Genomic DNA, 113,219 nt, shown 5'->3' on the forward strand with positions numbered 1-113,219 from the left:
TGGTTTCATTCTGCCAAGGCGGAGCCATGAATCCGGAAAGCCGGGTTCTGGAGAAGATCATGCACCAAAGGGAAAAAAGTCCTGATGCGCATACCTTTCTTTCAGCCGCGCCGCAGGGATTATGCGCTGGAGCCGCTGACGGTTGACGACAGCGCCGCCGTTGCGGTGCTGCATCGCGAGGATTTCGTTCGCCCTTGGACCGATGGCGAGTTCGCGGCATTGCTCGAACAGGAAACCGTGTTCGGTTTCGCCGCGCGCGAGACCGGGCAGGGTGCGAAGCCGCCGGTCGGTTTCGTGCTGGCGCGGCTCGCGGCAGGCGAGGGCGAGATCCTTACGGTCGCGGTGGCTCGCGCCCATCGGCGCCAGGGGCTTGGCTGGCAATTGATCGATGCGGTGCTGCGCGAATTGCATGCGCAGCGCGCCGAGGCGCTGTTCCTCGAGGTCGACGAGACCAATACGCCGGCCATCGCGCTCTATCGCCGGCTGGGCTTCCGTCAGGTCGGCCAGCGTCCGAACTACTACCGGTCGACCGAGCACGGCCCGACCGGCGCGCTTGTCATGCGCCGCGATCTTCGCTAGCCAGACCGTGGGATAGGGCCGGAGCGAATGATCAAGAAATTGCGGATTTTCCTGGCGTTCGGCCTCGTCGCCGCCGGCACGCTGGTGCTGGCGCCGCTGCAGCTCCTGTCGATGAAGACGAGGCTTTGGCCGGAGACGGTCGTCCTCAAAATCTGGCACAGCATGATCCTCAAGGCGCTCGGCATGCGCGTGCACGTCAAAGGCGCGCTCTCGAAGGAGCGCCCCTTGCTCATCGCGGCCAACCACATCTCCTGGACCGACATCATGGTGCTCGGTTCCTTTGTCGATGTGAAGTTCATCGCCAGGGCCGACATGGAAGGCTGGCCGATGATCGGCATGCTGTCCAAGCTGCAGCGCACCGTTTTCATCGAGCGCGAGCGCAAACGCACCTCCGGCGACCAGGCGAGCGAGATCGCCAAACGCATGGCCAAGGGCGATGCGATGGTGCTGTTCGCCGAGGGTTCGACCGGCGACGGCAATCTGGTGCTGCCGTTCAAGAGCACCTTGTTCGGTGCCGCCTCGATGGCGATTTCGGAAGGGGCGGCGGACCAAGTGTTTATCCAGCCGGTGGCGATCGCCTATACGCGCCTGCATGGCGTGCCGATGGGCCGCCGTCACCGGCCGATCGCCGCCTGGATCGGCGACCAGGACCTGATGCCGCATTTGAAGGGTTTGCTTGCCGAAGGCTCGCTCGATGCCGAAGTGCATTTCGGTGATCCGGTGCCCTTCTCCAAGGGTTCAAACCGCAAGGAAACGGCAAGATTGATGGAAGCCAGGGTGCGCGAGATGATGCAGGCTGCGCTCGCCGAGCCGCGTCCCAGTCGTCAGCGCATAGCTTGAAAAACCGACGCGGCGCCGTAGCCTGCCGGAATCGGCTGTTTTTTGTCGCGGAAAGGCGTTAGAAGCCGCCCGATGGAATTGAACACGATTGAAAGCCACGACATCGGCACCGCGCCTGAGCGCGAGCCGGTGCATGCCGGGGCGGCGAAAAAAGTCTTCGTCAAGACTTATGGCTGCCAGATGAATGTCTACGATTCCCAGCGTATGACCGATGCGCTGGCGGCCGACGGCTATGTCGCCACCGACGCCGTCGAAGACGCCGATCTGGTGCTGCTCAACACCTGCCACATCCGCGAGAAGGCAGCCGAAAAAGTCTATTCGGAGCTTGGCCGCATCCGCGACATGAAGGCCGAGCGCGCCGAGGCCGGCCGTGAGCTGCTGATCGGCGTCGCCGGCTGCGTGGCACAGGCCGAAGGGGCGGAAATCATACGCCGTGCGCCGGCCGTCGATCTCGTCATCGGCCCGCAGACCTATCACCGGCTGCCCGACGTGCTGGCGAGGGTACGCGGCGGCGAGAAGATCGTCGAGACCGACTACGCCATTGAGAACAAATTCGAGCATCTGCCGCAGCCGAAGCGCGCCGAGCTGGCAAAGCGCGGCGTCACCGCTTTCCTTACCGTTCAGGAGGGCTGCGACAAGTTCTGCACCTTCTGCGTCGTGCCCTATACGCGCGGCTCCGAAGTCTCACGGCCGGTGGCCCAGATCGTCGCCGAGGCCGAGCGCCTCGCCGAGGCTGGCGTGCGCGAGGTGACGCTGCTCGGTCAGAACGTCAACGCCTGGCACGGCGAGGGCGAAAACGGCGAGGAATGGGGCCTCGGCCGCCTGCTCTTCCGCCTGGCGAAAATTCCCGGCCTGGCGCGGCTGCGCTACACCACCAGCCATCCGCGCGACATGGATGATGAATTGATCGCCGCGCACCGTGACCTGCCGGCCTTGATGCCCTATCTGCATTTACCAGTGCAGTCTGGCTCCGACCGGATACTGAAGGCGATGAACCGCAGGCATACGGCACGCGATTATCTGGCCCTCATCGATCGCATCCGCGCCGCCCGCGGCGATATCGCCATGTCCGGCGACTTCATCGTCGGCTTCCCCGGCGAGACGGAAGCGGATTTCGAGGCAACGCTCGAACTGGTGCGCGAGGTGAATTACGCTTCGGCCTTCACGTTCAAATATTCGCCGCGTCCCGGCACGCCGGGCGCCGAGATGGACGGCCATGTGTCGGAAGCCGTGAAGGACGAGCGGCTGCAGCGCCTGCAGGCGCTGGTCAACGAGCAGCAGAAGGCATTCATCGCCAGCCTGGTCGGCCGCACCGTCAGCACGCTGATCGAGAAGCCCGGCCGCCATGCCGGTCAGATCGTCGGCCGCTCGCCCTGGCTGCAGCCTGTTATTGTTGACGACAAGGCCGGCGGAATCGGTGACATTATCGACGTACGAATCACGAAGACAGGTCCCAACAGCCTGTTCGCCGAGTTGGCCTGATGCATGTCGCCCAAAAAGTGCTCGCGGTTTCGGGACAACGACATGCATAGCCACAAGCCTCGGCAGATGAGGAGAGACGGTTGAGCGCTGCTGAACTGAAGAATCCGCCCCAGAACCAGGCATCCGGGGCCTCCGACATGGCGCACATCGTACTGACCTTCGACAACAACAAGCTTGCCAGCGCCCTATACGGCCAGTTCGACGAGAATCTGGCCCGTCTCGAGCAGAAGCTCGGCGTCGACATCCGTTCGCGCGGTAACCAGCTTGCGATCAAGGGCACGGCTTCGGCCGCCGAGCAGGCGCGCCGCGCGCTCGACACGCTCTACGGCATTCTGCAGAAGGGCGTCGATATCGGCCAGTCCGACGTCGACGGCGCCGTGCGCATGGCGATCGCCGCCGACGACCAGCTGACGCTGCCCACCATGGAGCGCAAGGGCAAGGTTTCGGCCGCCCAGATCGCCACGCGCAAGCGCACGATCTATGCCCGCTCGCTCAACCAGGACGCCTATATGCGCGCGCTGGAGCGCTCCGAAATGGTCTTCGGCATCGGCCCGGCCGGCACCGGCAAGACCTATCTGGCGGTGGCCCATGCGGCGATGCTGCTCGAGCGCGGCATGGTCGAGCGCATCGTGCTGTCGCGCCCGGCGGTCGAAGCCGGCGAGCGGCTCGGCTTCCTGCCCGGCGACATGAAGGAGAAGGTCGACCCCTATCTGCGGCCCCTCTACGACGCGCTATACGACATGATGCCGGCCGACAAGGTCGAGCGGGCGATTGCCGCCGAGGTCATCGAGATCGCGCCTTTAGCCTTCATGCGCGGCCGCACGCTGGCGCATGCCGCGGTGATCCTCGACGAGGCGCAGAACACCACGCCGATGCAGATGAAGATGTTCCTCACCCGTCTCGGCGAGAACTCGCGCATGATCGTCACCGGCGATCCGACCCAGATCGACCTGCCGCCCAACACCAAGTCGGGCCTGGTCGAGGCGCTGCGCATCCTCGACGGCGTGCCGGGCATAGTCACGGTCCGCTTCAACGAGGGCGATGTCGTGCGCCATCCACTGGTTGCCGAGATCGTCAAGGCCTATGACCGGGACGGCAAGTTCGCCAGGGGCCTCGGCGCCGAGGGCTGATCCAAGCCCCATGGCTGAAAATCCGGGATCCAGCGGCAAGACGCCGGTCGACATCGATATTTTCGTCGAGGCCGGCGACTGGCCCCCTGAGGCCGAGCTGGCGCACCTGGTCGATCAGGCCGTCGCTGCCGCCTTTGCCGAAACCGGCGCGAGCGGCGCTTCGGAGCTCAGCGTCGTTTTTTCCGACGACGCCCATATCCGCACTCTCAACGCCGAATGGCGCGGCAAGGACAAGCCGACCAACGTGCTGTCTTTCCCAGCTTTTTCCGTTCCGAAAGGCGCCGAGCTGCCGCCGATGTTGGGCGACATCGTGCTTGCTTCCGAGACCGTTGCGCGTGAGGCGGCACTGGAAGACAAGCCGCTGGCGAACCATATCACCCATCTCGTCATCCATGGCCTGCTGCATCTTCTGGGCCATGATCACGAGACCGACGCCGAGGCCGAGGAGATGGAAGCGATCGAGCGCGCGGCGCTTGCGAGGCTTGCCATTCCCGATCCCTACGCGTAACAAAAAAGACCAATTGACCTGATGGCGATGAACGATAAACCAGAAACTGCCGCCCGTCCGGACGCCGGCAGTGCGGCCAAGCCTTCCGAAAAATCGGAAGAGGGCTCCAGTCCGAGTATTCCGACCGGCAGCGTGGCCGCCGAGCCTCCGCATGCCGGTCCTTCTCTCTTCGATCGCGTGCTAGGCCTGTTCAGGCACCGCAACGGCACCAACCTGCGCGAGGAGATCGCCGACGCGCTGGCCGAGACGGCCACCGATGCCGAATCCTTCTCGCCCGGCGAACGTGCGATGCTCAACAACATCCTGCGGCTGCGCGAAGTGCGCGTCGAGGACGTCATGGTGCCGCGTGCCGATATCGAGGCGGTCGAGATCACCACCTCGCTTGGCGATCTGCTTGGCCTCTTCGAACAGTCCGGTCATTCCCGCATGCCGGTCTATTCCGAAACGCTCGACGATCCGCGCGGCATGGTCCACATACGCGACGTTCTTGCCCACATTACCAAGGTCGCCCGCGTCAAGAAGGGCCGGGCGAACAGGAAGACCCAGGCGCCGACCATCCTCGATCTGGCCCAGGTCGATCTCGCCCGCACCATCGGCGATCTCGACCTGATCCGTCCGGTGCTGTTCGTGCCGCCATCGATGCTTGCTTCCGACCTGATGGGGCGCATGCAGACGACGCGGACCCAGATGGCGCTGGTCATCGACGAATATGGCGGCACCGACGGCCTCGCCTCGCTGGAAGACATCGTCGAGATGGTGGTCGGCGACATCGAGGACGAGCACGACGACGACGAGCCGATGATCACCCGGATCGGAGAGGGCGTGTTCGTGGTCGACGGCAAGGCCGAGATCGACGAGGTCGCCAAGATGATCGGCGAGGATTTCGCCGCCGGCGAGCACGGCGAATATGTCGACACCATCGGCGGCATGATCTTCAACACGCTCGGCCGGGTTCCGGCCCGTGGCGAAGTGGTGCAGGCCATACCGGGCTTCGAATTCCACGTGCTCGACGCCGATCCGCGCCGCGTCAAGCGGGTGCGCATCGTGCAGAGCCCGAAGGGCGAACGGCAGCGCCGCCGCGCGGCGCGCACCGAGCAGGCCTGATATTCGCTCATGCCGATCGACGACCCGTTCAAGCACGCTGTCCTCGGCTCCGGCGTCTTCTATCAAGATCCCCGCGCGGCTTTGGCCTGGCTTCAGGCGGCGTTCGGCTTCGAGCCGAGCATGCTGGCGAGCGACAGCGACGGGCGACTTGTTCATGCCGAAATGCGGTTCGGCGACGGCTATATCATCGTCGATGGCGAATGGGCCGCGCATATTGCCAGCCCCGCCTCTGTCGGCGGCAAGAACACGCAGTCGGTTTATATCCGATTGAGGGAAGACCTCGGCGCCCATTGCGAGAAAGCGCGCGCCGCGGGGGCAGAAATCGTTGAGGAGCCCATCGATCGCTTCTACGGCGAACGGCAATATCGAGCCCGCGATCCAGAAGGCCATGTCTGGACCTTCACACAGGCCGTGCGCATTGTGCCCAAAGAGGAGGCCGAGCGACTGAGCGGCCTCAGCATTGAAGGGTGGCACCGTTAGCGCGACCGTGAATTTGGTTGCGCTTACTCGTGTTTGGAGCATCCGGCTCGGCCTGTTAAATCTCTGGCTGCCTGATTCGCGCGACTTGGAAAGTTGAATGCAGCGCTTTGCCGGCCGGATAATTCTGCTGTGGGGGTGGCGGCGGTCGCTGGTAGCGTTTGTCGCGGGAGCGCTCGCGGTTCTCGCCCAGGCGCCTTACGATTTCTTCGCCGTCTGTTTCGTCTCGTTTCCGGTGCTTGTCTGGCTGCTCGACGGCGCCACCGGTGAAGCCTCCGACGGCTGGCTGCGTCGCCTTCGCCCGGCTTTCGCCATCGGATGGTGGTTCGGCTTCGGCTATTTCCTCGCCGGCCTCTGGTGGATCGGCCAGGCCCTTCTTGTCGAGGCCGACAGCTTCGCCTGGGCGCTGCCCTTCGCCGTCGTCGGCATCCCCTTTGGGCTCGCCTTCTTCTATGGTTTTGCGACGCTCGTGGCGCGGCTTTGCTGGAGCAGTGATATCGGCCGCATCGCCGCACTTGCCTTCGGCTTCGGCCTTGCGGAATGGCTGCGCGATTTCCTGTTCACCGGCTTTCCCTGGAATGCCGTCGGCTATGCCGCAATGCCGGTGCCCCTCCTGATGCAAAGCGTGTCGGTGACGGGCATGATCGGCATGAACGCGCTCGCCGTTTTTGTCTTTTCCCTGCCGGCGCTTGTCGCGGCGCGCCGGCATCTCAGGCTGGGCTTGGCCTTGTTCGTCGCTCTCGTTGCCGCTCACGTCGGCTTCGGCTATTTCAGGCTTGCCGTCCCAGCCCCGCCGGCCACCCGCTCGATCGACGTGCGCATCGTTCAGCCCGCCGTCGACCTCACCGAGAAATGGGATGCCTCGGTGCGCGACCGCATCTTCGCCACGCTGATGGGGATTTCGGCGAAGGCACCGGAGCAAGGCCATGCCAAGCCGCAACTGATCCTGTGGCCGGAAACGTCCGTGCCGTTCCTGTTCACGGAGCGTCCGGACGCGCTGACGGCCTTGGGGGATATGCTGGGCGACGGCCAGATGCTGATTGCCGGCGTGGTGCGCGAGGAGGGTGGCGCAGGCAATGCCGGCAGCCGTTATTACAACTCCGTGGTGGCGATCAACGACAAGGGCGAGATCGTCGATGCTGTCGACAAGGTGCATCTGGTGCCGTTCGGCGAATATCTGCCTTTTGCCGGCCTGTTCGAGCGTTTCGGCATAGGTCAGCTCGTTGCCGGACCGATGAATTTCGCCGCCGGCAACGAACGCCATCCGATCGCGGTGCCGAACGGCCTGCGCGCGGTTCCGTTCATCTGTTACGAGGCCATCTTTCCTGACCTCGTTGCAATCGATGCAGCGTCATCCGAGCTTATTGTGAACGTCACCAACGACGCCTGGTTTGGCCACACGCCAGGCCCTTACCAGCACTTCAGGCAGGCGCAGATTCGTGCGGTGGAGAATGGAGTGCCTTTGTTGCGTGCGGCCAACAACGGCATCTCCGCCGTTGTCGATTCGCGTGGGCGCATCGTCGATGCCCTGGCAGTCGATGCGCGCGGCGCCATCGACGCCCATGTGCCGGTTTCCGGGCGCGCCCTGGTAACCGCCGATCAGCGGCGAATTAACGGATTGCTGATCATGTTGCTGTTTGCCCTCGCGGCCCTCACATTGAATGTAAGGCAGCGGCTACGGGTGAATTGACAGTCGGCACATTAGAAACTCATACTGTAACGCCTAAAATTTTCTCGAAGTCGGTTGGAGGGGTCTGTTGGGGCAGGTGGCTCCGGTTTCGTTTGGGCGGCAAAAATAGAAAAAGCCGGAAAAATTCGGCGAGGAAAAAATGACAGAAGAGAACAAGAAGAAGCCGAATCCGATCGACATTCATGTCGGCAGTCGTATTCGGCTGCGTCGCAATATGCTTGGAATGAGCCAGGAAAAGCTGGGTGAAAATCTCGGCATCACGTTTCAGCAGATACAGAAGTACGAAAAGGGGACCAACAGGGTCGGCGCCAGCCGCCTGCAGGCAATCGCCTCCATCCTGAGCGTCCCTGTCGCCTTCTTCTTCGAGGACGCCCCCGGTCAGGAGGCGGTCACCGGCAACCGGGGATTTGCCGAGGATGCCTCGATGACTTTCGCGATCGAATTCTGCGGCAGCCCGGAAGGGCTTCAGCTCAATCGTGCCTTCGTCAAGATTCCCGACGTCAAGGTGCGGCGCCGGATTATCGATCTTGTGAAGTCCCTTTCGCCGGACGACGCCGAGTGAATCCAGGCTCATGTCGCCGGCGGTACCCTGCCGCCGGTGGCACAAGTTGATTGTGCCGATAGTCATGCCAGATCTGTCGCGCCGCTTGACGAGCGGCGCCCGGCACCGCTAACACGTGGCGCGCCAAAATCGGCAGCCTTGCCGATCCTTTTCAAGAGGGGACACCCGTGACGCGGCAGAACTATCTCTTCACCTCGGAATCCGTCTCCGAAGGCCATCCCGACAAAGTCTGTGACCGTATCTCCGACGAGATCGTCGATCTCGTCTATCGCGAGGCCAGGAAGACGGGCATGGACCCGTGGAAGGTGCGCGTTGCCTGCGAGACGCTGGCCACCACCAACCGCGTCGTCATCGCCGGCGAGGTCAGGGTTCCCGAGACGCTGCTGAAGAAGGACAAGGCAGGCAACATCCTCAAGGATGCGGCGGGCCACCCGGTCGTCAATCCGACCAAGTTCAAATCGGTCGCCCGCAAGGCCATCCGTGAGATCGGCTACGAGCAAGCCGGCTTCCATTGGAGGACGGCCAAGATCGAGGTGCTGCTGCACGGCCAGTCGCCGGACATTGGCCAGGGCGTCGACAATGCCGCCGACCGCCAGGGCGAGGAAGGCGCGGGCGACCAGGGCATCATGTTCGGCTATGCTTGCCGCGAGACGCCGGACCTGATGCCGGCGCCGATCTACTACAGTCACAAGATCCTCGAATTGCTTGCCGCCGCGCGCCACGAAGGCAACGGCGAGGCCGCCAAGCTCGGCCCGGACGCCAAGAGCCAGGTCACCGTGCGCTATGCCAACGGCAAGGCGGCGGAAGTGACGCAGATCGTGCTTTCCACCCAGCACCTCGACTCGAGCTGGGATTCGAAGAAGGTCCGCAATGTCGTCGAGCCTTACGTCCGCGAGGCGCTTGGCGAACTCAAGGTCGCCGACGACTGCAACTGGTACATCAACCCGACCGGCAAGTTCGTGATCGGCGGGCCCGACGGCGATGCCGGCCTCACCGGCCGCAAGATCATCGTCGATACCTATGGCGGTGCTGCGCCCCATGGCGGCGGCGCCTTCTCCGGCAAGGATACCACCAAGGTCGACCGTTCGGCTGCTTATGCGGCGCGCTATCTCGCCAAGAACGTGGTAGCGGCCAAGCTCGCCGACCGCTGCACCATCCAGCTTTCCTACGCCATCGGCGTCGCCCAGCCCCTGTCGGTCTATGTTGACCTGCACGGCACCGGCAGGGTCGACGAGGCCAGGCTCGAGGAGGCGCTGCGCAAGGTGATGGACCTCTCGCCTTCCGGCATCCGCCGTCATCTCGACCTCAACAAGCCGATCTACGCGAAAACCTCGTCCTATGGCCATTTCGGCCGCAAGGCCGGCCGGGACGGTTCCTTCTCCTGGGAGAAGACGGACCTTGCCAAGGCGCTCAAGGACGCGGTTGCCGATGCGATTGCCGCCTGACGGCGTCGCCAGACCTGTTCATGGAGCCAACCGACAGGCCAAGCCGCGCGACCGAAGGATTTTTCGGCCGCCGGCACGGCAAGACCATTCGTCCGCAGCAGGCCGAGGCGCTTGAACGTGGCTTGCGCGCCTATCGCCTCGACCTGACGGCGGAGGCACCCGCGGACCTTGGAACGCTGTTCAAGGCGGACGTTTCAGCCTGTCGGCTCGAGATCGGCTTCGGCGGCGGCGAACATCTTCTGCATCGCGCGACGGAGGCTCCGGCGACCGGTTTCATCGGCGTCGAGCCCTTCGTCAACGGCATGGCCAAGATGATGACGGCGCTCGACAAGCGCCCGCTCGCCAATCTGAGAGTCTATGACGACGACGCCACGCGTCTGCTCGATTGGCTGCCGCCAGCCTCGCTCGACGGCATCGACCTGCTTTATCCCGATCCCTGGCCGAAGAAGAAGCACTGGAAGCGGCGCTTTGTCAGCCCCGCCAATCTCGACCGGTTGGCCCGGGTGCTGAAGCCGGGCGGGAGATTCCGCTTCGCCTCCGATATCGACAGCTATGTGAACTGGACGCTGCTCGCCTGCAGCGCCAATAGCAGTTTCGCCTGGCAGGCAAACGAGGCTGCCGACTGGCACACGCCCTATGAGGGCTGGCCCGGCACCCGCTACGAGGCAAAGGCCCTTCGCGCGGGAAGGCGGCCCGCCTATCTGACCTTTATCCGGAAGTAGGCCGGACGCTATCGAGCACTAACTTCCCAGGGACCGGTAACCAGCCGCTCAGCAGCGGGGGGACCTGCCAAAGCGGTCGTCCGGTCGGAGAAAACTCGGCTTGCGGCCGGCTTGGACGATTGATGTATTGCAGTTCGCGCTACATGCTGCCATATTAACGGCAGGGAGATTAACTATGGCCGCCACGGTGGAACGTAAGGAATATCCGATCTCGATGCGCCTGCCGGAGGCCGACGTGGCGATCATTGATCGTGCCGCCGCTCTCCGCGGCCGGTCCCGCACGGATTTCGTGCGCGATGCTGCCGTGCGCGCGGCCGAAGATGTGTTGATGGACAGCCGCCTTATCCGCATGAGCCCGGAAGGCTTCGCGGAGTTTATCGAGGTTCTGTCAGCCCCGGTCGCTCCGGTTCCCGACATAGTGGAATTGGCAAAGCGGCCCGCGCCCTGGGAAGCCGGTTACGCAGCAAAGCGCTAGGCCGTGGCCTTATCGGCTCCCGAACCGCTTGGCGCAGCTCACGACGTTTCCGGGTTTTCCTGCGGGAAACCTACACTTGATCACTGGCTGAAAACGCGCGCGCTCTCCAATCAGGAGAAAGGCTTCACGGCCGTTCTCGTTGTCCACGAGGCCGGCCGAGTGGTCGGATATTATGCCTTGGCGCCGACGGCTGTGGTGCCGTCGATCTTGCCCCGGTCGATTCGCACAGGGCAACCGCCCGATCCGGTGCCCTGTCTTCTCCTTGGCCAGCTTGCGACCGATACAGAATGGGCTGGGCGCGGTGTCGGCACTGGCTTGCTGAAGCACGCGCTCCAGCGCTGCGTTCAGGCTGCAGATCTGATTGGAGGACGTGCGCTCATGGTCAATGCAATCGACGGGGAGGCGGCGCAATTCTGGCAAAGACGGGGATTTCTGCCGACGAAGGACGATCCGCTTGTCTTGTTCCGTTCGATTGCTGCAATCGCTGCGTCGCTCGTAGAAGCCCAGAAGTAGGGGCGAGGGCTGCCTCTCGAAGAAGCCGCGACCGCCAACGAATTCTGCGCCTCGAGGCTTAAGCTCGAACTCAGCTATTGTCCGTTTCTTCCGTGGGCGGCCTAAAAGCGGCCGAGCTTGTCGAAAGCGGCCAGGTCGATGCCGAGTTTCTTCAGGTCGCTGCGGCGCGGCTTGCGGTTCGCCTCGACGGCCCGCGATGCGGCAGCCGCGCTGCCGAACGTGCCAAGAAAATCGCCAATCACAAAAAACAATCCACGGTCCATGACAAATACTTTCGCGCGCCAGTGCGCCCGACCTTTCTTTCTGCACCGCAACATAGATGGTTGTCGGCAGGCGAAGGTTACAGAGGCGCCGGCGCATGGCTGCCATGCTCGGCACGCAACGCTGCTACCGTCGGGCTTCCGATGCATCGTCAGGCTTGAAACGCCGGACGGGATCGTTTATATCAGCCTCAAATTCTTGGTCGGTATGACGAAGAGTGGGTCCACCCGGTCCCGCTCTTTTTTGTTACCTGCCGGCCGGAGCGACAAGGCGACAGGAAACTTATGACCGCAGCGGCAAGCGAGGCCGACGACCGTATCATCCGCGAAAGCGGTATCGATGCGCGCATTGCGCTGATCATACAGCCGGTGCTGAAGGCCATCGGCTTCCGCCTCGTGCGGGTGCAACTGACCGGCCAGAACGGGCTGACGCTGCAAATCATGGCCGAGCGCGACGACGGCACCATGACCGTCGAGGATTGCGAAGAGGTCAGCCGCGCGGTTTCGCCCGCGCTCGATGTCGAAGATCCGATCGAAAAGGCGTATCATCTCGAAGTCTCGTCGCCGGGCATCGACCGGCCGCTGGTGCGCAAATCGGATTTCACCACCTGGACCGGCCATCTGGTCAAGATGGAGACGTCAGTCCTCATCGGCGACCGCAAGCGCTTCAAAGGCAAGATCGCCGAGGCGGACTCCGACGGCATCTTGCTGGAGCGCGACAAGGCGGCCTATGGCGAAGAGCCGACGGTGCGCGTGCCCTATGACGCGATTGCCGAGGCGCGTCTGGTGCTGACCGACGATCTTATTCGCGAGGCCCTGTCGAAGGACAACAGGGCCCGCAAGGAAGCAAAAAAACGCCGAGGCGAAGCGGAAGAAGATGCAGTCGCCGGCGAAGAAAGCGAAACCGAACAGGAAAGTTGATCGAGCTTCAGGGCCGATGCCCGGAGCGAAGTCGGGAGAAAGACAATGGTTGTAAGCGCCAACAGGCTCGAACTGCTGCAGATCGCCGATGCGGTCGCGCGTGAAAAGTCGATCGATAAGCAGATCGTCATCGCGGCGATGGCCGATGCGATCCAGAAAGCGGCGCGTTCGCGTTATGGGCAGGAAACCAATATCCGTGCCGACATCAATCCCAATACGGGCGAGATGAAGCTGCAGCGGCTGATGGAAGTGGTCGAGAAGGTCGAGGATTACGCGACGCAGATCGCCCTTTCCACGGCGCGCGAGCGCAATCCCGACGCCCAACTCGGCGACTTCATCGCCGAACAGCTGCCGCCGATGGATTTCGGCCGCATCGCCGCGCAGTCGGCCAAGCAGGTCATCGTCCAGAAGGTGCGCGAGGCCGAGCGCGATCGTCAGTATGACGAGTACAAGGACCGCATCGGCGAGATCGTCAACGGCACCGTCAAACGCGTCGAATATGGCAACGTCATCGTCGACCTCGGCCGCGGCGAGGCGATCATCCGCCGCGACGAGCTGATCCCGCGCGAGAACTACAAATATGGCGACCGCGTCCGCGCCTATGTCTACGACGTGCGCCGCGAGCAGCGCGGCCCGCAGATCTTCCTGTCGCGCACGCATCCGCAGTTCATGGCCAAGCTCTTCACCATGGAAGTGCCGGAAATCTACGACGGCATCATCGAGATCAAGTCAGTCGCCCGCGATCCGGGCTCGCGCGCCAAGATCGCCGTCATCTCGCGGGATTCCTCCATCGATCCGGTCGGCGCCTGCGTCGGCATGCGCGGCAGCCGCGTCCAGGCGGTGGTCGGCGAATTGCAGGGCGAGAAGATCGATATCATTCCGTGGTCGCCTTCGGCCGCTTCCTTCATCGTCAATGCGCTGCAGCCGGCGGAAGTCGCCAAGGTGGTGCTCGACGAGGATGCCGAGCGCATCGAGGTGGTCGTGCCGGACGACCAGCTGTCGCTGGCCATCGGCCGCCGCGGCCAGAACGTGCGTCTTGCCTCGCAGCTCACCGGCTGGGACATCGACATCCTGACCGAGCAGGAAGAGAGCGAGCGCCGCCAGAAGGAATTCGTCGAGCGTTCGGCCCTCTTCATGGAAGCCCTCGATGTCGACGAGATGGTCGGTCAGGTGCTTGCCTCGGAAGGCTTCACCAGCGTCGAGGAAGTCGCCTATGTCGATTCTGGCGAAATCTCCTCGATCGACGGCTTCGACGAGGACACCGCTTCGGAAATCCAGTCGCGCGCCCGCGAATATCTGGAGAAGATCGAGGCCGAGCACGACGAGAAGCGCAAGGCGCTCGGCGTCGAGGACGAGCTGCGCGAAATCCCCGGCATCACCACGGCCATGATGGTGACCCTCGGCGAGGACGGCGTGAAGACGATCGAGGACTTCGCCGGCTATGCCGCCGATGACCTGATCGGCTGGAAGGAACGCAAGGACGGCGAGACCAAGGTCTATCCCGGTGTGCTCGCCGATCACGGCGTCTCGCGCGCCGATGCCGAGCAGATGGTGCTGACCGCTCGCAAGAAGGCCGGCTGGATTTCCGAGGAAGAACTGGCCGCTGAGGAAGCGGCCGGTGAAACCGTCGGTGCGTGAGGTGACCACCAATCGCAAAACCCGTGGACGACATGAACGATCGCACTTGCATCGTCACGCGCAGGCAGGCCGAAGCAGATGAACTGATCCGCTTCGTCGTCGGCCCGGATTCGGCCGTCGTTCCGGACATCAAGCGAAATCTGCCCGGCCGCGGTTGCTGGGTCACCGCCGATCGCCTACATATCGACAAGGCAGCGGCGAAGAACCTGTTTGCCCGCGCCTTCAAGGCGCAGGTCACCGTTCCAGCCGAACTCGGCGACATGGTCGACGGGCTGCTTTCCAGATCCGCCCTGGGCATGTTGGGTCTTGCTCGCAAGGCCGGAGCGGTCGTACTGGGCGCCGCCAAGGTAGAGGCTGCCGTGCGCGACGGGCAGGCGCTCTTCGTGCTGCACGCGAGGGAAGCCTCGGACGACGGCGTGCGCAAGATCAGTCAGGCGCGGCGGGCAACCGTTCATCTCGGCGGCCCCGCTACACCGGCCTACAAACTTTTCCCAGAAGCCGAGTTGAGCTTGGCATTGGGGGGTACAAATGTGATACATGCTGCCGTCCTCGCGCAGGATGCGGGTAAGGCGGTTGAGAAGCGCATGGTTGCGCTCGACCGTTATCGGGGCGGAACCCCGGACGATTTGGCAATGCTTGCGGCCGTTGCTGACGATGATGATGCCGCAGAGGATATGGAATGAGCGATACGAAATCGGGCGACGACAAGACGTTGAGCGTTACGCCGAAGAAGACCTTGACGCTGAAGCGCCCTGGCCTCGAGCAGGGCACCGTGCGCCAGAATTTCTCGCACGGACGCACCAAGTCGGTCGTGGTCGAGACCAAGAAGCGCAAGTTCTCGCTGCCCGGCGACAAGCCGGAGCCGGTGGCGCCGTCCGTCTTCACCCCGAAGCCCGCAGCCGCGGCACCCGCGCCTGCCGTGCCGGAAGCGCCGAAGGCGCCGCCGCAGCCGGAACGCTCCGGAATGGTGCTGAACGAGTTGTCGCGCGGCGAGATGGAAGCGCGCCGCAGGGCGCTCGAAGGCTCCAAGGCGCGTGAGATCGAAGATCGTCAGCGCGCCCAGGAAGAGGCCAAGCGCCGCGCCGAGGAGGAAGAGCGCCGCAAGCGCGAGCGTGAGGAGTCCGCCCGCCGTCAGGCCGAGGAGGAGGCACGTCTGCAAACCGAGGCCGAATCCCGCCGCCGCGCCGAGGAAGAAGCGCGCCGCCGCGCCCCGCAAGCCGCCGAGCTGGCCACGGCCGACGAGGAAGAGGAGGTCAAGCCGCGGCGCCCTGGTGGTGCCGGCGCCGGAGCGCCTGTGCGCCGTCTGGCCACGCCGGAAGTCGCGCGGCCGGCCAAGCCGACCAAGGGCGAGGAAGACCGTCGCCGCGGCAAGCTGACGCTGAACACCGCGCTGTCGGATGAAGATGCGCGCGGCCGCTCGCTGTCGTCGATGCGCCGCCGCCAGGAAAAATTCAAGCGCGCGATGCACAACGAGCCGCGCGAGAAAGTCATGCGCGAAGTGATCCTGCCCGAAACCATCACCATCCAGGAACTGGCGCAGCGCATGTCCGAGCGCGCCGTGGACGTGGTCAAGTTCTTCATGAAGCAGGGCCAGATCTTGAAGCCGGGCGACGTCATCGACGCCGATACGGCCGAGCTGGTCGCTTCCGAATTCGGCCATACGGTCCGCCGCGTCGCCGAGTCCGACATCGAGGAAGGCCTGTTCAACATCGCCGACCGTCCGGAAGACCTGGTGTCGCGTCCGCCCGTGGTGACCATCATGGGCCATGTCGACCACGGCAAGACCTCGCTGCTCGACGCCATCCGCAACGCCAATGTCGTCTCAGGCGAGGCCGGCGGCATCACCCAGCATATCGGCGCCTACCAGATCGAGAAGAACGGTCAGAAGATCACCTTCATCGACACGCCCGGCCACGCCGCCTTCACGGCGATGCGCGCTCGCGGCGCCCAGGTGACCGACATCGCCGTGCTGGTGGTGGCGGCCGACGACAGCGTCATGCCCCAGACGATCGAATCGATCAATCACGCCAAGGCGGCCGGCGTGCCGATCATCGTGGCGATCAACAAGATCGACAAGCGCGACGCCGACCCGCAGAAGGTGCGCACTGAACTGCTGCGCCACGAAGTGTTCGTGGAATCGATGGGCGGTGAGGTGCTGGACGTCGAGGTTTCGGCGACCAAGGGCACCAATCTCGACAAGCTGCTGGAAGCGATTCTGCTGCAAGCCGAAGTCCTCGACCTCAAGGCCAATCCCGACCGCACCGCCGAAGGCGCGGTCATCGAGGCGCAGCTGGACAAGGGCCGCGGTCCGGTCGCCACCGTGCTGGTGCAGACCGGCACGCTGATGCCCGGCGACATCATCGTCGCCGGCAACGAATGGGGCCGTGTCCGCGCGCTGGTCAACGATCGCGGCGAGCATGTGCCGGAAGCGCCGCCGGCAATGCCGGTCGAGGTGCTCGGCCTCCAGGGCACGCCGCAGGCAGGCGACCGCTTCGCGGTCGTCAACAACGAGGCGCGTGCGCGTGAGATCACCGAGTATCGCCAGCGCCTGGCGCGCGAGAAGGCGGTGGCCAAGCATGCCGGCCAGCGCGGCTCGCTCGAGCAGATGATGTCGCAGTTGCAAGCGAGCGGGCTGAAGGAGTTTCCGCTGGTCATCAAGGGCGACGTGCAGGGCTCGATCGAGGCGATCAACGCTGCGCTCGAAAAGCTCGGCAACGACGAGGTCAGGGTACGGATCGTCCATTCGGGTGCCGGCGGCATCACAGAAACCGACGTCTCGCTTGCCGAGACCTCGGGCGCTGCGATCATCGGCTTCAACGTCCGCGCCAATGCGCAGGCGCGCACGGCTGCTGCCGCTGCCGGCATCGAGATCCGCTACTATTCGATCATCTACAACCTCGTCGATGACGTTAAGGCAGCTCTTTCCGGCATGCTCTCGCCCGAGCGGCGCGAGACCTTCATCGGCAATGCCGAGATCCTCGAGATCTTCGACATCTCGAAGGTCGGCAAGATCGCCGGCTGCCGCGTCACCGAAGGCAAGGTCGAGCGTGGCGCGGGCGTGCGCCTGATCCGCGACAACGTCGTCGTCCACGAAGGCACGCTGAAGACGCTGAAGCGCTTCAAGGACGAGGTTTCGGAAGTGCCGGGCGGTCAGGAATGCGGCATGGCCTTCCAGAACTACGAGGACATGCGCGTCGGCGACGTCATCGAGTGCTTCCGCGTCGAGATGGTGAGCCGGACGCTCTAATTTCGGATATACTTGCCGGAATTCACCGGGCGGCGGCCGCAAGGCTGCCGCCCGAGATCCTTGTTTCGTAGTTGAGACATGTGGCGCGGTCCCATCCCGCGCTTCACGATTTCAGGACTGAAGAAAAATGTCCCGTTCGACAACATCAGGCCCCTCCCAGCGCATGCTGCGCGTCGGTGAGCAGGTGCGTCACGCCCTATCCGAGACCCTGCAGCGCGGCGAAATCATCGACCCGGTGATCGAGAACAGTGTCGTCTCGGTCTCGGAAGTACGCATGTCGCCCGACCTCAAGATCGCCACCGCTTTCGTTTCTCCGCTTGGTGTCGGCGACGCCGATGCCGTGGTCGGGGCGCTCAACAGGCATGCGAAATTCATTCGCGGCCGCGTCTCGGGCGCGCTCAGGCAGATGAAGTACATGCCCGAGTTTCGCTTCCGGCTCGATACGTCTTTCGACAATTTCGCCAGGATCAACGAATTGCTGAAATCGCCCGAGGTCGCGCGCGATCTCGACCACCAGAATAAAAACAACGACAAGGACGAGGAATAGGTGGCGCGCCGCGGCAAGAAGAAGGGCCGGCCGGTCTCCGGCTGGGTGGTGCTGGACAAGCCGGTCGGCATGGGCTCGACCGAAGCCGTCTCCAAGATCAAATGGCTGTTCCAAGCGGAGAAGGCCGGCCATGCCGGCACGCTCGACCCGTTGGCTTCCGGCATGCTGCCGATCGCGCTCGGCGAGGCGACCAAGACCGTGCCTTACGTGCAGGATGGCGCCAAGGTCTACCGCTTCACCGTCGCCTGGGGCGAGGAGCGGTCGACCGACGACCTCGAAGGGCCGGTGACGAACAGCTCGGACCGCCGCCCGGCCGAGGCCGAGGTGCGGGCGCTGCTGCCGAAATACACCGGCGTCATCATGCAGACGCCGCCGCAATTCTCTGCCGTCAAGATTGCCGGCGAGCGCGCCTACGATCTTGCCCGCGACGGCGAGACGGTCGACATTCCCGCCCGCGAGATCGAAATCGGCCGTTTGGACATCGTCGAGCATGGTGTCGATAGAACCGTCTTCGAGGTCGAGTGCGGCAAGGGCACCTATGTGCGCTCGCTGGCGCGCGACATGGGTCGCGATCTGGGCTGCCTCGGCCACATCTCCGAGTTGCGCCGCGTCGAGGTCGAGCCGTTCACGGCGGACGATTTCGTCACCGTCGCCGAGCTCGAAGCGGCGCGCTTCGGCGGCAAGACGGATGAGAATGCGGACGAAGAAGCCGAGGTGTCGGTCGATTTCGGCGCCATCGATGCGCTGCTGGTCGAGACCGCCGCAGCACTTGACTGCTTGCCGCAGGTCGCCGTCAGCGACGACGCCGCGACCAAGATCCGCCTCGGCAATCCCGTCATCATTCGAGGGCGCGACGCGCCGGTCGAGGCCGAGGAGGCCTGTGCCACGGCGCGCGGCAAGCTCGTCGCCATCGGCGCCATAGAACAGGGCATGTTCAAGCCCAAGCGGGTCTTTGCCGGTTGACGGCACTCGGCTAGTTTCGGCTCGCAGTTCCAGGAAAACGTGTAACGGTTCCCGTCGGAATTGCATGAAAACCGACGGTTAGAGCAGTTCAGCGATCCCCGAACTGCTATGACGTCGCGCCCCAGGGGAGCTCATGGCCCAGAGGAATCATGGCCCAGAGGATTATGGCAATGGCTGAGGCCGTCGGAAAACGGGCGCCGCTGAAAATCCGCCGGCCGCCGGTCGGCGCTTCGCCCGGCACCTTGATCGCCGATCCGGCGGCGCGGCGCAGCGAGCTTCGGCTGACGTTGATCTCCCCGGAGAAATACAAAACCATCGACAATGCCAGCATCGACGAGCTCAACACCCATTGCGACCGCTGGCCGGTCGTCTGGCTTGATTGCACGGGGCTCGCGAACATCCCGCTGATCGAAGAGATCGGCCGGATTTTCGACCTTCATCCGCTGGCGCTCGAGGATGTCGTCAACACCGGCCAGCGGCCGAAGGTGGATTTCTTCGAGGACCACGCCTTCGTCGTCATGCGCATGATCGACGATGTCGCCGCGCATCGCTACGAGCAGATCGCGGTGTTCTTCGGCGAGAATTTCGTCGTCACCTTTCAGGAGCGCGAGGGCGACCCGTTCGATCCAGTGCGCAAGCGCATCGCGGCTCCCATGCCCAACCGGCTGCGCTCGCGCGGCGCCGACTATCTCGCCTATGCGCTGATCGACGCCATCGTCGACAGCTATTTCCCGCCGATCGAGACGGTGAGCGAATTGGTCGACGGCATCGAAGACCAGATGCTCAGCACGCCCCACAAGCACCAGATGCGGCAGTTGCACGAATTGCGGCGCGACGCCAATGTGCTGAAGGGCGTGCTGTGGCCGATGCGCGACGCGCTGGCGACGCTGATCCGCAACGACGTGCCCTTCGTGCAGGCCGAGACCAAGATATTCTTCAACGACACGCTCGACCATGCGCTGCGGCTGATCGAACTGGTCGAGACCCAGCGCGACATGCTGACCGGCTTGATCGAAATGCATCTGTCGCTGACCCAGGCACGCACCAACGACGTCATCTCCTATCTGACCATCGTCTCGGTGATCTTCATGCCGCTCACCTTCCTCGTCGGTGTCTGGGGCATGAACTTCGACCCGGATAGCTCGCCCTGGAACATGCCGGAGCTCAAGGCCTACTACGGCTACCCGGCGGCACTTTTGTTCATGCTGGTCGTTGCTGTCGGGCTCGTCGCCTTCTTCAAATGGAAGAAGTGGCTGTAGCAGCAGAACCCTCTGTTTTTGCGGCAGGACATGCGACAAGCCGGCTTGACAATTAGGCTGGTGTTTTGCGGGAAATTGCACTATATGCGCGGCAGCTTCGCGCCCTGACGCGCTGCTTGCACCGGCCCCTGCTGGACGACATCCCGGCTGAGGGCGTCCCGTTTCCTCGAACAGATAAGGAAAAACACGATGTCGATTACTGCCGATCGCAAAAAAGAACTGATGGCCGAATTCGCGACCGCGAAGGGCGATACCGGGTCCCCGGAAGTCCAGGTTGCCATCCTTTCCGAGCGCATCAAGAACCTGACGGAGCACTTCAAGGACCACAAGAAGGATAACCATTCCCGCCGTGGTTTGCTTGCTCTCGTTTCCCAGCGCCGCAGCCTGCTTGATTACCTCAAGCGCAAGGATGACACGCGCTATCAGACGCTGATCGACAAGCTCGGTCTCCGTCGCTGACGAATTGACCGGCGGGCTCTCTGCGGAGAGCCCGCCGGTCGCGCATTGGCGGACCGGTCGCTCCGGTGCCCGATGCTGGAGTGGAGCGCGCCGCGCTCTCGAAATTCGCATTCGCGCATGGCGCGTCTCGGAAACAGGGGTTTCCGGCGTCGTGCGCAAAAGGCCGGCCGACCGGTCGGCCAGACCCGGTTCCGGGAGCGCAAAGGGCCGTTCGGAACCGCCCATGGACGGTCATGGGGCAGGATTGCAGGATGCTCGCTCGGCAATCGCCACCTGTCGAGCTTCCCGTTGTCTTGCCCGTGGCTGCCCGAAGGAAGCCAGGGAAGGGATGCTCCGCGACCGTTGAGACGGCGCGGCCCTTTCCGCACATGAAGGACAAGATATGTTCAATCAACACAAAGTGGAAATCGAATGGGGCGGCCGTCCGCTCATCCTGGAAACCGGCAAGATCGCTCGCCAGGCTGACGGCGCGGTGCTCGCCACCTACGGCGAGACCGTGGTTCTCGCCACCGTCGTTTCGATGAAGGAGCCGAAGCCCGGCCTCGATTTCTTCCCGCTCACCGTCAATTACCAGGAAAAGACCTATGCCGCCGGCAAAATTCCGGGCGGCTACTTCAAGCGCGAGGGCCGTCCGAGCGAGAAGGAAACGCTGGTTTCCCGCCTGATCGACCGCCCGATCCGCCCGCTGTTTGCTGACGGCTACAAGAACGACACCCAGATCGTCGTCACCGTCGTCCAGCATGATCTCGAGAACGATCCGGACATCCTGTCGATCGTCGCTACCTCGGCCGCGCTCACGCTGTCCGGCGTGCCCTTCATGGGCCCGATCGGCGGCGCCCGCGTCGGCTACATCAACGGCGAGTATGTGCTCAATCCGCATATCGACGAGATGGAGGAATCGAAGCTCGACCTCGTCGTCGCCGGCACCGCCGACGCCGTGCTGATGGTCGAATCCGAGGCCAAGGAGCTCAGCGAGGAGCTCATGCTCGGCGCCGTCGTGTTCGGTCACAAAAGCTTCCAGCCGGTGATCGACGCCATCATCAAGCTGGCCGAGGTCGCCGCCAAGGATCCGCGCGACTTCACCGCGCCGGACCATTCGCAGCTCGAAGGCGAGATGCTGAAGGTTGTCGGCGACGAGCTTCGCGACGCCTACAAGATCATCGAGAAGCAGTCCCGCTACGCGGCCGTCGACGCCGTCAAGGCGAAGGTCAAGGCCGCGTTCACGCCGGCCGAAGGCGAGGATCCGAAATACTCCTCCGAGCAGATCGCAAGCGTCTTCAAGGAGCTCCAGGCCAAGGTCGTACGCTGGAACATCCTGGACACCGGCTCGCGCATCGACGGCCGCGACCTGAAGACCGTGCGCAAGATCGTCGCCGAAGTCGGCGTCCTGCCGCGTACCCATGGTTCGGCGCTGTTCACCCGCGGCGAGACTCAGGCGCTGGTCATTGCCACGCTCGGCACCGGCGAGGATGAGCAGTTCGTCGATTCGCTGACCGGCATGTACAAGGAGAAGTTCCTCCTCCACTACAACTTCCCGCCCTATTCGGTTGGCGAAACCGGCCGCATGGGCTCGCCGGGCCGCCGCGAGATCGGCCACGGCAAGCTTGCCTGGCGCGCGATCCACCCGATGCTGCCTTCGGCGGACCAGTTCCCGTACACGCTGCGCGTCGTCTCGGAGATCACCGAGTCGAACGGCTCGTCCTCGATGGCGACGGTCTGCGGCACCTCGCTGGCGCTGATGGATGCCGGCGTGCCGATCGCCAAGCCCGTGGCCGGCATCGCCATGGGCCTGATCAAGGAAGGCGAGCGCTTCGCGGTGCTCTCCGACATCCTTGGCGACGAGGATCATCTCGGCGACATGGACTTCAAGGTCGCCGGCACCGCCAACGGCGTCACCTCGCTGCAGATGGACATCAAGATCGATGGCATCACCGAGGAGATCATGGGCATCGCGCTCGGCCAAGCCAAGGAAGGCCGGCTGCACATCCTGGGCGAGATGGCGCATGCCATATCTTCCTCGCGCGCCGAGCTCGGCGAATTTGCGCCGCGCATCGAGGTCATGCACATCCCGACCGACAAGATCCGCGACGTCATCGGCTCCGGCGGCAAGGTGATCCGCGAGATCGTCGAGAAGACCGGCGCCAAGATCAATATCGAGGATGACGGCACGGTCAAGATCGCGTCGGCCAACGCCAAGGAGATCGAGGCGGCGAAGAAGTGGATCCACACCATCGTCGCCGAGCCGGAAGTCGGCGAGATCTACGAAGGTACCGTCGTTAAGACGGCCGACTTCGGCGCCTTCGTCAACTTCTTCGGCCCGCGCGACGGCCTCGTCCACATCTCGCAGCTCGCCAATGAGCGCGTCGCCAAGACCTCCGACGTCGTCAAGGAAGGCGACAAGGTTTGGGTCAAGCTGATGGGCTTCGACGAGCGCGGCAAGGTGCGCCTGTCGATGAAGGTCGTCGACCAGGCGACCGGCAAGGAAATCGTTCAGGAAAAGAAGAAGCCGGAAGGCGAGGAAGACGCCGCCTGATTGGCCTGACCGCATGATTGAAACGGGCGCGCTGCAAGGTCGCGCCCGTTTCTATTTCAAGCGCCCTTCAAGGGTAGGTGAATGGCCGCTGAGCCGCTGAAGACGCTGTTCTATCCGTTCGAGGCCGAAGCGCTGCCTTGGCCGCGAAGCGATGCCCGCATCCTGTTTCTTGGCGCTGAGCCTGGTTTCCGTTTGCCCGGCGGCGTCACTGCGGCGCTGCATCTCGTGCAAGGTTTTCGGCCGCATTTTCGTGCCCTGCAGGCAGCCGGCTATTCGGTCACGCCGCAGGCGGAAGGCTCGGCCTTCGATGCTGCCCTTGTGCTGGCCGGCCGGCATCGCGGCCAGAACGAGCTGCGCATCGCCGAAGCCATCGAGCGCGTCGCGCCCGGCGGGTTGATCGTCGTCGCTGGCGGCAAGGAAGACGGCATCGATAGCCTGCGCAAGCGCGTGGGCGCGCTGTCGCCGCTCGAAGCCCACCTGCCGAAGCATCACGGCGTCGCCTTCTGGTTCCGCCGGGCCGGCATGGATGCGGCCCGGGCGCTTCGCGCCGCCAACCCTGATCTGGTCGTCGAAGGCCGCTTCCGCACCGCGCCCGGCATGTTCTCCTTCGATCGGGTCGACGCAGGATCGAAGCTTCTGCTGGACAGCCTGCCGCAGGGGCTTGCGGGCAATGTCGCCGATTTCTGTGCCGGCTGGGGCTATCTGGCGGCCGAAGTGATGGAACGCTCGACAGGGCTGTCCGGTCTCGACCTCTACGAAGCGGATTTCGAGGCCCTGGAGGCGGCAAGGGTCAATATCCCCGCAACCGCTGTCGAGCCGCGCTTCTTCTGGACCGATCTGCTGACCGAAACGGTCGAGCGAGGTTACGACGCGATCGTCATGAACCCGCCCTTCCACAGCGGCAGGGCTGCCGACCCGGGCATCGGCGCTGGCATGATCCGCGCGGCATCAAAGGCACTGAAACCAGGTGGACGCCTGTTCATGGTGGCGAACCGGCAGTTGCCCTACGAACAGGTGCTGGCGGGAGCCTTCTCCAGTCACGCCGAGGTTGCGCGCGATGGCATGTTCAAGGTGTTTTCGGCGCGGCGTTAAAAGCAACTCCAGGAAAAGCGCGTGAGACGGTTTTCCGTCCCCGTGATTGCTCCAGGAAAAGAATGCAGCGCCCTACTGCAGGCTGACGAGGCGTGCCGGCTCGCGCCTGGCATGAACAGGGCGCAACGCGCCGAGCTCGATCTCGAGCGGCGCGGGGCGGCCGAACAGATAGCCCTGCACGACCTCGCAACCGGCGGCTCTCAGCAGCGTCGCCTGGTTCTCGGTCTCGACGCCTTCGGCGATGATGCCGACGCCGAGCGCCCGCGATAGCCCGACGATGGTCGAGACGACAGCGCCCGAGCTGGAATCGGTATCGATGCGGCTGACGAAGGAGCGGTCGATCTTCAGCTTGCCGAACGAGAAGTCGATCAGATAGCTCAGGTTGGAATAGCCGGTGCCGAAATCGTCGACGGCGACCGAGATGCCCATCTCGGCGAGTTGCCGCAGGATGACGGCCGCGCGGTCGCGGTCCTGCATCATCGCCGTTTCGGTGACTTCGAGTTCCAGCCGCGACGGCTTGATGCCGGTCGATGCCATGGTCTGGCGCACGATGCCGACGAAGTCCCTGGTCATGAACTGGACCGGCGAGATGTTGACGGCGACGAAGCAATCCTCCGGCAGGTACTGGGCGTCGCTGCAAGCCTTGCGCAGCACCCATTCGCCGATCGGGTTGATCATGCCGGTTTCCTCGGCGATCGGAATGAATTCCATCGGCGGGATCATGCCGCGTTCCGGATGCTTCCACCGGATCAGCGCTTCATAGCCGACGACACGGCCGCCCTGCAGGTCGAATTGCGGCTGGTAGTGGAGGCTGAAGTCGCCGCGGTCGAAGGCGGTTTTCAGCTCCGATTCAATCCATTGCCGGTGGTCCGCAACGCGGCCCATGTCGGCGTGGAAGACCGACCAGTTGCCGATGCCGCTTGCGCGCGCATTCTGCAGCGCCAGGTTTGAACGGCGAAGGATGAGCACTGGATCGACGCCGTCCTTCGGCATCGCCACGATACCGACGGACATGCTGACCGACTGCAGATGCGTCTGGAGCTGGTAGGGCTCCATCATGCGGTTGATGAATGTTTCGAGGAACCGTTCGAGATATCCCCGGATCTCACGGTCTGGCAAGAGCACGGCGAATTCGCCGGCGCCGAGCCGCCCGATCACGGCATCCTCCGGCATGCTCTCCTTCAGCCTTTTGGTGAAGGCGCGGATCAGCTCGTCGCCATGACTGTAGCCGATGGCGTCGTTGATCTGCTTGAAGCGGTCGATGTCGATATCGATCAAGTAGACCGGTTCGCCGGTCTCCAGCGTTTCCGCTGCCGCCGCCGCGACCTTTCCGACGATCGCCTGGCGCGTCAGCAGGCCGGTCATCTTGTCGAAATGGGTTTCCTTGAAGACGTATTCGGCCGATTCATCGATGCCTGCGAAGAAGGACATCGCGGCGCCGCCGGCGGAAAGGGCACAGAGCGCGGCGATGATACCCGCCATCGTCCCGGCAGACATGCCGGCCAGGCCGTCGCCGAAGCCGAAGCGCAACCCCCAGAGTCCGAGGATAAAACTGCCCATGGCCGAGCTGGCGATGGTGATCAGCCGGAACAGCGGTGTTCGCTTCGGGTTGCTGACTGCAGACATGCAAGGTCCCTGAACTACAGGGGCCGTTTAGCGGATACCTCCTTAAAATGGGTTTCCGCCAATGCCTCCAATTTTACTGGAAGGTGCTTTTTTCGTTAGCGAATTATTCGCGGGGGCCGTCGTTCTGCTTCAGTTCCTCTAGCGTCGGCATGGAGACGATGTGATAGCCGGAATCGACATAGTGGATCTCGCCTGTGACTCCCGAAGATAGATCGGACAGCAGGTAGAGCGCCGAGCCGCCAACCTCGTCGATGGTGACGGTGCGCCGTAGCGGCGAATTGCGCTGCTGATAGGAGAACATGTGGCGTGCGTCGGATACGCCTGAGCCGGCGAGCGTCCGCACCGGTCCTGCCGAGATGCCGTTCACCCGAATGCCGCGCGGGCCGTAATCGTTGGCGAGATAGCGCACGCTCGCCTCCAGTCCGGCCTTGGCGACGCCCATGACATTGTAGTTCGGCATGACCCGCACCGACCCGGCATAGGTCAGCGTGATCATCGAGCCGCCATTGGTCATCAGCGCGGCGGCATTGCGGGCGATCTCTGTAAAGGAATAGCAGGAGATCACCATGGTGCGGACGAAGTTGTCGCGGCTGGTGTCGGCGTAGAGGCCCTTGAGCTCGTTCTTGTCGGAGAAGCCGATGGCGTGAACGACGAAATCCAGGCCGCCCCAGGCTTCGCGAAACGTCTGGAAGGTTGCGGTGACCGAGGCGCTGTCCTCGACGTCGCAAGGCACGACCAGCGAGGCCCCGAGCTTCTCGGCCAGCGGCTTGACCCGCCGCCCGAAGGCGTCACCCTGATAGGTGAAGGCAAGCTCCGCCCCGTGCTCGGACAGTTTCCTGGCGATGCCCCAGGCGATCGAATGATCGTTGGCGACCCCCATGACAAGCCCGCGCTTGCCCTTCATCAACCCTTCCATAAAAGGCAATCCTTATGCGGAATAGCGCTGGAAAATCAGCGTTGCGTTGGTGCCACCGAAACCGAAGGAATTGGACAGGACGGTGTCGATCTTGGCGTTGTCGATGCGCTTGCGCACGATCGGCATGCCCTCGAATTCGGGATCGAGCTCCTCGATATGGGCGCTCTCGCCGATGAAGCCGCCTTGCATCATCAGGATGGAGTAGATCGATTCCTGGACGCCGGCGGCGCCGAGCGAATGGCCGGTCAGCGACTTGGTCGAGGTGATATACGGCATCTGGTCGCCGAACACCTCGCGGATGGCGCCCATTTCCTTGGAATCGCCGACCGGCGTCGATGTGCCGTGCGTGTTGATGTAGTCGACCGGCGTCGAGACGGTTGCAAGCGCCTGCCGCATGCAGCGCACGGCGCCTTCGCCGGACGGCGCCACCATGTCGTAGCCGTCGGAGGTCGCGCCGTAGCCGACGATCTCGGCATAGATCTTGGCGCCGCGCGCCTTGGCGTGCTCCAGCTCTTCCAGCACCAGAACGCCCGCGCCGCCGGCGATGACGAAGCCGTCGCGGTTGACATCATAGGCGCGCGAAGCGGCCGATGCCTTGTCGTTGAATTTCGACGACATGGCGCCCATGGCGTCGAACAGGTCCGACATCGTCCAGTCGAGATCCTCGTGGCCGCCGGCGAACATCATATCCTGCTTGCCCCACTGGATCAGCTCACAGGCATTGCCGATGCAGTGCGCGGAGGTCGAGCAGGCGGACGAGATCGAGTAATTCACGCCGTGGATCTTGAACCAGGTTGCCAAGGTGGCCGAAGCGGTCGACGACATCGCCTTCGGCACCGCGAACGGACCGATCCGCTTCGGGCTGCCGTTCTTGAGCGTCGTTTCGGCGGCTTCCACGATGGTCCTGGTAGACGGTCCGCCGGAGCCCATCACGATGCCGGTCCGCTCATTGGTGATGTCGCTCTCGCCGAGCCCGGCGTCCGCGATCGCCTGATCCATGGCGACATGGTTCCAGGCAGCGCCTTGGCTCAGGAAACGCATTGCGCGGCGGTCGATCATCGCCGACGGGTCGAGCGTCGGCGCGCCCCATACCTGGCAGCGAAAACCGTGCTCGGCGAAGGAATTGGAAAAGCTGATGCCGGACTTGGCATCGTAAAGCGAGGCCTGCACCTCATTGGCGTTGTTGCCGATCGACGACACAATGCCAAGGCCTGTCACTACGACGCGTCTCATTCGCAACTCCTTCCGGCGTAGTTTGGCGAAAAACCTAATTGGTTTCCGCCTTCGATCATACGCAAAATAAACTGCCGCAGCGTCCTTGCGCATCCGCCGGACACGCCAGGGCCCGTGGCGATGGCGATCAGGCGGCGGACTGCTTGGACAGGCCCACCTTCAGATCCGTTGCCGCGTATATGGGTTCGCCATCCGCCTTGAGCCAGCCGTCGGCGATGCCGAGCACGAGGCGGCCACGCATCACGCGCTTGAAGTCGACGCCATATTCGACCTTCTTGACCGATGGCGTCACCATGCCCTTGAACTTCACCTCGCCGGTCGACAGCGCCATGCCTTTGCCGGGTTCGCCGAGCCAGCCGAGATAGAAGCCGGTCAATTGCCACATGGCGTCGAGGCCGAGGCAACCCGGCATGATCGGATTGCCGATGAAATGGCAGGCGAAGAACCAAAGATCCGGCTTGATGTCGAACTCGGCACGGATGAAGCCCTTGTCGAAGGCGCCGCCGGTCTCGCTGATCTCGGTGATCCGGTCGAACATCAGCATCGGCGGGTAGGGCAGCTGGGCGTTTCCCGGTCCGAACAGCTCGCCGCGGGCGCAGGCAAGCAGTTCCTCGTAGTCGTAGCTGGACTTTTGACCCGCCATTAATTCCGTCCCCGTTCTCGTTCCGGGCGGCAGGGCGCCCATGTCGTTGGTTTCCTAACACACTCTGTTTGTGGCCGGAAACCGGCGTTTGCGCTTAACCCGTGCGCCTGCCTGGGTCAATGCGCGCTATTGATCGCATTTGGGCGACAGAATATATGTCGGGTGGTGTCCAGTTTTTGGCATTGACCTCTTTTTGCCATTCTGGACCGGTCTATGGGGCTTGCAAGCTTAGACGGGATAGATGGATTCGGGCTGCCGGAAGGAAAATGTCGCTGTGGACAAGCGGGTTCGCGAAGCCGGCCTGAGGCCGACGCGCCAGCGCATTGCGCTGGCCGACCTGCTTTTCGCCAAGGGCGACCGTCACCTTTCGGCCGAAGAATTGCATGAAGAGGCGATCGCCGCCGGTGTGCCGGTTTCGCTGGCCACCGTCTACAATGCCCTTCATCAATTCACCCAGGCCGGCATGCTGCGCATCCTCGCCGTCGAAGGGTCGAAGACGTATTTCGACACCAACACTTCCGATCACCACCACTTCTATGTCGAGGGCGAGAACCGGATCTTCGATATCGCCAGCGGCCCGGTGAGCGTCTCCAACCTGCCGGAGCCTCCGGAAGGCATGGAGATCGCCAACGTCGATATCGTGGTGAGGCTGCGCCCCAAGCGCCGCGACTGATCTGCCCGCGATGAGGCCTGTCGATCTGGCGATGCGGCTCGAAGACCATGATCGCGAAAAGTCGGAACCGGTTTTGCTACGCTGACCTACGGTTTGGATCAGATCATGGTCCAGATCAGTTCTTGACCTTTTCTCCCGGGTAGGCGCCCCAGACCTGCGACTGGGCGACCCAGCCGGTATGGCCGTCGAAGGTCATCTCGCACCACTGACCGTCGCACTTCTTGATCGAGCCCATCACGCCTGGCTCAAGGATGGCGACAACGCCGGCGTCCTTGTCGGGATCGTCGAGCAGATTGATTCGGCCGCCCTTGCCGCGCTGCCAGGGGGCGACGATCGCGGTGCGGCGGCCCGAAAGCAGCGACTGGTTGATCCAGCCTTCGGAGCCGTCGGCGTCACGCACGCGGCGCCAGGTGTCGAATTCCTGGATGATTTCCATCGGCAGTCCGGCCTTCATGTACATCCAGTCGACGGAATAGTTGGCGCCCGGACCGACGCGCGAGTTGACGCGTCCGGATTTCAGGCTGACGAAGCGCGGCAGCGGCAGGCCGCTCGGCCCCAGCGTCACGGTCTGCGCCGACGTGGCCGCGCCTTGCGCGGATGTCTGCGGCGCCCAAAGCAGAGTGCCGAGAACGGCTGCGCTGAAAGCCAGGCGGAGCGAGGCGAAACCAGACACGTTCATTCCTTTCGGCGCCGGTCCGTGGGAGGAGCGCCCCTTTTTCTTTGTCTTCGGCGGCACCGCTTGTTACAGGAGTGGGCTGATACCGCGACTGGCTTCAAGTTTCGCTTGTCTTGGTTAAAGAGGTCTCAACGAGATCGGTTTCGAGGAAGCTTCGGGGAAACAATGGCAGGTAAAAAACGGCCCCTCGTCGTCATCACGCGCAAGCTGCCCGATCCGGTGGAGACCCGCATGCGCGAACTGTTCGACGCGCGCCTCAACGTCGAGGACCGGCCGATGACCCAGCCTGAGCTGGTTGCGGCGGTCAAGGAAGCCGACGTGCTGGTCCCGACCATCACCGACCACATCGATGCCGCGCTGATCGCCCAGGCCGGCGAGAACCTCAAGCTGATCGCCAATTTCGGCAACGGCGTCGACAAGATTGACGTCTCGGCGGCGGCCAAGAAAGGCATCACCGTCACCAACACGCCGAACGTGCTCACCGAAGACACCGCCGACATGACCATGGCGCTGATGCTCGCCGTGCCGCGCAGGCTGGCCGAAGGCGCCAACGTGCTCACCGGCGAGAAGAAATGGGCCGGCTGGTCCCCGACCTGGATGCTCGGCCGCCGTATCTGGGGCAAGCGCCTGGGCATTGTCGGCATGGGCCGTATCGGCACGGCGGTCGCCAGGCGCGCCAAGGCGTTCGGCCTGTCCATCCACTACCACAACCGCCACCGCGTGCTGCCGGCGGTCGAGGACGAATTGGAAGCGACCTATTGGGAAAGCCTCGACCAGATGCTCGCCCGGATGGATATCATCTCGGTCAACTGCCCGTCGACGCCGGCGACCTTTCATCTGCTGTCGGCCCGGCGGCTGGCGCTGATGCAGCCGGCGGCCTACATCGTCAACACAGCGCGGGGCGACATCATCGACGAAGAGTCGATGATCAAACTCATCCAGGACGGCAAGATCGCCGGCGCCGGCCTCGACGTCTACGAGCACGAGCCGGCGCTGAACAGCAAGCTGTTGAAGCTCGCCCACAAGGGCAAGGTCGTTCTGTTGCCGCATATGGGCTCGGCGACGCTCGAAGGCCGCATCGACATGGGCGAGAAGGTGATCATCAACATTCGCGCCTTCTTCGACGGCCATCGCCCGCCGGACCGTGTGTTGCCGCTCAGGACCTGAAAAACCACGGGTTGTTCAGGCGGCGACGCTCACGGCGCCGTCGTCGTCGACTTTGACGGTGCTTCCGCGATAGGCGTCGAACACACCGCGTCCGAGCCGCACCGCCATAGGCGTTTCCCAGCCCATTTCGCGCGCGACGATCAGGCCGAGCAGAAGAATGGCGTCCGGCTCGTGCAGGATAAGGGCTGCCGGCCCGCGGCCGTTGTGGACCAGTTCCATCAGCACTGCCGAAGCCGACGAGGAGCCGATGGTGCCCGGCAGGAACAGCACCCGGCCGGAAATCACCTCGCCATGCTGCGGGTGGCGGACATCGGCGATGCGGCCTGTCTTCGGGTCGACGCCGCCCCAGAAGCTGATCGGCGCCGTCAGCACCAGCGCTTCGCCTTTACCGGCCTTGCCCCGTACCAATATCTCCGTGGCGGCGCTCATGCGGCGAGGTCCGTGAAGCGCGGCTTGCCGGCGACCGCGCTTTCGACGCAATCGGCGAGCGAGGCATAGAGCACCGCATAGCCGGTGTTGCCCGGAGCGTAATGCGCGAACTTGCCCGAATTGGTCATAAGCACGCCGCCGGCAAGTTCCGGCATGATCGGCGTCACCACCACGCATGTGTCGGCAACGATGACGACCCCGCTCGCTTCGAGCCTCTTCCGCCGGCCGTCCTGCTCCAGGAAGGCAAGCACATGACGGCCGGTGCAGGCATAGATCGGCACGGCGAGCCGTCTTCCGGCAATCAGCCGCTCCAGCATCTCGAACTCGGCAAAGGACAGATGCGGGCTGCCAATGGCGACCGCATCGATGGTTTTCGGCACCGCCGCCGTCGACAGGCCGGCGCGAGCCTTCGCCGCCATCTGCGGCGTGACGTGGATCACCGCCTCCGGTTTCGGCTCGGCCAGAATGGTTTCGACGTTCGGCGCCTCTGGCGTGACACCTGCAATGTGGAACAGCCCGACCGCGCCGGAGGAAGCGGCAGCGGCGCCGAAGGCCTTTAGCGCGTCGTCGCCGGGATGATTGGCGATGCCGACGACGACGCCGATCGTATCCCCGACCTCGCGGCCATAGAGGCTGCCCAGCACCGGCCAGGCGATCTCGGAAGCGAGGAAGGAAGGCAATAGGCCCGAGACGTCGAACACCAGCCGCGCCCGGCGGTTCTCGGCCCGGTGCAGGCCATAATCCGGTGCGCGGCCGGTGATGGCGCAGGCGATGTCGAGGAAATCGCCGTAGCGGTTGGTGCGGGCGCCCAGCACCGAATTGCAGAACACCACCGCATTGGACTCGCCCCAGGCGACATCGCTGCCCTGTGCCGGCCTGTGCCCGGCCTGATAGGGCGCGCAGGTCCAGCTTTGTTCGCAGCCGAGCTTGCGATAGGCATCCATCATCCGCCGCGCCATGCCGCGCTGCGGCTCTTCCAGGCGGATGCGCGAGCAGCCCGTCAGGTCGAGCGCCCCGACATTGAGCGTCGAGCGCACGGCAACACTGGCGCCGCCTTCGACCAGCCGCTCGGCGAACAGCGTGCCGGAATCGCCATGATAGAGCGCGCCGTCGATATGCGCCGAACAGATCGGGATCAGCCCCGGCGCGCCGAGCAGGCGCGCGCTCTCGGCGACGATGCGCATCGCCATTCCCGCGCCGTCCTTACCGGCGGCGGTTGCCTGTTCCTCCGGGCTGAGCGCGAGGCTCAAGACAGCACCTTGCGCATGGTGATCGAGGTCGGCCTGTCGTAGCCCGCATGCGCGGTGCGCCCGGTCTCGCGAAAGCCGAGCCGGGCGAAGGCCGCGTGGTTCGCCGTAAGCTCGATACGCGTCTGCAGCTCGAGGGCCTGCTTGCCGCGCCGGTGGGCAAGATCGTCGACGGCCTGCATCAGCCGTCCGCCTATGCCTCGCCCCTGAAGGCCAGGCTCGACGGCAAGCTTGCCGACATAGAAATCGTCTGCCCTTTCCATCGCAAAGACGCAGCCGACGATCCGGCCGTTCTCCATGGCCAGGAACGGCGTTTCTTGCCCGGCCTTGCTCTTGAGGTTTTCGGGTGTGAGATGATGCGCCGAGGACGGCGGGTCGATGACGCCGTCCATATAGGCGAAGGCGCGCCGGATCAGCGCCAGCAATTCGTCCCACTGCGCAAAGTCCGGCGGAAGCTCGCTGACGAGGAGAGTGGCCGTCTGATCCATGCGCTCAGACTGCCTTGTAGCGGACGGTGTCGAAACGGGCGGTCAGCCCGTCGTAAAGCAGCAGCCGGCCGACCAGCGGCTCGCCGATGCCGGCGATCAGCTTAATCGCTTCCATTGCCTCCAGCGTGCCGATGACGCCCGTCAGCGCGCCGACGATGCCGGCAACGGCGCAGGATGGCACCAGCCCTTCGGGCGGCGCTTCCGGAAAAAGGTCGCGGTAGCCTGGATTGCGCTGGCCATTGGCCCCCGTTTCAAATGGCTTCAGCACCGTCACCGAGCCGTCGAAGCGGCCAACGGCGGCAGTGACCAGGGGCTTCTTTTCCTGCGCGCAGGCATCGGCCAGAGCATAGCGTGTCTCGAAATTGTCGGAGCCGTCGACCACGATATCGTATTGGGCGACGAGGGCAGGGGCATTTTGCTCGGTCAGTCTGAGGCGATGCAGTTCCGCCCTGACATTGGGGTTGATGCGCATGATCGCAGCCGAAGCGCTGTCGGTCTTCGCCATGCCGATCGTATCGCTGCCATGGATCACCTGCCGCTGCAGGTTGGACAAGGAGACATCATCGTCGTCGACGATGCCGAGCGTGCCGACGCCGGCCGCCGCGAGATATTCGAGCACAGGGGCCCCAAGCCCGCCGGCGCCGATCACCAGCACCCGCGCCCGCTTCAGCTTCTGCTGGCCGGGGCCGCCGATTTCGGGCAGCACGATGTGGCGGGCATAGCGCTCAAGCTCTTCGTCGGTGAGTGCAGCATTCGTCATGGCCGGACCATATAGCGGGCAGGAAACCTTGTCATGCACATGCAAGGCGAAGCCTTGTCACTGACATGCAAGGCGAAGCCTTGTCATGCATATGCAAAGCGAAGCTTTGTCACTCACATGCAAGGCGAAGCCTTGTCCCGCAGGACAAATCGTCGTGCAAGGAGCTTTCAACTCTTCGACAGTTCAGCCGGTCGGGCCGACGCTGCCGTGATCGACCGTCAGGAATTGCGCCCGCCCGGCAAGGCTGGAAAACAGCGCCGCGTCGGTGCCGGTCATGAAGGCCTGGCAGTTGAGCTCTTCGAGGATGGAAAACAGCGCAGTGCGCCGGCCGCTGTCGAGATGCGCGGCGATCTCGTCGAGCAACAGGATCGGCGTCAGGCCCGACATCTCGCCGGTCAGCCGCGCATGCGACAGCACGATGCCGACAAGCAGCGCCTTCTGCTCGCCGGTCGAGCACAATTCGGCCGGCATCGACTTCGGCCGGTGGCGGACCGCGAGGTCGGAGCGGTGCGGACCGTCGAGCGTGCGGCCGGCGGCGCGGTCGCGCTCGCGGCCATTGGCGAGTATGGCGCGAAATCGCTCCTCGACGTCGACTGCCGGTGTGACCGCGATTTGGCTTTCCAATTCGCCGGCGAGGCTGATGTCGGCCTGCGGAAACGGGCCGCTGCCCGGCAGCTTGTCGATCATGGCCGCAAGCAGCCGCACCAGCTCGGCCCTGGCCGCCGCGATCGCCACCCCGGTTTCGGCCATCTGCATCTCGATCGCGTCGAACCAGCCGGTGTCGCGCGAGCCTTCCGTAAGCAAACGGTTACGGCCACGCATCGCCTTCTCGTAATCGAGCGCGCGCTGCCCGTGGCCGGGGTCGATCGCCAGCACCAGTCGGTCGAGGAAGCGGCGGCGGTCGGCGGCCGGCCCTGGAAACAGCCCGTCCATCGCCGGCGTCAGCCAGACGACCCGCAGCCATTCGAGCATATCATCGGCCGATTTTGTCGGCGCGCCGTTGATGCGCACGCGCCTGCCGCCTTCCGCGGCACCATCGCCGCCGGCAATGCCGGTGCCGATTTCGACCTGACCTTCCGGTCCTTCGATGCGCGCATGCAAGGCAAAGCCGCCATCGCCGCCCTCGCGGGCGACGTCGGCGTAAGGCGCGCGGCGCAGCCCGCGCCCCGGCGTCAGCAGCGAAACGGCTTCGAGCAGATTGGTCTTGCCGGCGCCATTGTCGCCGGACAGCACGACAGCGCCGGGGCCGAGATCAAGCGAAAGTCCCGCATAGTTGCGAAAATTTGTAAGTGTAAGCTTACTTATATAGCTCTGCTGCCGAAGCTGTTTGGCGTCCGAGGTCACGGCGACATGTGAGGCCTGCTAGAGCAATTCCAGGAAAAGTGCATAGCGGTTTTCCGTCTGGAATTGCGTCAACAAAAGAGACAAAGCCTAGACCCGCATCGGCATCAGCACGTAGAGCGCGGTCTCGTCGGCCATGTCGTGGATCAGCGTCGGAGACCCGGCATCCGCCAGCATGAACTTGGCTTCCGAACCGGTGAGCTGGGCGGCGACGTCGAGCAGATATTTGGCGTTGAAGCCGATCTCGATCGGGTCGGACGAGTAGTCGGCCGCCAGCTCCTCGGTTGCGCTGCCGGAATCCGGATTGTTGACGGCGAGCGTGAGCTGGCCGTCATTGATCGACAGTTTCACGGCTCGGCCGCGCTCGGACGAAATGGTCGAGACGCGGTCGACGGCGGCGGCAAAGCTCTGGCGGTCGATAACCAGCTTCTTGTCATTGCCGGTCGGGATGACGCGCTGATAATCGGGGAAGGTGCCGTCGATCAGCTTCGAGGTCAGGATGACGCTGCCGATGGTGAAGCGGATCTTGGTATCCGACAGCTCCGTCGTCACCGCGATATCCGGGTCGTCGACCAGCTTCTGCAGCTCGCTCACCGTCTTGCGCGGGATGATGATGCCGGGCATGCCTTCCGAGCCTGCCGGCGCGTCGATCTCGGCGCGCGCCAGTCGGTGCCCGTCGGTCGCGACCGAGCGCAGCTTCAGCTTGCCGCCCGCCTCATACGTGTGCAGGAAGATGCCGTTGAGATAGTAGCGCGTCTCTTCGGTCGAGATCGCGAACTGCGTCTTCTCGATCAGGCCCTTGAGCGCTACCGAATCGAGCCGGAAGATGTGCGAGAAGGAGCCGGCCGAAAGCTCCGGGAAATCGGACTGCGGCAAGCACTGCAGGCGGAAGCTGGAGCGCCCGGACGTGACGGTCATAGCGTTGCCGTCCTCGTCGGTCTTCAGCATCACCTCGGCGCCGTCGGCCAGCTTGCGCACGATGTCGTAGAGCAGATGCGCCGGAACCGTCGTCGCGCCGCCGCGCTCGACCTTGGCCGGCGTGGCTTCGGTCACTTCAAGGTCGAGGTCGGTGGCCTTCATTTCCAGGCTGGCGCCCTCGGCGCTGAGCAGCACATTCGACAGGATCGGTATGGTGTTGCGCCGCTCCACCACGCGATGGACGTGGTTGAGGGACTTCAGGAGATTGGATCGTTCCAGGATAACACGCATGACGAAACAGGCTCGCTTCAATGAATGAGCGGGTCACCGGGCGGCGGCGCCCCGCAAAAGCTCCGAAAAGCTCAGAATCTATGTAAGCTGACAGTAAAAACCCTGCAAACGCAAGCCCGCGCCACCGGTTCCAGCCGGTTGCGCGGGCTTTCTGGGGATAAAGCGGGCGAAGCGCTCAGGCCTGCTCGTTGATCAGCCTTCTGAGCAGTTCGAGTTCCTGCGCCAGCGTGTTGTCGGCGCCGGAAAGATCCTCGATCTTGCGCACGGCGTGTAGGACCGTCGTGTGATCGCGGCCGCCGAAACGGCGTCCGATCTCCGGCAGCGAGCGCGGCGTCATCACCTTGGACAGATACATCGCTACCTGCCGCGGTTTGACGATGGTGCGCGTGCGGCGGTTTGAGAGCAGTTCCGTCTTCGAAACGTTATAGTGGCGCGCCACGATGCGCTGGATGTCCTCGATACGCACCCGCTTCGGCTCGCCCGAGCGGTAAATATGACCGAGGATCTCGTCGATACGGTCGATAGTGATCTGCGGCTCGAAGGACTGGCGAAACAGAAGCTGGTTGAAGGCGCCTTCGAGCTCGCGCCCGCTGCCCGTCACCGTTCTGGCGACGTGATCGAGGATCTCATCCGAAATGTCGAGCGAGGTATCGTCGATCTTGGCAGTGGCAAGGCGCAGCTTCAGCATGCCGAGGCGCATGCCGAAATCCGGCGCCGACATTTCGAGCGCCACGCCGCCGTTGAGGCGCGAGCGCACCCGCGGCTCCAGCGACTCCAGTTCAGACGGCGGCCGGTCGGCGGCGACCACCACCTGCTTGGCGCTGTCGAGCAGCATGTTGATGAGATGGCAGAACTCGTGCTGGATCGACTTGCCCTGCAGGAACTGCATGTCGTCGATTATCAGCAGATCGATGTCGCGCAGCTGCTCCTTGAGCGTCAGCGCATTGTTGTCACGGATCGCGGTGGCGAAGCGCCACATGAAATATTCCGCCGTCAGGTAGACCACGCGCGATTTCGGATTGTGCCGCAGCGATTCCGCCGCGATCGCCTGCAACAGATGCGTCTTGCCCAGGCCGACGGTCGCATGGAGAAAGAGCGGGTTGAAGCGCACCGCGCTCGACTGCGATTCCGCCACCGCCTTGGCCGCCGCGAAAGCAACACGGTTCGAAGGGCCTTCGATGAACGAAGTGAAAGTGTAGCGCGGGTCGAGCGGCGACCCCAGCACATTGTGGCGGAACTCGGTCTCCACTGGCACGCCCTGGCGGGGCGCCGGCGTCCGTTCCACCCGACCGGCGCTCGCGGTGCCGGCGGCAAGCGCGGTCTGGGCCTGCTTGGTCATCTTGCGCGCCGGTGCGATCTCCGGCTCGACATTGTTGCGGCCCTGCCGCGTGGCGGTCCGCACCACGATCTCGATCTTGAGAAGGTCGGGATCCTCGTGCCTCCACAGTTCGGCGATAAGATCAAGGTAATGACCGTTGATCCACGACCGCAGGAAGGCGGTCGGTACGGAGATGCGGACCATGCCGCGCGACGCCTCGGCAACCTTCATGCGGCCGAACCAGCTCGAATAGACCTCGGCTCCCAGACGCGCCTTCAATTGGGCCTTGACCCGCTCGAACTTCTGTTCAGCGTCGCTGGATGCCGCCATGTCGTCCCCTCCGACGATAGTTGCTGGGAATGGGAGTTCGCCCGCAATCTCCCCCTCGATGCCGCTCTGCATGATCAAGTTCCTTGTCTCTCGTACCCTTTTTCCGCCGGGAGTGCGCCTCCTGCACCCTGGGTCCGGCGACGTTTTTCGCTGCGCCTCTATCGCCGCCGCCGGCGATATCGTTGCAACGTTGCGCAAGGGACCTCTGCCGGCTCTCGCAAGCCGGCTTGATCATGCCAAGACAATACAACACCGCCCGGCGAAAATGCCGGCCCAACGTCGACTGCCATGTACAATTACGCCAGTCCCCTACCCGCACCGAAGAGACAAACCAAGCCGCACGCGGAATTGCTCCGCGTCATGAATTCCGCCATTTTTTGCTGGCCGATTCAGGCTGGGTTAAGGGCAGGTGCCCGTCCCTTCGATGGATGGACATTACCGAAATCGCTGTGGATAGGGCAAGGCCACGTCTAACGGATTTTTAACGAATCTGGTTACCGGAGACGTGTTCAAAGCAGGTGCCACTGCGGCCCATTTTCATAAAGCCATTGTGATTCAAACCCTTTTCCGTGGAATGTGAAAAAGGCCACACCTTCGGAAATTTTCTGAAATAATTCTCTTGACAGCTCCTTGTCCCCCGCCGCTCCTCCGCGAGTTGAACAAGCTGTGGATGACCGTCTGTAAGATTTTGAAAAATATATGGATTTTGTGGCAGGCTCATCTATGGCCGTGCCCGCATCCAGCGGTCGTCGACATGAGCGATTATGTATATGCCGGCAAAACATTGGCTACTTTGAAATTCGGCCCAAGCGTCGTTGTCCGACCGTTCTTTTTAAGTACTTGCCGGCAAACGAAAAAACCCGGCCTGTGCGGCCGGGTTCAAGGATAACGGTTCTAAAGGGAAGTCGGTCAGGCCGACAGCACCTTGACCCGCTGGGCCAGCCGCGAAACCTTGCGGGAAGCCGTGTTCTTGTGGAGGACACCCTTGGTTGCGGCGCGCATCAATTCCGGCTCCGCGGCCTTGAACGCCTCCAGCGCAGCAGCCTTGTCGCCGGCGGCGAGCGCCTCTTCGACCTGGCGAACATAGGTGCGGACGCGGGACCGACGGTTCTTGTTGATCGCCGCCCGGCGGGCGATCTTGCGCGTTGCCTTTTTGGCCGAGGACGTATTGGCCATGATGCCTCTCTTCTGATCTGGTGGGCGCCAGCGGGTCGCAGGGCGCAAAAAACAAACGGGCAGCCACGGGCCGCCTCGGTTGGTGCGGCTTATAGTTCAGCTTTTCCGGCGCGTCAACGCCGCTTCGCGGTCTTTTTGGGCTTGAAGCCGCGCCTCGCTGAAACGGGTCTGCGCGCCTAAAGCCGTTGTCTTTGTGCATGCCCGGCTTCTTGCCAAAATCGCGGCACGCATTAGGCCGACAAGCCCTAGTGGTTGCTGAAATTCGGCTTCCGCTTCTCGACGAAGGCGGCCATACCCTCCTTCTGGTCATCGAGCGCAAACAGCGAGTGGAAAAGGCGGCGCTCGAAGCGCAGCCCCTCGGCAAGCGTCGTCTCGAAAGCGCGGTTGACGGCTTCCTTCGTCATCATCACCGACGGCAGGGAAAACTCGGCGATCTTCGCTGCCGCTTTCAGCGCCTCCTCGACCAGCTCGGCCGCCGGCACCACTCGCGACACCAGTCCGCAGCGCTCGGCCTCGGCAGCGTCCATCATCCGCCCGGTCAGGCACATGTCCATCGCCTTCGACTTGCCGACGAAGCGGGTCAATCGCTGCGATCCTCCCATGCCCGGCATGACGCCGAGCGTGATCTCGGGTTGGCCGAACTTTGCGTTGTCGGCTGCGATGATGAAATCGCACATCATGGCCAGCTCGCAGCCGCCGCCAAGCGCATAGCCGGCGACCGCGGCGATGATCGGCTTGCGCGCCCGGGTGAGCTCCTCCCACCCGACAAAGAAGTCTCCAGTATAGGCGTCGACAAAGGAGATCGCCTGCATTTCCTTGATGTCGGCGCCGGCCGCGAAGGCTTTTTCCGAACCCGTGAGCACCATTGCGCCGATGCCGGCATCGGCGCCGAACGTGTTCACCGCCGCCACGATCTCGGCCAGCACCTGCGAATTCAGGGCATTGAGCGCCTTCGGCCGGTTCAGCGTGATCAGCCCGACCTTGCCGCGTGTCTCCACGAGAATGGTTTCATAGGCCATGGCATCGTCTCCTCGCTTCGATTGAGGAGACCGGTCTAGCTCACCGCTGACAGGTCCGGCAATAGAAGGTCGATCGGCCGCTCTGCACGATGCGTTCGATATGGCCGCTGCAGCCCGGTTTCGGACATGGCTCGTCTTCGCGGTCATAGACCGCGAAGGAATGCTGGAAATAGCCAAGCGACCCGTCTGCCTGGACATAGTCGCGCAGCGAGGAACCGCCGGCGGCGATCGCGTCGGCGATGACCGAGCGGATGACGGCGGCCAGGCGTTCGCATTGCTCTTTCGCTCTCTTGCCGGAGCCGGCTATGGTGCCGGCTTCGCGCAGCGGCGACAGGCCGGCGCGCCACAGCGCTTCCGACACATATATGTTGCCGAGCCCGGCGATCAGCCGCTGGTCGAGCAACGCGGCCTTGAGCGGCGATCTGCGGCCTTCGAGCAGCGAGGCGAGCAGGGGACCGTCGAGCGCGTTGCCGGTCGGCTCGATGCCCAGCCCAGCCAGCATTGGATGCGTGTCCGGCGCGCCTTCGGCAAACAGCATGAAGCCGAAACGGCGCGGATCGTTGAAGATGACGCGGGACCGCTCGCCCTTCGGGGAGTCGACATCGAATACGACGTGGTCATGCGCCTCGCTCTTCGAGCGCTCGTGATGGAAGCTGCCGGGAATGCGGCCGTTGCCAGCGGTTTCGACGCGGAACGATCCCGACATGCCGAGATGGCAGATCAGCACCGGACCGTTTTCGATGTGCATCGTCAGATATTTGGCGCGCCTGCCAAGCGCCGTCACGGTCTTGCCGGCAAGCCGCTCCGAGAACCGTTCCGGAAAGGGAAAGCGAAGGTCTGGCCGTCGCGCCTCGACATTGACGAGCCGCGCCCCTTCCAGAACCGGCTGCAGCCCCCGCCGCACCGTTTCGACTTCAGGCAGTTCCGGCATGGCCGCCTATCGTCGCGAGGAAAGAGGTGCCGTGGCGGCCAGGCGCAAGCCCGAGATGATCCGCGACGGTTTCGCCGATATCGGCGAAGGTCGGCCTGAGCCCGATGTCGCCGCCCTTCATTCCCGGCCCTATCCCGATCACCGGAACGCGTTCGCGGGTATGATCGGTGCCGCGCCAGGTCGGATCGTTGCCGTGGTCGGCGGTGAGGATGAGAAGGTCGCCCGACTTGATGCGCGACAGCGCTTCCGGCAGCCGGCGATCGAAGGCCTCGAGCGCTCCGGCATAGCCGGCGACATCGCGCCGATGGCCGAACTCGGTATCGAAATCGACGAAATTGGCAAAGACCAGATCGCCTTCGCCGGCGTCGTCCATGGCGGAGAGCGCCTTGTCGAACATCGCCATGTTGCCGCCCGCCTTGCGCACCTCAGCGATGCCGCGATGGGCGAAGATGTCGCCGATCTTGCCGACGGCGATGACCTTGCTGCCGCGCTCGGTCAGCCGGTCGAGCAAGGTCGGCTCCGGCGGCGGCACGGCATAGTCGCGGCGGTTGTGGGTGCGCTGGAAGGTGGCGCTTGTCTCGCCGACAAAGGGCCGCGCGATCACCCGCCCGATGTTGAGCGGATCGACCAGCCGGCGCACCGTCAGGCAAAGCTCGTAGAGCCGCTCCAGGCCGAAATGCGTCTCGTGCGCGGCGATTTGCAATACGGAGTCGACCGATGTGTAACAGATGGGCTTGCCGGTCCGGATGTGTTCCTCGCCGAAGCGCTCGATGATCTCGGTTCCTGGCGCATGGCAATCGCCGAGGATGCCCGGCACCTTGCCTTCGCGGATGATCGCGCCGGTCAGCTCGGCCGGGAAGGCGGGCACGGTGTCGGGAAAATAACCCCAGTCGAAACGCACGGGCAGGCCGGCAATCTCCCAATGGCCCGACGGCGTGTCCTTGCCGCTAGAGACCTCCTGGGCAGCGCCATGGAACGACGCGGCAAGCAGCGGCGCGTCGAGGTCGACCGTCAGCCCGGTTGCCGTCTTGGCCGCGCGGGCAAGCCCGAGCGACATCATGTTGGGGACGGCGAGCGGTCCGCGGCGCAGGCCTCCACGATCCGCGCGGCCCTCGGCGCAAGTCTGCGCGATGTGTCCGAATGTGTCGGCGCCGGCATCGCCGTAGCGTTCGGCATCGGCCGCTCCGCCGATGCCGAAAGAATCGAGAACGAATAGGAAAGCCCGCGCCATAGGGGTGCCATCGTGCCAATCTAACCAGCCAGACATAGAGTTCCACAGCGGCGTTGGCAAATCGGATGCCAGACCGCAACGGCTTGGTGCAAAGTGGTGCGGATCGAGGGAGTGCGGCAAGAATGGGCATGGGCGCAAAATCGACGGCAAGCCAGGCATTGAGGACCTGCGCGGCGGCTCTCGCGGTGCTCTCCGCGGCCCCGCCGGCGCATGCCGACTGGCGCGCCGACATCGGCACGTTTCGCATAGGAATCGTCGCCGAGCCTGGAGGCGGCAACACGGTACCTGGTCTGGCGCGCTTGACGGATGCCTATACGAACGCTCTCGGCATGAAGGTCGAGTTCGTCGTTGCTCGCGACTATGCGGCATTGATCGAGGCTCAGGCGAGCGGCCGCATACAGTATGCGGTCTATTCGGCGCTCGCCTATGCTACGGCTTCGGAGCGCTGCGGCTGTGTCGAGCCGCTGGTGGCGCCTGTCGATGCCGATGGAGCCGCCGGCGTCCGTTCCGTGCTGGTGACGCGCGACGGCAAAGTGCCGGGCCTCACAGCGATCGCCTCGCATCGGATCGCCATCGCGCCCGCCGACAATGTCGTCGGTTCCCTCCTGCCGCTGACCGAACTGGCCGGCGAAGGCGTGCCGATCGCGCAGGATTCACCTTTCCTGGCGCGCGCCTCGTCGGCCACCGCGGCCGAGGCGATGCTCGGCGACGGAGAAGCCGACGGCCTGTTCGGCTGGGAGCCTATCGGCGCCGACGGCCAGCCTACCGACACGGGCGGCACCATCATGCGGCTTGCGGCCGCCGGCGTCCCGAAGACGTCGCTTCGGGTGCTGTGGAGCTCGGCTCCGCTGCGATATGGGCCTCATGTGGTGCGCAGCGATCTCGACGCCGAAGCCAAGCGACGGCTGACCGTGTTTCTGACCAATCTCAAGTCGCTGACCCCGGATGTCTACGATCTTCTGGAGCCGACGCACTCCGGCGGCTTCGAACTGGCCGTCTCAAAGGACTATGCAACGGCCCTGGCCATCGTGCGGCGGGAAACTGGCGGGGATTAGTCCGTCAGCAGTCGGTGCAAGGAACCGTAGGACCGCGGCGCGGCCTCAGATAGTATGTTTCGCCCATCGATATGTTGTTGAAGGCCGAGGTCAATCCAAGCGTCGACGAACTGTCGGCGGACCAGGTGATGATCGGCTTATAGCCGAGGTCGCTTTCCACCCGGACAAGGAAGGTGTTGCGGATATTCAGCGTCGGCGGAACGGTGGTGGGACTGGTCTTCGCCGAGTCGGCGCTATAGGTGGTGCCCACGAGCTTGCGCGACCAGGCCACCGTCGCCTTGGGCGATGCCTCGTCGGAGATCTGGATCCCGGTGATGATGATCGTCGGCGTAGAGCGATTGTAGGGCTGCAGCGTCGAGGTACCGATCTTCATGATCGCGTCGAGATCGGCCTTCGTGACGCTGGTCTGCTGCGTGACGAGATCCGCCACCATGCTGCCGATGCGGCTGACCTTCTTGCTGGTCTCGATGGCCTGCGAGGCTTCCATCGTGATGAAGTACATGATGAGCAGCACCGGCACGATGAAAGCGAACTCGATTGCCGCGACGCCGCGGCGATCGCGGCAAAACCGTGCCGCCTTGGCCACGAAAGCCGAAATTCGTCGCTGTGCCCCCGCACGGTACATATCCTGCCCCCACACCGCCTCAAGTCTCGGCCGGCCGCAATCTTGAAGCATGTCTCCCGAAGTGGACCCGGTTTCGGGAGACATGCCGACAATCAAAAAGCTGAAGCAGGTCGCGTCACGCGACCTGCCTTAGTCGTCGAATGGTTCGTTCTGCCAGGTCACCGATGCGAAGTGCAGCGTCTTGCCGCCATTCAGATTGGCCATTTGTTTGGCCAGGAAATCGGTGATCACCGGCCATTTGTAGAAAACCCGCAGCATGTTCTTCGATTCCGCCAGCCCCGGCGACACCGTGAAAGTCGTCGAGCTCGTGCCTGTCAGCACGATTTCGCCGTTCTGGATTTTGAAGCCCGCCGCCGCGGCGTCGGCGAAGGTCGGATATTCGCGCAGGTCCACCAGAAGTGAAGCATCTGACCCCGACCCGGGGCAGTTCGTGGCGACCATGATCTCCAGCCTGTCGCAGATCAGCGTCTTGATCGAGGCGTCGGTGACGTTGGCCTTCTTGAGCTGGCCGGTTCGCAACTGGCGCGCGATATCGTCGGTGGCGTTGGCCATCACTTCCTGGCCGGCGAACGAGATGCAGCTCTCCAGGATGGCGAAAACGAGCAAGGCGAACGGCATGGCCAGCATTGCGAATTCCAATGCCGTGCTGCCGCGCCTGTCGCTGAAGAAACCGGGGCGTGGCTTTGCCTCGGCCTTGCCGTCCATGCCACCCTTGGGCGCCCTGCTCATGTTCCGTTCCTGCCGATCCCTTGCAATGTCGGCTGCAACCTATCGACCACCCATTGAGGTCCGGTTTGGATCAGCGTTAAACTCGGTGGGCGGCCCTTAACCCGCTGTTAACCTGCGGGCGCTTGCGTCCTTAAGCTCAGCGGGCTGCGTTCATTTCCGTTTCGGACGTTTTCTCAGCCTCGCTCTTGTACGAGCTTTCGCAATAGGGCGTGCAGGACATGGTCTGGACTTCGGCGCGTCGATAGATGCGCACCGAGGACGCGGCTTGTCGGACGACCGTCACCTGCTCATCTATGATCGGGCTGCCATCGGAATCGAGCACGACCAGATTGGTCACGCCGAAACCTTTGCCGGTGAGAACGACCGTCGAGGCGTCCTGCACGGCGGCATCGGCGATGGCCGGATTGCCGACGACGATCGTATCGGCCGCGCGCGACAACTTGACGATCTTTGCTTGATTCATGGTGACCTCGATGCCGGCGCCGGCGCTGGCCGGCATGACGGATGCGGCGACAGCCAACAGCGCGACGACTGAAAATGGCGATCTCGACGAGGTCATTGAAGCGCTCCGGAGCGGCAGACTGTTCAACGGAACATGAACGAAATTGGTGAACCGACGGTTAAGCGCCGTATGGCCGCGATAAGGATTGGCCGGCTCGGCGGTCATAAGCCTGAGAGCATACGCTGTTTTAGCGAAATCGCGGATGGGCCGGATCTCCGCGCTTTTCCTGCCCGCCACTCCGCCTCTGGAGGTTTAGGCCACGGTTAACCAAGCAACGGGATCGCCTCCGGAAAGGAATCGGTAAGGGTATTTATTAAGCCGATCGAAAGGGCTTCCCCCTAGATTTGGCACATCCGATCAACCGGCAAGAGAAGTTGACGGAAGTGCTGTAACACGTGGAGTAGGAGCTCTCGAATGTCTAACCTCATCGCACGTTTCGTAAAGGACGAATCCGGCGCGACCGCCATCGAATACGGTCTGATCGCCGCCCTCATCGCGCTCGCCATCATGGTCGGCGCCGGCCAGCTCGGCACTGCCCTGAACACCAAGTTCAAGGCAATTGCCAGCGCGGTCCAAAACTCCAACTAACAACAACCCGAGGACGACGAAGTCGCTCTCGACGAGAAGGGCCGCCTCGAGGCGGCCCTTGTTCGTTGCAGCATCTGGTTGCGCGCGAATTTGATCGTCGGCACTCACCGACCGTTAATGGCGTGTGGCTAGACTGGGCGTGTTACTTTTCTCACGGCATTGTGTTGTCTCATGCTTGAAGCTGTAATCTTCGTCGTCTTTCCATTCTGCATGCTGTTTGCGGCGATCTCCGACATGCTTTCGATGACGATCGCCAACCGCGTGCCGGTGCTGCTCGTGGCGACGTTCGCTCTGGTCGCTCCTTTGACCGGGATGGACTGGGCCATTTATGGCGGGCATTTCGCGGCAGGTGCCCTGGTGCTGGCCGCGACGTTCGGACTGTTCGCGCTCGGCGGCATGGGCGGCGGCGATGCCAAGCTGCTGGCCGCGACCGCCGTATGGATGGGGCTCAACATCAATCTCATCGGCTACTTGGTGACCTCGACATTGATCGGCGGCCTGCTGACGGTTGCCATTCTGGCCTACCGGAAATCGCCATTTGCGGTTTACACCGGCCACAACCGTTTTCTCCGCCATTTCGCCGACGAGACCGCAGGCATTCCCTATGGCGTCGCGCTTGGTCTTGGCGGGCTCCTCACCTTTCCGGATTCTTCGTTGATGGTCTGGGCGCTGGATAGGCTCACGACCTAAAGCATATCGCCATCTTCAGATGCGCTCGGTGCGCTTCGGAGTCTGGCTTTACGCCTACCAAACAGCTTGTTGCCTTCGGAAAATCAGTTTCTGTGACAAGGGTTCTCGCGGCACTTGGCCGCCTTTTTTGTTAACGGCAAGGCGGTTCGGTCCAATTTGAGTAAACGTTAAATTAATCACGATCGTAAGCATTGCATTAACCTTGTTTTGACGATTGTGGCTGCAAAGTCCGGCTTGGCGAGGTGGTTTGCCTTGAGGCGAAGGGTCCGGACGAATGCCAGCATCCCGACTGATTATTCTGAGCGTGGCCGTGGCCGCGGCGGGTGGCGCGGGTTATGTCGCGAAGAACATGGTAGTGGCGCCGCCGGCTCAAGTCGTCGTCAACGCTCCCAAGCAGCCGGCGATCGCGCTGCAGGACGTGCTGGCGCTTTCCGGCGATGTCGCAATGGGCAGCCAGCTCGGTGACAACATCAGGTGGGAGCAGTGGCCGGCGAGCGGCATCAACGCTAATTTCATCACCCGTGCGGCCGAACCGGACGCAGTCGAAAAGCTGAAGGGCTCGGTGGCGCGTGTAGCCATGTATGCCGGTGAGCCGTTGCGGCGCTCCAAGCTGGTCGGCGAGGGGCAGAGCTTCATGTCCTCGATCCTGCCGTCCGGCATGCGCGCGGTCGCGACCGCCATATCGGCCGATACGTCCGCCGGCGGCTTCATCCTGCCCAATGACTTCGTCGACGTCATCATGACCCGGCGGGCCGACGCCAGCAATGGCGGCAGCGGCTTCAATACCGAGACCATCCTGAAGAACATCCGTGTCCTGGCCATCGACCAGACCATCCAGGAGGACGAGGAAGGCAAGAAGACCAGGGTCGGCCAGACCGCGACGCTGGAGCTCACGCCGCAGCAGGCGGAGATCATCACGGTGGCGCAGCAGATGGCGGACCGCCTGACCCTGGCGCTGCGTTCGATCACCGACACGAATGAGAAGAACCTGGGCGAGGCCGACTACCTGGTGAACGGCAATGGCCGGCGCGGCACGGTGCGATTGATCAAGTCGGGCCAGGTTTCCGAAGTGGGAGCAAGGAAATGAGGCTAATCGGCAAACTGCCCGCCATCGCGGCGGCCGCAATCGGCCTGTTCCTGATCGGCACCAATGCGCCTGGGCTCGTCGAGGCAAAGGCCGCGAACAGGGCGGCGGGTGTGACGGCCTCGGTTGCCTCGCAGCGCGTCAAGCTCGGCCTCAATAAGTCGGTGGTGATCGACCTGCCGAGCGACGCTTACGACATACTCGTCGCCAATCCCGCGGTCGCCGACGCAGTGACGCGCACGGCGCGCCGCATCTATCTGTTCGGCAAGGCGGTCGGCGAAACCAACATCTTCGTCTTCGGTCCCAACGGCGAGCAGATCGCCAGTCTTGACCTGGCGGTCGAACGCGATGTGGCCGGGCTGGAAGACTATCTCAAGCGCTTCCTCCCGACGTCGCAGATCAAGGTCGAGCTGCTGAACGACAACGTGATTCTCACCGGCAATGTCGATACCCCGCTCGACGCCAAGCGCGCCGTCGACCTGGCCACCATCTTCGTCTCGGGCGGTGAAGCGACGACCGGCCAATATTCGCAGACGGCCGCCGGCGGGTCCGCCAATGGCGGCGTCGACATCAACAATCCCGACCAGGAGCGCCGGGTCTCCAAGATCGTCAATCTGCTGCAGATCATCGGCGACGATCAGGTGACGCTGAAGGTGACGGTGGCCGAAGTCAGCCGCTCGGTGATGAAGCAGCTCGGCGTCAATATGATCGGCAACGGCGGCAGCAACGGCATTTCCTGGGGCGCTCTCAGCGACAATTTCACCGGCCTCGGCAAGCAGCTGTCCAACTCGAGCTTCAATGTCGGGACGTCCTCGATCCAGGCCTACATCAATGCCATGGAATCGGCCGGCGTTATGAAGACGCTGGCAGAACCGACGCTCACTGCGGTGTCCGGCGAGAAGGCGACCTTCAAGGTCGGCGGCGAATACAACATGGTGAACAGCGTTTCGGCCAATGTCTCCACCGACAACCAGACGGGTCTGAAGACCTATTCCATCGAGAAAATCGAATACGGCATCGGATTGGAGTTCCAGCCGGTGGTCCTGTCACCCGGCCGCATCAGCCTAAAGGTGCGGACTGCCGTTTCCGAGCCGACAACCGAGGGATCGGTTTCGCTGTCCGACGGCGGGACAAGCCCCGGTATGAACGCTTTGTCGCTGCGTAAGCGCCTGGCCGATACGACGGTGGAACTGCCTTCCGGCGGTTCGATGATGATCGCAGGCCTTGTCCGCGACGACGTCAGGCAGGCCGTCAATGGATTGCCCGGACTGACCAAGATTCCGGTCCTCGGCGCGCTCTTCCGCAGCCGCGACTTCGTGCGCAACGAGAGCGAACTCGTCATCATCATCACGCCCTATCTGGCGCGGCCAGTGGCGCGCAACGAATTGGCCAAGCCCGACGATAATTTCAATGCGCCGAGCGACGGCGCCGGCATGTTCCTCGGTCGCGTCAATCGCGTCTACGGCACCATGCAGACCGATAGGCCACCTGGCCGCTACCACGGCGTCGTCGGCTTCATCTACAAGTGAGCGGGAAAGCGGACATGTCCAACTCAACAACCAAGTCGATGACGATCGCAGCGGCACAATCCGGCCGCGGACGATTCCGCGGGGCGTCTCCGGTCCTGGCGATCGCCCTTGCGGCGTCGCTCACCGGATGCGCCAACTTCCATCGCGATAGTGTGACAGTGGGCTCCATTCCGGACGACTACCGCACCAATCATCCGATCGTTATCGCCGAGAAGAACCAGAAGATTGACCTCCCGGTCGGCGCCGGTGATCGCGGCATGACGGCTTCGCAGCGCGACACTCTGCTCGGCTTCCTCGACGGCTACGACAGGAGCGCCGCGCCGGCGCTGACGATCGCGGCCCCGGTGGGTTCCGCGAACCAGGCCGCCGCCCAGGCCGCGAGCCGCGATTTCGCCAGACTTGCGATGGCCGCAGGCGTCAAGCGCAACAATATCATCATGACCTCCTATCAGTCGGCCGTGCCCGAGGCTTCGGCGCCGGTCCGCGTGGCCTTCGTGGCGGTGAGGGCACAGACCGACAAATGCGGGCGTTGGCCCGAGGATCTGACCGAGACTTCCGAGAACAAGCACTACGCCGATTTCGGGTGCTCCTATCAGAACAACCTCGCCGCCCAGATGGCCAATCCCAACGATCTGCTCGGGCCGCGCAAGCAGTCCGACATCGATGCCGAAAATCGCGGCGCGGTGATCGACGTCTACCGGGCGAGAGGCATTTCGGATGAGTTCCTCGGCAATTCGGAAGTGACTTACTGAGCCCGCGCCGGATCACGGAAAGAGCATGACGATGAGCAACCTTGCCTACGACACGCCTGCCGATCCCGGCGATCTCTCGCAACAGGACATCGCCGCCATGCAGGCGCTGCGCCCGGTGCCGCGCATCTCGATCCAGGCTTTCTGCGAGACCGAAGGCGTTGCAAATCCGATCGGGCGCGCCGGCGAGGACCGCCGCATGGCCAAGGCCCATCTCAAGGTCCATATGGGCGGCATCGCCACCGCGATCGAGTTCTACCAGTCGGCGCCGACGCCAAACCTGATCCTGCTGGAATCGCGCAGCGAGCCGAAACAGCTGCTGGAGCAGCTCGCTCAGCTCGCCGAATATTGCGATCCGACCTCGAAGGTCGTGGTCATCGGCCATTACAATGATGTCGGACTCTACCGGGAGCTTATCCGTTCGGGCATTTCCGAATATGTCATCGCGCCGGTCTCGATGACCGATATCGTCAGCGTCGTCTCGTCGATCTTCGTCGATCCCGAGTCCGATCCGATCGGCCGCTCCATCGCCTTCATCGGCGCCAAGGGCGGCGTCGGCTCCTCGACGATCGCCCACAACGTCGCCTGGGCGATGTCGTCCTTGTTCAAGTCCGAAGTCGTAGTCGCCGATCTCGACCTCGCCTTCGGCACCGCCAACATCAACTTCGACCGGGACCCCGCGCAGGGCATCGCAGAGGCGGTGTTTTCGCCCGAGCGCGTCGATGAGGTCTATCTCGACCGGCTGCTCGCGCAATGCGCCGAGCATCTGTCGCTGCTTGCGGCACCCTCCACGCTCGAGCGCGTCTATGATTTCGATCCTGACGCCTTCTCCCAGGTCATCGAAACGGCGCAGCGCAGCGCGCCCTTGCTCGTGCTCGACGTCCCTCACGTCTGGAGCGGTTGGACCAAGAGCACGCTGATCAAGGCCGACGAGATCGTCATCACGGCCACGCCAGAACTCGCCAATCTGCGCAACACCAAGAATATGGTCGACATGCTGAAGCGGCTGCGTCCGAACGACCCGCCGCCGAAGCTGATCATCAACCAGGCGGGCGTTCCCAAACGCCCGGAGATCGCTGCATCGGATTTTTCCGAACCGCTCGGCATCACGCCGATGGCGGTGATCAATTTCGAGCCGCTGCTGTTCGGCAACGCGGCCAACAACGGCCGCATGCTCGGCGAAATGGACGCCAAGAGTCCGATCGTCGGCACGATCAACGAAATAGCGCATGTGCTGACAGGGCGCAGCGAGATCAAGGCGAAGAAGAAGGCAAGCCTTGGAGCCATCCTCGGCAAGCTTTCACGCAGCAAGAAGTGACGCTCGCTGAGCGGCATCGGGTAGTCGATCATGTTTGGTAAAAGAGGCACAGACGACGGCAGCCGGGCAGCTCCCGAATTCCGTCCGCCAGCACCTCCTCCGGCCGCTCCCGCTCCGGCTGGGACGATCGCTGTCGATCGGCCGGCCGCGCCCGCGCCGAGCACGCCCGCCGCGTCCCCCGTTCGCCGTCCGGTGGAGGCGCCGCCGATGGCGCCCGAGCCGCCGAAAAGGGTCCAGCGCGAGCGCAGCGAAACCTACTATGACACCAAGAGCCAGGTGTTTTCCGCGCTCATCGACACGATCGATCTTTCGCAGCTCGCCAAGCTCGATCCGGAAAGCGCGCGCGAGGAAATCCGCGACATCGTCAACGACATCATCGCGATCAAGAATTTCGCGATGTCGATCTCCGAGCAGGAAGAGCTGCTCGAGGACATCTGCAACGACGTGCTCGGCTATGGGCCGCTGGAGCCGCTGCTCGCGCGCGACGACATCGCCGACATCATGGTCAACGGTTCAAAGAACGTCTACATCGAAGTCAACGGCAAGGTCGAACCGACCAGCATTCGCTTCCGCGACAACCAGCAACTGCTCAACATCTGCCAGCGCATCGTCAGCCAGGTCGGCCGCCGCGTCGACGAATCGAGCCCGATCTGCGACGCGCGCCTTCCCGACGGCTCGCGCGTCAACGTGATCGCGCCGCCGCTGTCGCTTGATGGCACCGCGCTCACCATCCGCAAGTTCAAGAAGGACAAGCTGACGCTCGACCAGCTGGTCAAGTTCGGCGCCATCTCGCCGCAAGGCGCGGAGATCCTGAAGATCATCGGCCGCGTCCGCTGCAACGTCGTCATCTCGGGCGGTACCGGCTCGGGCAAAACGACGCTGCTCAACTGCCTGACCAACTACATCGATCGCGAGGAGCGGGTCATCACCTGCGAGGACTCGGCCGAGCTGCAGCTGCAGCAGCCGCACGTGGTGCGTCTCGAAACCAGGCCGCCCAATCTCGAAGGCGAGGGCGAGGTGACCATGCGCGATCTCGTCAAGAACTGCCTGCGCATGCGGCCCGAACGGATCATCGTCGGCGAGGTGCGCGGACCGGAAGTGTTCGACCTTCTGCAGGCGATGAACACCGGCCATGACGGCTCGATGGGAACGATCCACTCCAACAGCCCGCGCGAATGCCTGAACCGTATTGAATCGATGATCGCCATGGGCGGTTATTCACTGCCGCAGAGGACGGTGCGCGAGATCGTCGTCGGCTCGGTGGACGTGATCATCCAGGCGGCTCGTCTGCGCGACGGCTCGCGCCGCATCACCCACATCACCGAGGTGATCGGCATGGAAGGCGACGTCATCATCACCCAGGACCTCGTCCTCTACAACATCAAGGGCGAGGACGCGAGCGGCCGTCTGATCGGCGAGCATGTCTCCACCGGCATCGGCCGGCCGCATTTCTGGGATCGTGCCCGCTACTATGGCGAGGAGCAGCGCCTCGCCAACGCGCTCGAGGCCATGGAGAAACGCGCTGACTAGAGCAATTCCAGGGAAGGTGCGTAGCGGTTTTCCGTCCGGAATTGCGTAAAAACAAATACTTAGAGCGGGTCAGCGCTGTTATAAAAAGCTGAACCGCTCTAGTGCATCTGGAGGTGTAGGGGCCCCGGTCGATGTTCGGAATTGACACCACGGTTCTGGCTTTCGTCGTGCTCGCGGGCCTCAGCGCCGGCGCGATAGCCTATGCCTTCCTGTTCAAGCGCATCGATAACGAGAAGCAGGCCGGCAAGCGCCTTGAAACGATCAAGACGGCCGAGACCGACCGATCGGTGGTGAAGGCTACGCGCGACCGCGCCGCGGAAGCGGTCAGACGGCGCAAGACGCTTCAGGATTCGCTCAAGCAGCTCGATGAAAAGCAGAAAACCAATGACCGCAACGTCAAGAAACCGCCGCTGAGGGCCCAGATCCGCCAGGCCGGCATGACCGTCTCCCTCGAGCGCTTCTACATCTACTCGGTGATCTGCGGCATCGTGCTTACGATCCTCGCCTTTCTTGCCGGCGCGCCGTTGCTGGTCCTGCCCGGCGCTCTCTTGGCCGGAGCCCTCGGCCTGCCGCGCTGGTTCGTCTCGTTTCGTCGCGCGCGCCGGGTGAAGGCCTTCCTGGAGGAATTCCCGAATGCCCTCGACATCATCGTGCGTGCGGTGAAGTCTGGTCTGCCGCTCAACGACGCGATCCGCCTGATCGCCAATGAATCCCCGGAGCCGGTCCGCTCCGAATTCCGCCGTATCGTCGATTCCCAGCAGATGGGTATGTCGATCCCCGATGCCACGATGCGCATGTCCGAGACCATGCCATGCACCGAGGCCGGCTTCTTCGGCATCGTCATCCAGATCCAGTCGCAGGCCGGCGGCAATCTCTCCGAAGCGCTGGGCAACCTTTCGCGCGTGCTGCGCGACCGCAAGAAGATGAAGGCCAAGGTACAGGCGCTGTCGATGGAAGCAAAGGCATCCGCCGTCATCATCGGCGCCCTGCCGTTCGTCGTCGCCTTTCTCGTCTATCTGACAAGTCCGAACTACATCATGCCGCTATTCACCACCAGCGTCGGCAATCTGATCCTCGGCTGCTCTGGCGTCTGGATGTCGATCGGCATCCTGGTGATGCGCAAGATGATGAACTTCGAAGTGTAGGGACGCGGATCCAATGACAGACCAGGTCGTCAAGACGCTAACCGATCCTTCGTTTCTTATCGCGCTCCTGGTCGGCATCGCGGTTTTTGCGACCGTCTTCACGCTCCTGCCTGCGCTTGGCGGCAATCAGCTCAAGGCGCGCATGAAAACCGTGGCGCTCGAGCGTGATGAGCTGCGCGCCAAGCAGCGTCAGCGGCTCGCCAATGAAGCCGATCGCCGCCGCAAGGGTTTGCGCGAGGAACAGTCGATCGGCATGCGCAACATCGTCGAACGGCTGGATCTCAAGCGCGCGCTTGCCGACGAAGGCACGCTGCAGAAGTTGAAAGTTGCAGGCTTCCGCGGCCAGAATCCGCTGACGCGCTTCCTGTTCTTTCGTCTGATCCTGCCCTTTGTCGGATTCGCGCTCGCGGCGATCTACCTGTTCCTTCTCGGCGGTCTGGCGCAGCAGCCTGCCTTCATCAAGCTGTTCGTCTGCATTCTTGTAGCCTATGGCGGCTTCTATGCGCCGATCCTCTACGTCAACAACCGCGCCACCAAACGCAAGCAGTCGATCCAACTGGCATGGCCGGACGCGCTCGACCTGATGCTGATCTGCGTCGAATCCGGCATGTCGGTGGAAGCAGCGCTTCGCAAGGTCGCCGACGAGATCGGTACTCAGTCCGTCGCCCTCGCCGAGGAATTCGTGCTCACCAATGCCGAGCTCTCCTATCTGCAGGACCGCAGGGTCGCTTACGAGAACCTGGCAAGCCGCACCGGTCTAGATTCGGTGAAGGCGGTGACTCAGGCCCTGGTCCAGGCGGAGCGCTACGGCACGCCGGTGGCGCATGCGCTGCGCGTGCTCGCCTCAGAAAGCCGCGACATGCGTATGAATGCGGCCGAAAAGAAGGCCGCAGCACTGCCGCCGAAGCTCACCGTGCCGATGATCCTCTTCTTCCTGCCGGTTCTGTTCGCCATCATTCTAGGGCCGGCCGGCATCCAGGTCAGCCAGCGCGGCATCTTTGGCGATCAGCACAATTCCAGCAGCCAATAGGCGAAGCCATCGAAGTCATGACAGAAGCCGCGTGGCAGGCGCCGCGCGGCTTTGCTGTCTGGCCCAGCCTTGAAGCAATTCCAGGAAAAGTGTGTAACGGTTTTCCGTCCAGAATTGCGGAAAAAACAAACAGCTAGAGCAACTCGCGGTTTCCGTAGAACGATGACCTCTGTAGGTGCCGGGCAGTCAGTTGGTCGCGACCTTCGCCTTGCCCTTGTCCTGATCCTTGAGTTGGCTCCAGGCATTCTGCTGCGCAAGCATCTGGCGCAGATAGGCGATATTGGCCTGCGCCTGCTCCGGCGAAAGCTCCTGCGAGGCGATCTTTTCGGCCTCGTCGAAACGACCCTGCAGGCCGACGACCAGCGCCAGGTTCTGCCGCACCCGGCTGTCGGCGTTGGGTTGCTGCGCGGCCGAGCGCATATAGGTCTCGGCGGTGCGCAGATCCCCCTCCAGCACATAGGACATGCCGAGATTGGAAAGGATCGAGGGTTCGTTCGGCTTGAGCTCGAGCGCCTTCCGGTAGTCCTGACGTGCCTCGTCCCGCTGCCCCATCTGGTCAAGGATGGCGGCTTCAGCCGAAACCAGGCGCCAGTCCGGATATTCCGGCGTCTGCGCGCGGCGCACCGCATCGAGCGCCTGCTCGAACTGCCCGTTGGCGGCAAGCGCCTTGCCGTAGGCGGCGAGCACGTCGCGGTCCTTGGGGTAGGCTATCGCGAGCTTGCGCATCACCGCCAGCGACTGGTCGGCGTCGCCATCCATCTGCAGCGCCGCGGCATAGTTGGTGGCGATGCGTTTGTCATTCGGGTTCCGGGCGTAGGATTCGCCGAGCCTGGTCGTGGCACTGTGCAGTTCGCTGGCCGACATCGTTTCCAGGGGCCGGTTGTCGGAGCGGGAAATGGAGCCGGTCGTGAACTTGCTGGTACTGCCGCAGCCGGCCACGCTGGCCGCCAGCACCGCCATCAATGCCGTGGTGACCAGACGCTTGCTTGTGAAGGTCAACGCTTTGATCGGCATCGGCGCCTATCTCCATTCCTGCGCGGCCATTAAGCTGGCCGTCTTCCCTCCCACAGAAATATTCTGTTAACCCTAACGGATCGTTAAGAAGCCGACTCGCCGTGCCGGCCGGAGACCATCGAATGCCTGTCGAACTTATTGACCAGAAACCGGAAGCAGCCTTGCCAGTCTACCTGGTGGGAAAGGATGGCCTCGACGGCACTGGCCTTTCCCCTTCCGTCATCGCTTGGGCACGGGCCAACGGCTTTTCCGGCGAGGCGGGCCGCACGCTCGTTCTGCCGGCCGAAGGTGGCGGTCTCGCCGGCGCGCTGTTCGGCACCGGCGACGGCGAGAGCCAGCTTGCCGTGGGCGCCCTGGCGCGGGCGCTGCCCGAGGGTGAATGGCATTTCGCCCAGGATCTGCCAGCGCCCGATCTTGCGGCGCTGGCCGTCGTCCTCGGCGGCTACGCCTTCACCCGCTACGGCAAGAAACCCGGCAGGGCGTTGCGCTTCGCGCTGCCGTCGGGCGCCGACGGCGCGCATGTGCGCCGCACCGCCGAGGCTATTTTCCTGACGCGCGATCTCGTCAACACGCCGACGAGCGACATGGGGCCGGATGAGTTCGAGGAGGCTGTCCGGGCATTGGCAGCCGGGCACGGCGCCGACGTCTCCGTCGTCAAGGGTGACGATCTCCTGGCGCGGAATTTTCCGATGATCCATGCCGTCGGCCGCGCCTCGGCCGGCGCGCCGAGGCTGATTGACATGACCTGGGGCCCGAGCGACGCGCCGAAGGTGACGCTGGTCGGCAAGGGCGTCTGCTTCGACACCGGCGGCCTCGACATCAAGCCGTCGTCGGGCATGCTGCTGATGAAGAAGGACATGGGCGGCGCCGCCAACGTGCTGGGTCTCGCCTCGATGATCATGGCGGCGAAACGGAATGTGCGGCTGCGCGTGCTGATCCCTGCGGTCGAGAATTCGATCGCCGGCAATGCCTTCCGGCCTGGCGACGTGCTGAGGAGTCGCAAGGGGATAACGGTGGAGATCGGCAACACCGATGCTGAAGGCCGGCTAGTGCTGGCCGACGCTCTGGCGCTTGCCGACGAGGAAAGGCCGGCCCTGCTGTTCGACATGGCGACCTTGACCGGAGCGGCCCGTGTTGCGCTCGGCCCCGATCTGCCGCCCTTCTACACCGGCGACGAGGCACTGGCGTCCGACCTGGCTGCGGCTTCGGTTGCTGTCGAGGATCCGCTGTGGCGCATGCCGCTGTGGCGTCCCTATGACGCGAAGCTTTCCTCGAAGATCGCCGACGTCAACAATGTCACGACGGACGGCTTCGCCGGATCGATCACGGCGGCGCTCTTCCTCAAGCGCTTTGTCGAGAAGACCCCCGGCTGGGCGCATCTCGACATCTTCGCCTGGAACCCGAGTGATCGCCCATACGGCTTGACCGGGGGTGAAGCGCAAGGCATTCGCGCGCTGGAACGAGTGATCTCGAAGCGCTTCTGGTGAGTGTGACGAGAAAACTGGCAAAAGCCGCCGCGGACTGAAACGGAAGCGAAACAATTTGCCGTCATGCTTGGCAAATGTCGATCTCGATGCGCCCGAGCCAGGCCTTGCGACTGTGGCAGCAGGTATTGCTGTCGCAGGTGCGCGACGACGCGCCCGACCTCACCATGCGCCAGACCGCCATCCTGCTCACCATCTACCTCGATCCGCCGCCGCATACGGTGCGCGGGCTGGCCGCGAGGCTCAACGTCACCAAGCCGGTCATCACCCGCGCGCTCGACACGATGGGCGCGCTGAAGCTGGTCTCGCGCCACCGCGACGAGCTCGACAAGCGCAACGTGCTGATCCGGCGCACGGTGGAGGGCGCGCTCTTTGTCGAGCGCTTCGGTGATGGTATCGTCGCAAAGGCGCATGAGCTGCCCATCTGACCGACAACTCGTCTGTCTGACCGATAAACCCATTTGACTGGACTACCGATTTGACCGCCAGGGATGCCCGCCTTCACGCCTTTCGTTCCGATCTCGCCGATGCCAGGCTGAAGGGGCAAGTCGCCGCCGACCGCTTTGTCGCCGGCCGCCCGGCGCGGATCACCGCCGCCGTCGCCGACCTGCGCAAGGCTCCGCGCCCCGATGCCGGCATCAACACGCAGGCGCTGTTCGGCGAGGACGTGCTGGTCTTCGAGGTTGCGGAAGGCTGGGCCTGGGTGCAGGCCGAGCGCGACGGCTATGTCGGCTATGCCGCCGACAATGTACTCGGCGCACGTGAGCATGCGCCCACCCACATCGTCTCCGTGCCGCGCACCTTCCTCTATCCCGGACCGGACCTGCGCTTCCCGATCGGCGGGCAACTGTCGATAGGCTCCGCGGTGACGGTGACGGGTTCCGCCGAAACGCGCGGCACGCACTACGCGCTGCTGCCATCCGGCCAGGCCGTCATTGCCCGCCATCTGCGGCCGCTTACCGAGGTTGCAGACGACTTTGTGACGGTCGCCGAAAGCTTCCTCGGCACGCCATACCTCTGGGGCGGCGTCTCCGGCTTCGGCATCGACTGCTCCGGCCTCGTGCAACTGTCGATGCGCATGGCCGGCAAGGATGTGCTGCGCGACTCCGACATGCAGGCGGCATCGATCGGAACGCCGCTCGAGCCATGCCCTGAGTATTCCGGGCTGCAGCGCGGCGACCTCGTCTTCTGGAAGGGCCACGTCGCGATCATGACCGACGCGAAGGACATGATCCACGCCAATGGCCACACGATGCTGGTCTCGCGCGAAGGGCTGAAGGATGCCGTCGAGCGGATCGGCTATCTCTATGGCGGCCCGACCGGGTTCCGCAGGCCTTAGCGCCGCCCTAACCTCTCCCCATGGGAGAGAAGTGGGATTGCCCCGATTTGCTCTTCGCAAGTCGGCTGGCAATCTGGATGAGGGGTAAGTAGCACCAAGCTGGATCACCCTCATTAGTCTCGGCGCTGCGCGCCGGGCCACCTTCTCCCACACGGGGAGAGGGGAAGAGTGATCCCCTTTTGTTCCGATTTTCCTTGGCGATCGCTTGCCAGCGCGCTACCTCTTTGCGCGTGACAGAGCAGCCGCGCCTCGCCGAACAGAATGTCGCCGTCCTTCTCCCCGAGCCGTTCGTAAAATGGTTCGCTGCAAAAGGCTGGTCGCCGCGCGCCCACCAGCTCGAACTGCTGGCGAAGGCTCAAGCCGGCCAATCGGCGCTGCTGATCGCGCCGACCGGCGCCGGCAAGACCCTGGCCGGATTCCTGCCCTCGCTTACCGAGCTCGCCAGGCGTCCGCGCCGCAAGCCCGGTGGGGCGCATCGTGGCATCCACACGCTCTACATCTCGCCGCTCAAGGCGCTGGCCGTCGACATCGAGCGCAATCTCGGCAAGCCGGTCGAGGAGATCGGACTGCCGGTCACCATCGAAACCCGCACCGGCGACACGCCCTCGCACAAGCGCCAGCGGCAAAAGCTCGCACCGCCCGACATCCTGCTCACCACCCCCGAACAGCTCGCGCTTCTGATTGCCTCGGCCGACGCCAGGCGCTTCTTCGAGGATTTGCGTTATGTCGTCCTCGACGAATTGCATTCGCTCGTCACCTCGAAGCGCGGGCATCTTTTGGCGCTAGGCCTGGCGCGGCTGCGCACCTTCGTCCCTGAGCTGCAGACCATCGGCCTGTCGGCTACGGTCGCCGAGCCGGATGAGTTGCGGCGCTGGCTGGTCAGCCAGGCTTCCCCTGAGGCCATGTCCGAGTTAATCGTCGTGACAGGCGGCGCCAAGCCCGACATCTCCATTCTCGATTCCGAAGAGCGGGTGCCATGGGCTGGCCATTCCGCCCGCTACGCCACTCCGGAGATCTATCGCGAGGTCAAGCGGCACAAGACGACGCTGCTCTTTGTCAACACGCGCAGCCAGGCCGAGCTGCTGTTTCAGGAGCTGTGGCGCGTCAACGACGACACGTTGCCGATCGCCTTGCATCACGGCTCGCTCGACGTCGCCCAGCGGCGGCGGGTCGAGAAGGCGATGGGCGAAAACGCCTTGCGCGCTATCGTCGCCACCTCGACATTGGACCTGGGCATCGACTGGGGCGATGTCGATCTGGTCGTGCATGTCGGCGCGCCGAAGGGGGCCAGCCGCCTGGCGCAGCGCATCGGCCGCGCCAACCACCGCATGGATGAGCCATCGAAGGCGATCCTGATCCCGGCCAACCGGTTTGAGGTGCTTGAATGCCGTGCCGCGCTCGACGCCAACTATCTCGGCGCGCAGGACACGCCGCCTTTGGTCAATGGCGGGCTCGACGTGCTGGCGCAGCATGTGCTCGGCTGCGCCTGCGGTGCCCCGTTCCACGCCGACGCGCTGTTTGACGAGGTGAGATCGGCTGCGCCCTATGTCAGCCTAGACCGCCCGACATTCGACCGGGTCATCGACTTCGTCGCCACCGGCGGATACGCGCTGAGAAACTACGAGCGCTACGCCCGTATCCGGCAAACCAAGGAAGGCTTGTGGCGAGTATCCAATCCCCGCGTGGCGCAACAGTACCGGCTCAATGTCGGGACCATCATCGAAGTGCCGGCCCTCAACGTTCGTTACGTCCAGGCTGGAAGCAAGGGCGCGGCCTCGCGCGGCGGCAGAGTCTTGGGAAAGATCGAGGAAGCGTTTCTCGAGACCTTGACCTATGGCGACACTTTCATGTTCGCCGGAAGGGTTCTGCGCTTCGAGGGTATCCGCGACAATGAGTGCTTCGTGTCGAATGCTCCCGGAAGCGAAGCAAAGGTGCCCTACTATGGCGGCGGCAAATTCCCGCTTTCGACCTATCTCGCCGAGCAGGTGCGCGCCATGCTCGACGATCCGCAGCGCTGGAAGAAGCTGCCCGAGCAGGTGGCCGATTGGCTGCGGTTTCAGGCCGATAAATCCGTCCTGCCGAAACGGGACGATCTGCTGATCGAGACCTTTCCACGCGGAAACCGGCACTATCTCGTAGCCTATCCATTCGAAGGCAGGCTCGCGCATCAGACGCTGGGCATGCTGCTGACGCGCCGCCTGGATCGAGCGGGCGCCAAACCGGTCGGGTTTGTTGCCACCGACTATGCGTTGGCTATTTGGTCGCTGGCCGACATGGGCTGGATGTTCAAAAACAAAAAACCATCGCTGGCTGCGCTCTTCGATCAGGACATGCTCGGGGACGATCTCGAGGCATGGTTTGCCGACAGTTGGCTGCTCAAGCGCACCTTCCGCAACTGCGCGCTGATCTCCGGACTGATCGAGAAACGTCATCCCGGCAAGGAGAAAAGCGGCCGCCAGGTCACCGTCTCGACAGACCTGATCTATGACGTGCTGCGCAGCCACGAGCCCGACCACATCCTGCTCCAGGCGACGCGTGCCGATGGAGCGACCGGATTGCTCGATGTCAGCAGACTTGCCGAGATGCTCTCGCGCATCCGCGGTCGAATCGTGCATAAGGACCTGGAACAGATATCGCCGCTAGCCGTGCCGATCATGCTCGAAATCGGAAAGATGCCGGTGCATGGCGAGGCGGATGAAACGCTGTTGATGGATGCCGCCACCCTCGTTGAAGAGGCCATGGGGCCGGAGATGGCCGACTGAGAGAAGACAAGAGGGGATGAATTTTTCGCTGTCGCGCGCAACGCTGGTCGCCGAGGCCGACTTCGTCGGCATCGCCGGCGAACGCGCGGTTTGCGACCGGCGCGGCGTGCTCTATTTCCCCGATCTGCGGCTGCTTGCGGTCTCCGACCTGCATCTCGAAAAGGGCTCGTCCTTCGCCAGGCGCGGCGCGCTGATCCCGCCTTATGACACAGGTGCGACCTTGCTGCGGCTGCAGGCTGTGATCGCCGACTACGGTCCGCGGATCGTAGTCAGCCTCGGCGACTCCTTCCACGACGGCGGCGGCGCCGAGCGCATGCATCTAAGCTTCCGCGAGCGGCTGGAGGCGATGATGGCCGGCCGCGACTGGTTCTGGGTTGCCGGCAATCATGATCCGGATGCTCCCGCCGACCTGCCTGGCGAGACGGTGAGGGAACTCGCGATTGGTTCGCTTGTTTTCCGCCATGAGCCATCCAAGCTGCGGGTGGAGGGCGAGATCGCCGGCCATCTGCATCCCTGCGCCCGCATCGTCCAGCGCGGCCGCTCGGTCAGGCGGCGCTGCTTCGCCGGTGACGGCGGCCGCATGATCATGCCGGCCTTCGGCGCCTATACCGGCTCGCTCAACGTGCTCGACCGCGCCTATGCCGGACTGTTCCGCCTGGAAACGCTTGTTGCCTACATGCTGGGTGCGGAGCGCATCTTTGCCATTTCCGGCTCGATGCTGCGGCCGGGCTGAAGCGGCTTCATCTGCCGTAATAGAGCGTGACGGTGTGCTTTGCCTCGGCGAAGAACAGCCAGCGTTCGACCAGCATGCCCACGAATTGCATAAGCGCTGCAAGCAGTGATGCGGCTGCTGCGAAAGGCCATGGCAAGGCGAAGGCGATCACGAGCAAGATGGCCGGCACGGCGAAGGCCAGCACCTGCGTGATTCGCCTCAGCTTCGCGCTATGTTTGCGCGCAATGCGAAAACCCATCTCCTTGAGCAGGTAGTTTTCTTCGGTGTGCGGCCATTCGATGGACCGCACCGTGCCGCCGGCGAGGCCGGTCGCCGTGTTGGCCGTGGTCGGGATTTCCAGCCTGTCGTTGTAATGCCAGGTCGCAAGCTTCCAGCCCCACCCGGCGAGCGTGGCAAGCAGCGCGCCGGCCAGAACCAAGGTTGATCCGGCCCCGAAGCTTCGCAGCAGGCCGTTGAGCAGCACGCCACCCGTCATTGCCGAGAAGATAAGATAAGCCGGCAAAGTATAGCGGCTGCGCCACTGCGCGATCGGCTTCAGCGAGGCATAGATCATTCCGGTCGTACAGACTGTCACGACGCCGCCGGCGGCAGCCATCAGGCCAACGATGGCTACCCAACCGCCGCTTTTGCCCATCAGCACCCAGCCAATGCCGAACAGCCCGGCCGGGATGAAGGTCGCGACCGCGGCGACCCCTTCGCGCGACAGCCAGGAGCTTCGCCATTGCGAGAAGACGCGCCAGGCGCGTTCAGGGCGGCCGAGATGGCCGGTCGAGGAGAGCAGGCCGGCCACGATCAAGCCAAGCGAAAGCGCCATGCCGACGAGCCCGAGCCAGAACTCGGGTGCGATGAATCCCAGCCCGCCAAGGACGCCGAGCAGCGCCAGCAGGCCGTAGCCGGCCCCGGTGGCGGTGGTGAAGAAGACGACGGAATAGGCGGGATGCATGGCTGCGCGAATTCAGTTCGAAAGCATGCGGTCGATCCAGCCGAGGAAGCCTCCGTCGGCCCGGATCGGTTCCAGCGCCGGTGCATCCACCTTCGCCGCGCGCTCGGTACGGGCGCGCGGGGGAAGGTATTTGTTGGTCGGCTTGTAGCCAAGCTCGGGCATCAGCTCGACGCCGCCACGCTCTTCTACCAGTTGCGAGATTGCCGAGGCGGGATCGCCCAGATCGCCGAAATGCCGGGCGCTGGTCGGGCAGGCGGCGACGCAGGCCGGCACGCGGTCCCCTGCCGCCAGATTGTCGTTGTAGATGCGGTCCACACAAAGCGTGCATTTCTTCATCACGCCGACATCCGTATCGAATTCGCGGGCGCCATAGGGACAGGCCCAGCTGCACAGCTTGCAGCCGATGCACTTGTCCTCGTCGACCAGCACGATGCCGTCGGAGGCGCGCTTGTAGGAGGCGCCGGTCGGACAGACGGTGACGCAGGCTGGCTGCTCGCAATGCAGGCAGGAGCGCGGGAAGTTCACCGTGCGGCCGCCTTGTTCGGTCGTGTGCTCATAGCTGTGCACGCGGTTGAACCAGACGCCGTCGACACGCCCGCCATACGGATCGATGTCGGTCAGCGGCGCCATGTGCCCGCCGGTGTTCCATTCCTTGCAAGCGGTGACGCAGGCCTGGCAGCCGACGCAGGTGTCGAGGTCGATGACGAGGCCGAGCTTCTTCTCGGTTTGGGCGGGAAGGCAGGTCATTCGGCGGCTTCCCTTTTTATGCGGAATCCATCGCCGAAGCGAAGCACATCCGGTGACGGCTCGAAATTTGGCGGCTGCCGCAAGCGCTCGAATTGCGGCTCGGTGAAGCCGGCCTCTTCCGCCGCGCATTTGGCGATACGCACGCGCACGTCGAACCATGCCGCCTGTCCGGTGACGGGGTCGGAGTTCGAATAGCGCTTGTCGTTGACGGTAGCCGCGGTCTGGTCGCCGATGATGTGATTGATCAAGAAGCCGCGATTGCTCTCTGCGGCGTCGTCCTTCAGCCCCCAGCTGCCGCGCCGCTTGCCGATAGCGTTCCAGGTCCAGACAGTGTCCGGGTTGACGCCGTCGATCAGCTTGATCTGACCCTTCACGCGGCCGTTGATGCTTTCGATCCACACCCAGTCGTCGTCGGCCAGCCCAAGCCTCGCTGCCGTCTCCCGGTGCACGAACAGCCGGTTCTGGCTGGTGATTTGTCTCAGCCACGCATTCTGCGAGCCCCAGGAATGGTACATGTGCATCGGCCGCTGCGTCAGCGCATGCAGCGGATATTTCTGGAGATCGACGGTGTCGTCTTCGAAGGGCGCGTACCAGAACGGCAGCGGGTCCATATAGGCTTCGATCCGGTCGCGCTCGGCCTCTGGCGGCTGCACCTCGCCATGACCGCGCGCGGCGAGCCGAAAGCGCTGCATCGGCTCCGAATAGAGCTGGAAGATGATTGGCTCGGCCTTGGAGATGAACCCCATCTGCACGGCAAAGTCGAGATAGGCGCGGTTGCCCATCTTGTAATAGCGCTGGTCGTCGGCGAACTCGTGGTGCCAGAAGCCGCCACTGTCGATGTAGCGTTGCAGCTGGTCCGGGTTCACCTCGCCCTTGCCGATCGCGTCTCCGTTCTTACCGCGCCAGCCGGCAAGCGGGCCGATGCCGGGCGTGCGCTCGTGGTTGACGATGTAGTCGGCATAGTCGCGGTATTTCGCCGAACCGCCTTCGTTGACGAAGCCGGGCAGGCCGAGCCGCGCGCCGATCTCGATCAGCACCGACTGGAACGGCCTGACGTCGCGGTCCGGCTGCACGACCGGGTGGCGGATGGCGTCGCCCGGCCCGTCGGCATGGCTGATCGGCCGGTCGAGCAGGCTGATGCAGTCGTGCCGCTCGAGATAGGTCGTGTCGGGCAGCACCAGGTCGGCGAATGGCACTGTCTCGGAATAATAGGCGTCGGAATAAATGATGAAGGGGATCTTGTAGGCGCCCGCCTCGTCCTTGTCGGTGAGCATACGAACCGTCTCGACGGTATTCATCGAGGAGTTCCAGGCCATGTTCGACATATACATCATCAGCGTGTCGATCGGATAAGGATCGCCGGCCCAGGCATTGCGGATGACGCTGTGCATCAGGCCGTGGGCCGCAAGCGGCGCCTCCCAGGAATAGGCCTTGTCGATGCGGATCGGTGTGCCGACCTCGTCGACGAGCAGATCGTCGGGCCCTGAGACGAAGCCGAGCGGCATACCCTCCAGCGGCGTCATCGGGCGGACGTTCTTGCCTGCGGGCTTTGGCCCCGGCGGCGCGCAACGCGGATAGGGCGGCTTGAAGCGGAAGCCGCCGGGCACGTCCACCGTGCCGAGCAGAACCTGCAGCAGGTGGATGGCGCGGCAAGTATGAAAGCCGTTGGAATGGGCCGAGATGCCGCGCATGGCATGCATCGACACCGGCCGGCCCTTCATCGTCTCGTGCCGGCGGCCGGCCCAATCGGTCCAGGCGACCGGCAGCTCGATCGCCTGCTCGAAGGCGATATGCGCCAGCTCCGCCGCGATCCGTCGGATGGTGTCGGCGCCGACCCCGCAGCGCTCCGCTACCGCCTCCGGCGAATGGCTTTCGTCCAGGTATCGGTCGGCGATCAGCTGAAATACCGGTGCGCAGCGGCGGCCATTGACGGTGTAGTTGCCGGTCAGTGCTGGTTTGGCATCCGGGTCGGCGGCATTGACGGGCGCCTTCGCCACCCTGTCCCAAGCCAACAGGTTGCCGTCATCATCGCGCATGAACAATCCGTCATCGGCGGAACCGGGCTCCTGCACGACAAGCTCCGGCGCGTTGGTGTAGCGTAGCAGATAGTCGAGATCTATGCGGCCGGCCTTGAGCAACTCATGGACGAGCGCCAGCACGAACAGTCCGTCCGTGCCGGGTCGTATGCCGATCCAGTCATCGGCAATCGCGTTGTAGCCGGTGCGGCAAGGGTTGATCGACACCACCTTGGCGCCGCGCGCCTTGAGCTTGCCGAGGCCGATCTTGATCGGGTTCGAATCGTGATCCTCGGCGACGCCGAACAGCATGAAGTATTTTGTGTTGTCCCAGTCGGGCTCGCCGAACTCCCAGAACGAGCCGCCGATCGTGTAGAGCCCACCGGCCGCCATGTTGACCGAGCAGAAGCCGCCATGGGCGGCGAAGTTGGGCGTACCGAACTGGCTCGCCCACCAGCCGGTCAGCGACTGCGACTGGTCGCGCCCGGTGAAAAAGGCAAGCTTTCTCGGATCGGTGCGGCGGACCGCCGACAGCCGCTCGGTGGCGATGGTGAGCGCTTCGTCCCATTCGATCTCGCGAAACTCGCCGGAGCCACGAGGCCCTGTGCGCAGCAGCGGCTTCCTCAGCCGCGCCGGGCTGTAATGCTGCATGATGCCGGCGCTGCCCTTGCCGCAGATCACGCCCCGGTTCACCGGGTGGTCTTTGTTGCCGTTGATGTAGCGCACCTTGCCGTCCTTGATGTGGACGTCGATGCCGCAGCGGCAGGCGCACATGTAGCAGGTGGTTTTGGCGATGCGGTCGGACACGCTCGGCGAGGTCTCGACGCCGTCGCCTTCGTCAGGCGCCTGGCTGTCGGCCAGCGGCCGCTGCGAGGGCGCGGAGTTTGCGCCGCGTGGTTCAGCTAGGCTCATGATCCGCGAACGCTCTTGCCGCTTGCCATCTTGGCCTTCGTCTTCGGACCGGGCCCGCGCATATAATGCAGCTCAGGATGGTAGCGGTCGCCGGCGAGCTGCCGCTTCAGCTGGCGGCTCCAATGCGCGAAAAGGGATTTGAAGCGCCCGATCATTTCCAACCTTGGCGGCAGAACGGCCAATTTTTTCCAAGCTCGGGTAAAAAGTTAGAACAAAGCGATTGATCTGTCTAACAAGCCGCTCTTGTAATTCCGATCGATTTTCCTTCTTAGTTGGCCATGACCCTCGATCAGCTTCGCATCTTCGTCGCCGTCGCCGAGCATGGCCACATGACCAAGGCGGCCGACCTGCTCGGCATCTCGCAATCGGCCGCCTCTGCCGCCATCCGCGCGCTCGAAAGCCATCATGGCGTGCGGCTGTTCAACCGGGTCGGCCGCAACATCGAGCTCGCGCAGACCGGCCACCGCTTCCTGCCCGAAGCCAAGGCTGTTCTGGAACGGGCAGCGGCTGCCCACGACGTGCTGGAGCATGTTTCCCAGACCATCACCGGCAGCCTGTCGATATCGGCCAGCCAGACCATCGCCAGCTACTGGCTGCCGAGGCGCCTGGCGTCCTTCCACGAGGCCTATCCGGCGGTGCGCCTGAGCGTCACCATCGGCAACACGCGGCAGGTCGAGACCAATGTGCTGGACGGCCGGGCCGATTTCGGGCTGGTCGAGGGCCGCACCGAGTCCGACATATTGCGGCGCGCCACGGTCGATGAGGATCGCCCCATGCTGGTCGTGGCGGGCTCACATCCCGAGCTTCCGACGACGCCGGCTGGAAACCTCGACATCAGGTCGTTGCGCTGGATCATCAGGGAGGGCGGGTCGGGCACGCGCGAGGCGCTGGAGGATTTTGCGCGCAGTGAAGGGGTTCCGCCGGCGGAGTTGCAGATCTTTCTTGTTCTGCCCAGCAACGAGGCTGTGCGTCAGGCGGTGGAGGCTGGTGCCGGCGCGACTATAATTTCCGAGCTCGTCATTGCGCGTTCGCTGGCGGAAGGCAGCTTGCGATCCGTGCCGGTCATTCTGCCGAAACGCGATTTCGCCATGATTACCCATCGCGACCGGCAGGCGAGCCTCGCGCAAATGGCGCTCAAGGCGCATCTCACCGGCAAGCAGAACGCGTCGTCAACGGGGAGGGGCTAGAGCAAGGAAGCGTCAGGCGAATTTGCGCCGCGCATCAAGCGCGAGCCCAAGCCCGACCGAGCCGAACATATCGCCTTCGATAACCGAGGCCTGCGGCACCAGCGAAAGGATCCGCCGCTTTGCCAGCGGGATCGCCGTCGAACCGCCGGTGAGGAACACAGCGGTGATGGCCGAAGCGGGAACGCCTGCGTCGGCAATCGTTTGCCTGACCGTCGCGGCCACCCGTTCGATATCGCCGCCGATCGTCTCTTCCAGGCCGGCGCGCGTGATCCCGGCCGCGAAGCGTACGCCGGGCAGCGACACCTTCACCTCGGCCCAGGAATGTTCTGTCAGCGCGATCTTGGCCCGTTCGACCAGGCCGGCCATCGCATGGCCGTAACGATGCTCGACAATGTGGATGAAGCGGTCGACGAGATCGGCGCGCTCGGCTTCGAAGCGGATCTGCTTCAAATCCGACATCGCCTTCGCAGTGTAAATGAGATTGATGCGCTGCCAGGTGGCGAGGTCGATGAAATAACTTGCCGGCAGATTGCGCTTGCCGTCCTTGGTCGGGGTCAGATAGCCGAGCTCGGGCATGATATGGGCGATGCTAAGCAGCCGGTCGAAATCCGTGCCGCCGATATGGATGCCGCGATTGGCCAATATGTCGCCCTTGCGGTCGTCCGAGCGGGCGCGCTCCGGCGAGACGCGCACGATCGAGAAGTCGGAGGTGCCGCCGCCCATGTCGACGATCAGCGCCAACTCTTCACGGGCGACGTTCTGTTCGTAGTCGAGCGCCGCCGCGATCGGCTCGAACTGGAAGGCGATGTGCTTGAACCCTTGTGCGCGCGCCGCCTTTTCGAGCTCGCTTTGCGCCTTGGCGTCGGCGTCGGCATCGTCATCGACGAACTGCACGGGGCGGCCGAGCACGACGCGTTCGACCGGGCCGCCGGCATCCTCTTCCAGCCGCTTCTTCAAATGGCTGATGAATAAGCCGATGATGTCGGTGAAGCCGATCAGGCGCGCCTTGATGCGCGTCTTCTCGTTGGCGAGCGAGCTGCCGAGAACGCTTTTCAGCGAGCGCATCAGCCGGCCCTCCACGCTGTCGGTGTAGTCGGCGATTGCGCGGCGGCCGAAATAGGTGTGGCCGTCCTCGAAGTTGAAGAAGACGGCGCTCGGCAAGGTGGGCTGTTCGCCCTCCAGTGCTACCAGTTGCGCCCGGCCGTGGCGGATCACGCCCACTGTGGAATTGGACGTGCCGAAATCGATGCCGCCGAATGCTGGATGCATAGCAGCCTCCTGTCATTGGTTTCGTCGCAGCGCATCGCCGGCGTCGAAAAACGCGCCGTCACCCGGTCGCCGGACCGCTCTGCCGAATTGAATGTGTGCTTGTCCCCGAGTTGGGAGGCGGCGACTTATCCCAAATCCGGGAACAGGGGAACCCTCATTCGCGCGAAAAACGTCAATCCTTGCGGAAAACGATGCGTCCGAGCCAGCCGGTGAGCATGGCCAGGGACACGGCGAACACGCCGTAGAGGAAGGAATAGTCGTGCGCGACGCGGAAGATCGACTGTTCGAAACCGGACTTGCGGATTTCGAGCTGGGCCGAGCTCTCCTTCACGAACATGCCGCTCTTGAACAGGAAGGCGCGTGCCTTATGGGTGCCGACCGGGATGTTGGGCGCGAGCCGGACGGTGGCGCGGAACAGGTTCTGCGACAGGAACTGGACGCCCCCGACATTCTCGCTGTAAAGGCCGGTCGCCGTCTTGCGCTCGCGAAGTGCCGAGGTGAATTCCTCGATCGTGATCGGGCTGTCGCTGGGCTCGGCCGGTTGCATGTAGAGGTTCGAAGCGCCGAGCGACAGCTGCTTGTAGCTGTTCGGCTCGGTGATGTCCTGCAGCGGGCGGGTCGTCGCCACCGAGTAGGATACCGGCACGTTCTCGAAAGTCTCCGATTCCAGATTGATCCAGACGCCGAGCACCCTGTCCTTGCGGCGCACGACGACGGGGCGGGCGGGACCCTCCAGCACGACGATGACATCGTAGCGTCCCTGGCGCGCGATCAGCGGATCGGGATTTTCGAGCGAGCCGAAAATGGTGAGGTCAGCGCCGGAAAACCCGGCGGTAATCGAAATGGCGTCGGTCGACAGGCCGATCTGGATGCTTTCCGTCGCCGGCGTCTGTGCCGCCGCCGGCAGTGCTGCGGCAGCGAGCGACAGGATGGCGGCTGCGAACGCTCTCAACGGCCCCATCAGGTCAGGCCCGCGAGCGAATAGCGATTGGGAGGCGTCACGAAGAGGTCGATGGCCAGACGGATGGCGACGGCCAGAACCAACAGCGCCAGAAGCGCCCGCAACTGCTCGCCCCGCAGCCGCTGGCCCGCCTTGGCGCCATATTGCGCGCCGGCAACGCCGCCCGCCATCAGCAGGAAGGCCAGGATCACGTCGACCGTCTGGTTCGTCGTGGCATGCACCAGCGTGGTGTAGGCCGAGGTGAAGATGATCTGGAACAGCGAGGTGCCGATAACGACGTTGGTCGGCACCTTGAGCAGGTAGATCAGCGCCGGCACCATGATGAAGCCGCCGCCGACGCCCATGATCGACGACAGGAAGCCGATTGCCGCGCCGAGGCCGAGCACCGGGATGATACTGACGAACAGCTTCGAGGCGCGGAAGCGCATCTTGAACGGCAGCCGGTGGATCCAGTTGTGCTGGCCGGATTTCTTCAGCACCGGCGCCGCGCCGCTGCGCGAGGCGCGCAGCGCGTTGACGCTCTCGACCAGCATCAGCCCGCCAACGGTGCCGAGCAGCGCGACGTAGAGCAGCGAAATGAAGAGGTCCAATTGGCCGAGCCGGCGCAGCAGCGCAAAGACATAGATGCCGGCGGTCGAGCCGACAATGCCGCCGGCCAGAAGCACTCCGCCGAGCTTGAAGTCGAGCGTGCCGCGCTTGAAGTGCGACAGCGCGCCGGAGAAGGAGGAGGCTATGACCTGGTTGGCCCCCGTGGCCACCGCGATCGCCGGCGGGATGTTGTAGAAGATCAGGAGCGGCGTGATCAGGAAGCCGCCGCCGACCCCGAACATGCCCGACAGGAAACCCACCGCCGCGCCCATCGCGAGCAGCACGAACACGTTGACGGAAATTTCCGCGATCGGGAGATAGATGCCCACCCGTCTGTCTCGATCAGTTTGCCTGTCGGCGAATGCCGCCGTCCCCGGCAGTTTCGCACCGAAAAGCCAATTTTTTCTTGCGCGGCGCGGCGCCGGGGTCAAACCCCGGCGCCGCGCCGAAACGAAAACCGTCTCAATCAGTTAACAGGCAAATCTGTGGCAAGCCGTCGCGGAAGCGACGCGCCTGCCGTTATTTGTGCGCAAGCAGCGCCTTGACGAGTGGCGCGTCGATCTCGCCGGTCGGCTTCATCTTGTTGTCGGTCTGAAAGGCCATGATCGCGTTCTTGGTCTTGTCGCCCATAACGCCGTCGGCGCCGCCGGCATCATAGCCGTTCTTATTGAGGATCAGCTGGATGTTCTTCACCGCCTTCTTCATGTCGATGCCGGCGGTGGTCTGCGGCGTGCTGTCCTGCCAGGATTCCGGAATGTCGGCCGAGTTGCTGGCCGCGTTGAGCGGCTTGGCCTTCCACAGGTCCGTGGCGGCGCGCGCCCGCTCGAGCTGCTCGGGCCTGAGCGCATTGGCGATCTCGTCGCGTTTGGCCGCAGCGTCCTTGTCGCCGGTCTTGGCGACGAGAGCGAACCATTTGTAGGATTCCTCCAGGTTCTGCTTCATGCCGACGCCCTTGGCCGAAAGGATGCCGAGATTGAACTGGCTGTCCTTGACGCCGAGGTCGGCCGCCTCCTGGAACCAGTGCGCCGCCGACTCATTGTCGGTCACGCCGTCCGCCGCCATCGCGAACAGAACCGCCAGATTGTGCATGGCGCTGGCGTTGCCCTGTTCCGCCGCGAGTTGGTAATAGGTCTTGGCTTTCTTGATGTCGCGCGCGACGCCGATGCCCTTCTCGTAAAAATTGCCGATGCGGTATTCGGCCGGTGCGAAGCCCAGTTCGGCGGATTTCTCATACCATTTGGCGGCCGCCGCCATGTCTTCCTTGACGCCGCGCGATTCCGCGTAGCGCGAGCCGATCTCGAACAGCGCCTTGGCGTCACCGCCTGCGGCCGCGTCGTGCAGCGCCACCGGACCGATATCGGCCGGGACATCGATCTTGGCGGCCGAACTTGCCGTCTGGCCGCCGCCCGGCGGGACGGTGCCCGTGGTGTCGGCGGACGTGGTTGCCGGCGTGCCGGCCGAGGAAGCACCGGCTGCGGCGGCACCGGGCATTGCTGTGCTCGCCGGCGCGCCGATGGTGGGCTGCGCGTCGCCGTCCGTGTCCATGGCAGGCCCGTTCGCAGCCGGAGAGACTGGCTCCGAGGGTGTCGCCGAAGCCATCGGCGCGGGCCGGGCTGGCGCGGACGGAGTCGCCGGAGCAGGCGCCGGTTCGGCTGGCGCCGCGGCCGCGGGCATTTCGGGTGCGGATGGTTGAAAGGCGGCCTGTGGCGTTGGATCGTCCTTCGACGGCTCGGCCTGCCTGACGGCACGCGCCGGCGCGCTCTCGGGCTTCGCAGTGCCCGTGTCGGGCTTGGGCGTGCTGACATCGAGCGAGGCGGTTTCGACCGATTGGGTGGAGACGATCGGCGCGACGTCGTTGCTGGCGACCGGCGCGGGGTCGGAGAAGAACGCCTTGCCGAGCTGCAGGCCGGCCAGTGCCATCATGATCGCGGCCGCCGCCATCAGGATCGGCTTGCGCCGCGCCTTGAGCAGATCGCCGATTCTGAGCGCCTTCACCGGGCCGGTCATCGTCGACTGCCGCTTCAGCGCGTCGGCTTCCGCGGCGGCGGCCTGCGCCGCGCGGCGGGCGGCCGCGATGAAATCGGATTTGGCGGCATCTGTCTCGCTGCGCTTGGCCGGCTGACCGCCGCGCTCGTCGCGCACGCGCTTCATGATGGCGTTGAGGTCCGGCGCGCCGGAACCAGGTTCGAGCGGCCGGTTGGCGGCTCTCGGATCGAGCGGTTCGTCGATGTCGACGGTCGGAACGTCGCCGGCCGGTGCCGAGCCGGCAAGCGGCGGTGTGTCCTCGTTCTTCTTGCCCTTGAAGGCACGCGCCAGTCCGCTGAACATCGACTTCTTGCGGCCGGTGGTCTCAGCCTTCTCGCCAATTTCGTCTGATCCGAGCGCAGCCATTGCGGCGGCGGCCGCGGCCTCGGCGGGCGTGCGAGCGGCAGCTTCGCCGCGCATTACAGGTTCGCCACGCGTAACAGATTCGCCACGCGTAACAGGTTCGCTACGCGTAACAGGTTCGCCCGGTGCAGCCGGCTCGTTTCGCGAAACCGGATCGTGGCGCAGGATGGAGGCGGAGCGCGCATCGAGATCGGCGATGTCTCCGGTCAGTGGCAGCGGCTGGTCGATATCCATCGACGGCGCGTCCTGGACGGCGATCTTGCCGGTGCGGGCGGCCCGCTTGCCGCCCGGCTGCGGGTCGATCAGTTCGCTGACCGCTTCACTGGGACCTTCGGCCTCCAGCGAGCCGAGCCGGTCGACGATCTTGAGCAGCGTGTCGTGGATCGCCTCGAACGTGCGCGAATTGCGCTCGTCGGAACGGCGGGTGAGCGCTTCGAGCGTCTTCAGGTCCTGCGCGAGCCCGCTCACGGCGGCTGCGTTGGAAGCAGCCGTGCCGGAACTCGATTCGCCCAGCGACCGCACGGCGTTCTCCGCAGCCTCGCGCGCGACGGTGAGGATGGAATCGCGCGTGCCGGCCAGCGACTTCTCGATCTCGTCGAGGCGAGGGCTGATGTCCTCGAAATCGGGAAGCGGTGCGCTCGGCTTCGAAAGATGCGCCGAAAGGGCGGTCACCTGCGACTCAAGGCTGCGGATCAGTGCCGGATCAATGCCGGCGACCTGCGCGGCGGAGGATTCCAGCCGGCTGGAGATGTCCTCGAGCCGGCTTTCCAGGCCACGGATCGCCATCTCGTTGGCGGGATCGGGCGCGCGCGTCTCGATGCGCTTGGCAAGCGCGGTGAAGCGGGCGTCGATCGCCTCCATGATGCCAGCGCCGTCGTCCTGCCGCATGCGCTGGTCGAGCCTGTCGGCGACTTCGTCCAGCCGCCGCTCGAGTTCGCGGAACAGCAGGTTGCTCTGCTCGATGGCATCACCCTGGCGGCGCTCGAGGAGCGTGGACAGCGCGTCGAAGCGCTGCTCCAGGCCCTGGAAGATGTGGTCGGCGTCGGGCATCGCCGGCGCGCGGTCTATCTTGTCGGTGATCAAAGCAATCTGCTTGCCGAGACGCTCCATCGCCTGCTCCGGCAGATGGGCGCGCCCGGCGAGCTCGTCCACACGGCTGGACAGAAGGTTGAGGCGGTCGATGACCTCGGCGCCGGGACGCGACTGCGAGACCTCCTCGATCTGCTCCGCCAGCGAGGCGATCCGTTTCTCGATTCGCCCGAAGGTTTCCGGATCGAAGGCATTGGCCTGCGCGGCCACCGTCGAGGCGACGATGGCGCGCGAGATCTCGTCCAGCCGCTCGTCGATCATGGCAAGCGTCTCGCCGCCGCGCATCGTTTGCTGGCTGGCGAAACGGTCGACCGCTCCGGCGAGGGTGCGCACCTTTTCCTCCAGCGAGGCGAGCGACAGCGATTGCGGCAGGTTGTTGACCGCGCTGCTGATCTGTTCGAGGCGGTCGGTCAGCGCCGAAAGGTTGGGACCCTCGGCGCGCTGGCGCTGGTCGGCGTCGACGCGATCCTCGAAGGCGCTCCAGCGGCGATCGAAATCGTCCCAGCGGCGGTCGACGGCCTGCACGCTTTGGTCGACGGCCCGCACGCTTTCCTCGCGCGCCAGCGTGTCGAGCGCCGCCTTGACCTGCTCCAACTCCAGCCGCAGCAGGTTGACGCTGCGATCGTCGCTTTTTTCGGCAAGCGTGTGGATGGCGCCGGAAAGCCGTTCGAACTCGAGGCCGAGCTCGGCGCTGTTCTTGTCGGCGGGGGCACCATGCTGGCTCGCCGCCTGCATGGCGCGATCGATATCCTGACGCAGCGCGTCGAATTCGCGCTGCAGGCCGGCGGTCATCTGATGGCGCAACTCCTCGCGCAGTCCGCGCAATTCGACCGCGATCTTGCCAACCATCGCGACGCCGTCTTCCTGTCCGCGCACCCGGTCGATGTCGCGGGCAATGGCCTGATAATTGGGGCCGAAGTCGGAAGCTGCGGCCGCCGGGTTCTGCGGCCCGCGGTTTTGCGGTCCGCGATTTTGGTCCCTCTGCGTGGTGTAGGGTTCCTCGTACCAGCGGGGCGAACCATAAGGTTGCGCGGCCGCATAGCGCGGCTCGGGGGCCGGCCGCCGCGGATCGGGGCGCTCGGGCGTGTCGCTGCGCGTCCGCTCCAGCCGCTGCTCCAGCGTTTCGAGCGAGCGGCTCAGATCCTCCAGCGAGGTCTGCGACCGGCGCTGCCTACCGGCGTTGAGTGTATCGAGATAGGACCGCTTGCTGTTCATCGATGCGCCCGTGTTCAGAATGACCGGCTGAGACCGGTTTCCCAGAGTCTGCCGGGAACGAAGGCGTCCGCGCGGTTTTGCTGCGGAGGAAGACGGGCTTCCCGGGTTTCTCACCCACGCTTCGAAAACCGTGAAAAATTCGCTACAGGATAAACACGGGTGACCGACATGCGCACATTTCGCCCAACGTGGTAAACAAGGCGTTAACCAAGCTTAAGAAGTGGCGCATAATCCTGACCCGCCCGCCCCAATGGCATCCGAGTGCGGCATAAAGGAGTGTTTCCGACAACGCCCTTGCGTCAGGTGCCGGCTGTCGGTATAGAATTGACGTAAACGTAAAAGGTGCGAAGCCGTGCCTCTTGCGATTGAATTGTCGAAACCACGATTGGAAGCACGCCCCCGCTTCCACTCAGGCGACGTTTTGGTCCGTGACCGCGACGCCATCAGGGGAAAGCCAGTGACCATGAAACTTGTTTCGCCCGGCGAAGCCGCGGCCAATAGCAATCACATATCGGTCGAGACCGACGAAGAATTCGTCCGTATCGGCGAGATGGCCAAGAAGTACGGCGTGACCTTGCGCACGCTGCGATTCTACGAGGACAAGGGCCTGCTCAATCCGAAGCGCGACGGCTCGACCCGGCTCTACACGCGCCGCGACAAGGCCCGGCTGAAGCTGATCCTGCTCGGCCGCAAGGTCGGTTTCTCGCTGCGGGACGTCAAGCAGATGATGGATCTTTACGATCCGACCGGATCCAACACCAAGCAGTTGCGGCTGGCGCTCGACAAGTCCGAGAAGCAGCTTGCCCGCTTGCAGAAGCAGCGCGCGCTGATCGATGAGGCTATCAGCGACCTGAGCAATTCGATGGCGATCGTTCGCCAGATGCTGGCCGAGCGGGCCGCGCCGCAGGCAAGCGCCGCCGGCTGATCTCACGCTAACGGCATAGCCTAGGATAGAGAAAGCCGCGTGGCTGCAGCCGCGCGGCTTTTTTGTTGCCTTGGAGCGAGCGCTAATCAAAAATTTCGGGCTGCGACGAAGTTGACGTTTACGCAAACGTCAATATTTGCTATCGGGGGCATCGACATTGGCTCGGCCTCCCATCCACATCCGGATCGGAAACTTGCTGGCCGGCCGGGACCGCAAGGGTGGAGGAGGGCATGACGATCTACAGGGCGCCCGTCCAGGACACGCTGTTCGTGCTCAACGACGTGCTCGGCTACCAGCGCTATTCTAATCTTCCGGGCTTCTCGGACGCTACGCCGGACGTCGTCGAGGCGATTCTTGCCGAAGGCGCCAAGCTAGCCGAAAACGTCATGCATCCGCTGAACCGGGTCGGCGATATGGAAGGCTGCGTGCGCCATGAAGACGGTAGCGTGACCACGCCCAAAGGATTCAAGGACGCTTTCAGCCAGTATCGCGAGGGCGGCTGGATGGGCCTAGCGGCACCGGCCGAGTTCGGTGGCCAGGGTCTGCCCTATACAGTCCACACCGCGGTCTCCGAATACATGGTGTCCGCCAATATGGCGCTGATGATGTATCCCGGCCTCACGCAGGGCGCGATCGCGGCCATTGTCACCCATGGCACGGACGAGCAGAAGGCCACCTGGTTGCCCAGGCTGATCGAGGGCGCCTGGACCGGCACCATGAATCTCACCGAGCCGCATTGCGGCACCGATCTCGGCCTGCTGCGCACCAAGGCGGTGCCCAATGGCGACGGCACCTACAGGATTTCCGGCCAGAAGATATTCATCTCCGCCGGCGAGCACGACATGGCCGACAACATCGTCCATCTGGTGCTGGCCCGCGTCGAAGGGGCGCCGGAAGGCGTCAAAGGCATCTCGCTGTTCATCGTGCCGAAGTTCAAGCTCGACGACTCGGGCAATGTCAGCGCGCGCAACGCGCTCTCCTGCGGCTCGATCGAGGAGAAGATGGGCATCCACGGCAACTCGACCTGCGTCATGAACTATGACGAGGCCGAAGGCACTTTGCTCGGCGAGTTGAACGGTGGCCTGAAGGCCATGTTCACGATGATGAACGAGGCCCGCCTGGGCGTTGGTCTGCAAGGGCTCTCGGTCTCGGAGATCGCCTATCAGAACGCGGTGTCTTACGCCAAGGACCGCCTCCAGGGGCGCTCGCTGTCGGGCATCAAGGCACTGGACAAGAAGGCCGACCCGATCATCGTCCATCCCGATATCCGCCGCTCGCTGATGACCATGAAGGCGTTCAACGAGGGCGGCCGAGCGCTGGCGCTGTGGACGGCGATCAAGTCGGACGTCGCGCACCGCTCCGGTGACGAAAGGGACCGCCAGTCGGCCGACGACTACACCGGTCTGCTGACGCCGGTGGTCAAGGGCGTGCTGACTGACAAGGGCTTCGATCACGCCGTGATGGCGCAGCAGGTGTTCGGCGGCCACGGCTACATCGAAGAACACGGCATGAGCCAGTTCGTCCGCGATGCCCGCATCGCCATGATCTATGAAGGCGCCAACGGCATTCAGGCGCTTGATCTGGTCGGCCGCAAGCTGGCGCAGAATGGCGGCCGCGCCGTGCAGGCCTTCTTCAAGGAGGTCGGCGAATTCTGCGAGGAAAACCGCGCTGACGACAAGATGGCGCCCTTCACCAAGGCGCTGAAGAAGGGCCTCAACGACCTGCAGGCGGCGACCATGTGGCTGGTGCAGAATGCCATGGCCAAGCCCGACAATGCGGGCGCCGCCTCGACCGACTACATGCATCTCTTCGGCCTGGTGGCATTGGGCTACATGTGGGGCCAGATGGCCAAGGCCGCCCAAACGAAGCTCGCCGAAGGTGCCAATGGGGCCGCGTCGTTCTACGACAACAAGCTGGTGACGGCGCGCTTCTTCATGGAGCGGATCATGCCGGAGAGCGCGACGCGCCTCGCCCGCATTTCCAGTGGCGCGGATACGCTAATGGCGCTGCCGGCGGAAGCGTTCTAGAAATGCTCGGCGTCCCCCTCCCCTTGAGGGGAGGGTGGCCCGAGGGGCCGGGAGGGGTCGCCCGCGACGAACTCGACGCCAATTCTGGCGACGCACCCTGGGAGAAGGACTAACACAATGCCCCGCACGCGGGTCAGTTTCGAGATGCGACAGAAAGCGTGCTCGCTTCGTCTGCACACGGCGAAGGCCGAGTCCCTGCTGTGGTACGAATTGCGCGAGCTGACGGCTGATGGCCTGAAGTTCAGGCGGCAATCGCCGATCGGCCCGTACATTGTCGATTTCGTCTGCCCGAAGGTCAAACTGATCGTCGAGGTCGACGGCGACCTGCACGAAACCGAAGCTGGCAGACGCCATGATGTGAACCGCGACGCCTGTTTGCCGTCACTCGGGTATGTCGTTGTCAGGATTGATGAGCCTGATGTCATTAACAGTGCATGGCATGTGGCGCAGTTTGTTAAGGACAAGGCCGAGCACCTCATCGGCGACCCCTCCCGGCCGCTTCGCGGCCACCCTCCCCTCAAGGGGGAGGGGGACGCCGGCGCAGTGGAGGAAACAGCATGACAAATCCAGCCGAAGTTCTTGGCCTGCCGAAGCCCGCCTGGGCGGCGGACGAAGTCGGCATGCTCTACGAGATGGCGAGCCGCTTCATGTCGGAGGAGATCGCGCCGCGCTACGAAGAGTTCGAGAAGAACGAGATTTTCGACCGCGAGAGCTGGCTGAAGGCGGGCGCCGCCGGCCTGCTCTGCGCCTCTATGCCGGAGAAATATGGCGGCTCCGGCGGCACCTTCGCGCATGAGAGCGCCATCATCGAGGCTATCGGCCACGTCGGGGTCGACGGCTTCGGCATCGGCCTGCACAACTCGATCGTCGCGCCATACATCCTGCATTACGGCTCCGAGGAGCAGAAAGGAAAATGGCTGCCGAAACTGGCGACCGGGGAGCTGATCGGCGCCATCGCTATGACCGAGCCCGGCGCCGGCTCCGACCTTCAGGGCGTCAAGACCCGTGGGGAGAAGGACGGCAATCACTACAAGCTCAACGGCTCCAAGACCTTCATCACCAACGGCCAGCTTGCCAACCTGATCATCGTCGTCACCAAGACCGATCCGGACAAGGGCGCCAAGGGCACCTCGCTGATCGTCGTCGAGACCGACGAGGTCGAGGGCTTCGAACGCGGTCGCAACCTCGACAAAATAGGGCTCAAGGCCAACGACACCTCCGAGCTGTTCTTCAACGACGTGCGAGTGCCGACCTCCAACCTGCTCGGCCATGAGGAAGGCAAGGGCTTCGTCCAGCTGATGCAGCAATTGCCGCAGGAGCGGCTGCAGATCGGCACCGGCGCGATCGCCATGATCGAGCGGGCGCTGGCGCTGACCATCGACTACGTCAAGGAGCGCAAGGCCTTCGGCAAGGCGATCATCGATTTCCAGAACACCCAGTTCAAGCTGGCCGAGCTGAAGACCGAGGCCACGATCGGCCGCGTCTTCTACAACGACTGCGTCGCCCGCCACATCGACGGCGGCCTCGACCCGGTCACCGCCTCTATGGCCAAATACTGGCTGTCCGACCTGCAGGGCAAAGTCGTCGACGAATGCCTTCAACTGCATGGCGGCTATGGCTACATGAACGAATATCCGATCGCCCGCATGTTCCGCGACGCCCGCGTCCAGCGCATCTACGGCGGCACCAACGAGATCATGAAATTGCTGATCGGGCGCTCTCTCTGAGCGCAGCGACCGGCAAATCCAAGGAGCACGAAAATGGCCGAAGCTTACGTCTATGACGCCGTGCGCACGCCGCGCGGCAGAGGCAAGAAGGATGGCTCGCTGCACGAGGTGCCGGCGGTGCGGCTCGCGGCAAAGACGCTTGAGGCGCTGCGTGACCGCAACGCGCTCGACACCGGCACGGTCGACGACATCATCTTCGGCTGCGTCGATCCGGTCGGCGAAGCGGGCTCGGTCATTCCGCGCGCCGCCGCCTTCGAGGCCGGCTACGACACCAAGGCGCCCGGCATGCAGATATCGCGCTTCTGCGCTTCCGGACTCGATGCCATCAATTTCGGCGCCGCCAAGATCGCGCAAGGCGCGGACGAGATCGTCATTGCCGGGGGCGTAGAATCCATGTCGCGTGTCGGCATGGGCATGTCCGGCGGCGCCTGGTTCATGGACCCCTCCGTCGGGCTTCCCGGCTGGTTCGTGCCGCAGGGCATCTCGGCCGACCTGATCGCGACGAAATACGGGTTCAGCCGCGACGACGTCGACGCTTACGCCGTCGAGAGCCAGAAGCGCGCCGCCAAGGCGTGGGAGGACGGCCGCTTCAAGAATTCGGTGGTCCCGATCAAGGACCAGAACGGCCTCACCATCCTCGACCGTGACGAGCACATGCGGCCTTCGACCGACATGCAGTCGCTCGCCTCGCTCAATCCGTCCTTCGTCATGCCGGGCGAGATGGGCGGCTTCGATGCGGTGGCCGTGCAGAAGCATCCGGAAGTCGAGGAAGTGAACCACGTCCACCATGCCGGCAACTCGTCCGGCATCGTGGACGGCGCCGCTGCTGTACTGCTCGGCTCCAAGAAGGCCGGCAAGGCCATGGGCTTGAAGCCCCGCGCGCGCATCCGCTCGTTCGCCAATATCGGTTCCGAGCCGGTGCTGATGCTGACCGGCCCGGTCGACGTCACCGAAAAGCTCTTGAAGCGTGCCAAAATGAAGCTGTCGGACATCGACCTCTTCGAGCTCAACGAGGCCTTCGCTTCCGTTGTGCTGCGCTATATGCAGGCCTTCGACATCCCGCATGACCAGATCAACGTCAATGGCGGCGCGATCGCCATGGGCCATCCGCTCGGCGCCACCGGCGCGATGATCTTCGGCACGGTGCTGGACGAGCTGGAGCGCCGGGACCTGAACACCGCGCTGGTCACGCTCTGCATCGGCGCCGGCATGGGCACCGCCACCATCATCGAACGCGTCTGACGGGGAGAGAAAAGATGAGCTACACCAATTTCACCCTCGACGTGGACGCCGACGGGATCGCGCTGGTCACCTGGGACATGCCGGGCCGCTCGATGAACGTCTTCACCGAAGAGGCGATGCGCGAGCTCAACGCCATCGTCGATCGTGTGGCGGGCGACGCCGCCATCAAAGGCGCGGTCATCACCTCCGGCAAGGACAGCTTCTCCGGCGGTGCCGACATCACCATGCTGCAGAAGATGCTCGCCACCTTCGCCGTCGAAAAGGAAAAGGACCTCGAAAAGGCGACCAAGGCGCTGTTCGACAATGCCGGTTACATGACCGGTCTGTTCCGCAAGATCGAGACCTGCGGCAAGCCGTGGGTGTCGGCGATCAACGGCACCTGCATGGGCGGCGCCTTCGAGATGTCGCTCGCCTGCCACGGCCGCGTCGCGGCCGATTCCGACAAGGTGAAGATGGCGCTTCCCGAGGTGAAGATCGGCATCTTCCCGGGCGCCGGCGGCACCCAGCGCGTGCCGCGGCTGACCGATCAGCAGCAGGCGCTGCAGATGCTGACCAGCGGCCAGAATCTGACGCCGCAAAAGGCGAAGTCGATGGGCCTGATCCACGAGATCGCCGAGCCGAAGAAGCTTGTCGAGACCGCCAAGGCGATGATCAAAAACGGCCTGAAGCCGGTGGCGCCATGGGACGAAAAGGGTTTCAAGCTGCCCGGCGGTCCGATCTATTCGGCGGCCGGCGCCAATCTCTGGCCGCCGGCCATCGCCATCCTGCGCCGCGAGACCTTTGGCAACTATCCGGCGGCCGCCGCGATCCTGAAATGCGTCTATGAGGGCCTGCTGGTGCCCTTCGACACCGGGCTCCGGATCGAGCAGCGCTACTTCACCGAGATCATGCAGACCAAAGAAGCGGCGGCGATGATCCGCTCGCTTTTCGTGTCGCTGCAGGAACTGAACAAGGGCGCGCGCCGCCCGACCGGCGTGCCGGACAGCAAGTTCAAGAAGATCGGCATACTCGGCGCCGGCTTCATGGGCGCCGGCATTGCCTATGTCACGGCCAGGGCCGGCATTCCGGTCGTGCTGCTCGACCGCGACATGGAGTCGGCCGAGAAGGGCAAGGCGCATTCCGACAGCCTGATTTCGGACCAGGTGAAGAAGGGCCGCGCCAAGCCCGAAGAGAAAGACAGGTTGCTGTCGCTGATCACGCCGACGGCCGACTATGCCGATCTTGCCGGCTGCGACCTTGTCGTCGAGGCGGTGTTCGAGGATTCAGGCGTGAAGAAGCTCGCCACCGAGAAAGCGGAAGCGGCGCTGAAGTCCTCGGCGATCTTTGCCTCGAACACTTCCACCATTCCGATCACCTCGCTGGCGAAGAACTCGGCGCGGCCGAAAAACTTCATCGGCATCCACTTCTTCTCGCCCGTCGACAAGATGATGCTGGTCGAGATCATCCTCGGCAAGAAGACCGGCGACAAGGCGCTCGCGGTCGCGATCGACTTCGTACGCGCCATCAAGAAGACGCCGATCGTCGTTAACGACACGCGCGGCTTCTACGTCAATCGCTGCGTGCTGCGCTATATGTCGGAAGCCTACAAGATGCTTATCGAAGGCGTCCCTGCGGCGATGATCGAGAACGCCGCCAAGGCCGCCGGCATGCCGGTCGGCCCACTGGCGCTGACCGACGAGACGGCGATCGACCTTGCCCAGAAGATCATGAAGCAGACCATCAAGGATCTAGGCGAGAAAGCCGTCGACCCGAAGCAGATGGCGCTGATCAACACCATGGTCGACACGCATGGCCGCTTCGGCCGCAAGAACGGCAAGGGCTTCTACGACTATCCTGCCAAGCCGGCGAAGAAGAAGCTGTGGCCGGGTCTCAAGGATCTCTATCCGCAGCTGAAGCCCGAGAAGGTCGACTACGAGGAGCTCAAAGAGCGCCTGCTGGTCACCATCGCCCTGGAGGCGGTGCGCGTCATGGAGGAGGGCATCGTCACCGATCCGCGCGAGGCGGACGTCGGCTCGATCCTCGCCTTCGGCTTCGCGCCGTTCACCGGCGGCGCTCTCTCCTACATCGACGGCATCGGCGCCAAGCGTTTCGTCAAGATCGCCAAGGGCCTGCAGAAGAAATACGGGGCCGAGTTCAAGACGCCCAAGCTTTTGCTCGACATGGCCGAGAAGGGCGAGACTTTCTACCAGCGCTTCGACCCTTACCAGAAGGGCGAGGTCAAGAAGGCTGCCTGACGGCGCCTCGCGCGCATGATGGCCACGGCGCGTAGCCGTGGCCCTTATAAAATCGGCGATCAGAGCCGGCTGGCCTTTCGCTGCCTGCCGACCGACATCGATTTCAACAGCCATCTCAACAATGCCCGTTACATGATGCTGGCCGATCTTGGCCGCATCGATGTCTTTCTTCGCATCGGTCTTGTCGGGCTCGCGCGACGCAACGGCTGGGCGCCGATGATCGGCGGGCTGCAATCGGCCTATGTGCGCGAGATCAGGCTGTGGCGCCGCTTCGAGGTGGTGTCGTCGATCGAGACCTGGGAAGGCACTTCGGTGATCGGCAAGCACCGCTTCGTCCTCGACAATGGGGAGACGGCGGCGCTGATCCTGACCACCGGCGGCGTCTATGACCGGCGCGGTGGCCGCTTTCTCGAAATTGAGGAGGTCGTCGCGGCGCTCGGCCATTCGGCGGAACCGCGCCCGCCGACCGAGCCCGAGCGGGCACTCATGATCTCGCACCGGAACCTGCGCGAAGAGGCCAAGCGGGCCTGATCGAGCAAGCGTTCAATGTTCGGCCCGGAAGGTTTTGCCCAGATCGACCGCGTCGCCAAAATAGTGCCGGAACACATAGAACAGCGGATTCCATCGCGCAGTGTCGATGTGGTTCGTTCCCGGCAAGACGATGCTGCTGTGCGCATGTACTCGCTGCACGTCTACCTCCATGATGAGGTGCGTCGAGGATGCGCCTTGCTGCTTCGCGCTGCGATGGCAGGTCAGCAGGCGTGTTTCGAACTGCAGGGGACATTCTGCGATGCGCGGCGTCAGGATCAATTCGCTGGGCTGGATCGCAAAGCCGCCTAAAGCGAACTTGTCGGCGTCATGAACGAACCCCAATTCGGCCTTATGGGGTGGAACTGGATTCGCACCCGTGGTGCGCGCGATCCGTTCGACATTCGCCCAGAGGCTGGCCGCGGGAAAATTGAGGGTGCATTCGCCATCCTGCAGAAGATTGATGGCGCCCTGGGTCGCCGAACTCAAGCCTCAGGCCGAGGACCACGCATGAACCCAAGGCCCACGCGGACGACATGGGTGTAATGTTGGCGGTGCCGTCATGGTTTCGGGTAACCATCAGGACGACAGGCGTCCCAAAATACAGAACGGATGGGGCGATGCATTGGTGGTTCGGCAACATGAGCAGTCCTTCGCAATTCGAGAACCGTACCCTACCAAGCTTGCGCACCGAGACGTTTCGGCCGGGGTCGAACGATGCATCGCGCACGCGGCGACATGTCGGTGCCGGCGCCCGGCTCAGGATCGAGCCCGTCAATCTTGCGGAAGCGGCGACTTTCTCTGCAATCCGCTGTTCGCGCCGGTGGACAATTGAATGGTCGCGCGTTAGACAGCAGTGAGGCATTTTTTCCTGTTTTTCGAAGGAGAGCGGACTTGCTCTCACACGATCGCGTCTGGGCCGCAATCGATGCTCTTGCCGAACGCTATTCGCTCTCGGCTTCTGGTCTCGCCCGCCGCGCGGGCCTCGATTCGACCGCCTTCAACAAATCCAAGCGCCTGTCCTCCGACGGCCGGCCGCGCTGGCCTTCGACCGAATCGCTGGCCAAGATCATCGAGGCCACCGGCGCCTCGCTGGAAGAATTCACCGTGCTGGTTGAGGGTCACGGTGCCTCCGCCGCGCCGCCGCCGCGTATGGCCGTGCCGCTGCTTGGCTTCGCCCAGGCCGGTGCCGGCGGTTTCTTCGACGATGCCGGCTATCCCTCAGGGCAGGGCTGGGATCTGGTCGAGCTTCCGGCGCGGGCGGCGGAAACCTCCTATGCGCTGAAGGTCCAGGGCGATTCCATGCTGCCGCTCTACCGCAATGGCGACGTGCTGATCGTCGAGCCGGGCGCGCCGACGCGCAAGGGCGACCGCGTCGTCGTCAAGACCACCGCCGGCGAGGTGATGGCCAAGGTGCTCGACCGGCAGACCGCGAAGTCGGTTGTGCTGGTCTCGCTCAACCCCGCTCACCCGGACCGCGATATCCCGATGAGCGAGGTCGAGTGGGTGGCGCGGATCGTCTGGGCAAGCCAGTAGGTCCGGGCTGGTGCGGGTCCTCCATCTTGCCCTGGCGCTTGTGGCGGTTCCGGCAATGGCGGCGCTGGTCGTCGCCGGAGGCCACTCGCTGAAGGGCAGCGAAAGCGTCGTCGCGGTCGATCAGATCGATCCGGCCAGTGCACTTCCGGGGCAAGACGCCGATGTGGCGCCTCGGGAATCGATAACTGCGGAACCGGCGACGTCCGCCATTCTGGCGCCTGCCGCGCCGCGCCGCCGAAGCCAGTGGCGCATTCGCGGGCGATCGATCCCGACGTGGTGGCGCCACCCGAAGTGCCTGCCGAGGAACTGGAACGGGTCGAGCCGCGCGCGCCGCTCAGCGATCTGGCGCTGGCCGGTCCGCCCAGGCCGCGGAAAACGAAACTGCCGGATGGCGAGGAGGGCACCAAGTTGCTCCAGCCCGTCGCCACCGCCGCCGGCCTGATCAAGGCCAAGGATTATTCCATCGCCGTGTCGGGCATCGACATCGTCAAAGAGGACGAGACCTGCAGCGACGAAGGCAAGTCATGGGACTGCGGGGTTCGCGCCAGGACGGCATTCCGCGCTTTCCTGCGTGGCCGGACCCTGGTCTGCTCAGTGCCGCCGCAAGACGGGCAGAAGGCCATCGCGGTCAAGTGCTGGGTCGGCAACAAGGATGTCGGTCTGTGGCTGGTGGAAAACGGCTGGGCCCGCGCGGCGCCAGGCGGCCCCTATGTCGAGGCGGGCGACAGGGCGCGCGCGGCGAGGAAAGGCATTTTCGGCGCCGCTCCGAATCTCGGCGGCCTGCCGGCATTGCCGGCCGCCACCGGCCCGGCGCCCGCCGCGCCGAGTTCCATCCTGCCGGCGGAAGATGGCGACGTTACGCAGCCAGCTGACCAGCCAGAGCCCGCTCAATGAGCGCGCGCGTCTCCGTAATGCCGTAGAGCGCCGCGAAAGAGCCGAAACGCGGCCCCCGTTCCTGTCCGATCAGCACCTGATAGATCATCTGGAAGAAGGCGACCGACACGCCGGGTCCGCCTTCCGGGCTCTGCTTGGAATGGTCCTGATAGCGCTCGATCCGCCGCGCGACGTTGAGCGCCGCGTTCTGGATCGCCTCGCCGTCCGCGCTCTGCGGCAGCTCGCCGAGCGCTTCCGAAAGCTTCGCCAGCGCCTCGCGCTCCACCTCGTCGGCGGCGCGATAGACCTTGGTCGGCTTCACGAAGTCGTCGAAATAGCGGATGGCATACCCGGTCAGCCGGTCGAGCTCGGGGTGCGTCTGCGGCGTCACCCCGGACGCATGGCGCGAGATGAAACCCCACAGCACCGCCTTGTCATGCGCGTTGGAGGCGCTGACCAGATTGAGCAGCAGCGCGAAGGGGACCGGCAGGTCGATGGCCGGCGGATTGCCGTCATGCATGTGCCAGACCGGGTTGCCGAGCCGCTCCTTCCACTCCTGGCGCGGATAGGCGGACAGGAAGGCGTAATATTCGTCGACCGCCTTCGGGATAACGTCGAAATAAAGCTTCTTGGCCTGCCGCGGCCGCTGGTACATGTAGAGGCCGAGGCTCTCGGTGGGCGCATAGGTCAGCCATTCGTCGATGGTGAGCCCATTGCCCTTCGACTTCGAGATCTTCTGGCCGTTCTCGTCGAGGAATAGTTCGTAGACGAAATGCTCCGGCGCGCGGCCGCCGAGGATGTTGCAGATGCGGTCGTAGATTGCCGCGTTGGTCTGGTGGTCCTTGCCGAACATTTCGAAATCGACGCCGAGCGCTGCCCAGCGCATGCCGAAATCCGGCTTCCACTGCAGCTTCACATGGCCGCCGGTGACCGGCAGCGTGGTCTCGCTGCCTTCGTCGTCGAAGGTGATGGTGCCGGCCTTGGCGTCGACATGCTTCATCGGCACGTAGAGCACGCGGCCGCTTTTCGGCGAGATCGGCAGGAATGGGCTGTAGGTCGCCTGGCGCTCTTCGCCGAGCGTCGGCAGCATCACCGCCATGATCTCGTCATAGCGCTCGGCGGCGCGCAGCAGTACTTCGTCGAAGCGCCCGGACTTGTAGTATTCGGTCGCGCTGGCGAACTCATAGTCGAAGCCGAACGTGTCGAGGAAGCGGCAGAGCATCGCGTTGTTGTGGTCGGCGAAGCTCGCATAGCCGCCGCCGAACGGATTGGGCACCGATGTGAGCGGCTTGTGCAGGTAGGGCTCGAGCGCCGCGCGATCGGGCACGTTGTCGGGAATCTTGCGCATGCCGTCCATATCGTCGGAGAAGCACAACAGCTTGGTCTTGACCGTGTCCTGCGTCAGCACGCGGAAGGCGTGCCTCACCATCGTGGTGCGCGCCACCTCGCCGAAGGTGCCGATATGCGGCAGGCCGGACGGGCCGTAGCCGGTCTCGAACAGGACGGTATCGGGAAAGTCCCTGTTCTTGTAGCGGGCAATGATCTTCTTGGCTTCTTCGAACGGCCATGCCTTGCTTTCGGCGGCGGCCGCAAGCATCTCGGCATTGAGATCGATGATGTTTGATCCCGTCATGTCACTTTCCAGGTAATCTGCCGGCCAGATGTGTCGGCTTGGGCGCGTAAAGATTTTCACCCGGTCTCTAGGCGCGACGGGCCGGAGCGTCAACGATTTGCGGCGCTTTTCCTTGCGGCGCCTCACTGCCAATCCTACGTTGAAGCCTCACCATCAAGGAGTTTTGAATGCCTTTGACGCCGCACGAAGCCCTGATCTATCTCATGGTCATCACTTCGGCATCCGACCGCGACATGACCGATGTCGAACTGGCGCGGATCGGGGACGTCGTCCGTTCTTGGCCCGTGTTTGTCGATTTCAACAGCGACAGCCTGGTCGGCGTGGCTCAAGCGTGCCAGCAGGCTCTGCACGACAAGGACGGGCTGGAAGGCGTCCTCGCGCGCGTCGCCGATGCGCTGCCGGAGCGGTTGCGTGACACCGCCTATGCCGCCGCTTTCGAGGTCGCGGCAGTCGATCTCGAAATGCGCATGGAGGAGTTGAGGGTGCTGCAGCTCATCCGACGGAAGCTCGATCTCGACACGCTCACCGTGGCGGCGATCGCCCGTGCGGCGAAGGCCCGCCTGCGCACACTGACTTAGAAAAAGCTCACCGGAAAATAGCGCAGGTAGAACTCGGCGAAGGTTCCCTTGATCGAGATTTCCTGCAACGCGTAGTCGAAGGCGGCGGCCAGCGCCGGGTCGCCCGCCCTGGTGGCGATCGCCATGCCCGAGCCCAGATATTCGGGCGCCAGATAAGGGCCGCCGGCGAAGCGGCAGCAGCCGGCGGCTTCCGAGCCGCCGAGCCAGAAGGCGAAGCGCATGCCGTCGCCGAAGGCGGCGTCGATCCTGCCGGCCTTGAGGTCCGCGTAGAGGTCCTCGGCCTTGTCGAAGGGCACGACCTGCACCGTGCTGAAATAGTCGCGCAGCATCTTCTCATGCGCCGAGCCGGCGATGACGCCCACGCGCTTGCTGCGCAGCTTGTCGAGGATCGGCTCGGTAAACGCCTTGGCCTTCGGCATGATGAAGCGCGCCGGGAACTGCAGATAGGAACGCGAGAAGGCGTATTTCTCGCGGCTTTCCGGCGTCGCCGCGATGCCGGCGATGATCGCCTCGCCTTCGCCTTTCCGCAGCGCGTCGTCGAGATCGTTCCAGGGCAGCGCCTGGATCTGGCATTTCTCGACGATGCCGAGTTCGGCGCAGATCGCCCGCGCCAGGTCGATGTGGAAACCCGACAGCCGGCCGGAGCCGTCGAGGAAGTTGAAAGGCGGAAAATCGGTGGTGGTGAGGAATCTCAGCCTCGGCAACGCCGAAAGATCGGGCTTCGGCAGCCGCTCCTTGGCATCCCACAGCACCGGAACCTGCGGCTCCGCCGCGCGAGTCGCGTCGGCAAATGGCAACGCTCCGATCAGCGCCGACAGGAGGGCCAGAAATATCCATCGGAATGGCACGATAACGCTCCGCCCAATCATGTCCTTGGCTTTTCGTACGAAAACAGTGCAGGCACAATTGTTTTTGATTTCAAACGGGCGAATTCGGCGTATGGTTTAGTGCGTTTGCAAGTTTCAGCGCGCGCCCGCAACAGGGGCAGGTGTCGCGAAGAAACTTGTGGTCCGGGGTTGATGGCGAAGGGTGGTTCGGGCATCTACGATCGGTACGAAAAGCAGAAGCAACATGGGGTAGATGTTGCGATGAGCATGTTCGATAGAACTCTGGAATACATCGACCAATTACAGCACGCCAACACTGCTGCGGCAGTGTGCGAGCGGCTGCTCGGCGTCACCTCGAGTTTCGGGCTGACGGCGCTGATGGCCGGAACGGTCCCGCAACCCGGCACGCCGCGCGGCCAGCAGAAGGACCATGTGCTGCTCTGCGACTGGCCGGGCGAGTGGCTGGAGCGCTATGTGGCGCGCAACTATGTCGACCATGATCCGGTCGTCAGCCACATGAAGCAATTGCAGGCCCCGTTCCAGTGGCGGGAGGCTTCCCAGGCCATCGTCATCGACAAGAGCAGCGACGAGGTCATGGGCGACGCCCGCGAGTTCAAGCTGCGCGACGGCCTCGCCTTCCCGCTGGTCACGCTCGACGGCCAGATCGTCATGGTCTCGCTGGGTGGCGAGTCCGTTGAACTGTCGGACGTCGAATTCGGAATGGTCTCGCTGGTGTCCACCTACGCCATCGGCCGCGCCATGCAGCTTCACACGATGGCCGGCAAGGTCGTCGACCACATCGAACTCACACCGCGTGAGCGCGAATGCCTGCAATGGGCAGCTGTCGGAAAGTCCGAGTGGGAAATTTCGCAGATTCTCGGCATTTCGGAGCATACCTCCGAGAAACACCTTCTCAACGCGAAGAGCAAACTGGGCGCCGCTAACCGTGTGCAGGCAGTCGCCGAGGCGATCAGGCGTGGCTATATTAGCTAAATCGGCCGTGCTGGCCCAGAAACGGTCCCATGCGCATTCGCGTAATATTTTAAGCAAGGGCGAGCGGTGTCCTTGTCTTAAGAGAGGGCTAATACTTTCTTAACGCCAAAGCAAACTGGGCGTCGCCATCCGCGTGCAGGCGGTCGCGGAGGCAGTTAGGCGCGGCTATATTGGCGGGGTCGGTCGGTGCCGACCTAAAAATTCTTGCCTACGCGATCGCGTAATATTTTCCGGAGAGCCCGGCCGTATCTTCCTCTCAAGCCCAGGAGACGGCTAATGCTTTTTTCCCTCACAACTCAGGAATTGATGGAGCGCCCCGATCTGTGGGAAGCGGTTCACCGCCTGCGCTACAAGATCTTCGTCGAGGAGATGGGCTGGACCGATCTCGACCGCCCGGACGGCCTCGAGATCGACCAATTCGATCATGACGAGGCCGAGCATCACCTCGTCATCCGCAACGGCGAGCTAGCCGGCTATCAGCGCATGCTGCCGACGACGCGGCCGCATCTACTGACCGATGTGCTGACGGACCTCTATGAGGGGACGCCGCCCTCGGGGCCGCGAGTCTGGGAGCTGACCCGCTATGCGGTGGCGCCGGGCTTCCGTGATGGCAAGCGCGGCGTCTCGACGGTCGGCACCGAGCTGATCGCCGGTTTCGTCGAATGGGGCCTCAAGCGCAACGTCAACCAGGTCATCATCGAGTTCGAACCGATGTGGGTGCTGCGCGCGCTGCAGCTGCACTTCCTGGCAACGCCGCTCGGTTACCAGCGCACCTATGGCAACCAGCAGGTGGTGGCGACGCTGCTCACCTTTTCCGAGCATACGCTGGAGGTGGTGCGCCAGCGCCGCAACCACTTCCCGCCGGTGCTGATGAGAGGCTATCCCGGCCAGCTCGGCCTCAGACAGGCTTCGTGAGGAGGTTGTCATGAGCTTCCACCCCGAACCTGAGCTGCGCGGCCACACGCTGGTCGTCACCGTGTCCTCGCATGACGGCCGGCCGGTGCTGGACAGGCACGCCTATGCGAGCCTCGCCAGGACCTTCCACGAGGCCGCCGTCAATGACGAGGTTCGCGTGGTCGTGCTGCGCGGCCTTGCCGGCTGCTTCTGCCTCGGCGGCGACTTCTCGGAGTTCCTCGACGCCGCCAAGCACCAGCAGCTGATTGCCGCCGTCACCGATATGTTTCGCAGGCTTGCGACCTTTCCCAAGCCGGTCCTTGCCTGCGTCGACGGGGACGCCGTCGGCGTCGGCTGCACCATCCTGTTCCACTGCGACATGGTGATCGCCTCCAGGGGCAGCACGTTCAGGGTGCCGTTCGTCGATTTCGGCCTGGTGCCGGACGCGGCGACCAGCATCCTGGCGCCCCAGAAGCTCGGCTATGCCGGCGCCTTCCGCTTCTTCTGCCTGGGCGACACGCTGGGCGTCGACGACGCCAAGGCGCTCGGCCTTGTCGGTGAGATCGTGGAAGGCAGCGCCGAGGAAATGGCCTTGGCGCGGGCAAGGCAGCTCGCCAAGAAGCCGGTTGCCGCGCTGTTGCAGACCCGCGGCCTGCTCAAGGGGGATACGGACGTTCTGTGCGACCGCATCGACCATGAGATATCGCTGTTCCAGCAAGCGCTGCAGGACGACGCCACGCTGAAGCGTTTGCAGCGGATCGCCCGCCTCGCGGCGTGACACCTTGGTGGAAGTATCAGCGCCGCGTACCCGAGAAGGTGCGCGGCGCTGTAATGTTGGCCGCCGGCCGCGGGCACGGTGCAAGCTATTTCTCCAGGAACGACGGGCCTTCGCCGATGATCTTCTTATCGGGCTTGCCGACGGCGTCGAGGTCGCGGCCGTCATAAGGCAGGGAGAGAAGGATACGCTGGATCACCGCAAGCCGCGCACGGCGCTTGTCGTTGGCGCGCACGATGATCCAGGGCGCGAATTCCTTGTGAGTGCGATCGAACATCAGGTCGCGCGCCTTGGTGTAGTCGTCCCATTTGCTGATGCCGGCGATGTCGATCGGCGAGAATTTCCAGTTCTTCAATGGCGACCAGCGGCGGTCATGGAACCGTTCGAGCTGCGTCTCGCGGCCGATGTTCAGCCAGAATTTGAAGAAGTGGATACCCTCGTTGCAGATCATCCGCTCGAAATGCGGCGTCTCGTCGAGGAATGTCGCGTGCTGCTCCAGGGTGCAGAATCCCATGACCGGCTCGACGCCGGCGCGGTTGTACCAGGAGCGGTCGAAGGTGACGAACTCGCCGGAGGTCGGGAAATGGTCGACATAGCGCTGATAGTACCATTGGCCATGCTCCGTCGGCGTCGGCTTGGTCAGCGCCACGTTGCGCGCCGTGCGCGGGTTCATGTACTGCCGCAGGACGAAGATCGTGCCGCCCTTGCCGGCCGCGTCGCGCCCCTCGAACAGCGCCAACACCCGTTTGCCGGTCGCCTGCAGCCAGGCCTGCGCCTTGACCAATTCGATCTGCAGCCGCTCGAGTTCCTCGTCGTACTCTTCACCCTTCATCTTCTTGTCGTAGGGATAGCCGCCGGCGGTCAGCTTGTTGTCCTCGATCCAGTCCGGCAGCACCGGGTTGTCGATGTCGAACTCGCGTTCCTTACCGCCTATCCTCATCTTGATCGGTCCTGCGGCAGGCGCCGCGTCGGCATTTCCCTCGGCTTTTTTCATCGGGACGAACCTTTTCAGCTTGCGGACTCGTGCTATGGGAGCCTCTGAGGCGTTGCGTCCGACCGGACGCGCGGTAGCACTTTGATTTTGCGCATGAACGTTCGAGAAAATCGATTCCGATTTTTGGGGGTCATGCGCAGGTCCAGTTGGCTGACCTTTCACCGACGGGAGATACGAGGCAGCGCATGGTCGATAAGGGCGCAGACCAGAAAGGCGCAACGCAGGCAGCCATAGCCCGGCTGCGGCGCAGCCGCTGGTCGCTGGCCGCGGCCCTGGTCGCGGTCCTCGGCGTCTATGGTTTCGGCGGCCTTTCGATCTTTGTGCCTCTGCTGGCCCTCGCGTTGCTGGTCGCGGCCGCAATGCTGCCGACCGCCGCCGAGCGCCAGTCAGCCGGCGGGACTGCCGCCGTCGAAGTCGGCGGGCTGCAGCGGCTGTCCGGCGAATATCTGGCCGCCGCCGTTGCCGATCCGCTGATCATCTTCGACCGGACCGCCACTATCGTCCACGCCAACGCCGCCGCCTTCGCCGCCTTCGGTGGGCTGGCGCCCGGCATGTCGCTGTCGCTCAAATTCCGCGCTCCGGAAATGCAGGCTTTGCTTGACGGGATCGTCTCGGGAACTATGGCGTCCGATGTCGTCGACTACACGGAAAAGCTGCCGGTCGAGCGCACATACCGGGTGAGCGCGTCCTCGGTCGGCCATGGCACCCATCTTTACGTGCTGGTGTTCAAGGATCAGAGCGAGGCGCGCCGCATCGACCGCATGCGCGCCGACTTCATCGCCAATGCCAGCCATGAGCTGCGCACCCCGCTCGCCTCGATCGCCGGCTTCATCGAGACGTTGCGCGGGCCTGCCCGCAACGACGTGGCGGCGCGCGACCAGTTCCTGCAGATCATGCAGAACCAGACGGGCCGCATGGCGCGCCTGATCGACGACCTGTTGTCGCTGTCGCGGCTGGAGATGAAACCCTATCTGCGGCCGGGAACCGAAGTCGACCTTCGACAGACCATCGACAGCGTCATCGACTCGCTCGCGCCGCTGGCCAACGAGAACGGCATCGCCATCGAGCGCGACTTCATCGATGGGCCGATTTCCGTGCCAGGCGACCGCGACGAGCTCTTCCAGGTTTTCGAGAACCTGCTGGAGAATGCCTGCAAATACGGCCAGTCGGGCGGGCGTGTCACCGTGTCGATCGCACACGCCGAGGACGGCCACGACCCAGGCATCGACGTGACCATAAGGGACTATGGTCCAGGCATTGCCGAGGAACACATCCCCCGCATCACGGAGCGCTTCTACCGCGTCGACGTGGAAAACAGCCGGACCCAGAAAGGCACCGGCCTTGGCCTTTCGATCGTCAAGCATATATTGACACGTCATAACGCAAGGCTGTCGATCAAGTCGGAAGTCGGCAAGGGCGCGGCGTTCACGGTTCATTTGCCGGCTCAATGATCCTATATTGGTTGGCAACCGGCATTTTCTTTTTTCTGTCATCCGGCTCGCGTATCAGCGGCAGATTGAGGGAACGCACCAGCCGGCAGAAACCGGGAAGGCATATCGATGCAGTCCGTCCACATTGTCAGTGCCTATGACGAAGAACTGAAATTCCTGTCGAAGCGTATCGCCGCCATGGGCGGGCATGCCGAGCGCATGGTCGAGCAGGCTGTCGCCGCCCTCGTGAACGCCGATCCGGGCTTGGCACAGAAAGTCATCCAGGACGATCTCGTCCTCGACGAGGGGCAGCGCGAGATCGACGACAAGGCGATCGTCATCATCGCCAGGCGTCAGCCGATGGCGACGGACCTGCGCGAGATCGTCGGCGCCATCCGCATCTCGGCCGACATCGAGCGCGTCGGCGATCTCGGCAAGAACGTCGCCAAGCGCGTCGCGGCGGTCATTGACGGCCGCCAGCCGAGCAGCCTCTTCCGCGGCTTGAAGGCGCTAGCCGATCTGGCGCTGACGCAGCTTAAGGAAGTGCTCGACGTCTATGCCTCGCGCTCGGTCGAGAAGATCGGCTTCGTGCGCGACCGCGACGACCAGATCGACGCCATGTACACTTCGCTGTTCCGCGAACTTCTGACCTATATGATGGAAGATCCGCGCAACATCACGCCCTGCACCCACTTGCTGTTCTGCGCCAAGAACATCGAGCGGATCGGCGACCACGCCACCAACATCGCCGAAACCATCTATTACATCGTCACCGGCGACCAGATGCCGGCCGAGCGGCCGAAGGGCGACAAGACCGACCAGGTGGTGTTGCCTGGCCCACTATCGGCCGGGTGACGCGGTATCGGCGACCCAAGATCGGCCAAGTGAAGGGCGGCCACTCGAACGGCTTTCTAATTTAGGCTAAGCTCCTCCAGGTGCAGCAATTTTGTCAGTCGCCGTCTCGGGAGGTTTGCGATGGAGCAAGTTCGAAACCTGACCCCGGCCCCGCAGCCGACCTCCGGCATTGTTGCGTCCAGCGTCTATTCCGCCGGCAAGCGCGTCGCTGACATTACGATCGAAGAGGCCGGCCTATGGGCGGCAAAGCCCGGGCACGTCGTCTGGATCGGCCTGCTCGAGCCGGACCGCAACCTGCTGCTTAGGGTGCAGGCGCAGTTCCACCTGCACGATCTGGCGATCGAAGACGCAGAACACCCGCATCAGCGGCCGAAAATCGAACAGTATGGCGATGCCTTGTTCATCGTCGCCCGCACAGCGCAACTGATCGATGGCCGCGTCACCTTCGGCGAGACGCATCTCTTCGTCGGCACCGGCTATATCGTCAGCGTCAGGCATGGCCCGTCGACCTCTTACGCCGCGGTGCGCCAGCACTGGGAAAGCTGCCCGTCCTCGCTCGCCAAGGGCGAGGATTTCGTCCTCTATGCAATTCTCGACTTCATCGTCGACAACTACATGCCTGTGCTCGAGCAGATCGAGGACGAGGTCGAGCAGATCGAGGACAAGGTGCTGCTGAAGCCGATGAGCGGTGGCGACATCGAGCGGCTCTACATGCTGCGCCGCGATCTGCTCAGGCTGCGCAACGCGGCGCTGCCGCTGGTCGAGGTCTGCCGGCGGCTGACCAGCGCCGAGCTGCCGCAGATCCATGCCGCCATGCATCCGCTGTTCCGTGACGTGACGGACCACATCCGCACCGTGCAGGAAAAGATCGACAGTCTGCGCGAGGTGCTCGCCTTCGCCTTCGAGGCAAGCCTTCTGGTCGGACAGAGCCAGGAAACGGCGATCTCCAAGAAGCTGGCCTCATGGGCGGCCATCCTGGCGGTGCCGACGGCCTTCGCCGGCATTTACGGCATGAATTTCGACGACATGCCTGAACTGAAGATGGAATACGGCTACCCGACCGTGCTGACCGCCATCGCGCTGATCTGCGCGTTTCTGTATTGGCGGTTCAGGAAGAATGGATGGCTGTGAAATAGCGAATAGCGATAAAGAAGCTTGTGCCGAACTCGAATACCGATGTTATTCCTATTTCGTTCGCTATTCGCTATTCGCTTAGCGGCTTCTGCGCCTTTCCGCCGCCGGCTGGAACGCCACCCTTGCATGGTATTTGCAGTACGGCCCGGTTTCGCCAGCGTCGTTGCCGCAGAAGCTGAAGTCTTCCGACAGCGGATCGCCGTTGGGCCATTTGCAGGTGCGCTCGGTCAGCTCGACGAGCTGCAGGTTGCGCGAGATTGGCACGACAACGTTCTCGACCGGGCGGATATAATGGCGCGCCACCGGCTCCGCCTCGAACTGCACCTGCAGAGCGGTCGCGCCGATGGAGGCCGTCACATGACGGGCTGCGCTGGCGGCACGAGCCACGGACTTCTGCATCGAGGCGCCCTGCGTGGCCTTCTTCTGCCGTGCCGGCGCCGTGGTCGCGCGGCCGCGGCCCGACAGTTTCAGGCGATGCACCTTGCCGATGACGGCATTGCGGCTCACGCCGCCGAGCTGCGCGGCGATCTGGCTGGCGCTGAGACCCTCCGACCACAATTTCCTGAGAAGTTCGACCCGCTCGTCAGTCCAGTTCATGAGACCGCGCTCCTGCTGAGGCGTGCGGCGGTCAGAATCCTTTCCCGAGCCGGCTCTCGCCGGGCAAACGACACCACATGTACCGGGTGATTAGATCCGCCGCACGAAATCTAGTTATTTCTCGACTACAATTACCTTATGCGCTGACTCGGTGACAAGAGTCCTCAGGGCAACACCGATTCGGTTTTTACGGTTTTCCCCAACTTGCCCAACCGCTGATGGGCCGGCGTGGCGCTGGAGCCTTGCCGCGCGCTTCTGCGCGACCTTTTCGTTGACTTCATGGCCGAAAAACATGATAAGCCGCAAAGGCCGCCGCATTGGCGGCTTTTTTGATTTCCGGTTCCGGAGACGCATATAATGAGCGGTTCGGCGCTTTACGAGACTTTTGCTCGCGCACCCCTGGCCTTCGACCGCGGGGAGGGGACCTGGCTGGTCACCGACAAGGGCGAGCGATATCTCGACTTCGCCGGCGGCATCGCCGTGAACTCGCTGGGCCACAGCCATCCGCATCTGGTCGCGGCGCTCACCGGGCAGGCGGCCAAGCTGTGGCACGTCTCCAATCTCTACGAGATCCCGGAGCAGCGCCGGCTGGGCGAAAGGCTGGTCGATGCAACCTTCGCCGACAAGGTGTTCTTCACCAATTCGGGCGCCGAGGCTCTGGAATGCGCCATCAAGTCGGCCAGGCGCTATCAGTTCGTCAAAGGCCATCCGGAGCGTTTCCGCATCATCACTTTCGAGGGCGCCTTCCACGGCCGCACGCTGGCGACGATCGCTGCCGGCGGTCAGTACAAATATCTCGAGGGTTTCGGTCCGAAGGTCGAGGGCTTCGACCAGGTCGCGTTCGACGATATCGATGCCGCCGAGAAGGCGATCACACCGGAAACCGCGGCTATCCTGATCGAACCGGTGCAGGGCGAGGGCGGCATCCGCCCGGTGCCGACGCAGTCGTTGAAGCGGCTTCGGCAGCTCTGTGACCGGCACGGCCTGCTTCTGATCTTCGACGAGGTCCAGTGCGGCATCGGGCGCACCGGCAAGCTGTTCGCGCATGAGTGGGCGGGCGTCACGCCTGACCTGATGGCGATCGCCAAGGGCATCGGCGGCGGGTTTCCGATGGGTGCCTGCCTCGCGACCGACGAAGCGGCGGCCGGCATGACGGCCGGCGTGCACGGCACCACTTTCGGCGGCAATCCGCTGGCGATGGCGGTGGGCAATGCCGTGCTCGACGTCGTGCTGGCCGACGGCTTCCTCGAGGACGTTCAGCGCAAGGCGTTGCTGCTGAAGCAGGGACTGGCGGCGGTCGGCGACGAATTTCCCGAGGTCATCGAAGGCATCCGGGGAACCGGCCTGATGCTTGGGCTGAAATGTGCCATGCCCAACGCCAAGGTTAACATGGCGCTGCGCGACCAGCACTTGCTTGCGGTGCCGGCGGGCGACAACGTCATTCGGCTTTTGCCGCCGCTCACCGTCACCGACGAGGAGATCGGCGAGGCGCTGAAGCGCATTCGGTCGGGCGCCAAGGGCCTGACCGACGCGATCGCGGCCGAAGCCGCGAAGTAGTTCTGGAATCTGCCGATGAGCGTTCGTCACTTCACCGATCTGTCCGCCGTTTCCGCAGGCGATCTGCGCATCATGCTGGACGATGCGATGGCGCGAAAGACCAGGCTCAAGGCCGGCGAGCGTTCGAAGCCGCTCGAGGGCAAGGTGCTGGCGATGATCTTCGACAAGCCTTCGACGCGCACGCGCGTTTCCTTCGACGTCGGCATGCGCCAACTCGGCGGCGAGACCATCATGCTGACCGGCACCGAGATGCAGCTCGGCCGTTCTGAAACCATCGCCGACACCGCCAAGGTGCTGTCGCGCTATGTCGATGCCATCATGATCCGCACCACCTCGCATGACCGGTTGCTGGAACTCACCGAAAACGCGACCGTGCCCGTGATCAATGGGCTGACCGACGATACCCATCCCTGCCAGCTGATGGCCGACATCATGACCTATGAGGAGCATCGCGGTCCGGTGGCCGGCAAGACCTTCGCCTGGACAGGTGACGGCAACAATGTGCTGCACTCGCTTCTAGAAGCCTCGGCGCGGTTCCGCTTCAACCTCAATGTCGCCGTGCCGGAGGGCAGCGAGCCGTTCGAGAAATATGTCGACTGGGCGAAGGCCAATGGCGGCAAGGTGAGGTTTGCCGGCTCGGCCGAAGAGGCCGTCGACCAGGCCGATTGCGTCGTCACCGACAGCTGGGTATCGATGGGCCAGGAGCATCGCGCCCGCGGCCATAACGTCTTCCTGCCCTACCAGGTCAACGCCGCGCTGATGGCGAGGGCGAAGTCCGACGCGCTTTTCATGCACTGCCTGCCTGCGCATCGCGGCGAGGAGGTCACCGACGAGGTGATCGACGGACCGCATTCGGTGGTCTTCGACGAGGCCGAGAACCGGCTGCACGCCCAGAAGGCGGTGCTGGCATGGTGCCTGGGCGCTTGACCGGGGTCGACTTGATCCGCGCCAACTTGATCCGGGGATGTGTGATGCCTATTTGCGGGCCATCACTGAAATCGAACGCGCTTCGACCCATGCCGCCTGGAAAGCGGGATGGATGCGCCCCGGAGTTTTGTCATGCTGGAAACGCTTTCCTTGGCTGAGCATCAACCCAAACTCGGCGAATTCGGCTTCGCAGGCGACGACCATGTCGTGCCTTACGAAGTAGCGCCCCTGGATGTGCGCGGCCGCACGGTGCAGCTCGGGCCGATGCTCGACGCCATTCTCAGCCGCCACGATTATCCCGAGCCGGTCGCGCGCCTGCTGGCGGAGGCCTGCGTGCTCACCGTGCTGCTCGGCACGTCGCTGAAATTCGAGGGCAAGTTCATCCTGCAGACCCGCACCGACGGACCGGTCGACATGCTGGTGGCGGACTTCACCACGCCGCATTCGTTGCGCGCCTATGCGCGCTTCGACGCCGACCGGCTGCAGGCGCTGATTGCCTCGGGCGAGATCTCGCAGGAGAAGCTGCTCGGCACCGGCGTCCTGGCCCTGACCATCGATCAGGGCGCGCACACGCAGCGCTATCAGGGCATCGTCCAACTCGACGGCACATCGCTGGAAGAAGCCGCGCGCACCTATTTCCGCCAGTCGGAGCAGATCCCGACCGATCTGAGGATGTCGGTTGCGAAGCTGGTGACCCCGGGCCCGGGCGGGGCCCGCGAGCAATGGCGCGCCGGCGGTATCCTGGCGCAGTTCCTGCCGCAGGCGCCCGAACGCATGCGCGTGCCCGACATTTCGGGCGGGGATGGCGATCCACGAGACGTGGCGCACGAACCGGCCGACAATTCCTGGCGGGAACTCTTGGCGCTGCTCGGCACCATCGAGCCGACCGAGCTCATCGATCCGACGGTGGGCGCCGAGCGGCTGCTCTACCGGCTGTTCCACGAGCACGGCGTGCGCGTCTTCCGCGGTGTGCCGGTCGCCGATCAGTGCTCCTGCTCGCGCGACAAAATCCGAGGCATTCTCGAAGGCTTTTCGGCCGAGGAGATCAAGGACTCGACCGAGGACGGCGGCATCCATGTCGCTTGCGAGTTCTGCTCGACGCAGTACGACTTCGATCCGGCGGAGTTTGCGGCGGAGTGAGAAAGCTCCGGTTCCTCGCCCCCGCTTTGCGGAGGCGGGAACTCGAGTTCTTTAATTCACCGTCCTTTTCGTTCCCGGCATATCGAGCGAGAAAGCCGGAATGGCGACGTCGAACGTTTCGCCGCGGCCGTTGCGCATCGTGTAGTGGCCGACCATGATGCCGGATGGCGTCGAGAGCGGGCATCCCGACGTGTACTGATAGCTGTCGCCGGGGTTGAGCTCCGGCTGGTCGCCGACCACGCCCTCGCCGCGCACCTCTTCGACTCGGCCACGCCCGTCGGTGATGTGCCAGTAGCGCGACAGAAGCTGCACGAACTCGTCCGACCGGTTGTCGATCGTCACCTGGTAGCCCCATACATAACGGTTCTCGGACGGATCGGAACGGTCCTCCAGATAGAACGGCCTGACCTGCACTTCGATGTTGCGCGTCACGGCGCGATACATGAGCCACTCCGGTGCCGCAGGGAACATTTTAGCGCGCTTCGCGGTTCTACCTCCGCAGCGTCGCCAGCCTGCCGGCTTTTCCACCGCAAGTGCCGACAAACAATGTCATTTAAGTGACACATGACAATGTTGGTGTGCACAAACCGTGCGGGCGACTCGGGCGCTTTGTCGAGTGATGAAACGGCCGCGGGCGGCCTTTCCGGAGTGACCAGATCTCGATGGAACTGACCCTCGCAGCCGCCTTTGCTTCCTCGGCCCTTCTTTTTTCCAACCTTGCCAGCATCCTGCTCGCATCGTCGCGGCTGAAGCCCAGGCGGGTCATTCCTCCGCCTTCCAGCAAACAGCCGCCTGTCTCGATCGTCGTGCCGTCGCGCGGCGTGGAGCCGTTCACGCAGGAGACGCTCGACCGCGCCTTCTCGCTCGATTGGCCGCGCTACGAAATGATCTTCTGCGTCGCGCACGCCGAAGATCCCGTGGTCAAGCTGATCAACGCCGCCATCGCGCGATTTCCGAATGTTCCGGCGCGGCTCCTCGTCGGCGATGACAGGATCAGCGCCAATCCCAAGCTCAACAACTGCATCAAGGGCTGGCAGGCGGCGCGGCACGACTGGGTGATCCTCGCCGATTCCAACGTGCTGATGCCCAAGGACTATGTCCAGCATCTGATGGCGGCCTGGGGACCGGACACCGGCCTCGTCTGCTCGACGCCGATCGGCTCGCGGCCGGACGGTTTCTGGGCCGAAGTCGAATGCGTCTTCCTCAACACGCTGCAGGCGCGCTGGCAATATGCCGGCGAAGCGCTCGGCCTTGGCTTCGCCCAGGGCAAGAGCATGCTGTGGAACAAGCCGATGCTGGATGCAAATGGCGGCATCCAGGCTTTGGCCGCCGAAATCGCCGAGGACGCGGCGGCGACCAAGCTGGTCAACAGCCTTGGCCTTCGGGTCAATCTCGTGGCCGCGCCCTTCGAGCAGCCGCTCGGCCAGCGCACGCTCGCCGAAATCTGGTCGCGCCAGGCGCGCTGGGCGCGGCTGCGCCGCGTCACCTTCCCATTGTTCTTCGCGCCCGAAATCCTGACCGGTGTGGTCGCGCCGCTGCTTCTGGCGCTGATCGCGGCGGCAAGCGCCGGTGTCAGCCTGCCCGCGACCGCGCTCTGCGTGCTGGCGATCGCCTATGTGCCCGAATGCATGCTCGCCTGGTCCAAGGGCTGGTATCTGTCGCCGCGCAGCGTCACCGCGATGATCGTGCGCGACGTGATGCTTCCCGCCATCTGGGCGCGCGGCTGGCTTGGCGGAGCCGTCGAATGGCGTGGCAACGCAATGACCATCCGCAACAGCGGGATGACTGAACTCGAAGAGATTGCTTGAGCCGGCTGCGGCTCAAGCGCGCTCTTTGCAGCCGTGGCGGTTCATTCCTTCGCCGCCTTGAGCGCCTGTTCGATGTCGGCGAGCAGGTCGTCGGTATCCTCCAGCCCGACGGAGAGCCTGAGCGTGCCTGGTCCGATGCCGAGCTCGGCGCGCGCCTCGTCGCTGAGGTTTTTGTGCGTCGTCGTCGCCGGATGCGTGATCAGGCTCTTTGCGTCGCCGAGGTTGTTCGAGATCAGCACGATGTCGAGCGCGTTCTGCAAGGCGAAGGCCGCCTGCTTGCCGCCCTTGACGTCAAGGCAGATCAGCGTCGAGCCGCCCGACATCTGCTTCCTGACGATATCCGCCTGGGGATGGTCGGCCCGGCCCGGATAGATGACGCGGGCGATCTCCGCCCGGCCAGCCAGGAAGTCCGCGATCTTGCCGGCGCTTTCGGTCTGCTGGCGCACGCGCAGCGGCAGCGTCTCGAGGCCCTTCAGCAGCGTCCATGCGTTGAATGGCGACAGGCTCGGGCCGGTGTGCCGGAAATAGTCGTGCAAGTTCTCGTCGATCCACTTCTTGTCCGACAGGATGACGCCGCCGAGGCAGCGGCCTTGTCCGTCGATATGCTTGGTCGCCGAGTAGACCACGATATGGGCGCCGAGCTGCAGCGGCTTCTGCTGCAGCGGCGTGGCAAAGACGTTGTCGACGATCACGCGTGCGCCGATCGAATTGGCTAAAGCGGCGACAGCGGCGATATCGACCACTTCCAGCGTCGGGTTGGTCGGGCTTTCCAGGAAGAACAGCTTGGTGTTCGGCCTGACCGCTTTTTCCCAATTGGCAATGTCGGTGCCGTCGATCAGCGTCGCCTCGATGCCATAGCGCGGCGCCAGCGTCTCGACCACCCAGCGGCAGGAACCGAACAGGGCTCGCGCCGCAACGATGTGATCGCCGGCCTTGACGCTGCAGAGCAGGGCGGCGGACACGGCGGCCATGCCGGAAGCGGTGGCACGTGCGTCTTCCGCGCCTTCCAGCGCGCACATGCGCTTCTCGAACATATCGACGGTCGGGTTGGCGTAGCGCGAATAGATGAAGCCGGGTTCCTCGCCCTTGAAGCGGGCTTCCGCTGCCTGGGCCGTCTCGTAGACATAGCCCTGGGTGAGATACATCGCCTCGGCGGTCTCGCCGAAGCCGGAACGCAGCGTCCCGCCATGCACGAGTGCCGTCTGAGGTTTCCAGTTACGCGTCTTGGTCATCGCCCTGCTTCCAAACACAAAAAAACCGGCCGCGACGTCGCAACCGGTCCATACGGCCTTGCGGCCCGACGGTCCTTTAGCGACTTGTTTAACGTGGCTGCAAGCCGACCGGCCAAATCACCACGGGATAACGACCCTTTAGACCCGCACCGCGCTTGCGTCAATTGCCGGCTTGATTAAGAGGGTTGTACCAGGCAGCCTCCGCAAAAGTGTCCCGCGGTTTTGCGACAGGAAACTGCGACGACAATGACTTCGCCCGGAGCCAGACATTGCGGCAGACAGGCATTCTTCCGGATCAGGACATCGCGGCGCTCTTCCAGTCGGGCGCGCTGAAGTCGCCGCGCGCGCTCGACACCAACCAGATCCAGCCGGCCAGCCTCGATCTCAGACTTAGCGACAAGGCCTTTCGCGTGCGGGCTTCCTTTCTGCCCGGTCCCGATCATCTGGTGGCCGACAAGCTGGACCGGCTGAAGCTGCATGAGATCAACCTCGCCGAGGGTGCGGTGCTGGAGACGGGCTGCGTCTACATCGTGCCGCTGCAGGAAAGCCTGGCGCTGCCAGCGGAAGTCTCGGCTTCGGCCAACCCGAAGAGCTCGACCGGACGGCTCGACATTTTCACGCGTGTCATGACCGACCGCGGCCATGAATTCGATAAGATCGTCGCCGGCTATCATGGCCCGCTCTACCTCGAGGTCAGCCCGCGCACCTTCCCGATCGTCGTGCGCGCCGGCTCGCGCCTGTCGCAGATCCGCTTCCGCACCGGCAACGCCGTGCTGTCGGAGAATGAGTTGCGTGACCTCCATCACGCCGAGATGCTGGTTGCGACCGAGCCGCCCAACATCTCCGGCGGCGGCATTGCGCTCTCTATCGATCTCGACGGCGACAAGGATGGCCTGGTCGGCTATCGCGGCAAGCACCACACCGGCCTCGTCGACGTCGACAAGCGCGCCGCTCAGGATGTGGTCGACTTCTGGGAACCGCTCTACAAGAGCGGGGCCGGCGAGCTCGTGCTCGACCCGGACGAGTTCTACATCCTGGTCTCTCGCGAAGCCGTGCACGTGCCGCCGCTCTATGCCGCCGAGATGACGCCTTTCGATCCGCTGGTCGGCGAGTTCCGCGTCCACTATGCCGGCTTTTTCGACCCGGGCTTCGGCCATTCCGCCGCCGGCGGCAGCGGCAGTCGCGCGGTGCTTGAAGTGCGCAGCCACGAGGTGCCGTTCATCCTCGACCACGGCCAGATCGTCGGTCGCCTCGTCTACGAGCATATGCTGAAGCGCCCGCAGGCACTCTATGGCAGCGAGCTGGGCTCCAACTATCAGGCGCAGGGGCTGAAGCTCTCCAAGCATTTTCGCGCCGCGCGCTGATCGCCAGGCTGTGCTTGCCCGGCCTCGCGTGCCGTGCTTGGCTGCGTCCGACAATGTAGCAACTGAACGCAAGGGGATGAAAATGCAGACATCCAGATGGATCCTGTCGGCCGCGGCCGCCGCCATGCTGGCGCTCGGCGTCGGTTCGGTAGACGCGGCCGAAAAGATCAAGATCGGCACCGAGGGCGCCTATCCGCCCTTCAACACCATCACGCCGGACGGCAAGGTCGAAGGCTTCGACATCGACGTCGCCAATGCGCTCTGCGCGCAGATGAAGGTCGAATGCGAGATCGTCACCCAGGATTGGGATGGCATCATTCCGGCCCTGCAGGCCAAGAAATTCGACGCCATCATCGCCTCGATGAGCATCACCGAGGAACGCAAGAAGCAGGTCGCCTTCACCCACAAATACTACACCACGCCGCTTGCGCTGGTCGCCCTGAAGGACGCCGACATCGCCTCGACCGAGCCGGCCTCGCTTGCCGGCAAGACGGTAGGTGCCCAGGCCTCGACCACCCAGGCCAACTACGTCCAGGACGTCTACGCCAAGGCCGGCGCCGAGGCGAAGCTCTACCCGACCCAGGAAGACGCGGTCACCGATCTGCTCAACGGCCGGCTCGACGCCGTCATCTCGGACAAGTTCGTGCTGGTCGACTGGATGAAGAAGGCGAGCGACGGCTGCTGCAAGCTGGTGGGCGACGTCAAGGGCACCGAGACCGAGGCCGGCATCGCCGTGCGCCTGGAGGACACCGCCCTGCGCGACCGCCTCAACGCGGCAATCGACGCCATTGTTGCCGACGGCACCTACAAGAAGATCCAGTCGAAGTATTTCGATTTCGATATTTATTGAGGTTGAGGCTGCCAATCTCCCCCCTCGTGGGGGAGATCACGCTCTAACCTCACAGCGCCTTCACCGCCACCTTCACTGGCTTCTCGATCTCGAGCGGGTTGCGCAGCGGCAGGCCGAAATCCTTGGCCTCGATCTCGAACGTGTCGCCTTCTTCGGTCCTGACGCCGTCTGCGAACGAGAGTGTGGCGGTGCCGAACATGTGCACATGCACGTCGCCCGGCTGGCGGAAGGCCGAATATTTGAAGTGGTGATGCTCGAGATTGGCGATGGTGTGCGACATGTTCGCCTCGCCGGACAGGAACGGCTTTTCCCAAAGCACTTTGCCGTCGCGCCAGATTCGTGAAGAGCCCCTGATGTCGGCGGGCAGCTCGCCGATCAGGATTTCCGGTCCGAACGAGGCGTTGCGCAGCTTGGAATGGGCGAGGAACAGATAGTTCACGCGCTCTGTCACATGGTCGGAAAACTCGTTGGACAGCGTGAAGCCGACTCGGAACGGCGCGCCGTCGTCGCCGATCACGTATATGCCGGCGATCTCCGGCTCCTCGCCGGCGTCCTGCGCGAAGGCCGGCGACATCAGCGCGGCACCCGGCGCCACCGCCATGGTGCCGTTGCCCTTGTAGAACCATTCCGGCTGCACGCCGATCTGGCCCTTTGCCGGCTTGCCGCCCTCCAGCCCCATGCGGAACATCTTCATGGAATCGGTGAGTTGCTCCTCGCCGTCGCTGAGCTTCTTGTGCATGGAATCGCGCGTCGCGGCGGAGCCGAGATGTGTGAGCCCGGTGCCGGTAAGATGGAGATGCGCGGGGTCGGGATGGTTGATTGGCGATACCAGGCGTCCCTTCTTGTAGACAGCGTCGAGGTCTACCGTTTCGCCATAGCCCTTGCGCTCGATCAGCGCCTCGAGCCCGGTGCCGGTGCGGGCTGCCTCCATCGCCAGCGAATAGACGCTGCGCGCGCCGTTGATGATCCGGGTCTTGCCGCCGCTGCGGGCAACGACGCGGATCGTCTCGGCGTCATCGAGGATCTGGGAAATCAGCATGATGAACCCTCTCTCTTTTGCCTTGGCCCGGCTGCCGATTGGCAAGCCCTGACCGGCGCGGCCCGGAACCGATCCGCGCCACGGTTGAAACTCTTCGTCCGGATTGCACTCGCGAGCCTGGTCCTTCCAGGACTTCTTCGCGCCGACGGGTTGCCGGCAGCTTCGCGATCTAGAACCCGTATGCCTCCTTAGTCCTTGCCTCCGGCCTCTACGCCTTGTTCTTGTTGTAGACGTCGAAGATGACGGCACCGAGCAGCACCAGGCCTTTGACCACCTGCTGCCAGTCGACATTGACGCCCATGATCGACATGCCGTTGTTCATCACGCCCATGATGAAGCCGCCGACCACGGCGCCGATGACCTGTCCGACACCGCCCATCGCCGAGGCGCCCCCGATGAAGACCGCGGCGATCACGTCGAGCTCGCTGCCCAGACCGGCGGCCGGGACGGCCTGGCCGAGGCGAGCGGCGATGATCAGGCCGCCGAGCGCCGACAGCACGCCCATGTTGATGAAGACGAGCAGCGTCAGCCTTTCGGTGTTGATGCCCGACAGCTGCGCCGCCTTGGCGTTGCCGCCCATCGCATAGATGCGGCGGCCGATGGTCATGCGCTTGGTGACGAAGACGAACAGCGAGATCAGCACGCCCATCACCAGAAGCACCACCGGCAGGCCCCTGTAGCTGGCGAACTGGAAGACCAGGAACAGCGCCAGCGCGCTGCCCACCAGCGTCTTGACGACGAACAGCGGGAAGGGCTCGGCCTCATAGCCATGCCGTTCGCGCTTACGCCGTGTTCTGAAGCCGAAATAGGCATAGGCGAGCACCGCGACCAGACCGAGCACGATCGTCGTCATGTGCAGCGTAAGGCCGCTGCCGACGATGGTCTTGCCGGCGGCATTCACCGTCGGCGGAATGAGCGTCAGCGGGCCGATGACGTCGGGGATGAAGCCGGAGCTCAACGCCTTGAAGCTGTCGGGAAGCGGACCTACCGAGGAGCCGCCGCCAAGCAGTGCCTGGCAGATGCCGCGGAAGATCAGCATGCCCGCCAGCGTCACGATGAAGCTCGGTATTCGGTGATAGGCGATCCAATAGCCTTGCGCCGCGCCGATAAGCGCACCGACGATCAAGCAAACGATAGAGACCACCAGAGGATTGCTGAATATACCGAGCGGCCAGATGACCATCATCATTGCGGCAAGCGCGCCGATGAAGCCGGCGACCGATCCCACGCTGAGGTCGATATAGCCGGCGACGATCACCAGCAGCATGCCAAGCGCCATCACGATGATGAACGAGTTCTGCTGCACCAGGTTGCTGAGGTTGACCGGTTTGAACAGCGTGCCGGACGTCGTGTACTGGAAGAACAGCATGATGACGATCAGCGCGATGATCAGTCCGTATTCGCGCAGGTTCGTCGTCAGCGCCGAAACGGCGACACGCGGACCATGCTTGACGTCTTCGGCGACGCCGCTCTGCGGCGCGGGAGCGCTTTCTGTGCTCATGAGGCTTTTTTTCCTTCTCCCCGAACGATGGCGCGCATGATCTTTTCCTGGCTGGCGTCGCTTGCCGCCATTTCGCCGACGATACGCCCTTCGTTCATGACATAGATGCGGTCGGTGATGCCGAGCAATTCCGGCATTTCCGACGAGATGACGACGATTGCCTTTCCCTCTGCGGCGAGGCGGGCGATGATCGTGTAGATTTCGTACTTGGCGCCGACGTCAATGCCGCGCGTCGGTTCGTCGAGGATCAGCACTTCCGGGTCGGCGAACAGCCATTTCGACAGCACCACCTTCTGCTGGTTGCCGCCCGAAAGATTGCCGGTCAACTGATAGACGCTGGATGCGCGGATGTTGGTCTTCTTGCGATAGTCGTTGGCGACGCTCATCTCGCGCATGTCGTCGATGACGCCGCGGCTGGAGACGCCTCCCAAATTGGCCAGCGTCACGTTGTGCTTGATGTGGTCGATAAGGTTGAGGCCAAAGGTCTTGCGGTCCTCGGTGACATAGGCGATCCGGTTCTCCACCGCCTTGCTCACCGTCGAAAGATCGAGAGGCTTACCCCTGAGCAGGACCTCGCCGCTGATATGCCGGCCATAGGAACGGCCGAACAGGCTCATCGCGAATTCGGTGCGGCCGGCGCCCATCAGCCCGGCAATGCCGACCACCTCGCCCTTGCGCACATTGAGGTTGACGTTCTTGATCACCTGCCGCTCGGCGTGGATCGGATGGTACACCGACCAGTTCTTCACTTCGAAAATAACCTCGCCGATCTGCGGCTCGCGCGGCGGGTAGCGGTCGTCGAGCGAGCGGCCGACCATCGAAGTGATGATCCGGTCCTCGCTGATGTCCTTCCTGGGCAGGGTCTCGATGGTGCGCCCGTCGCGGATCACCGTAACCTTGTCGGCGACGCGGTTCACCTCGTTGAGCTTGTGCGAGATCAGGATCGAGGTCATGCCCTGGCGCTTGAACTCGAGCAGAAGATCGAGCAGCGCCTGGCTGTCCTTTTCGCTGAGCGAGGCGGTCGGCTCGTCAAGGATCAGCAGCTTCACTTCCTTGCTGAGCGCCTTGGCGATCTCGACCAGTTGCTGCTTGCCGACGCCGATATTGGTGATCAGCGTCTTGGGATCTTCCTTCAAGCCGACTTTGTCGAGCAGGGCCTTGGTGCGCTTCTCGTTGGCGTTCCAGTCGATGACGCCGTAGCTGGCGTGCTCGTTGCCCAGGAAGATGTTTTCCGCGATCGACAGCATCGGCACCAGGGCAAGTTCCTGGTGGATGATGACGATGCCGATATGCTCGCTGTCATGGATACCCTTGAAGTGGCATTCCTGGCCGCGAAAGACGATCTCGCCTTCATAGGTACCGGTCGGGTAGACGCCCGACAGCACCTTCATCAGCGTCGATTTACCGGCGCCGTTCTCGCCGACGATGGCGTGGATTTCTCCTTCCTCGACGCTGAGGTTGACGTTCGACAGCGCCTTCACGCCGGGGAACGTCTTGGTGATGTCGCGCATCTCCAAAATCGTCGAGCTCATCAGGAATTCCGCTCCCTGGCGCATGCCTGCCGTTTCCGGAAAACGTTATGCGCGAAATCAACATACTGCAGTCTGGCTCGCGCCGCGATGGCGCATGGCGCTGCAGAAGCCGGCAAAAACAATATCGGGGTCGCTTCTGAACGAAAAGGGGCCCTGCGTCGCGCAGGACCCCTCCCTTAAAGGCTGGATTACTTCAGCTCTTCGGCCTTGATGTAGCCGGAGTCGACGACCAGCGCCTTGTAGTTCGACTTGTCGACCTCGTGCGGCGTCAAGAGGATCGAGGGAACGACCTTGACGTCGTTGTTGTAGGTCTTGGTGTCGAGGCCGTCGGGCTTGCCGCCGGAGAGCACCTTGTCGACCAGCTGCACGGTGGCCTTGGCCAGCTCGCGGGTGTCCTTGAACACGGTCGAATACTGCTCGCCCGAAATGATCAGCTTGACCGAGGCGGTCTCGGCGTCCTGACCGGTCACGATCGGCCAGGGCTGAGCATCCGTGCCGTAGCCGACAGCGCGCAGCGAGGCGGTGATGCCGCGCGACAGGCCGTCATAGGGCGACAGAACGCCATCGACGCGGCTGCCGTCCGAGTAGTTGGCCGAGAGCAGGTTGTCCATGCGGGCCTGGGCGGTGGCGGCGAGCCAGCGCAGCGTGCCGACCTTGTCCATGCCCATCTGGCCGGACTTGATCTTGATCGAGCCGTCGTCGATCAGCGGCTGCAGGACCGACATCGCGCCGTTGTAGAAGAAGAAGGCGTTGTTGTCGTCGGGCGAGCCGCCGAACAGCTCGACGTTCCACGGCTTGGTGTTCGGGAAGCGCTCCTTGAGGCCCTTGACCAGGGAATTCGCCTGGATCACGCCGACGCCGAAATTGTCGAAGGTGGTGTAGTAGTCAACATTCGGGGTCTTCTTGATCAGCCGGTCATAGGCGATGGTGACGACGCCTGCGTCATTGGCCTTCTGCAGCGCATCGGCCATGGTGGTGCCGTCGATCGAAGCGATGATCAGCGCTTTCGGGCCTTTCGTGATCTCGTTTTCCAGCTGGCTGAGCTGGTTCGGGATGTCGTCCTGCGCGTATTGCAGGTCGACCGTGTAGCCCAGCGCTTCGAGCTGGGACTTGACGGCGTCGCCGTCGTTGATCCAGCGCTGCGAGGTCTTGGTCGGCATCAGCACGCCGACGAGACCCTTGTCGGCGGCGTGCGCCGAATAGGTCGTGGCGGCAATGCCAAGGGCCGCGACGGCGGCCAGCGTCTTGATGATCTTCACATTTACTCTCCCTGGTTGATGGACGCGACACCTCGGGGCTTCGCGGGCCGCGCAGTCGAACAGGAGCGCAGTCGCGCCTCTGTCGGCTTTATCGATCTCCGGTATCCTCCCAATCGGCCCCGCGACGCAGTTTCAATCGATACGATTTTGCTCGTTGCCGATCGCTGCGTCTCGGAACGCGCGAAGGGTGTGTCCCTTTGACATAACTGTCAAATGCGATCTTTGCTGGTTGCTATACCGAAACTGGTATGATTTAGCGTAGAGCAGAGAACTGCCGGAGAGGCTGGGAAATCATGGCGGCGCTGCGCGATCCTGATGCGATTTCAGGGAGTTACGAGAAGCTTCCGGGGGACGGCGAAACGCTCCTGCGCAGCGGCCTGAGCCTGCGCCATATGCGAATGATCGCCGCGCTCGACGATCACGGACGGGTGAGCGCCGCCGCCCAGGTGATGAATATTTCCCAGCCGGCGGCCTCGCGCATGATCGCCGAGATGGAGGCGGTGCTCGACGTGAAATTGTGCGAGCGGCTGCCGCGCGGCGTGACGCTGACCCCTTACGGCCAGGCGCTCGCCAGGCGCGCCCGCTCGATCCTGCTCGAAATGCGCGAAGCCGACCGCGAGATTTCGGAACTCAAGGCAGGCAAGGGCGGCTCGGTGTTTCTCGGCGCCGTGACTGCGCCGGCGATCGAACTGGCGGTGCCGGCGATTCGCGAGATCCGCCGCATCTATCCGCGCATCGAGATCACCATGCAGGTCGAGACCTCGAACGTGCTCGCTCGCGAGCTGATCGCCTCCCGCCACGACTTCATCATCGCCCGCATCCCCGATGACCTCAATCCGCGGCTGTTCGAATCGCGCGTCATCGGCATCGAGAAGGCCTGCCTGATCGTGCGCCGCGGCCATCCGCTTGCCGGCGGCGGGATGGTCGGCCTGGAGGAGACGGCTGCCTATGATTGGGTCTTCCAGTCCGGCGGCTCGCCCCTGCGCCAGGCGATGGAAAGCAATTTCTTGAACCGCAACATCCCGCTTCCCGACCGCATCCTCAACACCTCGTCGCTGCTCTTGACGCTGGTAATGGTGGCGCAATCTGACGCCATCGCCCCCGTTTCGGTGCAGGTGGCCAAGTTCAT

104 protein-coding genes, 1 pseudogene and 1 riboswitch (2 of these 106 cut by a window edge) are annotated in these 113,219 nt (G+C 63.8%); of the genes and pseudogenes, 66 read left to right on the forward strand and 39 right to left on the reverse strand.

What is annotated here, in order from left to right; all coding sequences use genetic code 11:
• The 14 genes from tsaB to EOD29_RS20670 form a co-directional block, all read left to right on the forward strand.
• On the forward strand, positions 1-85 hold the 3' portion of the coding sequence (gene tsaB, locus EOD29_RS20605; RefSeq protein WP_127247621.1) for a tRNA (adenosine(37)-N6)-threonylcarbamoyltransferase complex dimerization subunit type 1 TsaB. 647 nt of this gene lie to the left of the window's left edge; the window shows 85 of its 732 coding nt (coding positions 648-732); its start codon lies off the left edge, out of view; its stop codon occupies positions 83-85.
• Positions 85-579, forward strand: coding sequence for a ribosomal protein S18-alanine N-acetyltransferase (gene rimI / locus EOD29_RS20610; RefSeq protein WP_127247623.1), 495 nt, complete (start codon positions 85-87; stop codon positions 577-579). The genes tsaB and rimI overlap by 1 nt, the downstream gene beginning before the upstream one ends.
• Before the next feature lie 27 nt (positions 580-606).
• Positions 607-1,419 carry a lysophospholipid acyltransferase family protein gene (locus EOD29_RS20615; protein WP_067324513.1) on the forward strand — a complete coding sequence of 271 codons (813 nt, stop codon included), beginning with the start codon at positions 607-609 and terminating at the stop codon, positions 1,417-1,419.
• A 72-nt stretch (positions 1,420-1,491) separates the two neighbouring features.
• The gene (gene miaB / locus EOD29_RS20620) at positions 1,492-2,901 is read left to right on the forward strand and encodes a tRNA (N6-isopentenyl adenosine(37)-C2)-methylthiotransferase MiaB (RefSeq protein WP_067324515.1); all 1,410 of its coding nucleotides are present in this window, start codon (positions 1,492-1,494) and stop codon (positions 2,899-2,901) included.
• A gap of 137 nt (positions 2,902-3,038) precedes the next feature.
• Complete coding sequence (locus tag EOD29_RS20625; protein WP_245475383.1) at positions 3,039-4,031, forward strand: PhoH family protein; 993 nt, start codon at positions 3,039-3,041, stop codon at positions 4,029-4,031.
• A 10-nt stretch (positions 4,032-4,041) separates the two neighbouring features.
• A complete protein-coding gene (ybeY, locus tag EOD29_RS20630; RefSeq protein ID WP_066996319.1) occupies positions 4,042-4,539 on the forward strand; it encodes an rRNA maturation RNase YbeY in 498 nt (165 codons plus the stop codon).
• A 27-nt stretch (positions 4,540-4,566) separates the two neighbouring features.
• A complete protein-coding gene (locus EOD29_RS20635; RefSeq protein ID WP_067324766.1) occupies positions 4,567-5,643 on the forward strand; it encodes a hemolysin family protein in 1,077 nt (358 codons plus the stop codon).
• A gap of 9 nt (positions 5,644-5,652) precedes the next feature.
• On the forward strand, positions 5,653-6,123 hold the full coding sequence (locus tag EOD29_RS20640; RefSeq protein ID WP_127247627.1) for a VOC family protein: 471 nt from the start codon (positions 5,653-5,655) through the stop codon (positions 6,121-6,123).
• Positions 6,124-6,220: 97 nt separating this feature from the next.
• Entirely contained in the window at positions 6,221-7,810 is a 1,590-nt protein-coding gene (gene lnt / locus EOD29_RS20645; protein ID WP_127247628.1) for an apolipoprotein N-acyltransferase, read from the forward strand.
• 139 nt (positions 7,811-7,949) lie between these two features.
• Complete coding sequence (locus EOD29_RS20650) at positions 7,950-8,372, forward strand: helix-turn-helix transcriptional regulator (RefSeq protein ID WP_095777507.1); 423 nt, start codon at positions 7,950-7,952, stop codon at positions 8,370-8,372.
• 167 nt (positions 8,373-8,539) lie between these two features.
• Positions 8,540-9,817 carry a methionine adenosyltransferase gene (metK, locus tag EOD29_RS20655; RefSeq protein WP_066996328.1) on the forward strand — a complete coding sequence of 426 codons (1,278 nt, stop codon included), beginning with the start codon at positions 8,540-8,542 and terminating at the stop codon, positions 9,815-9,817.
• Positions 9,818-9,837: 20 nt separating this feature from the next.
• Complete coding sequence (locus EOD29_RS20660) at positions 9,838-10,539, forward strand: tRNA (guanosine(46)-N(7))-methyltransferase TrmB (protein ID WP_127247630.1); 702 nt, start codon at positions 9,838-9,840, stop codon at positions 10,537-10,539.
• A 175-nt stretch (positions 10,540-10,714) separates the two neighbouring features.
• A complete protein-coding gene (locus EOD29_RS20665) occupies positions 10,715-11,014 on the forward strand; it encodes a DUF1778 domain-containing protein (protein ID WP_127247632.1) in 300 nt (99 codons plus the stop codon).
• Positions 11,015-11,017: 3 nt separating this feature from the next.
• Positions 11,018-11,527: a GNAT family N-acetyltransferase gene (locus EOD29_RS20670; RefSeq protein ID WP_095824230.1), complete on the forward strand. Its 510-nt coding sequence runs from the start codon at positions 11,018-11,020 to the stop codon at positions 11,525-11,527.
• A gap of 101 nt (positions 11,528-11,628) precedes the next feature.
• Here EOD29_RS20670 and EOD29_RS20675 read toward each other — a convergent pair whose 3' ends face one another.
• Positions 11,629-11,778 carry a hypothetical protein gene (locus EOD29_RS20675; protein WP_206520480.1) on the reverse strand — a complete coding sequence of 50 codons (150 nt, stop codon included), beginning with the start codon at positions 11,776-11,778 and terminating at the stop codon, positions 11,629-11,631.
• 294 nt (positions 11,779-12,072) lie between these two features.
• On the opposite strand from EOD29_RS20675, the gene rimP reads away from it, so the two are divergent.
• From rimP to EOD29_RS20725, 10 genes are all read left to right on the forward strand, one after another.
• Positions 12,073-12,708, forward strand: a complete 636-nt coding sequence (rimP, locus tag EOD29_RS20680) for a ribosome maturation factor RimP (RefSeq protein WP_067324531.1) — start codon at positions 12,073-12,075, stop codon at positions 12,706-12,708.
• Positions 12,709-12,753: 45 nt separating this feature from the next.
• Positions 12,754-14,346, forward strand: coding sequence for a transcription termination factor NusA (nusA, locus tag EOD29_RS20685; protein ID WP_066996346.1), 1,593 nt, complete (start codon positions 12,754-12,756; stop codon positions 14,344-14,346).
• A 32-nt stretch (positions 14,347-14,378) separates the two neighbouring features.
• A complete protein-coding gene (locus EOD29_RS20690) occupies positions 14,379-15,029 on the forward strand; it encodes an RNA-binding protein (protein WP_095777502.1) in 651 nt (216 codons plus the stop codon).
• Positions 15,026-17,593, forward strand: a complete 2,568-nt coding sequence (gene infB / locus EOD29_RS20695) for a translation initiation factor IF-2 (RefSeq protein ID WP_095828019.1) — start codon at positions 15,026-15,028, stop codon at positions 17,591-17,593. The genes EOD29_RS20690 and infB overlap by 4 nt, the downstream gene beginning before the upstream one ends.
• A 127-nt stretch (positions 17,594-17,720) precedes the next feature.
• On the forward strand, positions 17,721-18,140 hold the full coding sequence (gene rbfA, locus EOD29_RS20700) for a 30S ribosome-binding factor RbfA (RefSeq protein WP_067324535.1): 420 nt from the start codon (positions 17,721-17,723) through the stop codon (positions 18,138-18,140).
• Positions 18,141-19,103: a tRNA pseudouridine(55) synthase TruB gene (truB, locus tag EOD29_RS20705; RefSeq protein ID WP_127247636.1), complete on the forward strand. Its 963-nt coding sequence runs from the start codon at positions 18,141-18,143 to the stop codon at positions 19,101-19,103.
• Positions 19,104-19,267: 164 nt separating this feature from the next.
• The gene (corA, locus tag EOD29_RS20710; protein ID WP_127247699.1) at positions 19,268-20,362 is read left to right on the forward strand and encodes a magnesium/cobalt transporter CorA; all 1,095 of its coding nucleotides are present in this window, start codon (positions 19,268-19,270) and stop codon (positions 20,360-20,362) included.
• 147 nt (positions 20,363-20,509) lie between these two features.
• Positions 20,510-20,821 carry a 30S ribosomal protein S15 gene (gene rpsO, locus EOD29_RS20715; RefSeq protein WP_275955123.1) on the forward strand — a complete coding sequence of 104 codons (312 nt, stop codon included), beginning with the start codon at positions 20,510-20,512 and terminating at the stop codon, positions 20,819-20,821.
• A gap of 382 nt (positions 20,822-21,203) precedes the next feature.
• Positions 21,204-23,354 (forward strand): polyribonucleotide nucleotidyltransferase, encoded by a 2,151-nt coding sequence (gene pnp / locus EOD29_RS20720; protein ID WP_095824224.1) that lies wholly within the window; start codon positions 21,204-21,206, stop codon positions 23,352-23,354.
• An 81-nt stretch (positions 23,355-23,435) separates the two neighbouring features.
• Positions 23,436-24,446: a class I SAM-dependent methyltransferase gene (locus EOD29_RS20725; RefSeq protein WP_127247638.1), complete on the forward strand. Its 1,011-nt coding sequence runs from the start codon at positions 23,436-23,438 to the stop codon at positions 24,444-24,446.
• 72 nt (positions 24,447-24,518) lie between these two features.
• On the opposite strand, the gene EOD29_RS20730 is transcribed toward EOD29_RS20725, so the two are convergent.
• From EOD29_RS20730 to fabA, 4 genes are all read right to left on the reverse strand, one after another.
• On the reverse strand, positions 24,519-26,072 hold the full coding sequence (locus EOD29_RS20730) for a bifunctional diguanylate cyclase/phosphodiesterase (protein WP_127247640.1): 1,554 nt from the start codon (positions 26,070-26,072) through the stop codon (positions 24,519-24,521).
• Positions 26,073-26,175: 103 nt separating this feature from the next.
• Positions 26,176-26,988 (reverse strand): enoyl-ACP reductase FabI, encoded by an 813-nt coding sequence (gene fabI / locus EOD29_RS20735; protein ID WP_067324541.1) that lies wholly within the window; start codon positions 26,986-26,988, stop codon positions 26,176-26,178.
• Positions 26,989-27,000: 12 nt separating this feature from the next.
• A complete protein-coding gene (gene fabB / locus EOD29_RS20740) occupies positions 27,001-28,221 on the reverse strand; it encodes a beta-ketoacyl-ACP synthase I (RefSeq protein WP_095824401.1) in 1,221 nt (406 codons plus the stop codon).
• Between the two features lie 127 nt (positions 28,222-28,348).
• Positions 28,349-28,864 carry a 3-hydroxyacyl-[acyl-carrier-protein] dehydratase FabA gene (fabA, locus tag EOD29_RS20745; protein WP_027165888.1) on the reverse strand — a complete coding sequence of 172 codons (516 nt, stop codon included), beginning with the start codon at positions 28,862-28,864 and terminating at the stop codon, positions 28,349-28,351.
• Between the two features lie 241 nt (positions 28,865-29,105).
• Here fabA and irrA point away from each other — a divergent pair, with 241 nt between their 5' ends.
• The gene (gene irrA, locus EOD29_RS20750) at positions 29,106-29,537 is read left to right on the forward strand and encodes an iron response transcriptional regulator IrrA (protein ID WP_066996377.1); all 432 of its coding nucleotides are present in this window, start codon (positions 29,106-29,108) and stop codon (positions 29,535-29,537) included.
• A 115-nt stretch (positions 29,538-29,652) separates the two neighbouring features.
• On the opposite strand, the gene EOD29_RS20755 is transcribed toward irrA, so the two are convergent.
• Positions 29,653-30,210, reverse strand: coding sequence for an SH3 domain-containing protein (locus EOD29_RS20755; RefSeq protein WP_067324770.1), 558 nt, complete (start codon positions 30,208-30,210; stop codon positions 29,653-29,655).
• 168 nt (positions 30,211-30,378) lie between these two features.
• Here EOD29_RS20755 and EOD29_RS20760 point away from each other — a divergent pair, with 168 nt between their 5' ends.
• Positions 30,379-31,380, forward strand: a complete 1,002-nt coding sequence (locus EOD29_RS20760) for a D-glycerate dehydrogenase (RefSeq protein ID WP_066996380.1) — start codon at positions 30,379-30,381, stop codon at positions 31,378-31,380.
• A gap of 15 nt (positions 31,381-31,395) precedes the next feature.
• Here EOD29_RS20760 and EOD29_RS20765 read toward each other — a convergent pair whose 3' ends face one another.
• From EOD29_RS20765 to EOD29_RS20815, 11 genes are all read right to left on the reverse strand, one after another.
• Positions 31,396-31,809, reverse strand: coding sequence for a DUF126 domain-containing protein (locus EOD29_RS20765; protein ID WP_095799332.1), 414 nt, complete (start codon positions 31,807-31,809; stop codon positions 31,396-31,398).
• Positions 31,806-33,059, reverse strand: a complete 1,254-nt coding sequence (locus EOD29_RS20770; RefSeq protein ID WP_082953864.1) for an aconitase X catalytic domain-containing protein — start codon at positions 33,057-33,059, stop codon at positions 31,806-31,808. The genes EOD29_RS20765 and EOD29_RS20770 overlap by 4 nt, the downstream gene beginning before the upstream one ends.
• Complete coding sequence (locus EOD29_RS20775) at positions 33,056-33,544, reverse strand: GNAT family N-acetyltransferase (protein WP_095824219.1); 489 nt, start codon at positions 33,542-33,544, stop codon at positions 33,056-33,058. The genes EOD29_RS20770 and EOD29_RS20775 overlap by 4 nt, the downstream gene beginning before the upstream one ends.
• A 4-nt stretch (positions 33,545-33,548) precedes the next feature.
• Complete coding sequence (locus EOD29_RS20780; protein ID WP_127247642.1) at positions 33,549-34,304, reverse strand: molybdopterin-synthase adenylyltransferase MoeB; 756 nt, start codon at positions 34,302-34,304, stop codon at positions 33,549-33,551.
• A 183-nt stretch (positions 34,305-34,487) separates the two neighbouring features.
• Positions 34,488-35,648, reverse strand: a complete 1,161-nt coding sequence (recF, locus tag EOD29_RS20785; RefSeq protein WP_127247644.1) for a DNA replication/repair protein RecF — start codon at positions 35,646-35,648, stop codon at positions 34,488-34,490.
• Between the two features lie 87 nt (positions 35,649-35,735).
• Entirely contained in the window at positions 35,736-36,854 is a 1,119-nt protein-coding gene (gene dnaN / locus EOD29_RS20790; protein ID WP_127247646.1) for a DNA polymerase III subunit beta, read from the reverse strand.
• Positions 36,855-37,029: 175 nt separating this feature from the next.
• The gene (gene dnaA, locus EOD29_RS20795; RefSeq protein ID WP_245322332.1) at positions 37,030-38,502 is read right to left on the reverse strand and encodes a chromosomal replication initiator protein DnaA; all 1,473 of its coding nucleotides are present in this window, start codon (positions 38,500-38,502) and stop codon (positions 37,030-37,032) included.
• Between the two features lie 909 nt (positions 38,503-39,411).
• Positions 39,412-39,678 (reverse strand): 30S ribosomal protein S20, encoded by a 267-nt coding sequence (gene rpsT, locus EOD29_RS20800; RefSeq protein ID WP_066996401.1) that lies wholly within the window; start codon positions 39,676-39,678, stop codon positions 39,412-39,414.
• Positions 39,679-39,923: 245 nt separating this feature from the next.
• On the reverse strand, positions 39,924-40,697 hold the full coding sequence (locus EOD29_RS20805; RefSeq protein ID WP_095824215.1) for an enoyl-CoA hydratase: 774 nt from the start codon (positions 40,695-40,697) through the stop codon (positions 39,924-39,926).
• 40 nt (positions 40,698-40,737) lie between these two features.
• A complete protein-coding gene (mutM, locus tag EOD29_RS20810) occupies positions 40,738-41,628 on the reverse strand; it encodes a bifunctional DNA-formamidopyrimidine glycosylase/DNA-(apurinic or apyrimidinic site) lyase (RefSeq protein WP_127247648.1) in 891 nt (296 codons plus the stop codon).
• Positions 41,612-42,859 carry a phosphopentomutase gene (locus EOD29_RS20815; RefSeq protein WP_127247650.1) on the reverse strand — a complete coding sequence of 416 codons (1,248 nt, stop codon included), beginning with the start codon at positions 42,857-42,859 and terminating at the stop codon, positions 41,612-41,614. Before EOD29_RS20815 ends, mutM begins: the two co-directional genes overlap by 17 nt.
• 122 nt (positions 42,860-42,981) lie before the next feature.
• On the opposite strand from EOD29_RS20815, the gene EOD29_RS20820 reads away from it, so the two are divergent.
• Positions 42,982-43,914, forward strand: a complete 933-nt coding sequence (locus EOD29_RS20820) for a PhnD/SsuA/transferrin family substrate-binding protein (RefSeq protein ID WP_245475377.1) — start codon at positions 42,982-42,984, stop codon at positions 43,912-43,914.
• Between the two features lie 4 nt (positions 43,915-43,918).
• Here EOD29_RS20820 and EOD29_RS20825 read toward each other — a convergent pair whose 3' ends face one another.
• The 3 genes from EOD29_RS20825 to EOD29_RS20835 all read right to left on the reverse strand — a co-directional run bounded on the left by EOD29_RS20825 (position 43,919) and on the right by EOD29_RS20835 (position 45,827).
• A complete protein-coding gene (locus EOD29_RS20825) occupies positions 43,919-44,539 on the reverse strand; it encodes a TadE/TadG family type IV pilus assembly protein (protein WP_127247652.1) in 621 nt (206 codons plus the stop codon).
• A 129-nt stretch (positions 44,540-44,668) separates the two neighbouring features.
• Positions 44,669-45,268 carry a TadE/TadG family type IV pilus assembly protein gene (locus tag EOD29_RS20830; RefSeq protein WP_095832746.1) on the reverse strand — a complete coding sequence of 200 codons (600 nt, stop codon included), beginning with the start codon at positions 45,266-45,268 and terminating at the stop codon, positions 44,669-44,671.
• Positions 45,269-45,404: 136 nt separating this feature from the next.
• Positions 45,405-45,827, reverse strand: coding sequence for a pilus assembly protein N-terminal domain-containing protein (locus tag EOD29_RS20835; protein WP_066996418.1), 423 nt, complete (start codon positions 45,825-45,827; stop codon positions 45,405-45,407).
• Positions 45,828-46,184: 357 nt separating this feature from the next.
• On the opposite strand from EOD29_RS20835, the gene EOD29_RS20840 reads away from it, so the two are divergent.
• From EOD29_RS20840 to EOD29_RS20880, 9 genes are all read left to right on the forward strand, one after another.
• A complete protein-coding gene (locus tag EOD29_RS20840) occupies positions 46,185-46,358 on the forward strand; it encodes a Flp family type IVb pilin (protein ID WP_067324571.1) in 174 nt (57 codons plus the stop codon).
• 171 nt (positions 46,359-46,529) lie between these two features.
• Entirely contained in the window at positions 46,530-47,048 is a 519-nt protein-coding gene (locus EOD29_RS20845; protein WP_095799342.1) for a prepilin peptidase, read from the forward strand.
• Positions 47,049-47,322: 274 nt separating this feature from the next.
• The gene (gene cpaB / locus EOD29_RS20850) at positions 47,323-48,135 is read left to right on the forward strand and encodes a Flp pilus assembly protein CpaB (RefSeq protein ID WP_067324575.1); all 813 of its coding nucleotides are present in this window, start codon (positions 47,323-47,325) and stop codon (positions 48,133-48,135) included.
• Positions 48,132-49,661 (forward strand): type II and III secretion system protein family protein, encoded by a 1,530-nt coding sequence (locus tag EOD29_RS20855; protein WP_127247653.1) that lies wholly within the window; start codon positions 48,132-48,134, stop codon positions 49,659-49,661. The genes cpaB and EOD29_RS20855 overlap by 4 nt, the downstream gene beginning before the upstream one ends.
• Positions 49,662-49,675: 14 nt before the next feature.
• Positions 49,676-50,413 carry a CpaD family pilus assembly protein gene (locus tag EOD29_RS20860; RefSeq protein WP_127247655.1) on the forward strand — a complete coding sequence of 246 codons (738 nt, stop codon included), beginning with the start codon at positions 49,676-49,678 and terminating at the stop codon, positions 50,411-50,413.
• Between the two features lie 31 nt (positions 50,414-50,444).
• Positions 50,445-51,728 carry a CpaE family protein gene (locus EOD29_RS20865; protein ID WP_176477565.1) on the forward strand — a complete coding sequence of 428 codons (1,284 nt, stop codon included), beginning with the start codon at positions 50,445-50,447 and terminating at the stop codon, positions 51,726-51,728.
• 30 nt (positions 51,729-51,758) lie between these two features.
• A complete protein-coding gene (locus EOD29_RS20870; RefSeq protein WP_067324583.1) occupies positions 51,759-53,258 on the forward strand; it encodes a CpaF family protein in 1,500 nt (499 codons plus the stop codon).
• Between the two features lie 131 nt (positions 53,259-53,389).
• Positions 53,390-54,403, forward strand: a complete 1,014-nt coding sequence (locus EOD29_RS20875; protein WP_066996441.1) for a type II secretion system F family protein — start codon at positions 53,390-53,392, stop codon at positions 54,401-54,403.
• A 13-nt stretch (positions 54,404-54,416) separates the two neighbouring features.
• Positions 54,417-55,433, forward strand: coding sequence for a type II secretion system F family protein (locus EOD29_RS20880; RefSeq protein WP_095824211.1), 1,017 nt, complete (start codon positions 54,417-54,419; stop codon positions 55,431-55,433).
• Positions 55,434-55,619: 186 nt separating this feature from the next.
• On the opposite strand, the gene EOD29_RS20885 is transcribed toward EOD29_RS20880, so the two are convergent.
• A complete protein-coding gene (locus EOD29_RS20885) occupies positions 55,620-56,447 on the reverse strand; it encodes a tetratricopeptide repeat protein (protein ID WP_095799347.1) in 828 nt (275 codons plus the stop codon).
• A 122-nt stretch (positions 56,448-56,569) separates the two neighbouring features.
• Between EOD29_RS20885 and EOD29_RS20890 the strand changes: the two genes are divergently transcribed.
• The 5 genes from EOD29_RS20890 to pdeM all read left to right on the forward strand — a co-directional run bounded on the left by EOD29_RS20890 (position 56,570) and on the right by pdeM (position 62,765).
• Complete coding sequence (locus EOD29_RS20890; RefSeq protein WP_095824210.1) at positions 56,570-57,934, forward strand: leucyl aminopeptidase family protein; 1,365 nt, start codon at positions 56,570-56,572, stop codon at positions 57,932-57,934.
• 74 nt (positions 57,935-58,008) lie between these two features.
• Positions 58,009-58,359: a MarR family winged helix-turn-helix transcriptional regulator gene (locus EOD29_RS20895; protein ID WP_066996450.1), complete on the forward strand. Its 351-nt coding sequence runs from the start codon at positions 58,009-58,011 to the stop codon at positions 58,357-58,359.
• A gap of 50 nt (positions 58,360-58,409) precedes the next feature.
• On the forward strand, positions 58,410-59,270 hold the full coding sequence (locus EOD29_RS20900) for an NlpC/P60 family protein (protein WP_095824209.1): 861 nt from the start codon (positions 58,410-58,412) through the stop codon (positions 59,268-59,270).
• 230 nt (positions 59,271-59,500) lie between these two features.
• Positions 59,501-62,032: a ligase-associated DNA damage response DEXH box helicase gene (locus tag EOD29_RS20905; protein ID WP_127247703.1), complete on the forward strand. Its 2,532-nt coding sequence runs from the start codon at positions 59,501-59,503 to the stop codon at positions 62,030-62,032.
• A 16-nt stretch (positions 62,033-62,048) separates the two neighbouring features.
• On the forward strand, positions 62,049-62,765 hold the full coding sequence (gene pdeM / locus EOD29_RS20910; protein ID WP_095782905.1) for a ligase-associated DNA damage response endonuclease PdeM: 717 nt from the start codon (positions 62,049-62,051) through the stop codon (positions 62,763-62,765).
• Between the two features lie 7 nt (positions 62,766-62,772).
• Here pdeM and EOD29_RS20915 read toward each other — a convergent pair whose 3' ends face one another.
• The 3 genes from EOD29_RS20915 to EOD29_RS20925 are packed head-to-tail and all read right to left on the reverse strand — an operon-like array spanning position 62,773 to position 67,382.
• Positions 62,773-63,708 (reverse strand): DmsC/YnfH family molybdoenzyme membrane anchor subunit, encoded by a 936-nt coding sequence (locus EOD29_RS20915; RefSeq protein ID WP_127247657.1) that lies wholly within the window; start codon positions 63,706-63,708, stop codon positions 62,773-62,775.
• Positions 63,709-63,720: 12 nt separating this feature from the next.
• Positions 63,721-64,455, reverse strand: coding sequence for a 4Fe-4S dicluster domain-containing protein (locus EOD29_RS20920; RefSeq protein ID WP_127215978.1), 735 nt, complete (start codon positions 64,453-64,455; stop codon positions 63,721-63,723).
• Entirely contained in the window at positions 64,452-67,382 is a 2,931-nt protein-coding gene (locus EOD29_RS20925) for a molybdopterin oxidoreductase family protein (RefSeq protein WP_127247659.1), read from the reverse strand. Before EOD29_RS20925 ends, EOD29_RS20920 begins: the two co-directional genes overlap by 4 nt.
• 77 nt (positions 67,383-67,459) lie before the next feature.
• Here EOD29_RS20925 and EOD29_RS35985 point away from each other — a divergent pair, with 77 nt between their 5' ends.
• Entirely contained in the window at positions 67,460-67,606 is a 147-nt protein-coding gene (locus EOD29_RS35985) for a hypothetical protein (protein ID WP_156751064.1), read from the forward strand.
• Positions 67,607-67,660: 54 nt separating this feature from the next.
• Positions 67,661-68,569 carry a LysR substrate-binding domain-containing protein gene (locus tag EOD29_RS20930; RefSeq protein ID WP_095799354.1) on the forward strand — a complete coding sequence of 303 codons (909 nt, stop codon included), beginning with the start codon at positions 67,661-67,663 and terminating at the stop codon, positions 68,567-68,569.
• Between the two features lie 12 nt (positions 68,570-68,581).
• Here the strand turns inward: EOD29_RS20930 and EOD29_RS20935 are convergent, their stop codons facing one another.
• The 4 genes from EOD29_RS20935 to EOD29_RS20950 all read right to left on the reverse strand — a co-directional run bounded on the left by EOD29_RS20935 (position 68,582) and on the right by EOD29_RS20950 (position 76,079).
• Positions 68,582-69,838, reverse strand: a complete 1,257-nt coding sequence (locus EOD29_RS20935; protein WP_095826490.1) for an Hsp70 family protein — start codon at positions 69,836-69,838, stop codon at positions 68,582-68,584.
• 172 nt (positions 69,839-70,010) lie between these two features.
• On the reverse strand, positions 70,011-70,799 hold the full coding sequence (locus EOD29_RS20940; protein ID WP_067322676.1) for a TIGR02186 family protein: 789 nt from the start codon (positions 70,797-70,799) through the stop codon (positions 70,011-70,013).
• Positions 70,799-71,716, reverse strand: a complete 918-nt coding sequence (locus tag EOD29_RS20945) for a sulfite exporter TauE/SafE family protein (RefSeq protein ID WP_066996707.1) — start codon at positions 71,714-71,716, stop codon at positions 70,799-70,801. The genes EOD29_RS20940 and EOD29_RS20945 overlap by 1 nt, the downstream gene beginning before the upstream one ends.
• 190 nt (positions 71,717-71,906) lie before the next feature.
• On the reverse strand, positions 71,907-76,079 hold the full coding sequence (locus tag EOD29_RS20950; RefSeq protein ID WP_127247661.1) for a peptidoglycan-binding protein: 4,173 nt from the start codon (positions 76,077-76,079) through the stop codon (positions 71,907-71,909).
• A gap of 463 nt (positions 76,080-76,542) precedes the next feature.
• Between EOD29_RS20950 and EOD29_RS20955 the strand changes: the two genes are divergently transcribed.
• From EOD29_RS20955 to EOD29_RS20985, 7 genes are all read left to right on the forward strand, one after another.
• Positions 76,543-77,004 carry a MerR family DNA-binding transcriptional regulator gene (locus EOD29_RS20955; protein WP_082980529.1) on the forward strand — a complete coding sequence of 154 codons (462 nt, stop codon included), beginning with the start codon at positions 76,543-76,545 and terminating at the stop codon, positions 77,002-77,004.
• 230 nt (positions 77,005-77,234) lie between these two features.
• The gene (locus EOD29_RS20960) at positions 77,235-79,031 is read left to right on the forward strand and encodes an acyl-CoA dehydrogenase (protein ID WP_095826083.1); all 1,797 of its coding nucleotides are present in this window, start codon (positions 77,235-77,237) and stop codon (positions 79,029-79,031) included.
• A gap of 117 nt (positions 79,032-79,148) precedes the next feature.
• Complete coding sequence (locus tag EOD29_RS20965) at positions 79,149-79,592, forward strand: endonuclease domain-containing protein (protein WP_095826070.1); 444 nt, start codon at positions 79,149-79,151, stop codon at positions 79,590-79,592.
• On the forward strand, positions 79,589-80,758 hold the full coding sequence (locus EOD29_RS20970) for an acyl-CoA dehydrogenase family protein (RefSeq protein WP_127247663.1): 1,170 nt from the start codon (positions 79,589-79,591) through the stop codon (positions 80,756-80,758). Before EOD29_RS20965 ends, EOD29_RS20970 begins: the two co-directional genes overlap by 4 nt.
• 33 nt (positions 80,759-80,791) lie before the next feature.
• Positions 80,792-82,000, forward strand: coding sequence for an acetyl-CoA C-acetyltransferase (locus tag EOD29_RS20975; RefSeq protein ID WP_095829202.1), 1,209 nt, complete (start codon positions 80,792-80,794; stop codon positions 81,998-82,000).
• A 14-nt stretch (positions 82,001-82,014) separates the two neighbouring features.
• Complete coding sequence (locus EOD29_RS20980; RefSeq protein WP_127247665.1) at positions 82,015-84,234, forward strand: 3-hydroxyacyl-CoA dehydrogenase NAD-binding domain-containing protein; 2,220 nt, start codon at positions 82,015-82,017, stop codon at positions 84,232-84,234.
• A gap of 15 nt (positions 84,235-84,249) precedes the next feature.
• Positions 84,250-84,765: a thioesterase family protein gene (locus tag EOD29_RS20985; protein ID WP_127247667.1), complete on the forward strand. Its 516-nt coding sequence runs from the start codon at positions 84,250-84,252 to the stop codon at positions 84,763-84,765.
• Between the two features lie 12 nt (positions 84,766-84,777).
• On the opposite strand, the gene EOD29_RS20990 is transcribed toward EOD29_RS20985, so the two are convergent.
• The gene (locus tag EOD29_RS20990; protein WP_245475378.1) at positions 84,778-85,251 is read right to left on the reverse strand and encodes a flavin reductase family protein; all 474 of its coding nucleotides are present in this window, start codon (positions 85,249-85,251) and stop codon (positions 84,778-84,780) included.
• Between the two features lie 405 nt (positions 85,252-85,656).
• Here EOD29_RS20990 and EOD29_RS20995 point away from each other — a divergent pair, with 405 nt between their 5' ends.
• Positions 85,657-86,298, forward strand: coding sequence for a helix-turn-helix transcriptional regulator (locus EOD29_RS20995; RefSeq protein WP_067322695.1), 642 nt, complete (start codon positions 85,657-85,659; stop codon positions 86,296-86,298).
• 10 nt (positions 86,299-86,308) lie between these two features.
• Positions 86,309-87,192 (forward strand): annotated as a pseudogene (locus EOD29_RS21000) (thermonuclease family protein).
• On the opposite strand, the gene EOD29_RS21005 reads toward EOD29_RS21000, so the two are convergent.
• Positions 87,155-88,804, reverse strand: a complete 1,650-nt coding sequence (locus EOD29_RS21005; protein ID WP_095826066.1) for a lysine--tRNA ligase — start codon at positions 88,802-88,804, stop codon at positions 87,155-87,157. The pseudogene EOD29_RS21000 and the gene EOD29_RS21005 sit on opposite strands and share 38 nt — an antisense overlap.
• A gap of 167 nt (positions 88,805-88,971) precedes the next feature.
• Between EOD29_RS21005 and EOD29_RS21010 the strand changes: the two genes are divergently transcribed.
• Positions 88,972-89,382: a tellurite resistance TerB family protein gene (locus EOD29_RS21010; protein ID WP_095826065.1), complete on the forward strand. Its 411-nt coding sequence runs from the start codon at positions 88,972-88,974 to the stop codon at positions 89,380-89,382.
• Here the strand turns inward: EOD29_RS21010 and EOD29_RS21015 are convergent.
• Positions 89,379-90,251 (reverse strand): transporter substrate-binding domain-containing protein, encoded by an 873-nt coding sequence (locus tag EOD29_RS21015; RefSeq protein ID WP_095826064.1) that lies wholly within the window; start codon positions 90,249-90,251, stop codon positions 89,379-89,381. The two genes, EOD29_RS21010 and EOD29_RS21015, sit on opposite strands and share 4 nt — an antisense overlap.
• A gap of 219 nt (positions 90,252-90,470) precedes the next feature.
• On the opposite strand from EOD29_RS21015, the gene EOD29_RS21020 reads away from it, so the two are divergent.
• The 3 genes from EOD29_RS21020 to EOD29_RS21030 all read left to right on the forward strand — a co-directional run bounded on the left by EOD29_RS21020 (position 90,471) and on the right by EOD29_RS21030 (position 92,874).
• Complete coding sequence (locus tag EOD29_RS21020) at positions 90,471-91,202, forward strand: LuxR family transcriptional regulator (protein ID WP_066996863.1); 732 nt, start codon at positions 90,471-90,473, stop codon at positions 91,200-91,202.
• A 276-nt stretch (positions 91,203-91,478) separates the two neighbouring features.
• Complete coding sequence (locus EOD29_RS21025; protein ID WP_066996739.1) at positions 91,479-92,117, forward strand: acyl-homoserine-lactone synthase; 639 nt, start codon at positions 91,479-91,481, stop codon at positions 92,115-92,117.
• Between the two features lie 10 nt (positions 92,118-92,127).
• Positions 92,128-92,874 carry an enoyl-CoA hydratase-related protein gene (locus tag EOD29_RS21030; protein ID WP_066996742.1) on the forward strand — a complete coding sequence of 249 codons (747 nt, stop codon included), beginning with the start codon at positions 92,128-92,130 and terminating at the stop codon, positions 92,872-92,874.
• A gap of 85 nt (positions 92,875-92,959) precedes the next feature.
• On the opposite strand, the gene ppk2 is transcribed toward EOD29_RS21030, so the two are convergent.
• Complete coding sequence (gene ppk2, locus EOD29_RS21035) at positions 92,960-93,865, reverse strand: polyphosphate kinase 2 (RefSeq protein ID WP_127247669.1); 906 nt, start codon at positions 93,863-93,865, stop codon at positions 92,960-92,962.
• Between the two features lie 185 nt (positions 93,866-94,050).
• On the opposite strand from ppk2, the gene EOD29_RS21040 reads away from it, so the two are divergent.
• From EOD29_RS21040 to EOD29_RS21050, 3 genes are all read left to right on the forward strand, one after another.
• Complete coding sequence (locus tag EOD29_RS21040) at positions 94,051-95,316, forward strand: ATP-binding protein (protein ID WP_127247671.1); 1,266 nt, start codon at positions 94,051-94,053, stop codon at positions 95,314-95,316.
• Between the two features lie 108 nt (positions 95,317-95,424).
• On the forward strand, positions 95,425-96,150 hold the full coding sequence (gene phoU / locus EOD29_RS21045; protein ID WP_095782918.1) for a phosphate signaling complex protein PhoU: 726 nt from the start codon (positions 95,425-95,427) through the stop codon (positions 96,148-96,150).
• 120 nt (positions 96,151-96,270) lie between these two features.
• Positions 96,271-97,281, forward strand: coding sequence for a magnesium and cobalt transport protein CorA (locus tag EOD29_RS21050; RefSeq protein WP_127247673.1), 1,011 nt, complete (start codon positions 96,271-96,273; stop codon positions 97,279-97,281).
• A gap of 81 nt (positions 97,282-97,362) precedes the next feature.
• Here EOD29_RS21050 and EOD29_RS21055 read toward each other — a convergent pair whose 3' ends face one another.
• Positions 97,363-97,881, reverse strand: a complete 519-nt coding sequence (locus tag EOD29_RS21055) for a GcrA family cell cycle regulator (RefSeq protein ID WP_127247675.1) — start codon at positions 97,879-97,881, stop codon at positions 97,363-97,365.
• A 357-nt stretch (positions 97,882-98,238) separates the two neighbouring features.
• Here EOD29_RS21055 and EOD29_RS21060 point away from each other — a divergent pair, with 357 nt between their 5' ends.
• From EOD29_RS21060 to EOD29_RS21070, 3 genes are all read left to right on the forward strand, one after another.
• Positions 98,239-99,438, forward strand: coding sequence for an aspartate aminotransferase family protein (locus EOD29_RS21060; RefSeq protein WP_095829193.1), 1,200 nt, complete (start codon positions 98,239-98,241; stop codon positions 99,436-99,438).
• A gap of 15 nt (positions 99,439-99,453) precedes the next feature.
• Positions 99,454-100,365: an ornithine carbamoyltransferase gene (gene argF, locus EOD29_RS21065; protein ID WP_127215492.1), complete on the forward strand. Its 912-nt coding sequence runs from the start codon at positions 99,454-99,456 to the stop codon at positions 100,363-100,365.
• Between the two features lie 108 nt (positions 100,366-100,473).
• On the forward strand, positions 100,474-101,505 hold the full coding sequence (locus EOD29_RS21070) for an Hsp33 family molecular chaperone (RefSeq protein WP_127247677.1): 1,032 nt from the start codon (positions 100,474-100,476) through the stop codon (positions 101,503-101,505).
• Between the two features lie 51 nt (positions 101,506-101,556).
• Here EOD29_RS21070 and apaG read toward each other — a convergent pair whose 3' ends face one another.
• Positions 101,557-101,949, reverse strand: a complete 393-nt coding sequence (gene apaG, locus EOD29_RS21075; RefSeq protein WP_066996767.1) for a Co2+/Mg2+ efflux protein ApaG — start codon at positions 101,947-101,949, stop codon at positions 101,557-101,559.
• A gap of 218 nt (positions 101,950-102,167) precedes the next feature.
• Here apaG and EOD29_RS21080 point away from each other — a divergent pair, with 218 nt between their 5' ends.
• A complete protein-coding gene (locus tag EOD29_RS21080) occupies positions 102,168-103,313 on the forward strand; it encodes a ceramide glucosyltransferase (RefSeq protein ID WP_127247679.1) in 1,146 nt (381 codons plus the stop codon).
• A 41-nt stretch (positions 103,314-103,354) separates the two neighbouring features.
• On the opposite strand, the gene EOD29_RS21085 is transcribed toward EOD29_RS21080, so the two are convergent.
• On the reverse strand, positions 103,355-104,545 hold the full coding sequence (locus EOD29_RS21085) for an O-succinylhomoserine sulfhydrylase (protein WP_127247681.1): 1,191 nt from the start codon (positions 104,543-104,545) through the stop codon (positions 103,355-103,357).
• A 56-nt stretch (positions 104,546-104,601) separates the two neighbouring features.
• A riboswitch (SAM riboswitch) is annotated at positions 104,602-104,679 on the reverse strand.
• Positions 104,680-104,814: 135 nt separating this feature from the next.
• On the opposite strand from EOD29_RS21085, the gene EOD29_RS21090 reads away from it, so the two are divergent.
• Together EOD29_RS21090 and EOD29_RS21095 are read left to right on the forward strand one after the other, a co-directional pair.
• Positions 104,815-105,909, forward strand: coding sequence for a 2'-deoxycytidine 5'-triphosphate deaminase (locus tag EOD29_RS21090; protein ID WP_127247682.1), 1,095 nt, complete (start codon positions 104,815-104,817; stop codon positions 105,907-105,909).
• Between the two features lie 82 nt (positions 105,910-105,991).
• Positions 105,992-106,759, forward strand: coding sequence for an ABC transporter substrate-binding protein (locus EOD29_RS21095; RefSeq protein WP_127247684.1), 768 nt, complete (start codon positions 105,992-105,994; stop codon positions 106,757-106,759).
• A gap of 49 nt (positions 106,760-106,808) precedes the next feature.
• On the opposite strand, the gene araD1 is transcribed toward EOD29_RS21095, so the two are convergent.
• The 4 genes from araD1 to chvE form a co-directional block, all read right to left on the reverse strand.
• Entirely contained in the window at positions 106,809-107,798 is a 990-nt protein-coding gene (gene araD1 / locus EOD29_RS21100; RefSeq protein ID WP_127247685.1) for an AraD1 family protein, read from the reverse strand.
• A 208-nt stretch (positions 107,799-108,006) separates the two neighbouring features.
• Positions 108,007-109,299, reverse strand: a complete 1,293-nt coding sequence (mmsB, locus tag EOD29_RS21105; RefSeq protein ID WP_066996778.1) for a multiple monosaccharide ABC transporter permease — start codon at positions 109,297-109,299, stop codon at positions 108,007-108,009.
• The gene (gene mmsA / locus EOD29_RS21110) at positions 109,296-110,831 is read right to left on the reverse strand and encodes a multiple monosaccharide ABC transporter ATP-binding protein (RefSeq protein WP_067322747.1); all 1,536 of its coding nucleotides are present in this window, start codon (positions 110,829-110,831) and stop codon (positions 109,296-109,298) included. The genes mmsB and mmsA overlap by 4 nt, the downstream gene beginning before the upstream one ends.
• Before the next feature lie 188 nt (positions 110,832-111,019).
• Positions 111,020-112,090, reverse strand: a complete 1,071-nt coding sequence (gene chvE / locus EOD29_RS21115) for a multiple monosaccharide ABC transporter substrate-binding protein (protein ID WP_066996783.1) — start codon at positions 112,088-112,090, stop codon at positions 111,020-111,022.
• A gap of 293 nt (positions 112,091-112,383) precedes the next feature.
• On the opposite strand from chvE, the gene EOD29_RS21120 reads away from it, so the two are divergent.
• A protein-coding gene (locus tag EOD29_RS21120) for a LysR substrate-binding domain-containing protein (protein WP_067322751.1) crosses the window boundary here: on the forward strand, positions 112,384-113,219 show its 5' portion. 154 nt of this gene lie beyond the right edge of the window; only the first 836 of its 990 coding nucleotides appear in the window; the start codon lies at positions 112,384-112,386; its stop codon lies beyond the right edge, outside the window.

It is taken from the genome of Mesorhizobium sp. M1A.T.Ca.IN.004.03.1.1 (genome assembly GCF_003997555.1).
Lineage (GTDB): Bacteria > Pseudomonadota > Alphaproteobacteria > Rhizobiales > Rhizobiaceae > Mesorhizobium.

What these genes read in the sequence shown, in the direction of transcription:
- EOD29_RS21020 (WP_066996863.1), top strand. Translation starts at nt 90,471, where the DNA reads ATGAGCATGTTCGATAGAACTCTGGAATACATCGACCAATTACAGCAC.
- EOD29_RS20870 (WP_067324583.1), top strand. Translation starts at nt 51,759, where the DNA reads ATGTTTGGTAAAAGAGGCACAGACGACGGCAGCCGGGCAGCTCCCGAA.
- EOD29_RS20985 (WP_127247667.1), top strand. Translation starts at nt 84,250, where the DNA reads ATGATGGCCACGGCGCGTAGCCGTGGCCCTTATAAAATCGGCGATCAG.
- EOD29_RS20955 (WP_082980529.1), top strand. Translation starts at nt 76,543, where the DNA reads ATGAAACTTGTTTCGCCCGGCGAAGCCGCGGCCAATAGCAATCACATA.
- apaG (WP_066996767.1), bottom strand. Translation starts at nt 101,949, where the DNA reads ATGTATCGCGCCGTGACGCGCAACATCGAAGTGCAGGTCAGGCCGTTC.
- EOD29_RS20885 (WP_095799347.1), bottom strand. Translation starts at nt 56,447, where the DNA reads ATGCCGATCAAAGCGTTGACCTTCACAAGCAAGCGTCTGGTCACCACG.
- EOD29_RS20845 (WP_095799342.1), top strand. Translation starts at nt 46,530, where the DNA reads ATGCTTGAAGCTGTAATCTTCGTCGTCTTTCCATTCTGCATGCTGTTT.
- EOD29_RS21055 (WP_127247675.1), bottom strand. Translation starts at nt 97,881, where the DNA reads ATGAACTGGACTGACGAGCGGGTCGAACTTCTCAGGAAATTGTGGTCG.
- miaB (WP_067324515.1), top strand. Translation starts at nt 1,492, where the DNA reads ATGGAATTGAACACGATTGAAAGCCACGACATCGGCACCGCGCCTGAG.
- ppk2 (WP_127247669.1), bottom strand. Translation starts at nt 93,865, where the DNA reads ATGAAAAAAGCCGAGGGAAATGCCGACGCGGCGCCTGCCGCAGGACCG.
- EOD29_RS35985 (WP_156751064.1), top strand. Translation starts at nt 67,460, where the DNA reads ATGGTAGCGGTCGCCGGCGAGCTGCCGCTTCAGCTGGCGGCTCCAATG.
- rpsT (WP_066996401.1), bottom strand. Translation starts at nt 39,678, where the DNA reads ATGGCCAATACGTCCTCGGCCAAAAAGGCAACGCGCAAGATCGCCCGC.
- ybeY (WP_066996319.1), top strand. Translation starts at nt 4,042, where the DNA reads ATGGCTGAAAATCCGGGATCCAGCGGCAAGACGCCGGTCGACATCGAT.
- EOD29_RS21040 (WP_127247671.1), top strand. Translation starts at nt 94,051, where the DNA reads ATGGTCGATAAGGGCGCAGACCAGAAAGGCGCAACGCAGGCAGCCATA.
- EOD29_RS20855 (WP_127247653.1), top strand. Translation starts at nt 48,132, where the DNA reads ATGAGGCTAATCGGCAAACTGCCCGCCATCGCGGCGGCCGCAATCGGC.
- EOD29_RS20875 (WP_066996441.1), top strand. Translation starts at nt 53,390, where the DNA reads ATGTTCGGAATTGACACCACGGTTCTGGCTTTCGTCGTGCTCGCGGGC.
- EOD29_RS21010 (WP_095826065.1), top strand. Translation starts at nt 88,972, where the DNA reads ATGCCTTTGACGCCGCACGAAGCCCTGATCTATCTCATGGTCATCACT.
- EOD29_RS20725 (WP_127247638.1), top strand. Translation starts at nt 23,436, where the DNA reads ATGGCCGCTGAGCCGCTGAAGACGCTGTTCTATCCGTTCGAGGCCGAA.
- EOD29_RS21060 (WP_095829193.1), top strand. Translation starts at nt 98,239, where the DNA reads ATGAGCGGTTCGGCGCTTTACGAGACTTTTGCTCGCGCACCCCTGGCC.
- mmsA (WP_067322747.1), bottom strand. Translation starts at nt 110,831, where the DNA reads ATGAGCTCGACGATTTTGGAGATGCGCGACATCACCAAGACGTTCCCC.
- EOD29_RS20825 (WP_127247652.1), bottom strand. Translation starts at nt 44,539, where the DNA reads ATGTACCGTGCGGGGGCACAGCGACGAATTTCGGCTTTCGTGGCCAAG.
- EOD29_RS20665 (WP_127247632.1), top strand. Translation starts at nt 10,715, where the DNA reads ATGGCCGCCACGGTGGAACGTAAGGAATATCCGATCTCGATGCGCCTG.
- EOD29_RS20660 (WP_127247630.1), top strand. Translation starts at nt 9,838, where the DNA reads ATGGAGCCAACCGACAGGCCAAGCCGCGCGACCGAAGGATTTTTCGGC.
- EOD29_RS20760 (WP_066996380.1), top strand. Translation starts at nt 30,379, where the DNA reads ATGGCAGGTAAAAAACGGCCCCTCGTCGTCATCACGCGCAAGCTGCCC.
- pnp (WP_095824224.1), top strand. Translation starts at nt 21,204, where the DNA reads ATGTTCAATCAACACAAAGTGGAAATCGAATGGGGCGGCCGTCCGCTC.
- EOD29_RS20915 (WP_127247657.1), bottom strand. Translation starts at nt 63,708, where the DNA reads ATGCATCCCGCCTATTCCGTCGTCTTCTTCACCACCGCCACCGGGGCC.
- EOD29_RS20965 (WP_095826070.1), top strand. Translation starts at nt 79,149, where the DNA reads ATGCCCCGCACGCGGGTCAGTTTCGAGATGCGACAGAAAGCGTGCTCG.
- EOD29_RS20805 (WP_095824215.1), bottom strand. Translation starts at nt 40,697, where the DNA reads ATGGCCTATGAAACCATTCTCGTGGAGACACGCGGCAAGGTCGGGCTG.
- EOD29_RS20975 (WP_095829202.1), top strand. Translation starts at nt 80,792, where the DNA reads ATGGCCGAAGCTTACGTCTATGACGCCGTGCGCACGCCGCGCGGCAGA.
- EOD29_RS20925 (WP_127247659.1), bottom strand. Translation starts at nt 67,382, where the DNA reads ATGAGCCTAGCTGAACCACGCGGCGCAAACTCCGCGCCCTCGCAGCGG.
- pdeM (WP_095782905.1), top strand. Translation starts at nt 62,049, where the DNA reads ATGAATTTTTCGCTGTCGCGCGCAACGCTGGTCGCCGAGGCCGACTTC.
- EOD29_RS20765 (WP_095799332.1), bottom strand. Translation starts at nt 31,809, where the DNA reads ATGAGCGCCGCCACGGAGATATTGGTACGGGGCAAGGCCGGTAAAGGC.
- EOD29_RS20880 (WP_095824211.1), top strand. Translation starts at nt 54,417, where the DNA reads ATGACAGACCAGGTCGTCAAGACGCTAACCGATCCTTCGTTTCTTATC.
- EOD29_RS21095 (WP_127247684.1), top strand. Translation starts at nt 105,992, where the DNA reads ATGCAGACATCCAGATGGATCCTGTCGGCCGCGGCCGCCGCCATGCTG.
- EOD29_RS20895 (WP_066996450.1), top strand. Translation starts at nt 58,009, where the DNA reads ATGTCGATCTCGATGCGCCCGAGCCAGGCCTTGCGACTGTGGCAGCAG.
- EOD29_RS20780 (WP_127247642.1), bottom strand. Translation starts at nt 34,304, where the DNA reads ATGACGAATGCTGCACTCACCGACGAAGAGCTTGAGCGCTATGCCCGC.
- EOD29_RS20640 (WP_127247627.1), top strand. Translation starts at nt 5,653, where the DNA reads ATGCCGATCGACGACCCGTTCAAGCACGCTGTCCTCGGCTCCGGCGTC.
- rimI (WP_127247623.1), top strand. Translation starts at nt 85, where the DNA reads ATGCGCATACCTTTCTTTCAGCCGCGCCGCAGGGATTATGCGCTGGAG.
- argF (WP_127215492.1), top strand. Translation starts at nt 99,454, where the DNA reads ATGAGCGTTCGTCACTTCACCGATCTGTCCGCCGTTTCCGCAGGCGAT.
- EOD29_RS20970 (WP_127247663.1), top strand. Translation starts at nt 79,589, where the DNA reads ATGACAAATCCAGCCGAAGTTCTTGGCCTGCCGAAGCCCGCCTGGGCG.
- EOD29_RS20625 (WP_245475383.1), top strand. Translation starts at nt 3,039, where the DNA reads ATGGCGCACATCGTACTGACCTTCGACAACAACAAGCTTGCCAGCGCC.
- EOD29_RS20635 (WP_067324766.1), top strand. Translation starts at nt 4,567, where the DNA reads ATGAACGATAAACCAGAAACTGCCGCCCGTCCGGACGCCGGCAGTGCG.
- rbfA (WP_067324535.1), top strand. Translation starts at nt 17,721, where the DNA reads ATGTCCCGTTCGACAACATCAGGCCCCTCCCAGCGCATGCTGCGCGTC.
- EOD29_RS21085 (WP_127247681.1), bottom strand. Translation starts at nt 104,545, where the DNA reads ATGACCAAGACGCGTAACTGGAAACCTCAGACGGCACTCGTGCATGGC.
- nusA (WP_066996346.1), top strand. Translation starts at nt 12,754, where the DNA reads ATGGTTGTAAGCGCCAACAGGCTCGAACTGCTGCAGATCGCCGATGCG.
- mmsB (WP_066996778.1), bottom strand. Translation starts at nt 109,299, where the DNA reads ATGAGCACAGAAAGCGCTCCCGCGCCGCAGAGCGGCGTCGCCGAAGAC.
- EOD29_RS21015 (WP_095826064.1), bottom strand. Translation starts at nt 90,251, where the DNA reads ATGATTGGGCGGAGCGTTATCGTGCCATTCCGATGGATATTTCTGGCC.
- EOD29_RS21030 (WP_066996742.1), top strand. Translation starts at nt 92,128, where the DNA reads ATGAGCTTCCACCCCGAACCTGAGCTGCGCGGCCACACGCTGGTCGTC.
- EOD29_RS20830 (WP_095832746.1), bottom strand. Translation starts at nt 45,268, where the DNA reads ATGAGCAGGGCGCCCAAGGGTGGCATGGACGGCAAGGCCGAGGCAAAG.
- mutM (WP_127247648.1), bottom strand. Translation starts at nt 41,628, where the DNA reads ATGCCGGAACTGCCTGAAGTCGAAACGGTGCGGCGGGGGCTGCAGCCG.
- EOD29_RS20950 (WP_127247661.1), bottom strand. Translation starts at nt 76,079, where the DNA reads ATGAACAGCAAGCGGTCCTATCTCGATACACTCAACGCCGGTAGGCAG.
- lnt (WP_127247628.1), top strand. Translation starts at nt 6,221, where the DNA reads ATGCAGCGCTTTGCCGGCCGGATAATTCTGCTGTGGGGGTGGCGGCGG.
- EOD29_RS20775 (WP_095824219.1), bottom strand. Translation starts at nt 33,544, where the DNA reads ATGGATCAGACGGCCACTCTCCTCGTCAGCGAGCTTCCGCCGGACTTT.
- EOD29_RS20690 (WP_095777502.1), top strand. Translation starts at nt 14,379, where the DNA reads ATGAACGATCGCACTTGCATCGTCACGCGCAGGCAGGCCGAAGCAGAT.
- EOD29_RS20865 (WP_176477565.1), top strand. Translation starts at nt 50,445, where the DNA reads ATGAGCAACCTTGCCTACGACACGCCTGCCGATCCCGGCGATCTCTCG.
- EOD29_RS20730 (WP_127247640.1), bottom strand. Translation starts at nt 26,072, where the DNA reads ATGTCTGCAGTCAGCAACCCGAAGCGAACACCGCTGTTCCGGCTGATC.
- fabA (WP_027165888.1), bottom strand. Translation starts at nt 28,864, where the DNA reads ATGGCGGGTCAAAAGTCCAGCTACGACTACGAGGAACTGCTTGCCTGC.
- EOD29_RS21050 (WP_127247673.1), top strand. Translation starts at nt 96,271, where the DNA reads ATGGAGCAAGTTCGAAACCTGACCCCGGCCCCGCAGCCGACCTCCGGC.
- EOD29_RS21025 (WP_066996739.1), top strand. Translation starts at nt 91,479, where the DNA reads ATGCTTTTTTCCCTCACAACTCAGGAATTGATGGAGCGCCCCGATCTG.
- rimP (WP_067324531.1), top strand. Translation starts at nt 12,073, where the DNA reads ATGACCGCAGCGGCAAGCGAGGCCGACGACCGTATCATCCGCGAAAGC.
- EOD29_RS20860 (WP_127247655.1), top strand. Translation starts at nt 49,676, where the DNA reads ATGTCCAACTCAACAACCAAGTCGATGACGATCGCAGCGGCACAATCC.
- EOD29_RS20835 (WP_066996418.1), bottom strand. Translation starts at nt 45,827, where the DNA reads ATGACCTCGTCGAGATCGCCATTTTCAGTCGTCGCGCTGTTGGCTGTC.
- EOD29_RS21005 (WP_095826066.1), bottom strand. Translation starts at nt 88,804, where the DNA reads ATGACGGGATCAAACATCATCGATCTCAATGCCGAGATGCTTGCGGCC.
- EOD29_RS20980 (WP_127247665.1), top strand. Translation starts at nt 82,015, where the DNA reads ATGAGCTACACCAATTTCACCCTCGACGTGGACGCCGACGGGATCGCG.
- fabI (WP_067324541.1), bottom strand. Translation starts at nt 26,988, where the DNA reads ATGGAAGGGTTGATGAAGGGCAAGCGCGGGCTTGTCATGGGGGTCGCC.
- EOD29_RS21070 (WP_127247677.1), top strand. Translation starts at nt 100,474, where the DNA reads ATGGATGCGCCCCGGAGTTTTGTCATGCTGGAAACGCTTTCCTTGGCT.
- EOD29_RS21080 (WP_127247679.1), top strand. Translation starts at nt 102,168, where the DNA reads ATGGAACTGACCCTCGCAGCCGCCTTTGCTTCCTCGGCCCTTCTTTTT.
- EOD29_RS20615 (WP_067324513.1), top strand. Translation starts at nt 607, where the DNA reads ATGATCAAGAAATTGCGGATTTTCCTGGCGTTCGGCCTCGTCGCCGCC.
- corA (WP_127247699.1), top strand. Translation starts at nt 19,268, where the DNA reads ATGGCAATGGCTGAGGCCGTCGGAAAACGGGCGCCGCTGAAAATCCGC.
- EOD29_RS20650 (WP_095777507.1), top strand. Translation starts at nt 7,950, where the DNA reads ATGACAGAAGAGAACAAGAAGAAGCCGAATCCGATCGACATTCATGTC.
- fabB (WP_095824401.1), bottom strand. Translation starts at nt 28,221, where the DNA reads ATGAGACGCGTCGTAGTGACAGGCCTTGGCATTGTGTCGTCGATCGGC.
- araD1 (WP_127247685.1), bottom strand. Translation starts at nt 107,798, where the DNA reads ATGCTGATTTCCCAGATCCTCGATGACGCCGAGACGATCCGCGTCGTT.
- EOD29_RS20820 (WP_245475377.1), top strand. Translation starts at nt 42,982, where the DNA reads ATGGGCATGGGCGCAAAATCGACGGCAAGCCAGGCATTGAGGACCTGC.
- EOD29_RS20935 (WP_095826490.1), bottom strand. Translation starts at nt 69,838, where the DNA reads ATGCATCCAGCATTCGGCGGCATCGATTTCGGCACGTCCAATTCCACA.
- EOD29_RS20815 (WP_127247650.1), bottom strand. Translation starts at nt 42,859, where the DNA reads ATGGCGCGGGCTTTCCTATTCGTTCTCGATTCTTTCGGCATCGGCGGA.
- EOD29_RS20930 (WP_095799354.1), top strand. Translation starts at nt 67,661, where the DNA reads ATGACCCTCGATCAGCTTCGCATCTTCGTCGCCGTCGCCGAGCATGGC.
- EOD29_RS20890 (WP_095824210.1), top strand. Translation starts at nt 56,570, where the DNA reads ATGCCTGTCGAACTTATTGACCAGAAACCGGAAGCAGCCTTGCCAGTC.
- phoU (WP_095782918.1), top strand. Translation starts at nt 95,425, where the DNA reads ATGCAGTCCGTCCACATTGTCAGTGCCTATGACGAAGAACTGAAATTC.
- dnaA (WP_245322332.1), bottom strand. Translation starts at nt 38,502, where the DNA reads ATGGCGGCATCCAGCGACGCTGAACAGAAGTTCGAGCGGGTCAAGGCC.
- irrA (WP_066996377.1), top strand. Translation starts at nt 29,106, where the DNA reads ATGGATTCGGGCTGCCGGAAGGAAAATGTCGCTGTGGACAAGCGGGTT.
- EOD29_RS20840 (WP_067324571.1), top strand. Translation starts at nt 46,185, where the DNA reads ATGTCTAACCTCATCGCACGTTTCGTAAAGGACGAATCCGGCGCGACC.
- cpaB (WP_067324575.1), top strand. Translation starts at nt 47,323, where the DNA reads ATGCCAGCATCCCGACTGATTATTCTGAGCGTGGCCGTGGCCGCGGCG.
- EOD29_RS20920 (WP_127215978.1), bottom strand. Translation starts at nt 64,455, where the DNA reads ATGACCTGCCTTCCCGCCCAAACCGAGAAGAAGCTCGGCCTCGTCATC.
- dnaN (WP_127247646.1), bottom strand. Translation starts at nt 36,854, where the DNA reads ATGCGTGTTATCCTGGAACGATCCAATCTCCTGAAGTCCCTCAACCAC.
- infB (WP_095828019.1), top strand. Translation starts at nt 15,026, where the DNA reads ATGAGCGATACGAAATCGGGCGACGACAAGACGTTGAGCGTTACGCCG.
- EOD29_RS20960 (WP_095826083.1), top strand. Translation starts at nt 77,235, where the DNA reads ATGACGATCTACAGGGCGCCCGTCCAGGACACGCTGTTCGTGCTCAAC.
- EOD29_RS20940 (WP_067322676.1), bottom strand. Translation starts at nt 70,799, where the DNA reads ATGGGGCCGTTGAGAGCGTTCGCAGCCGCCATCCTGTCGCTCGCTGCC.